Below are 115343 nucleotides of genomic sequence, written 5' to 3' on the forward strand. Positions count from 1 at the left end.
AGGCGCTGCGCTACTACCGCGGCCTGGGCATACGGATTACTCGCATCATGACCGACAATGGCGTCTGCTACCGATCCAAGCGCTTCCGGCGTTTGGTGCGCAGGCTTGGCTTGCGTCATCTGTGGACCAAACCCTACACACCGCGCACCAACGGCAAGGCCGAGCGATTCATCCAGACCAGCTTGCGCGAGTGGGCGTATGCCTGCAGCTATGACACTTCAGAGCAACGGGCCGCCCACCTGCTACCTTGGCTTCATCATTACAACTGGCACCGACCTCACGCCAGCCTAGGCTACCTACCACCCATCAGTCGCGCGCCACTTCCACTGAACAACGTACTGGGTTTACACACCTAGCGGGCAGCGAGTGAACGCGGCTTATCCTGGCCATGATCACGCTTCATATGCCTGGCCAGCCCGGATGCGTTAGAATCCGCAGCCTATTTTCATCTGCCCAGCCGACTCTCAGGGGATTGCCATGTTCAGCCGTGATTTGACCATTGCCAAGTACGACGCCGAGCTCTTCGAAGCCATGCAGCAAGAAGCCCTGCGCCAGGAAGAGCACATCGAGCTGATCGCCTCGGAAAACTACACCAGCCCGGCCGTCATGGAAGCCCAGGGCTCGGTGCTGACCAACAAGTACGCCGAAGGCTACCCGGGCAAGCGCTACTACGGTGGCTGCGAGTACGTCGACGTGGTCGAGCAGCTTGCAATAGACAGAGCCAAGGAGCTGTTCGGCGCCGACTACGCCAACGTCCAGCCCCACGCCGGCTCCCAGGCCAACGCTGCCGTCTACCTGGCCCTGCTCAGCGCCGGCGACACCATCCTCGGCATGAGCCTGGCCCACGGCGGCCACCTGACCCACGGCGCCAGCGTGTCTTCCTCGGGCAAGCTGTACAACGCCGTTCAGTACGGCATCGACGGCAACGGCCTGATCGACTACGACGAAGTCGAGCGCCTGGCTACCCTGCACAAGCCGAAGATGATCGTCGCCGGCTTCTCCGCCTATTCTCAGGTTCTGGACTTCCCGCGCTTCCGCGCCATCGCCGACAAGGTAGGTGCCTACCTGTTCGTCGACATGGCCCACGTGGCCGGCCTGGTCGCCGCTGGGGTGTACCCCAACCCGGTGCCGTTCGCCGACGTGGTGACCACCACCACCCACAAGACCCTGCGCGGCCCGCGCGGCGGCCTGATCCTCGCCAAGGCCAACGCCGACATCGAGAAGAAGCTCAACTCCGCCGTATTCCCGGGCGCCCAGGGCGGCCCGCTGGAGCACGTCATCGCCGCCAAGGCGATCTGCTTCAAGGAAGCGCTGCAGCCCGAGTTCAAGACCTACCAGCAGCAGGTCGTGAAAAACGCCCAGGCCATGGCCGGCGTATTCATCGAGCGTGGCTTCGACGTCGTTTCCGGCGGCACCCAGAACCACCTGTTCCTGCTCTCGCTGATCAAGCAGGAAATCTCCGGCAAGGACGCCGATGCCGCGCTGGGCAAGGCCTTCATCACCGTCAACAAGAACTCGGTGCCGAATGACCCACGCTCCCCGTTCGTGACTTCCGGCCTGCGCTTCGGTACCCCGGCGGTCACCACCCGTGGCTTCAAGGAGGCCGAGTGCAAGGAACTGGCGGGCTGGATCTGCGACATCCTGGCCGACCTGAACAACGAAGCGGTGATCGACGCCGTCCGTGAGAAGGTCAAGGCCATCTGCGCCAAACTGCCGGTTTACGGCAAGTAAGCGGCAGCGCTGCAAACGAAAGAGCCCGGCCGATGCCGGGCTTTTTCATGCCGGTGAAAAAACAAGGCCCCTAGGATGCCTGCCACCTCACCGCTGAAAGCAAACGCCACACACGAAAAAGCCGCGCACTGCGCGGCTTTTTCGGTAGCGAACCTGCTCGGTTTCCCGAACAGGCTGACGGGGCACTCGTGATCAACGCGATGCAGCGGCCGGTGCGGCAGTAGCGGTGGCCGTGCACGGAGCGCTGGCACCGAGGCCGGCGGTCATGCTTTCGACGTTGTTGAGCACGTCATTGCCCTGGTTGACCTTCTGCGCCTTCTCCGCAGCCTGCATGCGCTGGGCGTAGGTGGTTGAGTCACCCTGGAAGCTCTGCTGGGTTTCCAGCACGGAGTTGGCGATGCTCAGCAGGCTGCGGCCGGTGGAGATCAAGTTGTCGGAGGTGCTCGGCGTGCACGGTGCGGCGCCACCGGCCACCTGCGAGCTGTGCAGGCCCTGGCTTTGCGTGTTCTGCGGCAGGCACCCTGCCAGGGTGACCAGCACGGGTGCAATGAGTAGAGCCCCAAGCGTTCCTTTGGTAGCCATTCGATGCGTCCCTCTATCTGTCAGTCTGTCAGTGGACTCCGACTCATTGCCGAAGCGATGCCCGCGATTTTAGAAAGGGTATATGAGCAGCGGAATAGTACGGGTGTGCTAAAGGCACTTTGCGGACTTATTGTTGTCTTGCGTGTGCAAATGCCGGCGGCCTATGGTGGGCGGATATCCGACTCGAATGGCCTGCAGGGAATCCCCATGTCCGTAACCACCTCCCCGGCGTACGACGTCGAGCATGCTCAGGCGGTCGTGCGCCTGATCATCTCGCCAATCGCCATCAGCTACGCACTGGTGCTCTACTACCTCGCCATGATCGAGGCGGAGGTGGCCTGGGATATCTTCCTCTACGAAGCGACCTACTGTGCCGCCGCCCTGGCGCTCTGGTTCGACATTCGCCGCCGCCCCGGCAGCTACCCGCTGCGACGGGTGCTCACCATGCTGATCGACTACACCACCATCACCTTGGTCATTTCAGCGGGCGGCGCCCCCATGCTGCCGATCTACGCCGTTCTGCTCTGGGTGACGGTCGGCTACGGGTTGCGTTACAGGGCGGGTTACCTGCTGCTGGCAACCATCATGGCCACGCTCTCGCTGCTGATAATCACCGTCACGTCGGCCTACTGGCAGTCGCAGCCCTACCTGATCTTCACCCTGGTGCTCACCACCCTGATGGTGCCGGCCTACATACACTCCCTGCTCAAGCGCTCACGCCGGGCGACCGAGGCCGAGCAGGCTGCCAACCTGGCCAAGTCGCAGTTCCTGGCGCAGGCCAGTCACGATCTGCGTCAGCCCATTCACTCCATCAGCCTGTTCACCGCCTGCCTGCGCGACAGCAGCCTGGACAGCGAGCAGAAGCGTCTGGTAGAGAACATCGACAAATCGCTGAACAGCGTTGCCCGCCTGTTCCGCTCGATTCTCGACATCTACTCGCTGGACAGTGGCAAGGTGGTCCCGCAGATGGAAGCCCTGCCACTGCACAACCTGCTGCAGCAACTGGTCCAGCAGAATACCGAAGCGGCTCGCTGGGCCGGGGTGGCTATCCGCCTGCGCTGCCCGCCGATATACGTGTACGCCGATCAAGGGCTACTGACCACCATGCTGCAGAACCTGCTCTCCAACGCCCTGAAGTACGCCCCGGGGCAGCCCATGCTGATCGGCTGCCGAAGCAGGAGCACGGGCGTGTCCATCGAGCTTTACGACAAGGGCCGAGGCATCGCCGAAGCGCACCTCGATAACATCTTCGAAGAGTTCTACCGGGTGCGTCAGGCCCGCGACAGCGATGTCGAGGGTATGGGCCTGGGGCTGACCATCGTCAGGCGGCTGGCCACTCTGATGGACCTGCGTATTCGCATCCGCTCCGTGGAGGGCCACGGCACCCTCGCGGCAATCGATGGCCTGCAGCGGGTGACGCCGCCGGTCGAGCGCGCAGCGCCGGCACAGGGCGGCAACCAGGCGCCACGCATGCTGGATGGGCTGCGAGTGTGCCTGATCGAGGACGATCAGAACGTGCTGCTGGCCACCGCCACCCTGCTGAAGAAGTGGGGCTGCGAAGTCGCCACCTTCACCTCGCTGCCCGACGTATCGCCGGACTTCGATCTGGTGGTCACCGACTTCGACCTCGGGCGCGAAGCCTCCGGGGCCGACTGCATCAAGCATGTCCGCGCACTCAGCGGCCGCAACGTCCCGGCGATCATCATGACCGGGCACGACGTGCGCCGTGTGCAGGAACAGCTGGGCGACGACAACATTCCGATCCTGTCCAAGCCCGTGCAGCCCGCCGAACTGCGCTCGCTGCTGGTGGCACTCAAACTCGCATCGCGGGCCGCCTGACGCTCAGCGCAAGCCCGCCTGCGCTGCCTTGGCGGCTGCGGCGGCACGGCTGCCGACATCCATCGTGCGCAGCAGGGACGAGACATGGATACGAACGGTAAAGGGAGAGATGTCCAACTGGCGGGCGATCTCCTTGTTCGACAGGCCGCGCACCAGTAGCCGCAGCACGTCCTGCTGGCGGGGCGTCAGTTGCTCGAGCAAGTGCCTGCCCTCGGTAAAGGCCGGCACCCCGGCCGGGCCCAGGCTGAGGACGAAATCCCCCGCCCGCACGGCCAGTAGCCCGGCGGCAATTTCGTCGGGCGGCGTCGCCTTGCCGATGAACCCATCGGCACCAGCGGCCATCACCTCGTCGATCAGCTCGCGGTTGTCGACCATCGATACGATCACGATGGAGCTGCGCTGGAACCGCTGGCGCAACGCACCAATGGCCTGCGGGGACTGCCCCGGAAACAGCAGATCGAGCATGAACAGACTGGGCGGCGCGCCGGCGCCGGCCAGGGCGAGCACCTCGTCCATGTCGCCGGCCTCGAGCATGCAAGCGTGGGGGAACACGCGTTGCGCGATGCGGCTAAGGCCTTCGCGAAAGACCGGGTGATCATCGGCGACGATAATGCGGTCTTGCGGGGAGCGATCGATCATAAGGATATTTTCATTATGGGCTCAGACTACAGTCATATCCGTGGAGGCGCCACGACCTGGTTCTCAGTCTGGGCCGGATGGGGCCGGCACATCGCTCCCTGCAGATGGCGGCCAAGCGACATAGACCCCCGGATGCGTTGAAAAGATCCTGGAACGGAGGCAGGTTTGCCTGTTTCTTCCGCCGAGCGGCCTGCTGCCCATCTGCAGAACGTCATGCAGTGAACCGCCACGGGCCCAAGCTCTACAGCCAAGCAGGGATGTGATCGACAGGATCAAAGAGGATGGCTGGTTCGAGGACGGCAGCACTGCGCGGTGAACGCGCTCGCGCATCACCCGCCAGAAACGCAAAAGCCGCGCAATGCGCGGCTTTCAAGGTGGTGGGCCCACACGGACTCGAACCGTGGACCAAAGGATTATGAGTTGCCTGGAAACGCTGCAAGCCTAGTGAAACCGTGAGTAGGTTAGCGTAGGTACAGTTAGCTGGAAGTAGCGTGGTTACTGGTGTTGAGCGTAATTATGCGGAATCGGTAAAAACTTAGTACTGTACCGCCATTGTACTGATGAGAACCATTTGGCTGTACCTAATGCCTAGGGTGTGGCCATTTCTAATGGTTGCTTTTCTCTTCCACTGACTACCGGATCATGCTCCAGAGAGGCCCTGATATTGCTCAGTAGTGTTGCTGCGATTATCGGAGAGACGCTGTTGCCAATCATCCTGCAGCTATGCCACACGGTTGGATGGAAAATGAAATCATCAGGGAATCCTTGAAGCCTTGCGCACTCGCGAGGAGTGATCACACGATTCTCTAACGGATGTAACGGCCTCACTGCTTGGTAGGAGCCACGATCACTACCAGTCCCTGCCCTCAAGGTAGGGCATAGGCCATCCCAAGCAAGCCGTTTATATTTTCCTACAGGATCGACGCCTCCTTGCGGGACTGACTGAAATCGCTCGACTGTCTCGGCCCGATGCTCGGTTAGTTGGTGGCTTGTAAAGACCCCTGACTCTGCGCGCAGCTTCTGAGCGTAAGCAGAAGCCTTGCGGGCGCCGTATTTCCAAAGATTAGGGTTTCCCCGAACGGTTGTTGAAGTAGCCAAATCCCCGATCGCGTCATGAACGTTGACCCTCAGAGCATCTGATTGGGTCAGGCTCTCTAAGCTGGGAACCCGCATTCTCTGTTTATCGAAACCAAACACAAAAACGCGGCGGCGCTTGGTAGGAGCGCCAAAGTCAGATGCATCTAAAACAACAGGGCCAACTATTTGCCATTTCCCTCTCAGGGACGCGATGGCCTCCTCAAGAACGTGCCTGTTAGCTGGGAAAACCAATCCAGGCACGTTTTCCATCATGAAAAATGCAGGCTTTACAGTCGCCACAATTCGGAAGAACTCGCCCAGCAGCGAGCGCCTGGGGTCGTCTGCTAAGCCCCTCCCCATCCCGCTAAAAGCCTGGCAGGGAGGGCCCCCAATCACCCCATCAACACCACGAGGTAGAAGGGCTTTAAGTCTGTCGCTTGTCAGCGTCGTGACGTCAGCATTGAGGAAAGGAATCGCCGGGAAATTCAGTCCGAATGAGCTGGAGAGAATGGGGTCGATGTCAACCGCAAGCTCCGTGGTGAATCCAGCTTGTTTGGAGCCAAGGGTGAGGCCACCACACCCGCTGAAGAGGTCTAAAAGGGTCAGCATAGAGAAATTCCGTTATGGCGATCAAACGGTACTCCAATGGAGCTGGCTTGTCGATCGGGCGCGGAATCCTATCAGCTGATTGGGCAAAGCACACCCCCTAGGGGCTAGCCGGCACAACCTAAATCACTACCCTCGAATACCAAGGGTACATTCTGTAGAACGAAATGAAGTTACTCATTTCATCCCGCGCCGATTGATCATCCTTGCCGACGTAATAATTTAGATCTTCGAAAATTTCGTCCGCAGTCGCACCGGGCAGCATGGACTCCACATGCACACGCTCTTTAAGAGAAAGCACGGGAACACTGATAGATTTAGGGGCTTGAATACAGTCGTTATAAAATGGCCAACTGCGCAACCTCGTTTTGTCGAAGAACTGATCTCGCTCTTCAGCATTTAAAAGAACACAACAAAGCGTCAGCATTTGTTGTCCGTCGGTGTAAGCAAAAGAAACAAGCGGCTCCAGTACTAAACTTGAGTCACCTGCAAGCCCGTGCTTTGCCGCGTTAATTAAGGCCTTGAGAAGAAGTGCTGGATAATTCTTTGTATTAACGTCGCTAGGATTTATATGTGCCGGGGCGTATTCCCCCAGTCGGGCTCGGGCTGTTTCTGCTCTGCGATTCAATATTTCGGCCTTAGCATCGGCATGCCCTAATGAAACCGGGGTTGCGTTAACCGTAACTTTAAATATATCACCATGACTCAGCTTCTCTACAAGCTGCTGAAGTTCGGCAAGCTGTATACTAATCTGCGGAGTTGCATAGTCAAACCAGACTATCAGATTGTCTGCAGCGTCGAAGTCAAAGGAATTCAAGAAGTCCGAGCTGCTCTCTTTTCGCAGCGCAATACACGAGGACGGCTTGTTAAACTTCTGCCTTGAGAATACGTTCCCATCCATCTCTAAGGAAATCATGTTAGAGATCCTAAGAGATGAGTGCAGGTGCTTAAAATCCTCTAGGAATGGCCCGCCAAAGCCGATATATTGGAAGTCCGATACATTAAAATATCTTCCAACTCGTGTAAGCAGGTCAATAAAAAGGTTTCTCTCGATAGCCTTGTTCTGGCGAAGATGATAAGGGATGTTACCTCCGGCGCTCATCCTTTTATCCTCTTCAGTGCCTCGTCAAAGCAGATGCCTCCGATCTCGCCTGGTGCATAATCCGGATCATCAAAGTAATGCTCTCCGAGTGTCCTTATGTCGGAAAGTGGCCGTGAGAAGCGCATGAATCTAAATTCATCGTTCTTTTCAGGAGTCGGCAAGACGGGCTTAAATTTGTTCCCCTTGATTGTGCTTTTACGGTCTTGGGACCATTTGTCAGCAGGAACCATGGCAACGATGCTCTTGGCCGTTGATGCCAAGGCAGGAGTGGCAAGTTCGGGCCTGTCCGCAGAGGGTACTTTCCACTTATTTGTATAACTGGTAAAAAGTTTCATTCCTTCGCGCATAAACTCTTTTACTGACAAATAAAGTTCAGAGTTTCCGTCGATCCCCCGCTTAGTCGTTGTAACTGGCAGACGAGCGGCATCATTTGATTTAAAGCTTACAACTCCGGCTATTGAGACGAATTGGGTGTGGTATTGAGGAACTCCCGCCTCTCCCCACCCAGTCACCCTGGTTTTGTCTGCATAGAGGACGACTCGATCATTGCATATGATCGTCCATCCTGCTTGCTCTGTGGATGGACGCCCTAACAAGGACTCTTCTTGTTCCTCGTCAGTTGGTAAATTTCGATAGAAGCCTACGGCCATCTCAATAGATACGCCGTTCACTTCCCCCGTATATACGTAGGGCGCGATGCCTGCGCCTGTATTAAATGCCTCCTGACTTAGGATGAACGAGGAGCCTGTTGGCAGAACTCTTTTTCCATTAACGAAGACATTAAATCCTTTGAGAATAATGTTCCCGTAGTATGCGGAAATGGATTTAATTAGGTCATTTTCAAAAGCGGTTGCATCTGAGAAGAGGCGAGAAACGCCAGAGTACAGATCGGTTACTGAAACACTTACTCCTGTCTGCTCGTCTTTACGCTCTATTTCTTCCAGGGGAAGCTCCCAGTTATTGTCGTCGTCTATCCAGTCTGGCGATATCGAGACTGTATATGAGCTTTCCTCTGTAAAAGATGAAACTACTGCTTGGCGGCCCATTTTAAAAATGGCGCGCTTCATGCCTATACCGTAAACACCGACAGTCGGAATATCTGAGTCTGTTTCTTTATCAGGGCGACCCAGGCGAAAGGCTCTATCGAGTGCAACTCCCTTTGGGATGCCGCCACAATTGTCAGTTATTTTGAACTCTTCTTTATTGAAGGTTATATGTGCTGTGTGGCCTTCGTAAGGGAGAGGATCGTCGAGGTGATCCTTTTTCTCACGCATAACACCATCAATACAGTTATCAAGCAAATCAAGTAATGAGTCTTTCAACTCAATATCTCGGGTCAGCATCTCAACGAAAAAGCGTTTTGCTGGGAATGCTTTTACTTGGACTATCTCGATCATAAAATCCCTTTATGCATAATAAATCGATAGGGCTGTGCAGATCATGGCATACCACTTGGGCCATCGTATACGCTGGTGATCGTCATTCCGTACGGCAATTGGGGCAGACCACGACTTTCTATTCTTACATTCATTTCAAAAACTCTGCATCGTTCGGCATTTGGGAAACGCCGAGCAGCCCCAGAATTGCTGTCCCGCTTTCGGATCTGATTTCACTGTTCGTAACAGCAGCGCGCTGCTGCATTTCGGGCATTGTCGCTCGGCTGTCGGGTCACTACGCCGCTTAAGGTTTTGCACATGCTCGCGGTGCGTGGCAAGCGTCGGCGCACGGCGGCCGGATTGCAGTGCGTGCAGCATGGCCTCGACTTCAGCCTCGCTGAATACGGGTTGCTGGAATGACTTGATATAGCGGATAAGCCAATGCCCTGGGTCACGTTGACCGGCATTTCGGTTTTGAAGCTGCTGCCGCCAACGAAGGTGATGACCGAGTGCAGGTGCTCGGGGGGGACGCCAAGGGTGGCTTCCAGAGCTTTGAGGTGCTTGTAGTTCTGCCGCAGCGGGCTCTGGAATTTGAAGGTGCGTTTATAGAGCTTCTGCGTACATTGTGCCTGCTTCTCGCTGCCGAATATCAAGCCGCTCATGTTCTTCGTTTCCAGCGCGAAGATGCCGTAGATCGACAGAAAGACGTGATCGATCTGCGTCGTGCCATCGGGCGTATTCAGGGTGACGTTATGCAGGCGGCGGTAGGTGTGCTCATCCAACTGTCTGTGAGCGAAGAATCGGACGATCAGTTCGCCGATATGGCCCTTGGCCCTAGGCGACTTGATCAGCGCGATCAGAAATACGGCTGGGATAAACCAGATCAGCATGCCCAATACCTGGGCAATAACAGGGGTGAAGTCCATTTCTCGACCTTTCGGAGAATCCTGCGTTGGCTGGATAGTACCGAAATTTAGCGTAATGGCACGATAGTATTAAAAGGTAGCTGTATCAGTCAGCGATGATCTGATAGCGAGTACTACGGCCACCGCCAGGCAGGCGGACAATGCAGCCCTTATCCAGTAGAACACTCAAGTGCCGCGTTGCTGTGGCTTTGGATACCTTAGCAACAGATTGATATTGAGCCGCGCTGATGCCATCTCCAAAGCCGCACTCGCCACCGTCGAGCAGCCGGTTCAGCACCTTGATTTGTTCAGCAGACAGAGCCTGTCCTCGATGCGCCTGCCAGAAGCGGGCTTTGGCCAGCACTCTGTCGATACGCGCCAAGGCCTGCTCCAGGCTCTTCAGCAGCGTGCCCAGGAACCAGTGCAGCCATGCAGTGATATCCAGGCCACCTTTCTGGCTGGCCTCAAGGACGCGGTAGTAGCCTGCGCGGTCGTCCAGGATACTCGCTGACATGGCGTAGAAGCGGATGGCCTGTTGCTCACTTTGTGCCAGGGCCATATCGGTGATGGCCCGCGTGAGACGGCCGTTGCCATCGTCGAACGGGTGCAAGGTGACGAACCAGAAATGGGCGATCCCTGCACGCAGTAATGGATCAAGACTCACATCACTGCGACTGCTTTCGAACCAGGCTAGGAACTCCGCCAGGTGCTGATCCAGTCCTTCCCGTGGCGGTGCTTCGAAATGAACGGTTGGTCGATCAAGCCGGCCAGAAACGACCTGCATCGGCTCCTCACCACGCAGCTCACCAATGTGTAGGGGGCGAGCCGATAGACTCTCATCGACAGGAAACAACCAACGATGCCAGTTGAGAAGGCGTGGTAGATCTAACGATGACTGACATTCCTGCGTGGCATCAATCAACAGCTCCGCCAACCCTTCCGAACGGGGTGTCGTGCGACCATCCTCACTCAAGCCCAGGCGTCTTGCCAGCGAGGAGCGCACTGACCCGACGTTAAGTTGTTCGCCTTCGATAGCGGACGACGTGACGATATTCTGCAGCATGGCATCCAGGCTGCTCTGCGCCTCTGTATCACTTCCAGCAGCACCCAGCATGCCTAACAGCCGGCCTTGGGCGTGGGTGCATGCACGTAGCAGCGGAGCGAGCTGTGCAGCTTGCCAGGTGAAGTGTGGCCATTCAGGCTGTTGCCAGGTCCAGTAAGGGGGAGTCATCAAGAATGCTCATGCATGAGTCGATTAGCCAACCTATTCGGCTCATATTTTGAGCTGATAGTCCCCGATATTCGGCTCAATGTCTAATTATCAGGATGAGCCATTCGATCAGAGAGGCGCCCAATACATGGCCACCTGGGAGATTTCGTCATGACGAAAATCTCCTCTGCGTCAACGCTGATGCCTAGCGCCATCATTTTCTCTAAGCCATATCAATACCCTGATAGTGAGTTCTGAAGAACTGGGCTAAGTAGAGCTGTATGACGCTCCACCGGTGGTTAGCTGCTACGCTTCGGCTGAGCAAAAACATGACGGTGCTGGCCAGCAGATACCTAACGGTGACCAAAAAATTTTCAGGCCGTAGAAAAAGAAAAAGCCAGCCCGAAGGCTAGCTTAATTCTTTGATTTACATGGTGGGCCCACACGGACTCGAACCGTGGACCAAAGGATTATGAGTCCTCTGCTCTAACCAACTGAGCTATAGGCCCTCAGAGGCCGGCGGATTATACCGATGCACCTGGCCGAGCGCCAATCCGATGCGCAGGGGGTCTGCTGACATCGCAGTCACAGTGTGCAGCGCTTCCAATCCCGGGAATAAATGTAGGGGTCGCCTGCACAGCCGCGCCGGCACGTGCGGCGCCAGGTCGTGCACGCAGAGTCATGTCTCGCCGGCAGGCAGAGTCAAGTCACCCCGGGCGCCGCTCCTTATGCTGGATAGGTGATCGCCATCGGCGAACCATCCACCTGCCCAGTACAGGAGCCGCTCGTGACAACCTCTCAGATCGCGACCCTCGCCAGCGTCGAGGACTTCCTTGCACGCCCGCACGCCTCGTTCATCGATGGCGAACAGCGCCAGACCAGCACGGGCACCGTCCGGGGTATCTTCGACCCAGCCACCAACCGAGTGATCAGCCGCACCCGGCAGGCCGATGCCCACCAGGTGGAGCGCATCGTGCGCAGCGCCCGGCAGGCCTTCGAAACCGGGGTCTGGAGCGGCCCAGCGCGAGCGTATCCTGCTGCGCTTCGCCGGTCTGGTCGAGGCCCAAGATGAACAGCTGGCGCAACTGGAAACCCTCGACCAGGGCTAGTCGATCCACCTGGCACGCGCCGTGGAAGTCGGCGCCTCGCTCAACTACATGCGCTACATGGCGGGCTGGGCGACCAAGATCGAGGGCCAGACCCTCGACGTGTCGATCCCGGTGCCCGCCGGGGCATGCTTGAACGCCTACACGCGCCGCGAGCCGGTCGGGGGTGATTGCCTGCATCGTGCCATGGAACCTCCCGATGATGATCGCCCTGTGGAAAATCATGCCGGCCCTGGCCTGCGGCAACACCATCATCATCAAGCCCGCCGACGAGACGCCGCTGACCGCCCAGGTTGCCGCCCTGAAGATCGGCGCCGACATGGATCCCGACGTGCAGATCAATGCCCTGGTCTCGCGCAAGCAGCAGGACAGCGCGCTGCGCTACCTGGACATCGCCCGCCGCGAAGGCGCGCAGTTCACCACCGGCGGCGAGCCCGACCTGCCGGGGTACTTCGTGCGACCCACGGTGCTCGGCAACCTGCAGCAGCACATGACGGCGGTCCAGGAAGAGCTCTTCGGGCCGGTGCCTGCGGTACTGCCGTTCGATGTCGAGCAGGCACCGGGCATGGTCAACGACAGCTGCTACGGCCTCACCGCCAGCCTCTGGAGCAATGACCTGGGCCGCGTGGTGGAACTGATCCCGCGGATCGAAACCGGCACCGTGTGGGTCAACAACCACGTGCCGTCGACCCCAACCTGCCCTTCGGTGGCTATAAGCAGTCGGGTATGGGCCGGGAATTCGGCCGCGCGGCCATCGAAGGCTTCACCGCAACCAAATCGGTGTGCATCACCTACTGAGGCCGGTGCCATTGGCCAGGGCCACCCGGCCGTGGCATCGACAGGCGCCTTGGCGGCCTGTCCGCGAAGGGCTCCGGCCGTGCCCGTCGACGCGGCGACGACAGGCCAGCAGGCAAACTGACCATTCATAATTCCGGCACAGCCCTCTATCATGGCGAGAATCAGCACGTCCATTCCCTGCTGCCTATCCCGCCGTGTGCGCCCATCGTGCAGGTGATAGGCACACGACATCGCCTAAGCCGGGCCTGAGAACTTGACGAGTCAGCCTTCGAAAATCGCTCACCTCAGGCGCCTGGTCGCGATCATGACCAGCGTCGTGGGGGTGGCCGTCCTGCTGCTGACCCATATGCAGGTCGAGTGGGACAAGCGCGAAGCGCTGAGGCAACGCGTCGACGACATGCAGAACCTGTCGACCGCCCTCACCCGTCAGGCGGAGTCGACGATCCGCGATGCCCACACGGTGCTGATCGGCATTCAGCGCAAGCTCGAGGTTTCCGGCTACAGCGCCGACAACCTGCGCGAGGTGCTGGAGGTATCACGGGCACAGCTGGGCGTGCTGCGCGATGTCGAGGGCTTCACCGTGGTCGGCACGGACGGCCGTGCGCTGGTCACCACCATCGCCGACTCGAGCCCGACCTATAACGCCACCGACCGGGATTATTTCGTCTTTCACCGCCGCGACGGCAACCATGGCCTGTTCATCGGTGCGCCCATCCAGAGTCGCATGACCGGTGAATGGGTGATTTCGCTGTCACTGCGCCTCAGCGATGCCGATGGCGGGTTTCGCGGGGTGTTGCTGGCGACGCTGCTGATCCGGCACTTCGTCGACCTCTACCAGACCATCGACCTCGGTAGCGAGGGCATCATCGGCCTGGTCAACCGGGACGGCACCATCCTTGCCCGGTCACTGATGACGCCCAAGAGCTTCGCGCTCAACGTATCGAAAAGCCCGGTACTGCGCATGCTCAACGACGATGGCGTGACACGTGGCACCATCGTGCTGAAGGCGATGACCGACGGCGTGAGGCGTATCTACGGATTCGACTCCAGCGCCGAGTATCCGATTCTGGTGGCGGCGGCGGTGTCCGAACAACAGGCGATGCAGGCCTGGAAGAAGCGGGCACGGCAAAGCTGGGCGTTGAGCGGCATCGTGCTGCTGTTGTTCGTGTCCCTGGCCTGGATGATCTGGCGCGCGCTGCTGCGCCAGGGGCAGATGGAGGCCAGCCTGAAAGGCATGCACCGTGATCTCGCGGAGGCCAACCATGCACTGGCGATCATCGCCGGCGAGGATGCCCTCACCGGCCTCGCCACACGCCGTCGCCTGGACGAAGCCCTGCAGGCCGCCTTCAGCGCCGCGCTGGCCCAGGGCCAGCCGCTGTCCTTCGTGCTGGTCGATGTAGACTACTTCAAACGCTTCAACGACCAGTACGGCCACCCGGCCGGCGACGAGGCGCTCAAGCAGGTGGCGGCAGTGATCAAGCGTCACGCCAAGCGCAGTGCGGATATCACGGCACGCTACGGCGGCGAGGAAATGGCGCTGATCCTGCCCGGCGCGCACAGCACCCCGGCGCTGACCGTAGCCGAGCGGATTCGCGCGGATGTCGAGGCCTTGGCGATCGTCAACCAAGGCTCACCCTACGGCAACCTGACCCTGAGCATCGGCGTCGCGTCCTGCGAGCCAGGGCGGGATATGCCGACGGCGGCCGCGCTGGTCGCGGCCGCCGATGTGGCCCTGTACGCCGCCAAGGGGGCAGGCCGCAACCGGGTGATGCTCGGCGACAACGCCAGGTGATCCGGGCGCCGGACTGGCATGCCGAGCGGCGTCACGGCGGTACCCAGCTTTTTGCTGGCCAACGACGACAAAAACGCTAATTTCGCTATTCCCCGGCACTGAACACAATGGGCCTCGAGGCACGAGCGGCTTGCGCACTTGCCCGCGCCCGGCCTTGGCCGAAAGGCAGCGGGCCTTTTTCAGAGGGACATAGCGATGACTGTCGATAAAATCGAAACCGATACCCTGGTGGTTGGCGCGGGCCAGGCCGGGGTGGCGATGAGCGAGCACCTGAGCAAGCTGGGCGTGCCGCACCTGGTGCTGGAGCGCGAGCGCATCGCCGAACGCTGGCGCACCATGCGCTGGGATTCGCTGGTGGCCAACGGGCCGGCCTGGCATGACCGCTTTCCCGGCCTGGAATTCGACATCGACGACGACGCCTTTCCCCACAAGGAGCAGGTGGCCGCCTACTTCGAAGCCTATGCGCGCACCTTCGACGCGCCGATTCGTACCGGCGTGGACGTGAAGCAGGTCCGCCGCAATGCCAATCGCCCCGGCTTCACCATCGAAACCTCACAGGGGGTGATCGAGGCCAACCGGGTGGTTGCTGCCACCGGGCCGTTCCAGCGCCCGGTGATCCCGGCCATCGCGCCGGAGGATGCGCGCCTGACGCAGCTGCATTCCGCCGACTACCGCAACCCCCAGCAGTTGCCGGCCGGCGCGGTGCTGGTGGTGGGCGCTGGCTCCTCGGGCACGCAGATCGCCGATGAGCTGCTGCAGGCCGGCCGCCAGGTGTACCTGTCAGTGGGCGCTCACGACCGACCGCCACGCAGCTACCGCAACCGCGACTTCTGCTGGTGGCTGGGCGTGCTCGGCGAGTGGGACGCGGAGATCGCCAAGCCCGGCCGTGAGCACGTGACCATCGCCGTCAGCGGAGCCGCTGGCGGCAAGACCATCGATTTCCGCCGCCTGGCCCATGCAGGCATGACGCTGGTCGGCCTGACCCGATCCTTCGACGACGGCGTGGTGCGCTTCGCCGATGACCTGGTCGACAACATCCGCCGGGGCGACGAGAACTACCTGGCGCTGCTCGATGCCGCGGACGCCTACATCGCCCGCAACGGCCTCGACCTGCCGGAAGAACCGCAGGCGCGGCAACTGCCTGCCGACCCGGCGTGCATGCGCGAACCGCTGCGCGAGCTGGACCTGATCGCGGCCGGGGTCACCTCGATCATCTGGGCAACCGGTTTCGCCACCGACTTCAGCTGGCTGGAGGTCGATACCTTCGACGCCAACGGCAAGCCGCAGCACCAGCGCGGCGTATCCCGCGAGCCGGGCATCTATTTCCTCGGCCTGCCGTGGCTGTCGCGCCGGGGCTCATCGTTCATCTGGGGCGTGTGGCACGACGCCAAGCACGTCGCCGATCATATCGCCACGCAACGCAAGTACAGCGCCTATCGCGATGCCGCGCAGCGCCAGGCAGACGCACCCATCCCCCGCCTGCAGGGAGTCAACTGATGCCCACTCATACCCGTATCCGCATGTTCAACACCAAGGACACCTACCCCAACCAGTCTCTGGACAACGACCTCTGCCAGGCCGTGCGCGCCGGCAACACGGTGTACGTGCGCGGCCAGGTCGGCACCGACTTCGACGGCAACCTGGTCGGCCTTGGCGACCCGCAGGCGCAGACCGAACAGGCGATGAAGAACCTCAAGCAACTGCTGGAAGAAGCCGGCAGCGACCTCTCGCACATCGTCAAGACCACCACTTACCTGATCGACCCGCGCTACCGTGAACCGGTGTACAAGGAAGTCGGCAAATGGCTGAAGGGCGTGTTCCCCATCTCCACCGGCCTGGTGGTGTCGGCCCTCGGCCAGCCGCAGTGGTTGATGGAGATCGACGCGATCGCCGTGATCCCGGACGATTGGCCAATCGAATGAGGAGGCAGGCATGACCTTTTCCATCGTCGGGCGCTGCCCGGAAAGCGGCCAACTGGGCATCGCCATCAGCTCGTCGAGCATCGCCGTCGGCGCCCGCTGCCCCTGGCTGCGTGCTGGCGTCGGCGCTGTGGCCACCCAGAACGTCACCCTGCCCGCCCTCGGCCCGCAGATTCTCGACCTGCTGGAGCAGCAGACGCTGGAACCGGCCGATGCATTGCAGCGCGCCCTGAGCGCCAATGGCTGGAGCCAGTATCGCCAGGTCACGGTGATCGACAGCCACGGCCGCACCGCGCTGTTCAGCGGCAAGGAGGCGCTGGGGCTGTACAACGCGGTGGCCGGCGAGCAGTGCGTGGCAGCGGGTAATCTGCTGACGAGCGAAGCGGTGATCCAGGCCATGGTCGAGGCCTTCGAAAGCGCCAGCGGACAACTGGCCGACCGCCTGCTCGCCGCCATGCACGCGGCGATGGCCGCCGGTGGCGAAGCCGGCCCGGTGCACTCGGCCGCGCTCAAGGTGGTCGGCGACCTGGTCTGGCCGATCATCGACCTGCGGGTCGACTGGGCGGACGATGACCCCATCGGCCAGTTGGATGGCTTGTGGCAGGCCTACCGGCCGCAGATGCAGGATTACCTGACCCGCGCCCTCGACCCTACGGCCGCGCCAAGCTATGGAGTACCGGGCGATGAATGAGCCCGGCAGCCGCGCCCTGCTCGAGCGGCTGATCGGCTTTGCCACGGTCAGCCGTGACTCCAACCTGCAGTTGATCGCTTTCATCCGCGATTACCTGGCGGGGTTCGGCGTCGACAGCGAGCTGTTCCACAATGCCGAAGGCACCAAGGCCAACCTGTTCGCCACCATCGGCCCGCGGGATCGCGGCGGCGTGGTGCTGTCCGGCCACACCGATGTGGTGCCGGTGGATGGCCAGGCCTGGACCCTCGACCCGTTCCAGCTGACGGAGCGGGACGGGCGTCTGTACGGCCGCGGTGCGGCGGACATGAAAGGCTTCATCGCCTGCGTGCTGGCCGCGGTACCGGATTTTCTGCAACGCCCGCTGCAGGTGCCGGTGCACCTGGCGTTTTCCTATGACGAGGAAGTCGGCTGCCTCGGCGTGCGCTCCATGCTCGCCGAGCTGGAAAAACGCCCGCACAAACCGACCCTGTGCCTGATCGGCGAACCCACCGAACTCAAGCCCGTGCTCGGCCACAAGGGCAAGCTGGCGATGCGCTGCGACGTGCATGGCGCCGCCTGCCATTCGGCGTACGCGCCCCACGGCGTGAACGCCATCGAATACGCGGCGCGGCTGATCGGCCACCTGGGAGACATCGGCGCACGCCTGGCCCAGCCCGAGCACCATGATGCGCGCTTCGACCCGCCCTTCTCCACCGTGCAGACCGGCCTGATCGAGGGCGGCCGCGCGCTGAACATCGTGCCGGCGCAATGCCGGTTCGATTTCGAGGTGCGCACGTTGCCGGGTTTCGATGCGCAGAGCGTGGCGGATGAATTGCAGAATTACGCCACCGAGCAATTGCTGCCGAAGATGCAGGCGGTGGACGCCGAAAGCGACATCCGCCTGCAAGCCTTGAGCGCCTACCCCGGCCTCGCCACAGCACCCGACAGCGAGGCCGCGCGCCTGCTGGCGAGGCTCTGCGGGTCGAGCGACTTCGGCACCGTGGCCTTTGGCACCGAAGGCGGCCTGTTCGACGGCGCCGGCATCCCCACCGTGGTCTGCGGCCCCGGCAGCATGGCGCAGGGCCACAAGCCCGACGAGTTCGTCGCCATCGAGCAGTTACAGGGCTGTGATGAGCTGCTCCAGCGGCTAGCGGATTACCTGTGCGATCCGAGCTGAACGCCAACCGTAGCCTGGGTTGAGCAGCGCGATACCCAGGGCATTTTCCCGGCTGTCGCTACGCTCGACCCGGGCTACCTTCAATGGCTGAACAGTCGCGCGCCTCAGCTGCGGTACAGCTTGAGGCTCTCCACCCGCGCGCGGTATGCGCCGAGACGTTCCTTGAGCTGATCCTTGCGGGCACTGGCGACGCAATGCAGCAGCACGTTCAGTGCGCTGGTCAGGCCGCCGGTGGATTCGAGGATCAGTCCGGTCTTGGTCTTCATGGTGACGATGTGCGGCGTGTCGATGTGGCGGGCGATGCCATATTCGTCGGTGAACACCACCAGGTCGGTGTTCTGCTGCAGGCAGTTGCTGGCGAAAGCAATGCCAGCGTCGGCATAAGGCGCGATGTCGATGAGGATCACGCAGCAGCGCTGGTTGTGGCTGTCCAGCCACTGGCCCAGCACGCCGCTGTAGAGGTCGAGGAATTCCACCCCGGAGCGCACCAGGGCCAGGCGGTTGGCGAAATCCTCGGCCAGCCCGCGAATGGTCTGGAAACCGCAGACGAAGACCCGCTCGGCATCCCCCACGCGCGCCACGATATCGCGCCAGCGTTGGCTGCCGAGCAATTCGGCGAAGGCGCGCAGGGCTTCGATTTCCTGGTTGAGATGGGCCACCAGGTCTTCCGGCTGCTCGACCCGCTCGATCAGCGCCGGGTTGAGCAGCGACTGCACGCGTACCTCGTCGCGCAGTTCGTCCTTCAGGCTTTTCAGGCCCTTGTAACCGAGCCGGCGCAGGAAGCGGCTGACGGTGTTGGGGCTGACGCCGCTCTTGGCGGCCAGGCTGGCGCCGTTCTCGAACGCCAGGGTCTCCAGATTGGCCTGTACGTAGGCCCACAGGGTGCGCTCGGCCGGCGTCAGCTTGCCTTCCAGGTGTTCCATCTTGCCATCGAGCATGTTCGTTTCTCTTTCATGCCAAATCGTTCTGACATTTAAATGTCAGGATGTTGATCTTTGGAATAAATATATTCTACCCTGCAACCGTAATGCAAAGAGCTGCCGACTGGCCATTACCCGGGCGAAGAAAGCCGATAGAAGCCTTTCCGCCCCGCAGTCGACGCTCGCGCTTCCTGCCGCAATAAGCAAATGTCGCGCCCTGCGCGGCCATAACAGTGGAGAACAGGAACATGCTCACATCGCGTCATATCGCCCTGTGCGTCGCTCTTGGCAGCAGCCTCGTCACGGGCGCCGGCCATGCCACCGAAGCACTGCGCCTGTACAACTGGGGCGACTATATCAACCCCGAGGTACTGACCCGTTTCACCGCCGAGACCGGCATCACCGTGTCGCTCGACACCTACGGCAGCAACGAAGAGATGCTGGCCAAGCTGCAGGCCGGCGCCCGCGGCTACGACATCGTCTTCCCGTCGGTACACATGCACGACACCCTGTCCGCCCTGGGCCTGCTGGAGAAAACCGACATCAATCAGGATGCCGCCTTCGCCAACATCGATCCGGCCTTCCTGCGCGCCAAATCCGACCCCAAGGGCGAATACTGCATGCCCTATGCCTGGGGCACGGTAGGCATCCTCTACAACAAGAACAAGGTGTCCAAGCCAATCGAGAGCTGGGATGACTTCTTCGCCGAGGCCAAGGCCGGCAACAAGGTGATCATGCTCGACGACATGCGCGAGACCCTCGGCGTCGGCCTCATCAAGGACGGCAAGTCGGTCAACAGCACCGACCCGGCCGAACTCAAGCGGGCCGCCGACTGGCTGATCGAGCGCAAGTCGCTGATCTCCGCCTTCACCTACGACAGCGTGCCCATGGTGCAGTCCGGCGATGCCGCCGCCTCGCACTACTTCGTCGGCGCCATGATGTACGTGAAACAGGATCCGCAGAACCTCGCCTATGTCATCCCCAGGGAAGGCGCGACGATGTACCAGGAGGACATGTGCGTACTCAAGAGCGCGCCGAACAAGGCCAACGCCAAGCGCTTCATGAGCTTCGTCCTCCGCCCCGAGATCGCCGCGCTGAACACCGCACAGCAGATGAATGGCACGCCCAACAAGGAAGCGCTGAAGCTGCTGCCGGCCGAGCTGCGTGACAACCCGCAGATCAACCCGCCGGCCGAGGCGATGGCCAAGCTGCAGATCTTCGAGGATCTCGGCAAGGGCCTGAGGCAGTACGACCGGGTGTGGACGCGCGTACGTACCGCCAACTGAGGCTGATCGCGAGCAGAGCGTAACCCGGGTCGAGCGCAGCGATACCCGGGACTGCGTGCGATGGGTATCGCTGCGCTCGACCCATCCTACGGGTGTGCTTTGGCCGCAATCGCTGCAACCTTCTGTGGAGTCATCCATGACCGCTTTCACCCAAACCGCGCCGGTGGTCGAGATCCGGGGTGCAGTCAAGCACTACCGTGCCCCCGAAGGGCATCTGGTGCGTGCCCTCGACGGCCTCGACCTGACCGTCGGCGCCAACGAGTTCGTCACCCTGCTGGGGCCGTCCGGTTGCGGCAAGACCACGCTGCTGCGCAGCATCAGCGGCTTCGAGCGACTGGACGACGGCGAGCTGCTGATCCAGGGCCAGTCGATGAACCTGGTGCCGCCGCATCGTCGCCCGGTGCACACGGTGTTCCAGAGCTATGCGCTGTTCCCGCACATGAGCATCGGCGACAACGTCGGCTATGCACTGGACGTGGGTGGCGTGGACAAGGCCGAGAAACGCCAGCGCGTCGGCGCAGCACTGGAGCTGGTCGGCCTGGCCGGCATGCAGCGTCGCAAGCCCGGCCAGCTCTCCGGCGGCCAGCAGCAGCGCGTGGCGCTGGCCCGCGCCATCGTCGACCGCCCGGCCCTGCTGCTGCTCGACGAACCGCTGTCAGCGCTCGACCGCCAACTGCGCCAGGCCATGCAGCGCGAACTGAAGACCCTGCAGCACGAACTGGGCATCGCCTTCGTCTTCGTCACCCACGACCAGGAAGAAGCGCTTACCATGAGCGACCGCATCGTCGTGCTCGATGGCGGCCACATCCAGCAGATCGGCGCTCCGGCGCAGATCTACCACCACCCGGCCAACGCCTTCGTCGCCGGTTTCATCGGCGAGAGCAACCTGTTCGACGTGCACGTCGGCTCGGTCAACGACGGCATCGCCTACCTGCTCGACAGCCAGGGCGACCTGCTACAGACGCGCCACCCCGACCTGCGCCTCGGCCAGTATGCCCAGCTCATGCTGCGCCCCGAGCAATTCCACCTGCAGTGCCCCGGCGAGGGTTTCGCCGCGCTGCAAGGGCACTTGGAGCAGTTGCTGTTCATCGGCAAGGATTTCGAGCTGCTGCTGCGCACGCCACACGGGCGACGGGTCAAGGCAGTGCTGCGTGACGCTGCGCAACAGGGCCTGCAACGCCTGCGTGCGGGCGACAGCGTGCAGCTCTGGTATGGCCTGGAGGCCGCGCACCTGATCCCCGGAGGTGCCTGATGCGGATGCGCGAACGCCTGCGCCTGGTCGGCCTGCTGACCCCGGCGACACTGATCATCGGCCTGTTCTTCCTCGCCCCACTGGCCATCATGGCGGTGTACAGCCTGCTCGAGCCAGGACTCTACGGCGGCGTCGAGTGGAGTTTCTACCCGGACAACTTCGGCCGCGTGCTGGGCTGGGCCGATGGCACCAATGAGGACTTCGATCCGGTCTATCTGGAAATCATCCTGCGCTCGTTCAAGCTGGCAGGGCTGACCGTGCTGGCGACCCTGGCGCTGTGCTACCCGGCGGCCTTCTGGGTGGCACGGCAGCCGGAGCGGATGCGCACCTTCTGCCTGTTTCTGATCACCCTGCCGTTCTTCACCAGCCTGATCGTGCGCCTCTACGCCTGGCTGCTGATCCTGCGCCCCAGCGGCTTCATCAACACCACGCTGCTGGCGCTGGGCATCCACAATCCGGTGGAGCTGATCTATACCGAGACGGCGGTCCTGATCGGCATGACCTACATCTTCATCCCGTTCATGTTCATGCCCGTCTACGCCAGCGTCGAGAAACTCGACAAACGCCTGCTGGAAGCCTCGGCCGACCTCGGCGCGAGCCGCTGGCAGAGCTTCTGGAGGGTGATCTTCCCGCTCACCCTGCCGGGCATCGCCGCTGGCTCGATCATCGTCTTCATCCCCAGTCTGGGCAACTTCATCGTGCCGTCGCTGCTCGGCGGCGCACGCGTGCTGATGATCGGCAGCCTGGTCGAGCAGCAGTTCCTGGCCGCGCGCAACTGGCCGTTCGGCGCCGCCCTGGCAATGCTGCTGATGGCCGCCGTGCTGGCGTGCCTGGTGATCTACGTGCTGGTCCAGGGGCGTAACGGTACGCAGGAGGCCGGTCGATGAACGCATTGCTGGCACGCCTCGGGCGCCGCCTGCTGGGTGGCTACAGCCTGGCCTTCTTCGTCTTCCTGTACCTGCCGATAGGCCTGATCGTCGCTTACTCGTTCAACAGCAACCCGATCAACATGATGATCTGGGACGGTTTCAGCCTGGACTGGTATCGCTCCTTGTTCGGCCTGTCCACCCGCCTCAGCGAAAACGCCCTGTACGTCGAATCCACCGACCAGTTGCTGGCCGCGCTGCGCACCAGCCTGGTGGTGGCCTTGACCACCACGGCGATCTCCACGGTGATCGGTACGCTGACCGCGCTGGCCATGGCGCGCTATCGCTTCCGTCTGCAGACGTTCTACCGGGTGCTGCTGTTCATGCCGATGCTGATGCCCGACATCGTGCTCGGCATCGCCCTGCTGATCTTCTTCGTCGGCGTCGGCCTGCCGCTGGGCAAGGTGTCGATCATCATCGGCCACTGCACCTTCCTGATCAGCTACGTGTTCCTTATCGTCAGTGCGCGCCTGGCCGGTATGGACACGCGCCTGGAAGAGGCCTCGGCCGATCTCGGCGCCTCGCCCTGGACCACCTTGCGCCGCGTGACCCTGCCGCAGATCCTGCCCGGCGTGGTCGGCGGTGCACTGCTGGCCTTCATCATTTCGATGGACGATCTGGTGATCACCTACTTTATCGCCGGGGTCGACTCCACCACGCTGCCGGTCTTCATCTACGGCATGATCCGCCGCGGCATCAAGCCCGAGATCAACGCCATCGCCACCCTGCTGCTGATCGCCTCGTTGCTGATCGCGGCCCTCGGCCTGTACCTGCGCAACCGCAAGCCCGCCACTTCCCAGGATGACTCCCATGGCTAAACCTCGCGCTCGCGAACTCGGCCTGCCGCTGCCCGGCACCCCCGGCCCCTACAACACCATCACTGACGTGCCCGGCGTATTGGTCGGCTACCGCACCCTCAATGCTGTGGCCGACAACGGCCGGCGCGTCCAGACCGGGGTCACCGCCATTCTGCCGCGCGGCCGCGAAGCCCAGCCGCAGCCGGTATGGGCGGGCTTCCATGCGCTCAACGGCAATGGCGAGATGACCGGGACCCACTGGATCGAGCACGGTGGCTACTTCGTCGGCCCCCTGTGCATCACCAACTCGCACAGTGTCGGCATCGTCCATCACGCCGCCACGCGCTGGACGATCCAGCAGTACGCCGAGGCCTGGCAGCGCGAGCACCTGTGGGCCATGCCGGTGGTGGCCGAGACCTACGACGGGGTGATCAACGACATCAACGGCCAGCACGTCAGCGAGGCCGATGCCCTGGCCGCGCTGGATACGGCAAAGGGCGGGGCCATCGCCGAAGGCAACGTCGGCGGCGGCAACGGCATGATCTGCTATGGCTACAAGGGCGGCACCGGCAGCGCCTCGCGCCGGGTCGAGATCGACGGCCAGGCCTACACCCTCGGCGCCCTGGTGCAGGCCAACCATGGCCAGCGCGCCTGGCTCAAGGTCTGCGGGGTGCCGGTGGGCGAGCGCCTGGCGGATGACCTGCCGGCCGGGCTGGAGCGCGAGCGTGGCTCGATCATCGTCATCCTTGCCACCGACGCGCCGCTGCTGCCACACCAGCTGGAGCGCCTGGCCCAGCGCGCCGGCCTCGGCATCGCATTGGCCGGCACGCCGGGCGGCAACAACTCCGGCGATATATTCCTGGCGTTCAGCGTGGCCAATCCGCGGCCGTTGCCGCAGGTCGCGCAAACGCGGCTGAACCTCGACTACCTCAACGACGAATGCTTCGACGCTCTGTATCTTGCCGTCGTGCAGGCCACCGACGAGGCGGTGCTCAACGCCATGCTCGCCGCCGAGGACTCGCCGATGCAGAAACCCGAGGGTATCTGCCGCGCCATCGACGGCCAGCGCCTGCGCGAGCTGGTACTCGCCAGTCGTCGGGCTTAGGCATGCGCTGTCGGCGGACCGCCTGGCGAGCCGCCCTGTAGGTCCAAGCCGGTTCCCGGTTCGGCAAGGCGCCCAGCGCCGGCCCTGCTCTACAGATGAGCCAGTTTTGCCTTGCAGAAATCCACGAACAGCTGCGCCGGCTTGGTGAGCTGCCCACGCTTGAGGCGCGCCGCCACCAGCCCGGAGGTGGCCACGGGTTCGGCGATGTCCAGGGTCACCACACGCTTGCCGTCGTAGGTGCATTCCGAGTGCGGGCGGGTAACCAGCAGGGAGAAGCCGAAGCCCTGGCCGACCATGCCGCGCACCATCTCGATGGACGGCGAGCTGAAGACGATATTGGGGGTCAGCCCCAACTCGTGGAACAGGCTGACGAAATAGGTACGGCTGGGCTGCACGTCGAGCAGGATCATCGGCTCCAGGCACAGGTCGCGCAGCGACACCTGGGCCTGGCCGGCGAAACGGTGCTGCTCGGGGAGCAGCACGTAGGGCTTCTGTGGCGGCATCAGCGGCTCGGTGGCGATGGTGCCATCCAGGTCATGTTCGTAGAGAAACGCCAGGTCGAAGGAGCCGGCGGTGAGACCCTGCACCAGTTCCTGCTGCTCGCCATCGCGAATGCGGATGTCCACCCCCGGATAGCGCTCGCGAAAGCCGGCGATCAGTTGCGGCAGGTAGAGCGGCGCCACGGTCTCGAAGCAGCCGATATCGATCTGCCCGGCAACGATGTCGTTGTCGGCCAGGGCGTTCTGCTCGAACTCCCGCGCCATGCGCAGCAGTTGCTGGGCCTTCTCGTAGAAGCGCGCGCCGCTGGGCGTCAGCGACACGCCCTGGGCGTGGTGGCGGATGAACAGCTGCACGCCAAAGCTCTCCTCCAGCCCCTTGATGGCCGTGGAGATGGACGGCTGGGCGATGTACAGCTGGCGCGAAGCCTCGGCCACGCTGCCGGCTTCCACCGTGGTGACGAAATACTTGAGTTGCCTGAGGGTATAGGAAGCCACGTGCCGGTCTCACTGCGATTACTGCCTGCACCTTACTCCAGGAAGGCGTCGCGGCGGGGGCCTGCCTTGCAAAGGTTTTTCATAAGTCCCGAGCATATTTTTACTAATTTTCCTTCTCGCCGGACTGACGCACCATGGCCTTCACTCGACCGACAGTGCCCGCCCCACCTCGGCAAGAACAACGGGCGGCACAACGACCATGATCCTGCTGACGCGTGGCACAACGCGCAGCCTCGCCGTTTCGGCCCTACTGCCTCTGTTCTGAATACAACGAAAAAACAGCGAGGGAGTTTCCATGTTCAAGCACCTGCGTCCATCCGTCCACGCCGCCATCGGCCTGTCCCTGCTGGCAGGCGCCAGCACATCGGCGCTGGCCGCCGACAGCCTCACGGTGATTTCCTTCGGCGGCGCCACCAAGGTGGCGCAGACCGCCGCCTACTTCAAACCCTTCGAGCAGAGCGGCGCCGCCCGGGTGATCGCTGGCGAGTACAACGGCGAGCTGTCCAAGGTCAAAGCCATGGTCGATGTCGGCCAGGTGAGCTGGGACGTGGTCGAGGTGGAAAGCCCGGAGCTGCAACGCGGCTGTGAAGAAGGCCTGTTCGAGCGCATCGACCCGGCCATTCTCGGCGACGCCAACCAGTACATCCCCGGCACCGTCAGCGAATGCGGCGTGGCCACCTACGTGTGGTCGATGGTGATGGCCTACAACGGCGACAAACTGAAAAGCGCGCCAACTTCCTGGGCCGACTTCTGGGACCTGCAGAAATTCCCCGGCAAGCGTGGCCTGCGCAAGAGCGCCAAGTACACCCTCGAAGCCGCCCTGCTGGCCGACGGCGTGAGTCGCGAAGAGCTGTACAAGGTGCTGGGCACGCCGCAAGGCGTCGACCGCGCCTTCAAGAAGCTGGACGCCATCAAGGGTTCGATCCAGTGGTGGGAAGCCGGCGCCCAGCCGCCGCAGTGGCTGCTGGCCGGTGACGTGACCCTGTCCGCGGCCTATAACGGGCGCATCGGCGTGGCCCAGAAGGAAGGCGCCAACCTGAAGATCTCCTGGAACGGCAGCCTGTACGACCCCGAGCACTGGGCCATCGTCAAGGGCAGCCCGAACAAGGCCCTGGCCGAACGCTTCATCCAGTTCGCCAGCCAGGCCGACACCCAGAAGGCGTTCTCCAGCCAGATCCCCTATGGCCCGGTACACAAGCAGACGCTGCCGCAACTGCCCGCCGAGGTGCAGGCGCAACTGCCGACCGCCGCGGCCAACATGGCCGGTGCGCAACTGGTGAACGCCGAGTTCTGGATCGACCACGGCGAGGAGCTGGAAGAACGTTTCAACGCCTGGGCGGCGCGCTGAGCGCCAGCCGTACGGAGCGCGGCAAACGGCAAGGGGCCTTGCGGCCCCTTCTTCATGTTCGGCTCAGTCGGCCTGCACGGTGACCTGATGCTGCTCGCCCAGGCCGGCGATGCCCAACCTGATCGTCTGCCCGGCACGCAGGAACAGCGGATTCGGCTTGATGCCCAGGCCGACGCCCGGCGGCGTGCCGGTGGAGATCACATCGCCCGGCTGCAGGCTCATGCAGCGGCTCAGGTAGGCGATCAACTGCGGCACGTTGAAGATCAGCGTGCGGGTACTGCCCTGCTGGTAACGGTGCCCGTCGACCTCCAGCCACATGTCCAGCCCGTGGGGATCGTCGATCTCGTCACGGGTCACCAGCCAGGGGCCCAGCGGGCCGAAGGTGTCGAAGCCCTTGCCTTTGTCCCAGCTGCCGCCGCGTTCGAGCTGCCACTCACGCTCGGACACGTCGTTGATCACGCAGTAGCCGGCGACGTGCTCCATGGCATTGGCTTCCTCGATATAGCGCCCGCCCTTGCCGATCACCACGCCCAGCTCCACTTCCCAGTCGGTCTTGGTCGAGCCGCGAGGAATCTCGATGGCGTCGTTGGGGCCGCAGATGGCGCTGGTCCACTTGTTGAAAATGATCGGCTCTTTGGGCACCTCCATCCCCGACTCGGCGGCGTGGTCGGCGTAGTTGAGGCCAATGCACACGAACTTGCCGACCTGGCCGACGCAGGCGCCGATGCGCGGATTGCCGGAGACCACCGGCAGGCTGGCCGGGTCGAGCTGCGCCAGCGCGGCCAGGCCGGCAGGCGTCAGCACGTCGCCGGCAATATCGGCCACATGCCCGGAAAGGTCACGAATCTGGTTGTCGGCGTCCAGCAGGCCAGGCTTCTCTGCGCCCTTGGCGCCGTAACGTAGCAGTTTCATGTTGGGTCCTTGTTCAGGTTCAAGACGTGGATCAGATACTCATGCCGCCATCGACCACATGCAGCGCGCCGGTGGTATAGGAAGATGCCTCGGAGCCGAGGTACAGCACCAGCCGGGCAATTTCCTCGGCATTGCCGATCCGCCCCATGGGCTGGCGGGCGAGGAACTGCTGGTACACCTGTTCCTCGGCCACGCCCTGCAGCGCCGCCTGCTCGGCGATACGCGCACGCAGCGACGGCGAGTCCACGGTGCCCGGGCAGATGGCGTTGCAGCGAATGCCCTGGCCGATATAGTCGGCCGCCACCGCCTTGGTGAGGCCGACGACCGCCGCCTTGCTGGCGGTGTAGGCGAAGCGGTTGGGCACGCCCTTGATGCTCGATACCACCGAGGCCATGTTGATGATCGAACCGCCGCCGCGGGCCAGCATGCCCGGCAGCGTAACGCGAATCATCCGGTACATGGCCGTGACGTTGATCTGCAGCGAGCGCTCCCAGGCGGCCTCGTCGCACTCCAGAATGCTGCCGGCGTGCACGTAGCCCGCGCAGTTGAACAGCACGTCCAGCGCGCCGACCTGCTCATTCAGCGCGCCGATGGCCTCGGCCGAGGTGACGTCCAGGTGCAAGGCCGTCAGGCCCGGCACACCCTGCAGCGCGCCGATGTCGATATCGCTGGCGATCACCTCGGCGCCAGCGGCGGCGAAGGCCCGTGCGCTGGCCAGGCCGATGCCCTGGCCGGCAGCGGTGATCAGCACGCGCTTGCCATGTAGCTCGATCATGCTTTCTCCAGGGTCAGGCTGATGGGGGTGGCGACCGCAGGGCGGGTGGGCGTGCCGAGCATGCTGCGCGGGATGGCCATGATCAGCCCGCCGCTGGCGAACAGGCAGGCGGCCAGCACGTAGGTGCCGTTGTTGATGTCGCCGGTCAAGGTTTCCGCCACGGCGGTGATCATCGAGCCGGTGAAGCCGGACAGGTTGCCGAACGAGTTGATCATGCCGATGCCGGCGGCCGCGGCGATGCCCGAAAGCACCGTGCCCGGCAGCGTCCAGTAGATCGGCATGAGGCTGAGGATGCCGGAGGCGGCCACGCTGAGGAACAGCACCGACAGCACGATGTCGTGGGCGAAGTAGGCACTGAGCATCAGCCCGACACCGCCGATGAAGGCTGGAATGGCGGCATGCAGGCGGCGCTCGCCGGTGCGGTTGGAGTGCCGGGCGTTGAGCAGCATCGCCACCGCGGCCACGCCGTAGGGAATGGCGGTCAGCAGGCCGATGTGCAGGCTGCTGGTGATGCCAGCGCCCTTGATGATCGACGGCATCCAGAACGCCAGCCCGTAGAAGCCGGTGTTGAAGGTCAGCAGGATGAGCACCAGCAGCCACACGCGCGGATTGAAGAACACCTCGCTCAGGCGCGACGCCTTGCCGGCATTGTCGTGCTGCAGGTTGGCCTTGAGCAGCGCCTTCTCCGCCGCGGACAGCCACTTGGCCTTGTCGATGTTGTCGCACAGGCAGACCACGATCACCACGGCCATGATGATCGAGGGCAGGCCTTCGATCAGCAGCATCCATTGCCAGCCGGACAGCCCGTGCACGCCCTGCATCGCCGTCATCAGCCAGCCGGAAAGCATGCCGCCAAGCACCAGGCTGATCGGCAGTGCCAGCAGGAAGCCGGACATCACGCGGCTCTGCCGGTGGGTCGGGAACCAGTAGTTGAGGTAGAGGATCACCCCCGGGAAGAAGCCGGCCTCGCAGATACCGAGCAGGAAACGCAGGATGTAGAACATGGTGCTCGACTGGACGCCGAAGAACTGCGCCAGCGGCACGGTGAAGGCCACGGCCATCGACACCAGCGCCCAGGTCAGCATGATGCGGGCGATCCAGAAGCGCGCACCGAGGCGATGCAGCAACAGGTTGCTCGGCACCTCGAACAGGAAGTAGCCCCAGAAGAACATGCTGGCGCCCAGGGCGTAGACGGTGTTGCTGAATTGCAGATCCTCGAGCATATCCAGCTTGGCGAAGCCGATATTGACCCGGTCGAGGTAGGCCGCCATGTAGCACAGCAGCAGGATGGGCAGGATACGCAGGATGACCTTGCGGTAGGTGCGGTCCTCGAAGGCGCTGTCGTGGTCGCGTGCAGGCGCGGCCGGATACTCGGTACGTGGTTGCATGGTGGTAACCCTTGGGCATGCGGGCATGCCTGATTGTTTTTATAGAGTTGGGCTTCGCCGCGCGGCTGCCGGGCGGCACTGCAGTTACAGCGGGTGAGGCGTGGGCTCCCGGGCTGGTGAATGGGCCAACCCGGCAGAGGTGGGTACGCCTGGCGACGCACCGCTGTGCAGGTGTTCGATGGACATGGCGCTTACCCGACCGTGCTGGCGATGGCCGGTAATCTATGCCGCGGATCGATTCAATCCCAATGGCATTTACTGATTAATCGATAACATTCCGTTATCGAATCAGTCACGCTCGCGCTTCGCATTGGCGAGCAGGATATCGGCGAATTCCCGCGCCGGGCCAAGCAGCTGATCGCCCTTGCGGGTGAGGATCCCGTAATCCTGGGGCATCAGGTAGAAGGGCGTGTCGAGCTTCTTCAGCAGACCGCTTTGCAGGTGCTCCACCACCATGGCCTCCGGCAGCATGCCGATCATCGGTCCGCCCTGCAGCACCTTGAGAAAGGTCTGCATGGAGATGGTGTCGATGGTATTGCGCGGCACCGCCACCCTGGCCCTGGCGAACACCTCCTCCATGCGCCCGCGGATCGGCGTGCCCTTGGGATAGAGAATCCACGGCCAGTTGACCAGTTGCTGCAGGGTCATCGGGCCGGCATCGCACAGCGGGTGACGGCTGTTGGCCACGATGCAGAACGGCTCTGGCGCCAGCGCCTGGAAATCGTAGCGCTGCTGCTGGCTCTGCTCGGTGAAACGGCCGATGGCCAGGTCCAGGGTGCGTTCCTCGAGCATGTCCATCAGGTGGTCACTGGTCTGCTCGACCACCTCGATGGCCAGCAGCGGCCAGCGCTGCTTGATCTGCACGATGGCCTCGGGCAGTGCCACCGCCGTGGCGGCGAAGATGCCGCCGACCTTGAGATGGCCGTGACCGCCGGCACTGAGGTTGTTGATCTGCTCGACGAAGGTGCGCGCATCGTTCAACGCCAGGTGGGCATAACGCACCACCTGAACCCCCAGCGGCGTGGGCTGCATGCTGCGCGGCAGGCGTTCGAACACGACGAAACCGAGCAGGCTCTCGATCTCCTTGAGCATCTTGCTCAGCGCCGGCTGGCTGAGGTTCATCTGCTGCGCCGCCTGGTGCATGTTGCGCGTGCGCCCCAGGGTATCGACCAGGGTCAGGTGACGGAATTTCAGCCAGTTGCAGACGCTCGAGAACGACAGATCGGACATGGCCAGCTCCAGCGATTCAATAACGACAGGTTATTGATTATTGAAAATATGCCATTGGAGTTTATCTACATCGCCGCCTAGCGTGCAGCTTTCACGCACCCCGGGACTCATCGTCATGTCGATCCGCCTCACCCCCGAAAACACCCTGCCCGCCGACGCCGCCACGGCCACGCTGATCGGCCGCGCCTGGATGCCCGGCACCATCGCCGGGCCCTCGCCCATCGTGCTGCGCGCCGACGGCGTGTTCGACCTGTCTGCCCGCTTCGCCACGCTCAGCCAACTGCTCGAACTCGACGACCCGCTGCAGGCCGTGCGCGACACCGCCGGCACCTTCGTCGGCAGTGTCGAGGCGTTATTGGCCAATACGGGCGCCCACGCCGACCCGAACCAGCCTTATCTGCTGGCACCGGTCGACCTGCAGGTGATCAAGGCCGCCGGCGTGACCTTCGCCGCCAGCATGATCGAACGGGTGATCGAGGAAAAAGCAGCCGGCGACGCGGCCCGGGCACAGAGCGTGCGCGCCATCGTGCGCGAGGCCATCGGCGACAACCTGCGCGCCGTGCGCCCCGGCTCGGCGCAGGCCATGCGTCTCAAGGGCCTGCTGATCGAACAGAACATGTGGTCGCAATACCTGGAGGTCGGCATCGGCCCCGATGCGGAGATCTTCACCAAGGCGCCGATTCTGTCCGCAGTGGGCAGCGCCAGCGAGATCGGCATCCACGCCGCCTCGCAGTGGAACAACCCGGAGCCGGAGGTGGTGCTGGCGGTCAACAGCCGCGGGCAGATCCACGGCGCCAGCCTGGGCAACGACGTCAACCTGCGCGACGTGGAGGGCCGCAGCGCCCTGCTGCTCGGCAAGGCCAAGGACAATAACGCCTCCTGCGCCATCGGACCGTTCATTCGCCTGTTCGACGAACACTTCGATCTCGACAGCGTGCGCCACTGCGTGGTCGAGCTGGAGGTGCAAGGCCAGGACGGCTACCGGCTCGCCGGCACCAGCTCCATGGATCAGATCAGCCGAGACCCCCAGGACCTGGCCAGCCAGACCCTCAACGCCTCGCACCAGTACCCGGATGGTTTCGTGCTGTTTCTCGGCACCCTGTTCGCGCCCACCGAAGACCGGGATCACCCAGGCGGCGGCTTCACCCATAAACTCGGCGACCGCGTCAGCATCAGCAGTCCGCGCCTCGGCGCCCTGCACAACCGGGTAGCCCGCAGCGACCAGGCCGCGCCCTGGACCTTCGGCGTCGGCGCGCTGTTGTACAACCTCGGCGCCCGCGGCCTGCTGGCCGGCTGACCCGACGTGGTCACGCCCGCAAGGGCGCGGCGGTGCTCTGAGCCGATTCATTCAAGAACAAGAGAAACGAATCATGACGGACCCCAAACGCCCGCTGCGCAGCCAGCAGTGGTTCGATGACCCCGAACACGCCGACATGACGGCCCTCTATGTCGAGCGCTACATGAACTACGGGCTGACCCGCGCCGAGCTGCAGTCGGGCCGGCCGATCATCGGTATCGCCCAGACCGGCAGCGACCTGACGCCCTGCAACCGCCATCACCTGGAGCTGGTCCAGCGGGTCAAGGCCGGCATTCGCGATGCCGGCGGCATTCCCATGGAATTCCCGGTGCACCCGATCGCCGAGCAGAGCCGCCGCCCCACCGCCGCGCTGGATCGCAACCTGGCCTATCTGGGCCTGGTGGAAATCCTGCATGGCTACCCACTCGACGGCGTGGTGCTGACTACCGGCTGCGACAAGACCACGCCCGCCTGCCTGATGGCCGCGGCCACCACCGACCTGCCGGCCATCGTGCTCTCCGGTGGGCCGATGCTCGACGGCCATCACAAGGGCGAACTGATCGGCTCGGGCACCGTGCTCTGGCACGCACGCAAGCTGATGGCCACGGGCGAGATCGACTACGAGGGCTTCATGGACATGACCACCGCCGCCTCGCCGTCGGTGGGCCACTGCAACACCATGGGCACGGCCCTGTCGATGAACGCCCTGGCCGAAGCGCTGGGCATGTCGCTCACCGGGTGCGCCAGCATTCCCGCCCCCTATCGCGAGCGTGGACAGATGGCTTATGCGACCGGCAAGCGCATCTGTGAGCTGGTGCTGAAGGACGTACGCCCCTCGCAGATCATGACCCGTCCGGCCTTCGAGAACGCCATCGCGGTGGCCTCGGCACTCGGCGCATCAAGCAATTGCCCGCCGCACCTGATCGCCATCGCCCGGCACATGGGCATCGAACTGGGCCTCGAGGACTGGCAACGGATCGGCGAAAGCGTGCCGCTGCTGGTCAACTGCATGCCGGCCGGCAAGTACCTGGGCGAAGGCTTCCACCATGCCGGCGGCGTACCGGCGGTGATGCACGAGCTGCAGAAGGCCGGCCGTCTCCACGAAGACTGCATGACGGTCAGCGGCCGCCGCATCGGCGAGATCGTCGCCGGCAAAGTGACCGGCAACCGCGACGTGATTCTGCCTTACGACCAGCCACTCAAGCACAGCGCCGGCTTCATCGTGCTCAGCGGCAACTTCTTCGATAGCGCGATCATGAAGATGTCGGTCGTTGGCGAGGCGTTCCGCAAGACCTACCTGTCCGAGCCCGGCAAGGAGAATTGCTTCGAGGCGCGGGCCATCGTCTTCGAAGGTCCCGAGGACTACCACGCGCGCATCAATGATCCGGCGCTGGATATCGACGAGCGCTGCATCCTGGTGGTGCGCGGCGCCGGACCGGTCGGTTACCCCGGCAGCGCCGAGGTGGTCAACATGGACCCGCCCGCCGCGCTGATCAAGCAGGGCATCACCTCCCTGCCCTGCCTGGGCGATGGCCGGCAGAGCGGTACGTCCGCCAGCCCGTCGATTCTCAACATGTCGCCGGAAGCGGCGGTGGGTGGCGGCCTGGCACTGCTGCAGAGCAACGACGTGCTGCGCGTCGACCTCAATGCCCGCTCGGTCAACCTGCTGGTGGACGCCGAGGAACTGGAACGCCGCCGCGCCGCCTGGCAACCGAACATCCCCGCTTCGCAAACGCCCTGGCAGGAGCTCTACCGTCAGTTGGTCGGCCAGTTGTCCACCGGCGGCTGCCTGGAGCCGGCCACGCTGCACATGCGCATCATCGCACGCAGCGGCGGCATGCCGCGTCACTCGCACTGACGCGCAACGGCCTTGAACACGTGATGTTCAGCAGGCGTCAGCCATCGAGAGCGAGCCCAGCCGGCCTTCCTGGCGGATGATGACCTTTGCCGATGAGCGATTGATAAAAAAGGGCGCCTTCCTGCGAGGGCGCCCTTTTCGCTCATGCCGAGGTGATCAGCGTGCCAGCTTTCTTGCCGCGCGCATGTGGACCCAGATCCCCAAGGCCACGACCACGGCAGCCGCCGCACCGGTGGAAATGACCAGCACCCGGTATTCCTCGACGAAGGCCATGGTTACCAGGCAGCCGACGATGAACAGGATCACCAGGTAGGTCAGCCAGGGAAACAGCCACATTTTCAGGCGGATGTCCTTGCCCTGGGCTTCCAGCTTGCGACGCATCTTGAGCTGCGAGAAGGCGATCACCAGGTAGACCAGCAGGGCGATCATCCCGGTGGTGTTCATCAGGGTGTCGAGCACGTCTTTCGGGCGCAGGGTTTCGCTGAAGTTGATCAGCGCCACGAAGATGGCCACCGAGCAGGAAGCGATGATCGCGAACACCGGTACGCCGGTTCCCGAACGGGTGATTTTCAGGAACTGCGGCGCATCACCCCGGGTGGACAGCGAGAACAGCATGCGCGAGGCGGTGTAGTGTGCCGAGATCATGCAGCTGCTCACCGAGGTCAGCACCACGAAATTCATCACCAGCTCGGCATACGGGATGCCCAGCAGCTCCAGGGTGCGGCGATAGGAGCCGTAGCCTGACTGCGCCATCAAAGGGTCGTTCCAGGGCACCAGGCAGACGATCAGGAAGATCGAGCCGATGTAGAACAGGCAAACCCGCCAGACCACCGAGTTGGTCGCCTTGACGATCTGCGTCGACGGATCCTTGGCCTCCGAGGCGGCGATGGTGACGATTTCGGCACCGAGGAACGCGAACATCACCCCGAGGATGGCCACCACCACGGCTTCGATACCGTTGGGCATGAAGCCCTGGGCGGTCAGGTTGCTGAAACCACGCACCTCCCCGGTCGGCCACAGGCTGAGCACGGCCATGCTGCACACGACCAGGAAGCAGATGATCGCCACCACCTTGATCAGCGCGAACCAGAATTCGAACTCCCCGTAGTGCTTGACGTTGAAGAAGTTGATGCTGATCAGCAGCAGCGTGGTGGCCAACACGAAGACGTTGACGCTGACCTCGGGGAACCAGCCATGCAGGATGGTGCCCGCCACGTAGGCCTCCCAGGCCATGAGGATCACCCAGAACCACCAGTACAGCCAGCCGATGGTGAAGCCGGCCCAGCGGCCGATGGCGCGCTCGGCGTAAGTGGAAAAGGAGCCGGTGTCCGGCGAAGAGGTCGCCATCTCGCCGAGCATGCGCATGATCAGCACCACCAGAATGCCGCCGGCCAGGTAGGCCAGCACGGCTGCCGGGCCAGCGCTGTGGATGACGCTGCCGGAGCCGACGAACAGCGCGCCGCCGATGACACCGGCGATCGACATCATGGTGAGGTGCCGGGGCTTCAATGATGCACTGAGCTTGCTCTCGTGCCCCTGCTTTGCCTTGTCGGCTGATACCGCATCCATAGAAGGACTACCTCTTGTTGATTGTGCTGGAAACAGTGGAAACCAGGCCGTCCTTCTGCTCGACGCACGACACGCGGCAACGGGTCTGCCACGCGCAGGCGTTGTCGAGATTGCTTGCCGTATGAGCGTTTCCGGATCCGGCGTAGGCCGGTCTCGGGCAACAGTCCTTGCCGAAATCCATCCGGTTGAATCAGAGGACGGCCCACCCCCACTCGCGTGACGATCTGAGCCATTACCGCAGCGGTGCCACCGCAAACACACGGCACACCGGCTTGAATGTTCGTTTTACTCCACAACCAGCCCAGCCCGAGGAGAGCTGAACCCATACTTGCCATGAGATCTCATGCACCGTTCTAGAGGGATTACCACTAGAACATCCGACGAATGGAAGGGTAAGACCAGGCGTCGGACAGGCGAAAGAAACCTGTTCATTAAATTCAACGCGCCGGATGGTAACGGAAAATCGGCTTTTGGGAATACTCCGCCCGTGTAAAGAACGGATGGGTGGCGTCATTTCAGGCCGCTACCCGCTCTGCACGTGGGACTGCCTACGCGCCCGGTGCGGCACGCTTCGGCCAGCCAGATCGTAGGGTGGACGACGCTTCACCCCTTCCACCAATCGGTAATCAGCAACGCGGCCCGATCCACCCTACATCAGATCGTTCCCACGCCCCGAGTGCGTCAACCAGCCAGATCGTAGGGTGGACGACGCTTCACCCGTCCACCCATCGGCAACCCTAGCAGTGGATGAAAACAGCGTCAGCTACGCCCCCCGATCCACCCTACATGGCTGGAACATGGGAGCCATCGGTGAGATTCGGATCGTTCCCACCCTCCGCGCGGGAACGCCTCCGGGGACCTCCGCGTCCCGTGCTGCGTGCTGCGCGCTTTCAGGTGAACAGCACTCGGCCTACTTCGGCTTGGCCTTTGCCGCAGCAGTGCCGGCCCGCTTGGCAGGAGTACCTTTACGCGCGGCCGCCTTGCGCTTGTTCTTCCAGGGAGCGCCGCGACCTGTGCCAGGGGGTGGGCCGCTGATGTTCAGCTGCAGGCCGAGGCAGCGCTCGATCTGCCTGCCCATCCAGGCCGACTGCTTGGTGACAAACTCTTCCAGCGGCATCTCCCCGCTCTGCACCATGTCCAGCGCCTGCTCCCAGATCGCCGTGGTGCCGGGGTCGGCGATGGCCCGCGGCACCGCGTCGATCAGGCCGAAGGCCGCCGAGGTGGCGGCCAGGGTCTTGCCCTGCTTGCTCAGGTAGCCGCGCTCGAGCAGCCCCTGGATGATGCCGGCGCGGGTGGCTTCGGTGCCGATGCCGGTGGTGTCCTTGAGTTTCTGCTTGAGGCGTGGGTCTTCGACCAGCCGTGCCACGTTCTTCATGGCCTGGATCAGGTCACCCTCGGTGAATGGCTTGGGCGGCTGGGTGTGCTGATCCTTCAGCGAGACCTCGCGCACCGCGCACTGCTGTCCTTCGCGCAGAGCCGGCAGCGCCTGGGGCGCCGGCGCTTCGCGACCCTTGGCCGGCACCAGGGCTTCAGGCAGCGCACGCTTCCAGCCGGGCTCGACGACCAGCTTGCCGACCGCGCGCAGGCAGTGCCCGGCGCAGTCGAAATCGGCCTGGGTACGATCATATTCATGGTTGGGCAGGAACTGCGCCAGGTAGCGGGCACGAATCAGCTCGTAGACGGCCCGCGGGCGACCGCTCAGGCGCGCCAGCCCGCTTGCTGCCAGTGTCGGGATGATGCCGTGGTGCGCGCTGACCTTGGCATCGTTCCAGGCCCGTGAACGGCGTTGTGCCTGGGTATGCGCCAGCACCTCGCGCAGGCCTGCATCGGCCTGCCCCAGGGCCGCCAGGATGGCCGGCGCTTCGCCATGCTGGCTCAGCGGCAGGTAGCCGCAGTCGCTGCGTGGGTAGGTGATCAGCTTGTCGGTCTCGTAGAGCTTCTGGGCAATATCCAGGGTTTCCTGGGCGCCAAGGCCAAGCTTCTTCGAGCAGACCTGCTGCAGCGTGCCGAGGTCGAAGAGCAGAGGCGGCGCTTCGCGCACGCGCTCGGTCTTCAACTGCTGCAACAACGCCTGCCCGGCGCCCTGGATATCCGCGGCGGCGCGCTGCGCGACCGCCTGGCGCAGGCAGCGCCCTTGCTCGTCACACTGCGTTTCAGGGGCACGCCATTGGGCGGTGAAGGGCGTGCCGTTGCCGTCGAGCACGACATCGATCGCCCAGAACGGCACGGGCACGAAGGCGGCGATGCTGCGGTCGCGATCCACCACCAGCCGCAGGGTCGGCGTCTGCACGCGGCCGACCGGCAGCACGCCCTGGTAACCGGACTTGCGCCCCAGCAGGGTGAACAGGCGGCTCATGTTCATGCCGATCAACCAGTCGGCCCGTGAGCGACCGAGCGCCGACTGATAGAGGTTGTAGGTACTGGCACCAGGCCTGAGCGCAGCCAGCGCCTTGCGAATCGAGGTATCGTCCAGGGCCGACAGCCACAGGCGCTGGATCGGCCCGCGGTAGCGGCAATGGTCGAGCAACTCGCGGGCGATCATCTCGCCCTCACGGTCCGCGTCGGTGGCGATCACCAGTTCGGCGGCCTCGCCGAGCAGCCGCTTGACCGCCTTGAACTGCGCGGCGGTCTTGGGTTTGACGCGCATCTTCCACTGCTGCGGCACGATGGGCAGGTCGTCCAGCACCCAGCGCTTGTAGCGCGCGTCGTAGGCATCCGGCGGCGCGGTTTCCAAGAGGTGGCCGATGCACCAGGTCACCGTCACCCCGCCGCCCAGCCAGCAGCCGTCGCCACGCCGGGTGGCGCCGAGCACGCTGGCGATATCCTTGGCTTGAGAGGGCTTTTCGCAGAGAAACAAGCGCATGGGGCACGGCTACAAAAATGGAGAACAGTCGACACGATACTGTATATCGATACAGCCACGCTACGCCGTCGTCGATTGCCCGCGAACCGGGGCTCTGCTAGTGTCCCGCCGAACCGCGAACCCCGCCTGAGAATTCCCGCCATGGCCCGCAAGAAAGCCACGCTCGATTTCGAGCAATCCCTCACCGACCTGCAAACCATCGTCGAACGCCTGGAAAACGGCGAACTCTCCTTGGAGGAGTCGCTGAACGCCTTCGAGCAGGGCATCAGCCTGACCCGCGACTGCCAGGCCTCGCTGACCCAGGCCGAACAGAAAGTGCAGGTGCTTCTCGAGCGTGATGGCGAACTGCAAGCGGCGCCGTTCGAAACGGACGAGCCGTTATGATCGCTGACTACCAGGCCCGCTGCCAGAAACAGGTCGACGCGGCCCTGGAGCCGCTGTTCGCGGCGCCACGCGTCGAACTGGAACGCCTTTACGCAGCCATGCGCTACAGCGTCTTCAACGGTGGCAAGCGCATTCGTCCGCTGCTGGCCTATGCCGCGTGCGAAGCCCTGGGCGGCACGCCAGCCCAGGCCGACGGCGCGGCCTGCGCCGTGGAACTGATCCACGCCTACTCCCTGGTGCATGACGACCTGCCGGCCATGGACGACGATGACCTGCGGCGTGGCCAGCCCACCACCCACAAGGCCTTCGACGAAGCCACCGCGATCCTCGCCGGCGACGGCCTGCAGAGCCTGGCCTTCGCGGTGCTCGCCAACGAAAAACGCAACCCGCACGACGCGCAAATCCGTCTGAACATGTTCACGGCGCTGGCCGACGCGGCGGGCCCGGCCGGCATGGTCGGCGGCCAGGCCATAGACCTCGGCTCGGTGGGCCGGCAACTGCAGCAGCCGGCTCTGGAGATCATGCATCGCCACAAGACCGGCGCGCTGATCGAAGCCAGCGTGCGCCTCGGCGCCCTGGCCAGCGGCCGCGCCGACGATCTGGCCCTGGCGGCGCTGAGCACCTACGCCCGCGCCATCGGCCTGGCCTTCCAGGTGCAGGACGACATCCTCGACGTGGAAAGCGATACCGCCACCCTGGGCAAGACCCAGGGCAAGGACCAGGCCAACGACAAGCCGACCTACCCGGCGCTGCTCGGCCTGGAGGCGGCGAAGCGCTATGCCCTCGAACTGTGCGATCAGGCGCTGCACGCCCTGCGCGGGTTCGACAGCGCTGCCGAACCGTTGCGCGATCTAGCCCGCTATATCGTAGAAAGGCGCAACTGAAGCCACGCCCTCGCTGTCTCACCTGGCAGCACCGCAGCGGCGACCCGCACCCAGCGATCTTGGGCACGAGTAGCCGCATCAGGTAGACTGCCCCATTCCTTGAATTCCTATAACGACTCGCCTGATGCCGACGACTTTCCACGAGATTCCCCGCGAACGCCCGCTGACGCCGCTCCTCGACCGTGCCAACACGCCGGACGAATTGCGCCGCCTCGGCGAGGCCGAGCTGGAGACCCTGGCGGACGAATTGCGCCAGTACCTGCTCTACACGGTCGGCCAGACCGGCGGGCATTTCGGCGCCGGCCTCGGGGTGATCGAGCTGACCATCGCCCTGCACTACGTCTTCGACACCCCGGACGACCGCCTGGTGTGGGACGTCGGCCATCAGGCCTACCCGCACAAGATCCTCACCGGGCGCCGCGAGCGCATGAGCAGCCTGCGCCAGAAGGACGGCATCGCCGCCTTCCCGCGCCGCTCGGAAAGCGAGTACGACACCTTTGGCGTCGGCCATTCCAGCACCTCGATCAGCGCGGCACTGGGCATGGCCATCGCCGCCCAGCGCCAGGGCAGCAAGCGCAAGTCGGTCGCGGTGATCGGCGATGGCGCGCTGACCGCCGGCATGGCGTTCGAAGCGCTCAACCACGCGGCGGACGTCAAGGCCAACATGCTGGTGGTGCTCAACGACAACGACATGTCCATCTCCAAGAATGTCGGCGGTCTGTCCAACTACCTGGCCAAGATTCTCTCCAGCCGCACCTATGCCAACATGCGCGAAGGCAGCAAGAAAGTGCTGTCCAAGCTGCCCGGCGCCTGGGAAATCGCCCGCAAGACCGAAGAGCACGCCAAGGGCATGCTGGTCTCCGGCACGCTGTTCGAAGAACTGGGCTGGAACTACATCGGCCCCATCGATGGCCATGACCTGCCGACCCTGCTGGCCACCCTGCGCAACATGCGTGACCTGGAGGGCCTGCAGTTCCTCCACGTGGTCACCAAGAAGGGCAAGGGTTTCGCGCCGGCCGAGGTCGATCCGATCGTCTACCACGCGATCACCAAGCTGGAGCCGATCAACGCGCCGGCCAAGGCGAAAAAACCGTCCGGGCCCAAGTATTCCAGCGTATTCGGCCAGTGGCTGTGCGACATGGCGGCCAGCGACGAGCGCCTGATGGCGATCACTCCGGCCATGAAGGAAGGCTCCGATCTGGTGACGTTCAGCGAACGCTTCGCCGATCGCTACTTCGACGTGGCCATCGCCGAGCAACATGCGGTGACCCTCGCCGCCGGCATGGCCTGCGAAGGTGCCAAGCCGGTGGTGGCGATCTACTCGACGTTCCTGCAGCGCGCCTATGATCAACTGATCCACGACGTCGCCGTGCAGCACCTCGACGTGCTGTTCGCCATCGACCGCGCCGGCCTGGTCGGCGAGGACGGCCCCACCCACGCGGGCAGCTTCGATCTGTCCTACCTGCGCTGCATTCCCGGCATGCTGATCATGACGCCGAGCGACGAAAACGAGCTGCACCACATGCTCACCACCGGCTACCGGTTCGCCGGCCCGGCCGCGGTGCGCTACCCCCGTGGCAGCGGCCCGAACGCAACCATCGACCGCGCGTTGAACGCCCTGCCGATCGGCAAGGGGGTGATTCGTCGCCAGGGCAGCGGCGTCGCCCTGCTGGTGTTCGGTGTGCAACTGAGTGAAGCCCTGCGCGTCGGCGAAACGCTGAACGCCACGGTGGTCGACATGCGCTTCGTCAAACCGCTGGACGAAGCATTGGTCAGCGAACTGGCCGCCAGCCACGAGCTGTTGGTGACCCTCGAGGAAAACAGCGTGATGGGCGGCGCAGGTAGCGCCGTCAGCGAGTTTCTCGCCCAGCGTGGCACGCTCGTCCCCCTGCTGCAGCTCGGCCTGCCCGACAGCTATGTGGAGCACGCCCGGCCCGAACAGATGCTCGCCGAGTGTGGTCTGGACGAAGCCGGGATCGAGATGGCGATCCGCAAGCGCCTGTCTGTGCTTGAACAGGCTTCAAGCGAGGGCTGAAGTCCTTGCTTGCCATTCACTCAGCCCCTAAGGTACACGGCGTTCATTTCCTGCAAGGTGCGCCCGGGCGATCGATCGTCGGGCGTTAAACGGGAAGCCGGTGCCCTCGCCCAGCGAGCCATCCCGGCGCTGCCCTGAAGCTCTCGGAAACCGTGATCACCAGCAACCGTGACGTGCAGCCGCGCAGCGAAAGCAGCAGCGCCAGCACGGTGTTCACCCGCGCCGACATCGAGCGCCTGCTGCCCAGAGATGTGCTGGACCTGCTGGCCCGTGTGCCCGGCGTGCAAGTCACCCGCAGCGGTGGCCCCGGCAGCAACAGCGGCCTGTACATTCGCGGGACCAAATCGGCGCAAAGCCTGGTGCTGGTCGACGGTCAGCGCATCGGCTCGGCCTCCGCTGGCGGCGCGCCCCTGGAGTACCTGAATATCGAGCAGATCGAACGCGTCGAAGTGCTGCGCGGCGCCCGCTCGGCGATTCACGGTGCCGACGCCATTGGCGGCGTGGTGCAGATCTTTACCCGCCGTGCCACGGGCGAAGGGCTCTACCCGCGCCTGCGCGTCGGCTATGGTTCGAATCGCACCTGGCAGCGCAGCCTCGGTCTTTCCGGTGGTGACGCAACCACTCGCTTCAACCTCAGCCTGAGTGCCGACGACACCCGCGGCATCAACCGCACTTACGCCAGCGTAGCGCCGGACAGCGACCGCGACGCCTACCGCAACAATGCCGTCGCCGCCAACCTCAGCCACCGCCTCAACGAGAACCTGGAAGCCGGCTTCAGCGTGCTCGACCAGCGCGGCGAGAGCGAATATGACCAGGGCTGGGAAGGCGCCTACCCGTACGCCGATTATCAGCTGACGAGTTACTCCGGGTTCGTCAGCGCCCAGTTGCTGCCGAACTGGAAAAGCCGCCTTGAGGTCGGCCATAGCGAGAACCGCTCCGTCGAGCGCCATGACGATGTTCCCGCCAGCAGCCCGTTCAACACCTACCGCGACAGCCTGGCCTGGCTCAACACCCTCGACCTGGGTAACGGCCACGGCCTGCTGGTTGGCGCCGATGGCTACCGGGAACAACTCAACAGCACTACCGCCTACGCGCAGGACAGCCGCTGGAACCATGCGCTGCTTGCGCAGCACAGTTACCGTGGTGAGCACTTCAGTATCGAGCTGGGCTTGCGACACGAGAAGAACCAGCAGTTCGGCAGCGTCAACACCTTCAGCGGTGCCCTGGGTTACCCCCTCGATGCGCGCAACGAGCTGATCCTCTCCTACGCCGAAGGCTTGCGCGCGCCGACCTTCAACGACCTCTACTGGCCGGGCGGCGGCAACCCGAACCTGCGTCCGGAGACCTCCAAATCCTATGAGCTGCAATGGCGCAGCCAACTGGCCGAGCGCACTGCGCTACAAACCTCGGTGTACCGCACCGACCTGCGCGACGCGATCAACGGCTGGCCTGCCGAGAACGTCGACAAGGCCCGTATCAACGGCTTCGAGAGCAGCCTGCACCACGAACTGCTGGGCTGGCAGGCCGCCCTGGGCCTGAACTTCATCGACGCCCGTGACCGCAGTACCGGCAAACAGCTCATTCGCCGCGCCAAGCGTACCCTGAGCCTCGATGTGGATCGCCAGTTCGGCAACTGGTCGGTTGGTGCCAGCTGGCAGGCGGTCAGCAGCAGCTACGACGACGCGGCCAACCAGCGCAAAATCCCCGGCAATGGCCTGCTCGGCCTGCGTGGTAGCTGGCAGGCAACGCCGGAACTGGCCGTGGGCCTGAAGGTGGACAACCTGCTGGACAAAACCTACAGCCGCGCCCAGTACAGCTATGGAAGCTGGCCCGTGACGAATTACAGCGAATACCGGGAGGAAGGCCGCACTGCCATGCTGTCACTGACCTGGACGCCGGCGTTCTGAGAGCCTGTTCACGATCCTGTGCACTTGGCAAACCGGAACCCGTATTCCTATAGATCAGCTGCAAAAAGGCGATAGCGGTCATGTGTAGGGTGGACGACGCTTCATCCGTCCACCGCTCTGCGATCGCGATGGTGGATGAAAAGAGCGTCAGCTACGCGCCCCGATCCACCCTACGTCTGCTTCCGCCTTTTTGCTGCCATTGCGCGTGGATTCTCGTCGAAAGATCGTGAACAGGCCCTGAATCAGGAAATCGCCCGCAAGCGGCTCCTACGCGGTCGACGGATCACCGCAATCTGTGTAGTAGCTGAGGGGGCGATCCAACCGACATGATCACACCCAGCCCTGGGCCTTGAGCTCGCTCTTGAGGTAGGCGTAGTAAACCGGCGCGGCCACCAGGCCGGCGATGCCGAAGGCGGCCTCGAACACCAGCATGACCAGCAGCAGCTCCCAGGCGCGCGCCTTGATCTGACCACCGACGATGCGGGCATTGAGGAAGTATTCGACCTTGTGGATGACGATCAGGTAGGCCAATGCGCCCAGTGCCACCCAGACCGACAACGACAGGCCGACCACGAAGATCGCCGCGTTGGAAATCAGATTGCCGACTACCGGCAGCAGGCCGGCCACGAAGGTGATCAGGATCAGCGTCTTGGTCAGCGGCAGGTGCACGCCGAACAGCGGCAGCACGCCCATCAGGAAGATGCCGGTGAAGGTGGTATTGAGCAGGGAGATCTTGATCTGCGCGAACACCACGTTGCGAAAGGCATCGACGAAATGCCCCACGCGGGTCAGCAGCGCGCCGGCCAGGGGCCTCAGCTGATCAGGCTCGGGAACGTTCTGCAGGGCGATCACCGCGCCCAGGATCATGCCGATCAGCACGGTGACGAACATGTGCACCGCGCCCTTGCCGAGCAGCTGCAGCTCGCTGATGTGCCCGCGCAGCCAGTCGTGCAGCGTGATGCGGATATCGTCGACGTTGGCTGGCAGGTAGGCCACCAGGGCTTCCGGCAATTGGTCGCGGGCGCGGTCGATCACCCCGAGCAGCTTGCCCATCAAGCGTCCCGGATTGTTCAGCTCGTGCATCACCAGGGAAAACCCGCCGGCGAACACCAGGCCCAGCACGGCGATCACCAGCACGCTCAGCAGGCCGACCGCCAGCAAGCGCCCGAGATGCCCGGCGAACAGTCGTTGCATGTGGCGAGCCAGGCGGTTGACCAGTTCGAACACCAGCAGACCGGCCAGCAGGCTGGGCAGCAATTTCAACGGAAAGACCAGCAGCAGCGCGGCACCAACGATCAATGCGCTGGCCGGGGAGAACCAGGGGGAGACAGGGGCTTTCATAACATCTGCAATGAACAGGAAGGCACCCAATCTGCCAGTTGCCGGCGCGCTTTACCAGCGCCATCGCATGCCGGCAACCGCGCCCTGGCGCGCGCCATCAGCGGGTGGATGCCAGCCGCTCGCAGAGCCTCGCCGTCGCCTCGAGCATCTGGAAACTGGGGCGCTCCAGGCCGTCGTCCGGCAACACCAGCAACTGCTCGCGCTGTACGGCCGAGAGCTGCGGCCAGCGCCGCCAGGCCTGCAGTTGTCTGTGGTCGCCGGCGATGATCACCGCCGGGTCACGCTGCAGCACGGCCTCGACACTCACCTGCGGGGCGGGCAGTTGCAGATCGGCGAATACGTTGCGCGCACCGCAGGCCTGCAAGGCATCGCTGATGATCTGCCCACCCCCGAGGGTATACAGGGGCGCGTCCCACACCTGGTAGAACACCGCTACGGGTCGCTCACGATGGTAGCGCTCACGCAGCGCGGCGAGCCCGGCGACGAAGCGCGCGTGCAGGCGCTGCCCGCGATCGGCACGGCCCAGGCGTTCGCCGATCTGCACGAACTGCTGGGCCAGTTCATCCAGCGAGTGGGGCTCGAGAACCAGCATGGGAATGCCAAAGCGTTTCAGTTGCTCGCGCTGGGCGATGCTGACACTGCCCGGCCACACCAGCAGCAGGTCCGGTTTCAGCGCCAGCAGGGTTTCCGTTTCGAGTTGTCCGTAGCGCCCTACCGAAGGCAGATGTGCCAGTTGCGCAGGGCGCTCGCCGCCATCGAGCACACCGACCAGCACGTCCGCAGAATCCAGTTCGAGAACGATTTCGCTCAGCGATGGCGAGAGGCTGACCACCCTGTCGGCAGCCGACAGCGGCGCCATCTGCAGCACCAACAGGGCGAGCAGGACACGCAGCATCACAACTGCCGGGGGATGCGATAGAGGTAGAGCAGCACCACGCTGGCCAGCGCCAGCAACACCAGCGGCACGGCCTCCAGCCCCGCGAAGACCGCGACGGCAGCGATCCAGGCCGGCAGCCCCGCACCTAGAAAGGCAACCCGGCGACGCTCGGCCAGGGCCAGCCAGGCAGCGGGCTCGTCAGGCGTGTCCAGTGCCTTGGCAGCGGCGAACAGCGCGCGCTTGTAACCGCCGAACAGCGGCAGGCTGACGAACAGCGAAGCCAATCCCGCGACGAACAGCGGCATGGCCAACACGGCGGGCTGGCGGCCGGCGCCGAAAACCAGATTGATCAGTAACAGTGGAGCCAGGGTCAGTGCCAGTTGCCGCCACCACAGCAGGGCCAACCGACGCTTGACCGCGGCGCGGGTCAAGGCCGCTCGACCTCGCCCTGATGCAGCTTGCCGAGCATATGCCCGAGCTTGCCGGCCTTGGTCGCCAGGTACTTGCTGTTGTGCGGATTGTGCCCCAACTGCAGCGGTACGCGATGGGCCACGGGGATGCCCATGTCACCCAGCGCCTTGACCTTGCGCGGGTTGTTGGTCATCAACTTGAGCGAGGAAATCCCCAGGTGCTGCAGCATCGGCAGGCAGATCGCGTAGTCGCGCATGTCTGCACCGAAACCCAGACGCTCGTTGGCCTCCACGGTATCGGCGCCAGCATCCTGCAGTTCGTAGGCACGGATCTTGTTGAGCAGCCCGATGCCGCGGCCCTCCTGGCGCAGGTAAAGCAACACGCCACGGCCTTCTTCGGAAATGGCGCGCAGCGCACCCTCCAACTGGAAGCCGCAATCACAGCGCAGGCTGAACAACGCATCGCCGGTCAGGCATTCGGAATGCAGGCGCCCCAGCACCGGCTCGCCATCGGCCACATTGCCGAAGGTCAGAGCGACATGCTCCTTGCCAGTGGCCTCTTCGAGAAAACCATGCATGGTGAACACACCGAATGGAGTCGGCAGTTGGGAGGCGGCGACGAACACGACAGGCACCGGATGCTCCTGGTATCGGAAAGGATGCGGATTTGCGAGGGGTGATAGTGTAACAGCAGCGCCTGCGGCACCGTCAGCCGAATTATCAGGGTGGCTCCCTGCAGGGACGGCCTCCCCTCGACGGCGCCCAATGCAATTGGCCTGCCGGGTAGGGGCGTCGCCCTCGGCGCGAAGCTCCCTGCCGTCACATCGGTGTTGCCTGCACGATCCACCGCAGGCTCCTGCCGGTTATGCCGCGTTCATCCAGCCGTTGCGCAATCGATCCCGACCCGGCTCCCCACCACCACACCCAGCGCATCGAAGGCGCCTTTGCCCACCTCGACGATATAGCGCACCGGCTCCTGCGAGCCATGCCGCTGCAGGCTGTAGGGCTGCATATCGACCATCCGGCGCACCACGCCACGGCCATCGATGAAGGCCGCCGACAGCGCTACCCGGGTGTCTTTCATCCACAGCTCGCGCCTGCCCTCCTCCGGCCAGGCGAAGAGCATGCCGTGGCCGATATCGTCACGGCCGGACAACCCCAGCGTACGCGTTTCGGCAGTGGCGGCGAGCGGCACGCTCAGCGTCGCCCCACCAGGAAAACCGACGCGGCACTCGGGTAACGTTGCCAGGGCTGCCGAAGAGGCGAGCACCAGGGAGCCAATCAGGATGCTGCGCAACAAGAAAATGGCCATGACCGACCTCGAACCTGAACCAGAGAAGCGATCCTACCGGCCTGCGCACGTTTCCGGCACCCGGGATGGCCGTCAGCGGCAGACAGGAGATGCCCCAGCGGCCGAGCATTTACCGCTATAATCGCGCATTTTTCCGGGCTCACGGGCCCGCCAACGCGTTCAAGCAGGCACCTATCCATGACCACTCAGGCCGCCGAAGTCGCCAAGCGCCGTACTTTCGCCATCATCTCGCACCCCGACGCCGGTAAGACCACCATCACCGAGAAGCTGCTGCTGATGGGGCAGGCAATCGCCGTGGCCGGTACCGTCAAGTCACGTAAATCGGACCGCCATGCGACCTCCGACTGGATGGAAATGGAGAAGCAGCGCGGGATCTCCATCACCACCTCGGTGATGCAGTTCCCCTATCGCGAGCACATGGTCAACCTGCTCGACACCCCCGGCCACGAAGACTTCTCCGAAGATACCTACCGGACCCTGACCGCAGTGGACTCGGCGCTGATGGTGCTCGACGGCGGCAAGGGCGTCGAGCCCCGCACCATCGCCCTGATGGACGTCTGCCGGCTGCGCGACACGCCGATCGTCAGCTTCATCAACAAGCTGGATCGCGATATCCGCGACCCGATCGAGTTGCTCGACGAAATCGAGGCGGTGCTGAAGATCAAGGCCGCGCCGATTACCTGGCCGATCGGTTGCTACCGCGACTTCAAGGGCGTTTACCACCTCGCCGACGACTACATCATCGTCTACACGCCGGGCCATGGCCACGAGCGCACCGCCACCAAGATCATCGAGAAACTCGACTCCTTTGAGGCCCGCGCTCACCTGGGCGACGAGTACGATCGTTTCGTCGAGCAGCTCGAGCTGGTGCAGGGTGCCTGCCACGCGTTCAACCAGGACGAGTTCCTCAGCGGTCAGTTGACCCCGGTGTTCTTCGGTACCGCGCTGGGCAACTTCGGCGTCGACCATGTACTCGATGCCGTGGTCGACTGGGCACCGCGCCCGCTTGCCCGTGTCGCCCACGAACGCACCGTGGAACCGGTGGAAGAGAAATTCACCGGTTTCGTCTTCAAGATCCAGGCGAACATGGATCCCAAGCACCGTGACCGTATCGCCTTCATGCGCATCTGCTCGGGCAAGTACGAGAAGGGCATGAAGATGCGCCACGTGCGCACCGGCAAGGACGTGCGCATCGGCGACGCCCTGACCTTCTTCTCTTCCGAGCGCGAAATGCTCGAGGAGGCCTGGGCCGGCGACATCATCGGCCTGCACAACCACGGCACCATCCAGATCGGCGACACCTTCAGCGAAGGTGAGGCGCTGGGCTTCACCGGCATCCCGCACTTCGCACCCGAATTGTTCCGCCGCGTACGCCTGAAGGATCCGCTCAAGTCCAAGCAGTTGCGCCAGGGCCTGCAACAGCTCGCCGAGGAAGGCGCCACCCAGGTGTTCTTCCCCGAGCGCAGCAACGACATCATCCTCGGCGCCGTCGGTGTGCTGCAGTTCGACGTGGTCGCCAGCCGCCTGAAGGAAGAATACAAGGTCGAGTGCGGTTACGAGCCGATCACCGTCTGGTCGGCCCGCTGGATCGACTGCAGCGACAAGAAGAAGCTGGAGGAATTCGCCAACAAGGCCGTGGAAAACCTCGCCCTGGACGGCGGCGGCCACCTCACCTACCTGGCGCCCACCCGGGTCAACCTGAGCCTGATGGAAGAACGCTGGCCCGACGTGAAATTCCGCGCCACCCGCGAGCATCACTGAGAGCTGTTAACACGAGCGCGCCAGAGCCGGGCGATAGTCCGGCTCATGCCTTAGTGCTTGGCGACAATGGCATCACTGCCAGCCCAATCCGGCGAATACAGCCCGTTACGCACATCGCGGTGAAAGGTCGAATGAGGCCAGTCCCGCACCTGACGCACCAGGCCATGCCTGAGCGGGTTGTTGTGCACGTAATCCACATGCCAGCGGAACTCTTCTTCATTGCGGATCCGGTGTTCGCAGTAACAGCGCTGCCAGACGCCACGCTGCGCCCGCGGCAGGCGCAGCATCGCGCGGTAGGTATCCGCCGGCAACGCGCTGCAGAAGAATCGCTTGATCAGTCGCCAGCGCAAGGGCCGGGCATGATCACCCGGAGGCAACGTCCACACGCAATGCATGTGCTCGGGTAACACGACCCAGGCATCGATCCCGAATGGGTGCAGCCGGTGTACCCGCCTTATCGCATGACGCAGCTCATCGATGTGTCTCAGCAACAGATCGTTATCGCCACGTCGCAACAAGGCGACGGTAAAGAACCAGGTCGCTCCAGACCTGAACGCACGACGGTAGCCTGGCATCCTTGCCCCTCCCCAACATGAAGGAACAAGCATAGAACGTAAACAGGGGCTGGATCCGCCACTGAAACAATCCGCCACATCAACCTTGCACGGCCGGGTTCTACGCCGTTAGCACGAACACTTACGAGCAAGCTCACAGCGAGTTGAAGGAGTGTTCATGTCCAAGCGCAAGAAATACAGCCCCGAGTTCAAAGGGGAGGCTGTCGAACTGCCCCGTCGTTCAGGAGCCAGTTGCCGGCAAATCGCCCAAAAAACCGCAGTGGTTCGAGCCTGTTAGATCGCTCGGTTCGACAGGCACAGCAAACGCCTTCCCGGAACAGGCATGAAGAGCTGGCCCGCCTCGAGCGTGAGCGTGTTACCCATCAATACGTATAGAACTCGCGATGAAGCACGGGCGAATTCATTCGGCTACATGGAGCGATTCCATAACCCACGAATGCATCGTAGAGTCGCCCGGCAATCTGGAGCTTTCGGCTTTTCTCAAACCGTCCGTGGAAACGGGGCGGCAGTTCTCCCCTTGGTATCGCTGCCATCGCCTACTGCTTATTCTCCGGCAGGGTCCAGGCGATGACCGAATCACCCACCTTGGTGCCGAACGAGCCGTGCCCGCCGGCCATCTGTACGACGAACTGCTTACCGGACTTCTCCGAAACGTAGGTCATGGGCGTGGCCTGACCGCCAGCCGGCAGGCGCCCTTTCCACAGCTCCTTGCCGGTCTTCAGGTCATAGGCGCGCAGGTAGTAGTCCAAGGTGCCGCTCATGAAAGCCACGCCACCGGCGGTGACGATAGGCCCGCCGAGCGCTGGCGTACCGACCGGGAACGGCAGGCCCAGTGGCGCACTGTCACGGCTTGTACCGTTCTTGTGCATCCACACCTTCTTCATGGTGCGCAGATCGACGGCCGTCACGTAGCCCCAGGGCGGCGACTGACAGGGCAGGCCGAGCACCGACAGGAAGGGCTGTAAGCGCACCATGTAGGGCGCTCCCAGATTGGGCTGCAGACCGGTTTCACCACCGCCTCGGCGCTCCTCGGCTTCGACGTCGCTGCGTTTGACCATCTGTGAGATAAACGCCAGGTAGTTCGGTGCGCCGAACAGCAACTGGCGATTCGGGTCCACCGCCACCGATGGCCAATTGAACACGCCAACGTTACCTGGATAGATCAGCGAGCCCTGCTGCGATGGCGGAGTGAAGTCGCCTTCGTAACGCAGCTTGCGAAACTGGATGCGGCAGAGCATCTGGTCGATCGGCGTACCCCCCCACATGTCGCGCTCACGCAAAGGCTCCTGAGGCGCATAACTAAGGGCCGAGGCAGGCTGGGTGGCTGCGGTGGTGTCGCCGTAGTCGGTGCCCTGGGGCACCGGCATCTCGTTGACCGGCACGATGGGCTCGCCGGTGCGCCGGTCGAGCACATAGAGATCGCCGCGCTTGGTCGCCTGGATGATCGCCGGCACCTTGCCCTGCGCGCCGTCGATATCCACCAGGGTCGGCTGCGAGGGCAGGTCGCGGTCCCAGAGATCATGGTGCACGGTCTGAAACTCCCAGCGCACCTTGCCAGTCGCCAGATCCAGCGCGACCAGGGTGGCCGTGAACCGTTCGGCCAGCTCGTTACGAGGGATCGACCACTGATCCGGGGTCTGGTTGCCCATCGGTAAATACACCAGCCCCAGCGTCTCGTCCGCGGTGGGAATCGTCCAGACGTTGGGCGTGCTGCGCACATAGGTTTCGCCCAGTGCCAGCGGCCCGGTGGCGTCCGGGTTGCCCGGATCGAAATTCCACACCAGCTCGCCGGTCTTCACGTCGTACGCGCGGATCACGCCGCCGGGAGAATCCACCGAACCGTTATCGGTGATGGAGCCGCCGACGATCACCAGCTTGGCGGTGACCACGGGCGGCGAGGTGGGCAGGTAGACGCCAAGCGCGCCCTCCCCCAGCCCGGCCTTGAGATCGACCGTGCCGGCATCGCCAAAGTCCTCGCAAGGCTGACCGTCCTCGACATCCAGCGCCATCAGGGTGCCGTCGTTGGTCGGCAGGAACAGGCGCTTTTCACAGCGCGCGGCCGGCTGGTTGGGTTGCTCAGCCGCACTGGCGCTCGCCGCAGCAGCTGTACCGTCGTGATAGGCCAGACCACGGCAGGTCATATGCTGGTAGTACTCGGCATCCCGATTGATGCCCGGGTCGAATCGCCAACGCTCCTCGCCCGTGTCCGCATCCAGCGCAATCGCTACGCTATGGGGCGTACAGATAAACAGGGTATTGCCCACTTTCAGCGGGGTGACCTGATTGGTCAGCTCATGAGGATCGCCCTCGCCCGGCAAATCCCCGGTATGAAACTCCCAGGCCTTCTCCAGCTTGCCGGCATTTTCAGGGGTGATCAGATCAGCGGTGGAGTAACGGTCGCCTTGTTTGGAGCCGCCGTAGGCCGGCCATTCGTGAGCCGAGCGCGTGGCCTGCGCCCCGGGTTCGCCTTGCATCCGCGCCTCGCTGAAACGCTCGCTGAGCACATGATAATCCTGGGTCAACGAATAAAGGGCCATCGCCGCACCGGCGACCACAGCCAACCCCAGCAGGCCGCTGGAGGCGTCACGCCAACCGCCCTCCCCGCTGACATGACGATTGACGAATGGCAGCACGAGCCACAGCCCGAGCACGCACCAGAGATCGATACGCGGTGCCAGTTGCCACCAGTCGAAGCGCACCTCGTACACCGTCCATGCCAGCGTCGCCAGCAACAGCACGCCGTACAACCCGACCGCCGCTCGCTGCCGTGCGAACAGCAAGCCCGTCACCAGCAACAGTCCCACGCCCGCGAGCAGGTAATACCAGGAGCCGCCCAGGCTCACCAGGTAGCCGCCACCGCCGGCCATCATCACCCCGAGCAACAGGGTCAGCAGAGCGGTGAGGGTGATACGCAAGGGACGGCGGTCTGGGATGCTCATGGCACGCTCTCGGCGGGTTGATCCAAGGGTGGACAAATGAAGCCTTCGACAACAGAGACGGGACCAGCCTGCAGTGGATCGAACCGTCGCCTGAAGGGTTCAGTTTTTCCGGCGCCCGGCGGACTTCGATGCGTATAGCGGATTAGGGCCTGTTAACGCTACCGCGCTTGCCAGCACAGGCCCGATCAGTGCAAAAAAGCCCGATGCGCCACCCCGAAGCGGTCGGCCAGTTCGGCCAAGCGTTTATCCAGCGTCCACAATTCAGCACCCGGCGTAATGAGCGTGGAGGCCAGCAACGCCAGATCCACCACGCCACAGCCAAGGCCATAGAGCCTCTCACGCTCGATGAACGCCATCACCTCATCCAGGCCAGCCTGATTGCAGCGCTGCAGCAAGGCCAGGTTGGCCAGGGTCGACACCCTGGGCGCAGGCGGCGTACCACAGGCGATTTCGGCCAGTACCAGTGGATGCGTCAACACCAGATCGAGCCCGATCAGTTCGACGAGACCGGCATTGCCACGACGAAAGTGGTCGATCCACACCGAGGTACCCACCAGCACGCTCATGAGGAGGCCGGCTCCCCCCGGCGACGCGGTGCCTCCTGGGCCTCGGGCTGGGCGCCCGCCAGGGCTGCCAGCCGCTTGCCCGCCTGCACCCGGACGAAGGTCTTGAAGGCCTCCCGAAAGATGTCGGCCTTATCCATCCCGGGATCGGCCATCTCCAGCGCCTTCTCGTACAGGGCATCATCCAGGGTTACTGTGGTGCGCATCATCCAACCCTCATCAAAAGTGATGACAATATGCATCATGATTGATGATTTCCGCAAGATTTGCCCTTGTCGTGAACCTTACTAGCCGCAGGCGTAATCCGCCGAGCAACTCGCGTTGCGCTACAATTGTCCAGACAGCAGAACACCCCGCGCGAGGCAGGGTATTGCGAATGCAGCCAGTTTGCCTTAAGCGATGGATACGCTCCGGGCTTCGCCCTCATAAGGTTATCCACCATATCGCGATAAGCGCATAAGGCGTATTCGTCGCACAATTTACCGAAGACTAGACTGAAAAAAGTCACGTGAAGCTCAGGACGCTTTGCTTCGGCGTCTGAAGCAGCAGATTAAACGGTGGATTTACGCCTCGCACCTCCATCATAAAATTGATTCGTCTTACAGCATCAACTCCTTTCACGCTTTGGTTACCACCCATCCAAGGGTAGATATGATCTGGGCCTGCCATCTTCAACTGATACGAGAACAATCCAATCGTTACGATTACCCGAAGACAAAGGTAGGTAACCAAGCTGATCCTCAGAGACACCTGTATAGGCGACCGCTGACTTTATGAGATCCCGTTGACCAGGGTATTTCAATAGCAATTCAGAGATTTTCTTCGACTTAGCTATAACTTGAGAAACCTGCGTATCGAACTCTACCCAACGACTAGGCCGAAAAGCAGGGGGCAGACCATCTAATGCCAATCTAATACTACTCAAGAAATCAGCATCAGAAGGAGATAATAGCTTCGTACCAATGAGCTTCGGCCCTGAAAAGCTGAATTTTTGCATATCTTTAGAAGCAGACTGAATAGCAGAAATCTGTACATCAGGCAAACTTACAACCCTAAACTGATCGCCTTCAAACGCCAAAAACACAGGCCTCGCTTGCGCGATAGAAAACAACCCATAGGACAAAGCACATAACTGTAGAAAAAATATAACCCCAAGATCGAAACGCAACTCCTTCCTTGGCTTAGCTGGATTAAAAATTAAAAATGTCAGCAAGGGCCCACACACCACATCTACAAGCACAATCAATGCAAACAAATGTGCCCCCCCTGCTAATTCTGAGTAGGGAAATTGGTACCACAGACCATAGACCAACGCAAAACATAAGATAGCAATGAGTGCGCTGACCAATAGATGCAATAAACTAGCAAACGCAGCAGAACGCAGCCTTAGAGGCTTAGCCATAATGGCATCCCAAAAAAGGCGCCGAAGCGCCTTTTTAAAGCTAGGTAATTACTTACACTCTGCAGGAGCAAAGCGCGCGGGCAGAGTACCAGCCGCAGTGCCAGCAAAACCTGCAGCTGCAGCACCAGTTGCCATACAACGCCACGAAACTGCTTCAGCCGGCGGAGTAAAAGCAGCGGTACCTACAGGCAAAATTGTACCTACCGGAGCATTTGGGGTAAGAATCAAAGTGCCACCACCAGCAGCAGCTGTGGTCGTGATGGTAATAACACCTGTAGCAGGCGTAATTGCCACACTGGTGGTATTTCGTGTAGCAGTCGGACTGGTATATCCCGTGTTGTAACCGGCAGCATTGGCCCCCGGATTACCCGAAGATAGTACGTCAGCAACGTTAATTTTAGCAGCAGCAGCCAAATTTAAACCTTCAGTCACACGTGCGCGAGTGGTGTAATCCTGGTAAGCAGGCAGCGCAACAGCTGCCAGAATACCGATGATGGCAACAACGATCATCAGTTCAATCAGGGTAAAACCCTTTTGCATTTGAGGTTTCATATAACTCTCCAATAATTGAGTGTTAGGCAGACAGCCTGGACATGACATAGCAGCAAGCATGCCAACTCTATCGAAGTCCTGCCATACCCCACAGAGTAGCGAACTGTTTCAACAGCAGCCATCAAGCATCCATCACATGCCACCCACAGCCATCAAATCTTTCGCACCTTCTGACATTTTTCGTCACATCCATACTGGCCGTTTGGCAGCCCCACCCATCTGCGCTATAACGCACCCATTCGATGGTGTGAGGTGCCCATGAGCGACAATATTCCCCTTTCCGGCCTGGCCAAGCAGATAGTGCTCGCCGAACTGCTGGACGAGAAAGCCGCTCAGCAGGCACAGGCACAGGCCAAGCGCAACAAGCTGTCGTTGGTGCATTACCTGGCGCAGAACAGGCTGGTGAAGGGTCGCGCGTTGATGGAGCTGGCGGCAGACCAATTCGGCGTGGCCTATATCGATCTGCATGCGGTGGACAAGGACAGTCAGCCCAAGGATCTGGTCAGCGAAAAACTGGTGCGCCAACACCGGGTGCTGCCGCTCTGGCGGCGCGGCAACAAGTTGTTCGTGGGCATCTCCGATCCGTCCAATCACCAGGCGGTCACCGATATCCAGTTCAGTACCGGCCTGTCCACCGAAGCGCTGCTGGTGGAAGACGACAAACTGAGCGATGCCATCGACAAACTCTTCGATACCGGGCACAGCGGTTTGGAGGATCTGGCCGATGTGGATCTCGATGGCCTGGAGACAGAATCCGCCAACGACGACAAGAAGATCAACGACGGCAGCGGCCAGGACGCCGATGATGCCCCGGTAGTACGCTTCGTCAACAAGATGCTGCTCGATGCGATCAAGGGCGGCTCCTCCGACCTGCATTTCGAGCCCTATGAAAAGAGCTACCGCGTACGCTTTCGTACCGACGGCATCCTGCATGAAACCTCACGCCCGCCCATCCAGCTGGCGCCGCGTATCGCTGCGCGCCTCAAAGTCATGGCAGGGCTGGACATCTCCGAGCGGCGCAAGCCGCAGGATGGCCGTATCAAGATGCGGATATCCAAGAGCAAGGCCATCGATTTCCGGGTCAACACCCTGCCCACCTTGTGGGGCGAGAAGATCGTGATGCGGATCCTCGACCCCACCAGCGCACAAATGGGCATCGACGCGCTGGGGTATGAGGAGAGCCAGAAAGACCTGTATATGGCTGCGCTCAAACAGCCCCAGGGGATGATTCTGGTGACCGGCCCCACGGGTTCGGGCAAGACCGTGTCCCTGTATACCGGCCTGAACATCCTCAATACCCCGGATGTGAACATTTCCACAGCCGAAGACCCGGTGGAGATCAACCTCGAAGGCATCAACCAGGTCAACGTCAACCCCAAGCAGGGCATGGATTTCACCCAGGCACTGCGCGCCTTCCTGCGTCAGGATCCGGACATCATCATGGTCGGCGAGATCCGCGACCTGGACACCGCCTCCATCGCCATCAAAGCGGCTCAGACGGGGCATATGGTGATGTCCACGCTGCACACCAACAGCGCTGCGGAGACCCTCACCCGCCTGCGCAACATGGGTGTTCCTTCCTTTAACATCGCCACCTCGGTCAACCTGATCATTGCCCAGCGCCTGGCACGCAAGCTGTGCAGCCATTGCAAGAAAGAGATGCCGATTCCTGACGAGGCGCTGCTGGAAGAAGGCTTCCCGCGAGAGCAGCTCGGTACCTTCAAGCTCTACGGTCCGGTTGGCTGTGAAAATTGCAAGGGCGGATACAAGGGCCGTGTCGGGATTTATGAAGTGGTTAAAAACACGCCAAGCCTGCAGCGGATTATCATGGAAGAAGGCAACTCCATCGATATTGCCGCGCAAATGCGCAAAGACGGCTTCAATGACCTGCGTACCTCGGCGCTGCTGAAGGCCATGCAAGGCGTGACCAGCCTCGAGGAAGTCAACCGCGTGACCAAGGATTAACCATGGCAGCAGCAAAGGCAGCGAAGACCAGCACGTTCGTCTGGGAAGGCAAGGATCGAAAAGGATCCGTGGTCAAGGGCGAGCTGAGCGGGCAGAACCCCGCGCTGGTCAAGGCGCAGCTGCGCAAACAGGGCATCAACCCGACCAAGGTACGCAAGAAAGGCATTTCGCTGTTCGGTGACGGCAAAAAGATCAAACCGATGGATATCGCTTTGTTCGCCCGGCAGATGGCGACCATGATGAAGGCCGGCGTACCGCTGCTGCAGTCTTTCGACATCATCGCCGACGGCCTGGAAAACCCGAACATGCGCAAACTGGTCGACGAGCTCAAACAGCACGTGGCGGCGGGTAACAGCTTCGCTGCCGCGCTGCGCACGAAACCTCAGTATTTCGACGACCTGTTCTGCAACCTGGTGGAGGCAGGTGAGCAGTCGGGGGCGCTGGAAACGCTGCTGGACCGGGTGGCGACCTACAAGGAAAAGACCGAGGCACTGAAGGCCAAGATCAGGAAAGCGATGAATTACCCCATCGCGGTAGTCGCCGTCGCGGTGATCGTCACCTGTATCTTGCTGATCAAGGTGGTACCGCAGTTCCAGGATGTCTTCTCGAGTTTCGGCGCTGAACTGCCCGCTTTTACGCTTTTCGTCATTGGGTTATCTGAAGCGCTTCAGGAATGGTGGTTTATCGTCCTGATTGCCATGGTCGCTGCCGGCTATGCGTTCAGCCAGGCCAAGCAGCGCTCGGAGAAATTCCGTGACGGGCTGGACCGGACGATCCTGAAGGCGCCCGTGGTCGGCAACATCGTTTACAAGTCGTCGGTGGCACGCTATGCCCGTACGTTGTCCACCACCTTCGCTGCCGGTGTTCCCCTGGTCGAAGCCTTGGACTCGGTGGCCGGGGCCACCGGCAACGTGGTGTTCCGTAACGCGGTCAACAGGGTCAAGCAAGACGTCACCAGCGGCATGCAGTTGAACTTCTCCATGCGCTCGACCCATGTATTTCCGGCGATGGCGGTACAGATGACCGCCATCGGCGAAGAGTCCGGTGCGCTGGACAGCATGCTCGACAAAGTGGCCAGCTACTACGAAGCGGAGGTGGACAACGCGGTGGATGGTCTCACGGCGCTGATGGAACCACTGATCATGTCGGTACTCGGCGTACTGGTCGGCGGCCTGATCATCGCCATGTACTTGCCAATCTTCCAACTGGGTAACGTTGTCTAACCCATGACCATCATCGACTTTCTGGCCGGCAATACGCCGGCCTTTGTTTTCTGCACGTTAGTTATCGGCGTACTGGTCGGCAGCTTCCTCAACGTGGTGATCCACCGCGTACCCAAGATGATGTTTCACGACTGGCGCGTTCAGGCGCGCGAGGTGCTGCAGTTGCCGGCAGAGCCCGAGGGTGAAACCTACAACCTGGTACTGCCTCACTCCAGCTGCCCGCACTGCAGGCACGAGATCCGCCCCTGGGAAAACATCCCGGTGGTCAGTTACCTGTTTCTGCGCGGCCACTGTTCCGGCTGCAAGGCGAAGATAAGCCTGCGCTACCCGCTGGTCGAACTGGGGTGCGGGCTGCTGTCGGCTTATGTCGCCTGGCATTTCGGTTTCGGCTGGCAGACGGCGGCGATGCTGGTACTGGCCTGGGGTTTGCTGGCCATGAGCCTGATCGATGTCGACCACCAGCTCCTGCCGGATTCGCTGGTACTGCCGCTTTTGTGGCTGGGCCTGATCGCCAACCACTTCGGGCTCTTCACCAGCCTCGACGCGGCCCTGTGGGGAGCGGTCGCGGGGTATCTGAGCCTGTGGTCGGTGTTCTGGCTGTTCAAGTTGGCCACCGGCAAGGAAGGCATGGGCTACGGCGACTTCAAATTGCTGGCCATGATCGGTGCCTGGGGCGGCTGGCAGACTCTGCCGCTGACCATCTTGCTGTCGTCGGTGGTCGGTGCCGTGCTGGGTGTGATCATGTTGCGCATTCGCGACGCGAGTGCCAGCACACCGATTCCCTTCGGTCCTTACCTGGCCATTGCAGGGTTTATCGCACTGCTGTGGGGCAAGCGGATTACCGACGGCTATTTGCAGTTTGCGGGGTTCCATTAACGCCCTGGGTAACGCTGTGCTCAACCCTGGCGCATGGCAAGCGGGCTCCCCTTGTTCGATGCCCGCTTTTCTGCTGGATGGCCTTGCAGAGCCGAGGTTTTCGCCACAGGCACATCACTGCCTTATAATGCGCGCCCTCTTGATCACACGGGCACGCGCACACCATGAAACCCTGGACGCTCGGCCTTACCGGCGGTATCGGCAGCGGCAAGAGCGCCGTTGCCGAGCATTTCGTCGAACTGGGTGTGGACCTGATCGATGCCGATCAGGCCGCTCGCTGGGTCGTCGAGCCGGGGCGCCCGGCCCTGGCGACCATTGCCGAACACTTCGGCGCACAAGTCCTGCAGGCAGATGGCCGACTGAATCGCTCCGCGTTACGCGCGCAGATCTTTGCCGACCCCCAGCGACGCCGCTGGCTGGAAAACCTGCTGCATCCGTTGATCGCCCAGGAAGTCGCGCGGTTTCTGGAAAACGCCCAATCGCCTTATGCGATCCTGGTTTCCCCGCTGCTGATCGAATCCGGGCAATACAAACTGACGCAACGCGTGCTGGTGGTCGACGTGCCCGAGCCGCTTCAGATCGAGCGCACCATGCGCCGCGATCAGTTGTCAGCCGAACAGGTGCAGGCGATTCTGGCCGTTCAGGCCACGCGCGACGAGCGCCTGCGCCATGCCGATGACGTGCTGAGCAATGACCGCGACCTGGCCTGGCTCAGACGCGAGGTCGAGCGCCTGCACGCCTTTTACCTGACCTTGACTGGAGGCCAACCATGAGCACACCCACCCTCGTCGCCTGCCCGACCTGCGCAGCCCCGGTGGAATGGGGCCCGCAAAGCCCCAGCCGCCCGTTCTGCTGCGAACGCTGCAAGCTGATCGACCTGGGCGCCTGGGCTGCGGAAGAACATGCGATTCCTGGCAACGAACTGGAAGACGACCTGTTCTCGGAAGACCTGCCACCCAGGCGGCATTGACCGGACTGCCCCCATTCAAGCCAGTCGAGAGCCTTCGGTTCCGCAAGATTGCGGCCTGCCCTGGCACCGCAGGAGCTGCACCCTGGAGTCAAGGCCCCGTACCGGCGGCGTTTACCGCTCCCCATCAGGCGCCAGCTTTTACAAAAGCTCCGGCGCCTCCCGGCGAGCGCCGACCGGGCGTGTTCTTCGCGCCCCTTGCATGAGCCGACGACGCAATCCGCCTATGGACTCAAGAGCCTGACATGACCCTGAAGGAGCCGCCATGAGCCCCCTGCAAACCCTCCTCGCGGCAGTACCGCAACATGGGCGCGTGCGCTGGATCGGCGTGCGCCCCCAGTCACGCGGCGAGATGCTCGCCCTGGAGGCCGTGGAAGCGCGCCGCGAAGCCGGGCTGACCGGTGATCATGCGCGGCCGGGACCGCGTAATGCACGGCAGGTCACGCTGATCCAGTGGGAGCACCTGGCGGTGGTCAGTGCACTGCTGGGACGCGATCCCGAACGGGCGATAAGACCAGAAGACCTCAGGCGCAACATCGCCATCAGCGGCCTCAATCTGTTCAGCCTCAAGGGTCGACGCTTCCGTATTGGCCAGGCAGTCCTGGAAACCACCGGCTGGTGCCAGCCCTGCGCGCGCCTCGAGGAGCGCCTGGGCCTTGGCACGTTTCAGGCCGTGCGCGGCCACGGTGGTATCACGGCGCGGGTGCTGCAAGGCGGCATAATCCGCCTGAACGACCCGCTCGAGGTGGAGCCGCTGCAACCGCTCGGGTAGCAGCGGCCGCCACATATCAGGATCCGCCCGCGGCGATGCCCTGATAGACTGGACGCATTGTGCGGCCCATGCATGCCCCGCCGATTGAACCTGGCGAACAACCTCGAGTCGATGAATACCTGAGTGGCTCTCAGCATCTTACCGTGTGTCAGCTTGACCCGGCCGGCCGAGCCACCCTCCTGAGTCGCCTGGCGCTTTGAGCCTTGCTCGCCCGGACTCGACACCGTTTTTTTAGCCTTGTGAGAAGTATCGATGACCCATCGAATCGTAATCGTTGGCGGCGGAGCCGGCGGCCTGGAACTCGCTACGCGCCTGGGAAGAACCCTGGGCAAGCGCGGCAAAGCGCATATCACGCTGGCGGATGCCAACCTGACCCACATCTGGAAACCACTGCTCCACGAAGTGGCCGCAGGCTCACTGAACTCCACGGAGAACGAGCTCAACTACGTTGCACAGGCCAAGTGGAACCACTTCGAGTTTCAGCTGGGCCGCATGAGCGGCCTGGATCGCGGGCGCAAGACCATCCAGCTGGCCGCGACCCTGGATGAGGAAAACCGCGAACTGGTGCCAGCACGGGAGCTCGCCTACGACTCTCTGGTGATCGCCGTGGGCAGCACGACCAATGACTTCGGCACCGAAGGCGCCGCCAACCACTGCATCTTCCTCGACACCCGCGAACAGGCCGAGCGCTTCCACCGCAAGATGCTCAGTCACTACCTGCGTGCTCATGCAGGCAACGGCGATAACGATCAGATCAGCGTGGCCATCGTCGGTGCGGGGGCCACAGGTGTTGAGCTGGCTGCAGAATTGCACCACGCCGCGCATGAGCTGGCGGCCTATGGGCTGGATCGTATTCGCCCGGAAAACATGCGCATCACCCTCATCGAAGCCGGACCACGCGTGCTGCCCGCCCTGCCGGAGCGCATCAGTGCCCCGGTGCACCGCACCCTGCAGAAACTCGGCGTGACGGTGCTGACCAACGCCGCGGTGAAGGAAGTCACCGCCGAAGGCTTGCTGACCGTCAGCGGCGAGCGGATCCCGGCGAGCTTGAAGGTGTGGGCAGCCGGTATTCGCGCGCCCGCCTTTCTCAAGGACCTTGACGGCCTGGAGAGCAATCGCATCAACCAACTGGTGGTCACGCCAACCCTGCAGACCACGCGGGACGAGAATATCTTCGCGTTCGGCGACTGCGCCGCCTGCCCGCTCGGCGATGGCAGCGAGCGCAACGTACCGCCTCGTGCGCAAGCGGCTCACCAACAGGCTTCGCTACTGGTCAAATCGCTTGCGTTGCGCCTGCAGAGCCAACCGCTGCCGAGTTACACCTACAAGGATTACGGCTCGCTGATCTCGCTGTCGAGCTTCAGCGCCGTCGGCAATCTGATGGGCAACCTGATGGGCAGCGTGAAGCTTGAGGGCTGGCTTGCTCGCATGTTCTACATATCGTTGTACCGCATGCACCAGATGGCGCTCTATGGGAAATTCCGCACCCTGCTGCTGATGCTCAGCGACCGTATCGGCCGCAGCACCGACCCGCGCCTCAAGCTGCACTGACCCACCTGCACATTGCCGGGCGCCCGTGCCCGGCAATGTGCAGAGCCGCGACTGTGCGGCCATTACCCTGACGCTAGCAGCGACAGTTTTTACAGATGCCAGAAAGCAAAAAACCCGCCTTTTGGCGGGTTCTTTACTCAAGCAGTGCTTGAAATGGTGGGTCGTGTAGGATTCGAACCTACGACCAATTGGTTAAAAGCCAACTGCTCTACCAACTGAGCTAACGACCCAAAAATGGTCGGGGTAAGGGGATTCGAACTCCTGACATCCTGCTCCCAAAGCAGGCGCGCTACCGGACTGCGCTATACCCCGAAGAAAGATTGGCTCCGCGACCTGGACTCGAACCAGGGACCCAATGATTAACAGTCATTTGCTCTACCGACTGAGCTATCGCGGAACTATGCTTCTTTCAGTCTCTGTCGCGGCCTTCAGGCTTGCGCCGTTTGCCGCTGCAGAGGCGCGCCATTTTACGGTTCCGCGAGCGCCTGTCAACCCCCTAAATTGCTTTTATGACAATGCTTTGCGAAAGAATAGCCAGTTGCCATCCGTCCACCGCCTGCCTGCACCGCCTGGAGTACCGCAGCAGGCCTCAAACCAGGATCGCAGATGAACACTGAAGGCCCGCCAACGACTCCGCCAAGGGGGTCGCGCACGCTGGCAAGCCGAGGCATTCAACCACGCTTCAGTGAACTGGGGCAGCGTTGCCGCAAGCTGGTGCTCGATCACCTGGCGGATAACCTGCAGCGCACGTTCGCCCAGGTCGACGACGCCCTTTTTCGATGTGCGGAGAACGCCGAGAACAATCAGGTGCAAACGCTGTTCTTCGACAGCATGCGCAGCGTCCGCAGATTACGCGCGCAGATCGAACGTCATTATCACCTGAGCATTTCCCGGGGCATCGCCGATTTTCTCGACGGCAAGCTCGCCGATGGCGCGGCAGCGCCCACCGAGGTGAACGCCGACGACCTGGCTCTGGTACGTGACGAGGATTACGAAGAAACCCTTCAGGTGGCCAATATGGCCAGCCGGGTTCAGTCGCACTGTGCCCAGGCCCTGTTCGCACTGGAACGCCGCCTGGCCCTGCTCAACAATGGCCAGCCATTGCCCGCAGACAGCAACCCGGTCGCACCGAAGGCCATTGCCCAGGCCTTTCTCGACGCACTGGCTCCTTGTGAACTGCCGCTACGCATCAAGCTCGTGCTGTACGGCCTGTTCGACCGCCAGCTCATGCATGGGCTGGACACGCTTTATGACGCGCTCAATCGAACCCTGATGGACGCCGGCGTGCTACCCAACCTCACCTACACCGCCACACGATCCGCGCAGCCGGCTCGTCGCCCCCCGCCAAGCGACTCGCCCTCCACAGCTGTCGGCGATCCGCCGCGCGCTGCCCAGAGGCAATCGCCGCTTCCCGACCTGGATGCTGCGCCGCCTGCCAACCTGGACCAGTTGGTCGACGGTGTCGGCATCCTGCTGGCTGAATACCGCAAACAGCACAACGCAATCAGTCTGCTCAGCGGCACGCCGAGCATGGCCAGCTTCGCGCCGCCAGGGGCACGTCGCACCTATGACGCAGAGCAACTGTTGGCGGCACTCGATCACCTGCAAAAGGTCTCCGCCAGCGAACTCGCCCAACGCCTCGACCGTCCTCAGCAAGTCGTCGACCTGAAAGCAGCCCTGCATCGACAGCTGGCCGCCCATGGCGATACGCCGCAACAGTGCCTGGGCGAGCGGGAAATCGACGTCATCGACCTGGTAGGCATGCTGTTCGATTTCATGCTCGATGATGACAACCTGCCGCAGCCCTACAAGCTGGCCCTGTCCCACCTGCACACCGTCTACCTGAAGGTGGCGCTGCTGGACAAGGCGCTGTTCACTCGCCGCCACCATCCGGCGCGCCAGTTGCTCGATGCAATGGCCAAGGCCGGGGTCCTCTATGGCGCGGCGGATGAACCTCATGGCCTGCTGACCAAGGTGCACTGGGTGGTGAAACAGGTGACGCAACACTTCGCTGGCGACCTGCAGCTGTTCGAGGAACTGCTCAAGGAGTTCAACGCCTTCATCGCGACGCTCAAGCAGCGCGTCGACCTGCAGGAACGCCGCGCCGTGGAAACCGCCAAGGGGCGCGACAAACTGCTTGATGCAAGACACATGGCCGCTCGGGTGATCGCGCAAAGTCTGGCCAAGCGCTCACTGCCTCCGATCATTCGTCATTTCCTGGAACGCACCTGGATCGATGTACTGGTGTTCATTCAATTGCGCTACGGCCCTGCCAGCGACGAGTGGCAGCGCGCCAGCGAGACCGCCGAGCAGCTGGCCTGGAGCGGCACCCGCCTCGACGCCGAGCAGCACGGGCTGCTGCAACACCTGCGCGTCGAAATGCTCGAAGAATTGCACAAAGGCCTGATGTTGCTGGGCGGCCACCATGACGATGGTGTGCGTCGCCTGCTACAAGACCTGGTGGCCTGCCAGCATGCTGTTCAGGCCGGGCAGCATGAGCTCGCCTGTGCACTGACATTGCCGCCTGGCCCCAGCCCACTGGGCGCCATGCTGGGCGAGGACGCCGTACGCGTCGACGCGAGTCAGGCCGACGCGCTCCTGTCGACCAATGGCCAGCGCCTGGTGAATGATCTGGAAAAAATCGAATGTGGCACCTGGTTCGAATTTCTCGTCGGCCAGAGACGACAGGCGCTGAAGTTATCCTGGTATAGCCCTGCGACCCACAATTACCTGTTCGTTGACCTCAACGGCCAGCGCGCGGCCGTCAAATCGCTCAGCCAACTGGCTCGGGAGATGGAACTGGGCACGGCACGCCTGGGCAAAGCGGATCGCACCGCCCCCATGGTCGATCGCGCGCTGACGGCGGTGTATCGCGTGCTGCAGCAGCTCACCGGGCGTACTGCCCAGACCTGAGGCACGCCAGTCGATGCAACCCCGAGGTTCGCGCATGAATGATCGTCGCCAGCACCCTCGCTACCCGAGCACATCGCGGCTTGAGGTGTTCGAGCAGCACAGTGGCCTCTCCCTCGGCCAGGTTGCCGATCTCTCCAGCGATGGGTTGATGCTCTGCAGCCCGAGGCCGCAACCGGCCGATACGCTGGTGGCGTGTCGCCTGGTGTGCCCGACGGCGCCCGACGGGGTGGAAGAATTACGCTTCATCGGTGACTGCCTGTGGAGCCGTAAGGGCGAGCCCGGTCAACAATGCTGGGCAGGCTATCGCATCATCGATATCGATGAGCACAACGGCCAGGCCCTGGACAGACTGCTACGGCACCTCCAAGGCGCGACCTGGCACTGGAGCCGAACCTGAAATGCCGATTACAGAGCCGCAGCGGCTCGACCGATAGAGCGTATCGATCAACATATCGGTAACAGCGATTAGACGATGATTCGGCAAGCGCCTAGGCTTCTCTGTGTCAATCCGTCGCAGGGGAGCTTGCCGTGCCCCGGTCAGCCGAGATATCCACCGTCGCCGAGCACGTTAACGCTCGGCCAGAGCGCTATGCCTACCGGGAACTGGGCGACCCACATAGGCGCGAATCCGCCGTCCTGGCGCAGGAAAGCGCGCTGGCCATCAGCTACAACGGCATCAGTCATGCCGTGATGATGGTGTCGCCCACTGCAGTGGAAGACTTTATCGCCGGCTTCAGCCTGAGCAGCGCAGTGGTTGACTCCATCGACGACATTTATGACATCCGCCTCCAGCAGCTCGGTGTGGCGATCAATGCCGAGGTGGAAATCAGCAGTCGCGCCTTCTGGGCAATGAAACAGCAGCGCCGACAATTGGCCGGCACCAGTGGTTGCGGCCTGTGCGGTGTAGAAGCGCTCGACCAGGCACTGCCGCAGTTGGTGACGCTGACCCAGGCTGAACTGCCCGATGCCGCCCACCTGATCGGCCTGCGCGAGCGGATCGCCGCCGTGCAGGATCTGGCCCGGGGCAGCGGCGCCCTGCATGCCGCGCTCTATGTCGATGGCAGCGGCGAGATACGCGCCTGCCGTGAAGACATTGGCCGGCACAACGCCCTGGACAAGCTGATTGGCGCGCTGCTCCGGGATCGCCACGAGCTCCGCCAAGGCTTTGCGGTCGTGACCAGCCGCTGCAGCCTGGAACTGATCCACAAGGCTGTCAGAGCCGGCATCGGCACGCTGGTCAGCCTCTCGGCGCCGACCGCCCTTACCGTGCAATGGGCGCGTCGGCACAACCTCAACCTGATCCATCTGCCCCACCACAGCGCGCCGCGCGTCTACAGCCCCGCGCCGCCTGCTAGAGAAGAATAACCATGAGCCTGCAACCCGTTAAGCCGCGTTACAAACCCTACAAAGGCGCTGCCGCCGGGTGGGGGGCGCTGATCAGCGTCACCCAGTTCTGGCTGGACAGCAAACAGCCGTTCAAGAACCTGCGCGCCCTGCTCAAGACCAACCAGAACGGCGGCTTCGACTGTCCGGGCTGTGCCTGGGGCGACTCACCGGAAGACGGCCGTATCAAGTTCTGCGAGAACGGAGCCAAAGCGGTCAACTGGGAAGCCACCAAGCGCCGTGTCGACGCCAAGTTCTTCGCCAAGTACACCGTCAGCCAATTGCGTGAGCAAAGCGACTACTGGCTCGAGTATCAGGGCCGCCTGACCGAGCCCATGCGTTACGACGCTACCAGCGACCGCTACGTGCCCACCTCGTGGGAGGATGCCTTCAGCCTCGTCGCCAAGCACCTGAAGAACCTCGAGACGCCCAACCAGGCCGAGTTCTACACGTCCGGCCGAGCCAGTAACGAAGCGGCCTTTCTCTATCAGCTGTTCGTTCGCGCGTTTGGCACCAACAACTTTCCCGATTGTTCGAACATGTGCCATGAGGCCAGCGGCGTCGCACTGATCCAGAGCGTCGGTATCGGCAAGGGCAGCGTGACCTTCGCCGACTTCGAGCACGCCGATGCGATCTTCGTGCTCGGCCAGAACCCGGGCACCAACCACCCGCGGATGCTCGAGCCGCTGCGCGAAGCGGTGAAACGCGGTGCCCAGGTAGTGGCCTTCAACCCCCTCAAGGAGCGTGGTCTGGAGCGCTTCCAGCACCCGCAGCATGCCCTGGAAATGCTCACCAACGGATCCGAGCCGCTGAATACCGCGTTCTTCCGCCCGGCGCTCGGTGGCGACATGGCGGCGCTGCGGGGTATCGCCAAATTCCTGTTGCAGTGGGAGCGCGAGGCAGTCGCCAAGGGTGAACAGCCGATATTCGACCATGCCTTCATCGCCGAGCACACCGATGGCGTCGACGCCTACCTGACCTTGCTCGATGCAACCTCCTGGGAATCGCTGGTCGAGCAGTCCGGCCTGAGCCTCGATGAAATCCAGCAGGCGGCGCTGATGTATCGCCGTGCCGAGCGCGTGATCATGTGCTGGGCGATGGGCATCACTCAGCATATCCACTCGGTGGCGACCATCCAGGAAATCGTCAACCTGCAACTGCTGCGCGGCAACCTCGGGCGCCCGGGCGCTGGCCTGTGCCCGGTGCGTGGCCACAGCAACGTGCAGGGCGACCGCACCATGGGCATCAATGACCGCCCGCCGGTGGTGCTGCTCGACAATATCGAGAAGCGCTTCCAGTTCAAGGTGCCCCGCGAAAACGGCCACAACACCGTGGAAGCGATCAACGCCATGGTCGACGGCCAGGCCAAGGTGTTCATCGCCCTGGGTGGCAACTTCGCCCAGGCCACGCCTGACAGCCCGCGCACCCACCAGGCGCTGCAGAACTGCGAGCTGACCGTGCAGATCAGCACCAAGCTCAACCGCAGCCACCTGACCACCGGTGCCGATGCACTGATCCTGCCGTGCCTGGGCCGTACCGATATCGACGTTCAGGCCAATGGTCCGCAGGCGGTGACCGTGGAAGATTCGTTCAGCATGATCCACGCCTCCAACGGCCAGCTCGAGCCGCTGTCCGCGCAAATGCGTTCGGAGCCGGCGATCATCGCCGGCATCGCCAAGGCCACCCTGGGCAATCACCCGGTGGACTGGGACGCGATGATCGCCGACTACAGCCGCATCCGCGAACTGATCGCCGACACCATCCCCGGCTTTCAGGACTTCAACAACCGCGTACAGCACCCGGGCGGCTTCTACCTGGGTAACTCGGCTGGGGCTCGCCAGTGGAGGACCGTCACCGGCAAGGCCAACTTCAAGGCCAACGCCCTGCTCGCCGATCTGCTGCCAGCCCAGGTCCGCAACAGCGGCCAGACGCCGGATCTGATCCTGCAGACCATGCGCTCCCACGATCAGTACAACACCACCATCTATGGCCTGGACGACCGCTACCGCGGCGTCCGTGGCCAGCGTGACGTGCTGTTCGTCAACGAGGCCGACATCACCCGCCTGGGCTACAAGTCCGGACAGAAAGTCGACATCACCTCACTGTGGGACGACGGCATCGAACGCAAGGTCGTCGGTTTCACCCTGCTGGCATTCGACATCCCCGCCGGGCAGGCAGCGGCCTATTACCCGGAAGCCAACCCCCTGGTACCGCTGGAAAGCGTCGGGCTGGGCAGCCACACGCCGACCTCCAAGTTCGTCGCCATCCGCCTGCACGCCGCCGCACAGACCGCACGTATCCTGTAGCAGTCTTCGCCTTTCCCTGCCCGGCCTTACGGCTGGGCAGGGGAGCGCGAGCACGGGTATCCGCAACATCGCCTGCTCTGCGACGGGCTTCATCTGCGTCGGCCAGGCTGCAGTTCGTCGGAATATGCCGGGTGGATCCGCTAAAAAGCCGACTGATGTCCCTTTGCCCTCATTCAGCTCGGTTAACGTGCGGTTTCAAGCGCTCGATCGAAAGCGCACAGCGTTTCGCCCAAGCCACGATGTGGCCCTTCGGGCTTCTGCCGGACCAGCAACACCGTGCGAATGATCCGCCGAGGCGCACCATCGAGCGACTCCGCATTTGAACTCATTCGCTTGCAACGGGAGGGGATTGCATGCGTATTCCATCCGCCGTCCTGCTAGGGGCGGCTCTGTTGAGCATTCAGGCCCAGGCCGCCATGCTGCAGCGGGAGCTGGGTGACTACGACCTCAACCTGGGTACCACGCCGAGCCGCAGCATGGCCCAGGGGCTGGTCAAGCCACAGAGTGGCGGTGCCTTTCACGGCGGGCTCGATCTGAGCCACCCGAGTGGCTTGTACCTCGGCCAATGGGCCCCCAACCTCGGTATCGCCCCCGGCAGCCGTATGGAGCTGAACAGCTACGTCGGCTATCGCCAGCATTTCGCCGACGCCCTCGGCTACGAATTGGGCACCATCCGCTACAGCCACCCAGGCTTCAGCCACCTCGACAGCCAGGACGTATACGCGGGCCTGACCTACGACTCCCGACGCTTCGGCCTTTCGCTGAGCAACGACCCTACCCGCATCAACAGCACGCTGCTCGCGGACTTCGGCCGTGTCAGCGCTCTGGGCATGGCAGTGACGGTACGCTACGGCAACCACCTGCTCGACAATCCGGCAACGGTCAGCGGTGGGCGGCAGATCAGTTCGTTCAATGACTGGTCATTGAACCTGTCACGGCCCTGGAAGGGCATCGACTTCGACTTCTCCTATTCGGACTCCAGCTTGAGCGGAGAGGCCTGCTCGGCCTATTCGGGTCACAACACCGAGTGTGAGGGCTGGTTCTCCATCAAGGCCTCCCGCTCGCTGTTCTGAATACGGGCAAAGCCAGGCGCCGCCTGGGCAAGCCCAGCGTCGCATACATTTAGATACATTCATTCGTGTATCTTTAACCCCCCCTTTCGGGAATTTCCTTGCAGATCAGGCTCTAAGCTTGTGTCGCCGACACAGTACGGGCGACCGCATGATCCATGGCCATGCCATGACTACGCCCGCAAGGGTATTTTTCGAGGGTTGCGCGATGCGTACATTCCTTACCGCACTGGCTTTCAGTGCACTGGTTTCTCCCCTGGCCAACGCCGATACCGCCAAGACCGCCATTGGTAGCGGCGTCGGCGGGGCACTCGGCAATATCGTCGGCCAGCACCTGGGCGGCAGCACAGGCGCCGCGATTGGTGCCGGCCTTGGCGGCGCTGCCGGCGGCGCCATCAGCTCACGTAACAAGACCGAAGCCGCACTGGGCGGTGGCCTGGGCGCTTCTGCCGGCTCCGTCCTGGGCAATCAGCTCGGCGGCGGTGCTGCGTCGACAATCGGCGCGGGTTTGGGCGGCGCTGCTGGCGGCGCCCTGGCCAACGAAATGGCTGACAGCAACCGCCATGAATCCCGCTATCGCGATGGCGGCCATCGCCATGGCAAGAAGCACTACAAACGCCACCACAAACATCGTCATCGCTAACCCATATACACCCAAGGGCGCCTTCAGCGCCCTTGGCTGTTCAAGAGACTCGCAATGCCTCCATCGCCAACCGTAGCGTTTCCGGTATGGCAACCGGCCGGTTGCTCGACCGGTCGACGAACACATGCACGAAGCGCCCGGCCGCAGAAGCCTGCTGCTCCCCCTCCTTGAATACCGCCAGTTCATACTGCACCGAACTGTTGCCGAGATTACCGACGCGCAGGCCAATCTCGATACGTTCGGGAAAGGCGACCGAAGCGAAATAATCGCAGCTGGAACTCACCACGAAGCCGACGACTTCGCCGTGATGGATATCCAGGCCACCCACTTCAATCAGATAGGTGTTCACCGCACTGTCAAAGTAGCTGTAGTAGGTGACGTTATTGACGTGCCCATACAGGTCATTGTCATGCCAGCGCGTGGTGATCGGCTGGAAATGACGGTATTGCTCGCGCAGATACGGCGGCTGCGGCATAGCGAGGACGCCTCGTAAGAAGGACGGCCAGCATGGTGCCGGCTATTACCTTCCCTGGCAATCGATGCGCCTATCGATCAGTAGGCTGACTGGTAGATCGCCAGCGCATGAGCCTCGGTCATCGGCCGGGGATTATTGGCCAGAAGGCGCTCATGCAGCATGGCATCGGTGGCGAGTCGCGGCAGGAGCGCCTGATCCACGCCGACATCACGCAACCGTGCGGGCAAGCCGCTGCGTTCACTGAGGTCGGCCAGTTCGACGATGAATTGCTCGGCATGATCCGTGGCGTCCCCATCGCGCAGACGTTCGCCCAGCAACAGCGGCGCCAGCTCCTCGTACAGGGGCGCCGCGACCGATGCATTGAAGCCCAGTACATGGGGCAACAACACCGCCGTGCTCACCCCATGGGGCACCTGGCAATGTCCACCCAGGGGGTAGGCCAGGGCATGCACGGCGGCGAGCGGCGCATTGGCATAGGCCTGGCCAGCGAGGCAGGCTCCCAGCAACATGGCCTGGCGTGCCTGGCGATTACTGCCGTCATGCACCGCCTCTTCAAGATGGGCACCGAGCAACCGCAAGGCCTCGCGAGCGAGCATGTCCGACAGCGGATTCTTGCGCCGCGCCCCGGTATACGCCTCGACTGCATGCCCCATCGCCAACATGCCGCAGGCCGCGGTAATCGGCGCGGGCAATTGCAGGGTAAGATCGGCATCCAGCAGTGCCAGATCCGGCAGCAGACGGGACGACACTGCCGCAATCCGGGTAGCGTGCTTCGTGGTAACCACCGCGATGGGCGTGACTTCGGAGCCACTTCCGGCAGTGGTCGGCACCTGGATCAACGGCAATCGCTGGCCCAAAGCCTTGTCGACGCCGTACAGGTCGCCAAGCGCCTGCCGGCACTCGGGATGGGCCAACAGTGCCGCCAACTTGGCGACGTCCAGAGAGCTTCCGCCGCCGAAACCGATGATCAACCCGGCCTGAACGTTTTTGGCGAATCGCGCTGCGTCGCTTACCACGTGCTCCGGCGCTCCGGCCGTCACCTCGTCGAAGACGTGCAAGGCTACGTCACTGCGTGCGAAAGCGGCCCGTAGGTCGTCGAAAAAACCGAGCCGGGCGACGCCGACATCGGTGACCAGCGCCACAGGACGTGCGCCCCACGCACGACACAGTGGCACCAACCGCTGCACGGCTCCCGGTTCGCAGATAAGGTGGGCGGCGGTGGCAAAGCTGAATGGCTGCATGTCGCATTCCTCTTGTCATGATGCGCTCGGATGGCGGCCATGCTCCTGATGAACGACGACCCAGTCAGACGCCGGCCCCTCACATCCATACTAGGCCGGGATGCACCATCTGCCCGGAAAAGCCCCGCAGGTCGCCGTTCGTCGACTTTCCAGGCGCGGCAGCACGTACTGCGGGCCGCGGCATCGCGCCGCTCGGCATTCTCCTGAGAATCCGCCCTCCGACCTCGCAGCCCGGCAGCCATGGGCCTTCCCGGTCTTGCACCGGGGTGCCGGCGCGGCCGATCGACAATCGCGCGTGGAAAAAGTGCTAGTCCATCCCGTTCTTGCCGTTATGACACATCCGCCTAAGGGGCATCAGCAGACGGACATAGACTGAACTCATCGAAGCGAGAAATGAGGTGACTCATGCCCCTTTCTATCGATGGCATGAATATCGGTCAGTACAGCAGCCGCCCGGCCAACTTCGGCAGTGGCCTGCAAGCCACCGCTCTGGAGCGGGTAGCCTCGGCCACCCAGCGCCTGAGCGAAACCCAGGATCGGCTGCTCGAGCGCCAGCGGTTCGATCAGGATCGCCAGGAGCAATTGCGCGAGGCGCGAGAGCAGCGTATCGATCAACAGGAGCAAACCCAAAGCCGCGCCACCAATGTCAGCGAACAGCGCGAGAGCGCCTCCCGCGCGCTTGACGAGCAGTTGCGCGAACAGCGACTGGAAGCCCAGCAGGAGCAGCGCGAGGAGAACCTCAATCCGTTGTCAGCCGAGAATCTGGCCAGGCAGCGAGTGCAACCTGACAATACCACCGTGACCAGCACGACCGACCAAGTCGCTCCGCGACTGGCAGCGCAGGCGATATCAACTTATCGCCAGACCGAGTCACCGGACTTCATCGGGCGCAGTCTCGTGGCCTGACGAACCAAACGGGCCTTGCATGGCGCCATTCATCCCGACGTCATGCAAGGCCCGTATTCAATTACCTGACGACCCAACGGTGATCGTGCGCCTGCCCGAGGGAGCAGGCGCACGAGACGGTCACTGTCGGTCGAGTGCTTCCTGACGCTCCAGAAACTCTTCCTGCAACAACGCATCGGAGTTTTCCGCTTCGTCGGTCTCCAGCTCCTGTTCGAGGTGCCCGGTACCGACCGCCTTGTTCTCCAGCTTGCCCACCAGATGTTCAAGGGCATGGCGCATCTTTTCGGCGGCCCCCTCAACCGCCTGGTCAAGGGACTCCGCCTTGTGGGTGACCGAGAGCGGCTGGTGGCCCTTGGGCCTGGCCTCGATCTGGCAGCGCTTGTCATCGGCGCCGCTCTTGCTGCCATTTTCGTCGCTGATGTGCACTTCGACACGCGACAGGAACTCCTCGTAACGTTCCAGACGATCCGCCACCGACGCGCTCACCCACTCCTGGAGTCGCGCACTGCCTTCGATATGGTTGCTGTTCACTTGAACCTGCATGGTCTTCCTCGCTTTTGACGGGTCTGCACTCTTGGAGGCGATGGGCCGGAACTAGGTTCCTGCTGTTTGCCCTTGAGCATAAGAACCTGCTCATGATCGTTGTATCTCTGGGAACTCATATTCCCATGAATCGACGTCGATAAGGCGGAAGCAGCCGTAGGGTGGATCGGGGCGCGTAGCCGACGCTTCGCCTACGCGGCCCGACCCGTCCACCGCTCTGCAATCGCGATGGTGGATGAAAAGAGCGTCATCCACCCTACGGCTGCTTCCGCCACTTTGCGGTCATTGCAGATGGAATCACGTCGACAGGTTGTGGACAGGCTCCAAAGTACGCAGTACAGGGAGACAGCAGAGATCCGATCAGAAACGGTCGCGGATCACCACCTCGTCGAATGGCAGCTTGCCTATCCGCGGCTTGGCATCGAGCGCTTTCTTGCCCACGGCGACCATCAGACCGATCACGTGGTTCTCTGGCAGTTTGATCAGCCGGGCCACGGCGTCGAAGTCGAAGCCATCCATCGGGCAGGTGTCCAGCCCTCTGCCCCGCGCAGCCAGCATCAGGGTCTGCGCCATCAGGCCGCAGCTGCGCATGGTTTCGTCGCGCTGCACCTGGGGCTTGCCACGGTAGTAGGTGTCGATGGCGCCCGCCATGTACTGCTGCACCTCCACGGGTGCGCCCTCCCAAACCCGCTGAACATTGCGCTCCCAGCTATCGACCTGAGCGCAGATCACCACCAGCATCGCGGCATCGGTCATCTGCGCCTGCCCCCATCCGGCTTCACGGATTTGCTGGCGCAGCGTCGGATCACTGACTTCGACAAGGCGCACGTGCTGCAGGTTGAACGCTGAAGGCGCGAGCAATGCCAGTTGCAGCAGTTCGTTCTTCTCGTCACTGCTGAGGGTGAACCCGACGTCGTAGCCCTTGATGGCGCGGCGACTGCGGATGGCTTCGTCGATATGCATGGATGACTCCTGAATCGCTGACGAAAAGATCCATGCTAAGCAACGCAGCGAGGCAAAACCACCGGCCTTTTACGATTCGATTCATCGCCTGCAACGATTCGTTCGAACCTCGCCGGCGGCACTCGGGAGCGCTCATGGGCGGTGATGAACGGCACACTTTTACACGCCCAGGGCCTTGTCGGCGACGGACAGGGTTTACAAGAAGCCCTCGAGGCTCTATTACGGCTGTCCCAGATGAACGTTCGGGCGTTAAGCTGTCGACCATGGCCACCGTACCCTACATCACCTCCGCCACTTCCGACGCCAGCGTGCTGACGGTAGGTGGAGACTGGACGCTCGCCCATTACGGCGCCTTGTGTGGCGAGGTGGACGCGATCAGGCGCGGGCGGGTGGATGACCTGCATGCCGATCTCAGCGAACTGGATGCACTGGATACCGCCGGCGCCAGCCTGCTGGTGGAATTGCTTGGCGCCGCACGCCTGATCCAGTCACTGCCTGCAGCGACGCTCAGCGACGAGCGTCGCGCCCTGCTGGAGACCGTCGCCACTGCCATGCAGCAGGATCAGCCGGCCGTCGTGCATCCCAGCCATTCGACCTACCGCGAGTTCTTCGGCCATATCGGTGAAGTGGTGGAAGGGGTCTGCCACAAGGCCGTCGGCTTGCTGGGTTTCGTTGGCCTGACGCTCAGCAGCCTGCTGCTGATTGTGTTCAAGCCGCGCCGCTGGCGACTGACGTCGCTGGCCTCGCACCTGGAGCAGATAGGCCTCAATGCCGTGCCCATCGTCGCCTTGCTGACCTTTCTGGTGGGTGCCGTGGTGGCCTTCCTCGGGGCGACTATCCTGGCCGACTTCGGGGCGACCATCTACACGGTCGACCTCGTGGCCTTTTCATTCCTGCGCGAGTTTGGCGTGTTGCTTACCGCCATTCTCATGGCCGGTCGCACGGCCAGCGCCTTTACCGCGCAGATCGGCTCGATGAAGGCCAACGAGGAGATCGACGCGATCCGCACCCTTGGCCTCAACCCCATGGAACTGCTGGTACTGCCACGGGTGCTGGCCATGCTGATCGCCCTGCCGCTGCTGACCTTCATCGCCATGGTCTGCGGCATGGTCGGTGGCGCCATGGTGTGCATGCTGACACTGGACATTTCTCCGGCGATGTTCATGAACCTGCTGGAGGAGAACATCCCCATCAATCACTTTCTGGTGGGTATGCTCAAGGCACCGATCTTCGCCTTCCTGATCGCCGTGATCGGCTGCCTGGAGGGATTCAAGGTCACCGGTAGCGCGCGCTCGGTGGGCGAGCGCACCACCTCCAGCGTGGTGCAGTCGATCTTCGTGGTGATCGTGGTCGACGCCGTGGCCGCGCTGTTTCTGATGGAGATGGGTTGGTGAGCGGCGACGCGATCATTCAGGTGCGCGACCTGACCAACCAGTTCGGCTCGCAAGTGGTGCACCGCCACCTGAACCTGGACCTGTACCGCGGCGAAGTGCTCGGTGTGGTGGGCGGCTCGGGTACCGGTAAATCGGTGCTGCTGCGCACCATCGTCGGCCTGCGTCGCCCTAACGCCGGCGTAGTGCGTGTATACGACGAGGACCTGCTGGCGCTGCCCGCGCAACGTCGTTCCGAACTGGAACGGCGTTTCGGCGTGCTCTATCAACGCGGCGCCCTGTTTTCGTCGCTCACCGTGCTGGAAAACATCGCCTTGCCGCTGATCGAACACGCAGGGCTCAAGCGTGCCGATGCCGAGCGCCTGGCAGAAACCAAGGTGGCGCTGGTCGGGCTGCCCCGCCATGCGGGCGACAAGTATCCGACCGAGCTGTCCGGTGGCATGGTCAAGCGTGCGGCGCTGGCCCGCGCCCTGGCGCTGGAACCGGATATCCTGTTTCTCGATGAGCCGACGGCCGGCCTGGATCCGATCGGCGCCGCAGCGTTCGACCAGTTGATCCGCACCTTGCGCGATGCCCTGGGCCTCAGCGTTTTTCTGGTCACCCACGACCTGGATACGCTCTATACCCTGTGCGACCGGGTGGCGGTGCTGTCCCAGCAACGCGTGCTGGTGGCCGACAGCCTGGACGTGGTCGCCGCAACCGACGATGCATGGATTCGCGATTACTTTCACGGCCCGCGCGGACGCGCGGCCGAACAGGCTTCAGCGAGGATTAGTTGAATGGAACCACGCGCCCACCACGTATTGATCGGTATGTTCACGGTGGCAATCGTCAGCGCCATCCTGCTGTTCGCCCTGTGGCTGGGCAAGTCCAGCGCGGACAAGCAGTTCAACTATTACGAGGTGGTGTTCACCGAAGCGGTCAGTGGCCTGTCCCAGGGCAGCGCCGTGCAGTACAGCGGCATCCGCGTCGGCGACGTCACCAGCCTGACCCTAGACCCGCAGGATCCGCGCAAGGTGCACGCAAACATCCGCATCGACAGCGCCACGCCGATCAAGGAAGACACCCGCGCCCGGCTGACCATCACCAATATCACCGGCGGGGCGGTGATCCAGTTGCATGGTGGCTCGCCCGAAAGCCCGCCCCTGAAGGCCGCCAAGGGTGGTACGCCAGTGATCGTCGCCGACCGCTCGCCACTGTCACGGCTGATGGCCAACGGCGAAGACCTGATGGTCAGTGTCACCCGCCTGCTCGACCGGGCCAACGCCATGTTTTCCCGGGAGAACACGCAGAACATCGCCAAGACCCTGCGCAACCTTGAACAGATCACCGCCAGCGTCGCCGAGCAGCGCGAGGAGCTGCACGAAGCGCTGAGCCAGATAAGCGCCGCCGGCCGAGAGGCGACGGTGCTGATGAACAATGCCAACGGCTTGTTCGCCGGCCCTGCGCAGAACACCCTGGACAGCGCCGAGCGCCTGGTGGGCTCACTGGAGCGCACCAGCAACAATATCGAACAGTTGCTGCAGGACAATCGCGCGGCTCTGGATGGCGGCATGCAAGGCATCGGCGAGCTGGGCCCGGCCATCAACGAACTGCGTGACACGCTGGGCTCGCTGCGCTCGTTCTCGCGGCGCCTGGAAGAAGACCCCGCCGGCTATCTGCTGCGTAGCGACAGCATCAAGGAGTTCCAACCATGAAAGCATTCGGCTGCGTCGGCATGCTGATGTTGACCGGCGTGCTCAGCGCCTGTTCGATCCTTCCGGCGGGTGAGTCACTGAGAGTCTACCTGCTACCCGGCAACCTGCCGGTGCGCAGCGCCGACGCTCCCCGCGAAGACTGGTCGCTACGGATCAACCGCCCGCAGAGTAGCCAGTTGCTCGACAGCCCACGGATTGCCGTGCTGCCCGAAGGCGACCTGATCAGCGCCTATCAAGGCGCACGCTGGAGCGACCGGGCACCCGCGCTGTTTCGTGATCGACTGATCGGCGCCTTTCTCGATGATGGCCGGATCGGCGCCGTCAGCAGCGACGACAGCCGCCTGCAGGCCGACCTGGAACTGAGCAGCGACCTGCGCGCCTTCCAGAGCGAATACCGCAACGGCCGGCCGGAAGTGCATATCCTGCTCGATGCCCGCCTGGTGCAGGCAGGTAACCAGCGCATCCTCGCCAGCCGCCGCTTCGAGGTGCGGCATATCGCTAATGACACAGCGGTGGAATCAGTGGTGAAAACGTTTGGTGCCGCCAATGACCAGCTTTCACGCCAATTAATGGATTGGGTAGTAGAGGAAGGCCGGCGTAATGCGCCGGATAGCAGCAAGCCTTAAGCAGCGGGAATGCATGACGACTGTAATGTCCGCTGAACTCAACCGCAGGCAGGGTCGGGGCTGCAAAGAGGCGGTAGCGGTCATTTGTAGGGTGGACGACGCGTCATCCGTCCACCGCTCTGAGATCGCGATGGTGGATGAAAAGAGCGTCATCCACCCTACGGCTGCTTGCGCCTTGCAACGCCACATCGCTCAACACAAACTATCGACCTGCCTCACCCACATCGCAATAACGAAACGGCCAGCTCGGGCCTCAGGCGAAGACGATTTCCTCGCCTTCGACCTTGCCGTTGACCGTGCTGCCGGGGTTGAACTTTCCAGCCAGGATCATCTGCGCCAGGGGGTTCTCGATCCAGCGCTGGATCGCCCGTTTCAATGGCCGCGCCCCATACACCGGGTCGTAACCAACGGCGATCAGCTTGTCCATCGCCTCATCGGACAGCTCCAGGGTCAGCTCGCGCTCGGCCAGGCGCTGCAACAGGCGCGACAGCTGGATACGGGCGATGCCGGCGATCTGCTCGCGGGCCAGCGGCTCGAACACCACCACCTCGTCGATCCGGTTGACGAACTCGGGACGGAAGTGGTTGCCCACCGCGTCCATCACTGCCGCCCGTTGCGCCTCTCGATCGCCGACCAGCTCCTGAATCTGCGCCGACCCCAGGTTGGAGGTCATCACGATCACGGTGTTCTTGAAGTCCACGGTGCGGCCATGGCTGTCGGTCAGACGGCCGTCCTCGAGTACCTGCAACAGCACGTTGAAAACATCCGGGTGGGCCTTCTCGACTTCATCCATGAGCACCACCGAGTAGGGCTTGCGGCGCACCGCCTCGGTCAGGTACCCGCCTTCCTCGTAGCCGACATAGCCGGGCGGCGCGCCAATCAGGCGGGCCACGGAATGCTTCTCCATGAACTCGGACATGTCGATGCGCACCAGGGCGTCTTCGGTGTCGAAGAGGAACTCGGCCAGTGCCTTGCACAACTCGGTCTTGCCGACCCCGGTCGGGCCGAGGAACAGGAAAGAGCCGCTCGGCCGGTTCGGGTCCGCCAGGCCGGCGCGGGAGCGACGCACCGCGTTGGCCACGGCCACCACGGCCTCGTCCTGGCCGATCACCCGCTGGTGCAGCAGCCCTTCCATCCTCAGCAGCTTGTCCCGCTCACCTTCGAGCATCTTCGCCACCGGGATACCGGTCCACTTGGAGACGACCTCGGCGATCTCTTCCTCGGTCACCTTGCTGCGCAGCAACTGGTTTTCGGTCTTGCCATGCTGGTCGACCATCTGCAGGCTGCGTTCCAGGTCGGGAATCACGCCATACTGCAGCTCGGCCATGCGGTTCAGGTCGCCCTTGCGACGCGCCGCTTCCAGTTCGGTGCGGGACTGCTCGATCTTCTGCTGGATCTGTGCCGAACCCTGGACTTCGGCCTTTTCCGACTTCCAGACTTCATCGAGATCGGCATACTCCTTCTCCAGTTTGGCGATGTCGTCCTGCAGCTTGACGAAACGCTTCTTGGCCGCTTCATCCTCCTCTTTCTTCAGAGCCTGGGCCTCCACCTTGAGCTGGATCAGGCGGCGATCCAGGCGGTCGAGCACCTCCGGCTTGGAGTCGATCTCCATGCGGATGCGGCTGGCGGCTTCGTCGATCAGGTCGATGGCCTTGTCCGGCAATTGCCGATCGGTGATGTAGCGATGGCTGAGCTTGGCCGCGGCGATGATCGCGCCGTCGGTGATCGCCACCTTGTGGTGCACCTCGTAACGTTCCTTGAGGCCACGCAGGATGGCAATGGTGTCCTCTTCGCTGGGCTCGTCGACCAGCACCTTCTGGAAACGACGCTCCAGGGCGGCGTCCTTCTCGATGAACTGGCGGTACTCGTTCAGGGTGGTGGCGCCCACGCAGTGCAGCTCACCCCGGGCCAGGGATGGCTTGAGCATGTTGCCAGCATCCATGGCGCCCTCGGCCTTGCCGGCACCGACCATGGTGTGCAGCTCGTCGATGAACAGGATGATGCGGCCTTCCTGCTTGGACAACTCGCCCAGCACCGCCTTGAGGCGCTCCTCGAACTCACCGCGAAACTTGGCACCGGCGATCAGCGCGCCCATATCCAATGATAAAAGGCGCTTGTCCTTGAGGCCGTCCGGCACTTCGCCGTTGACGATGCGCTGGGCCAGGCCTTCGGCGATGGCCGTCTTGCCCACACCGGGCTCGCCGATCAATACCGGGTTGTTCTTGGTGCGGCGCTGCAACACCTGAATGGTGCGACGGATTTCATCGTCACGACCGATCACCGGATCGAGCTTGCCCTCTTCGGCACGCTTGGTCAGGTCGACGGTGTACTTGTCCAGCGCCTGACGGGATTCCTCGATGTTCGGGTCGTTCACCGCATCACCGCCACGCAGGTTGTTCACCGCGTTTTCCAGTGCCTTGCGGCTGACGCCCTGCCCCAGCAGGAGCTTGCCCAGCCTGGTGTTCTCGTCCATGGCAGCGAGCAGCACCAGTTCGCTGGAGATGAACTGGTCGCCCTTCTGCTGCGACAGGCGATCGGCCTGGTTGAGCAGGCGTGCCAGATCCTGGGACAGGCTCACATCACCAGTGGGGTTCTGGATCTTGCCCAACTGATCGAGCTCTTTGCTCAGGGCCTGACGCAGGCCGTTCACATCGAAGCCCACCTGCATCAGCAGCGGGCGGATCGAGCCGCCCTGCTGGTCGAGCAGCGCCAGCATCAGATGCAGCGGCTCGATGGCGGAGTGGTCGTGGCCGACGGCCAGGGACTGGGCGTCGGAAAGGGCAAGTTGCAACTTGCTGGTCAAACGGTCGATTCGCATGGCGTCATCCTTCCTCTTTAAGGCAGGCCGGCGCGGTGGATGCGCCTGAATAAAGAACCTGCCGAGATGGAGCATAGATGAGGCCGATTGTGCGGGTTTCAAGCGCATTGGTATTGATGAAGGTCAGGAGAGCGCCGAGCGGCAGAGCAGAGCTCAGAACCTGTTCACGGTCTGTGTACTTGGCGAATAGGAACCGTATCCCGATAGATCGACGGAAAAAAGCGCAAGCGGGTGCTCACCCTACGAAGGGCCGCTGGCCTTTCTGCTGTCATTCGCGAGGTGTCTCGTCGAGGAGTCGTGAGCTGGCGCCTGAGAACACCTTAACGATCCGCCAACCAGATCAATGAGGCGAAGCGTCCGGTTCGGGCGGCGCGCCGGTAGGAATAGAAGCGCGCATCGCTGACAGTGCAAAAACCGCCGCCATACACCGCGTTGATACCACTAGCGGCCAGACGGATACGCGCCAACTGGTAGATGTCCGCCATGAAGCGGCCCGCATTGGCGCTAGGCACGAAGGCACTGGCGGCCTGAGCATGCACACTGACGAACGCCTCACGTACCTCGGGCCCGACCTCGAAAGCCTGGGGACCGATGGCCGGGCCGAGCCACACCAGGGTGCCCTCAGGCTCGATGGCCAGAGCGTCCAACGTGGCCTCCAGCACCCCGTTCGCCAACCCCCGCCAACCGGCATGGGCCGCCGCCACACGGCTGCCGAGGCGGTCGCAGAACAGCACGGGCAGGCAATCGGCGGTCATCACCGTACAGGCGACACCCGGCGTCGAGGTCCAGCTGGCATCGGCTTTCTCGACGGTTTCCGGGTCAGCCTGAGCGACGGCGATACCATGCACCTGCTGCAACCAGGCCGGCCGGCAGCCCAGCTGACTGAGCAGCCGCTGACGATTCTTGGCCACGGCAGGCGGATCATCCTCGACGTGTTCGGCGAGGTTGAAGCTGTCATAGGGCGCTTTGCTCACGCCGCCAGCGCGGGTGGTGACGCACGCACGCACCCAGCCGGGTGCCGGCCAGTGAGGCGTCAGCCAGTCATGGGCCCTGCCAGTCATCCGATGAACGCCTCGCGATCCTGCCGCAGCAGTGTCAGTAACCAGACGAAATCATCGGGCAGCGGCGACTGCCATTTCATCCGCTCACCGGTGATCGGATGATCCAGTTCGAGAAAACGGGCATGCAGGGCCTGGCGTGGAAACTCCTTGAGGCTCTGCACCATGGTCTGGCTGGCGGCCGGCGGAATACGGAAGCGCCCGGCATACACAGGGTCACCCACCAGCGGGTAGCCGATGTGGCTCATGTGCACGCGGATCTGGTGCGTGCGCCCGGTTTCCAGTTTGACCCGGCTGTGGGTATGCGAGCGGAACCGCTCGAGCACACGGTAATGGCTGACCGCTGGCTTGCCGCCATCGGTCACGGCCATGCGCTGGCGCTGCGAGGAACTACGCCCGATGGGGGCGTTGATCTTGCCGCCAGAGGTGATCACGCCGATAACGATGCATTCGTAGATGCGGCTGACCGTGCGCTTCTGCAACTGGTCGACCAGGCGAGTCTGCGCTTCGATGGTCTTGGCCACCACCATCAGGCCGGTGGTGTCCTTGTCGAGGCGATGCACGATGCCCGCCCGCGGCACATTGACGATATCCGGCACATGGTGCAGCAAGGCATTGAGCAAGGTGCCATCGGCGTGCCCGGCAGCCGGATGCACGACCAAACCGGCCGGCTTGTCGATCACCAGAATCTGCTCGTCCTCGTACACGATGTTGAGCTCGATGTCCTGGGCGATCCACTCACCCTGGGCCTCCTGCTCGGCGCAGAGGGCCAGCACGGCACCGCCATGGACGATGTCACGGGGCCGCAGCACCTGGCCATCGACGGTCAGATTGCCCTCCTTGATCCAACCGGAAAGGCGCGAGCGCGAGTGCTCGGCGAACAGTTGGGCGGCGACTTGATCGAGACGTTGACCGCCCAGTTCGTAGGGCACCTCGGCGGATAACTCAATGGCCTGCTTATTAATAGATGACATGCTCGGCAACGGCGGGGGCATAGCCTTTGGTTTCGGCTACACGCTTGTGGTTAAATACGGCGTCTTTGCCCCAGGGCTACCGGGGGCACTCATCATAACAGGACGGCCCTGCCCAAGACAGCCGCCGTCCCAGGGACGCAAGCCGCCATGCAAGTGAAACACCTGCTGCTGATCGCCATCCTCGCACTCACCGCCGCCTGCTCGTCCAAGGAAGTCCTGGACGAAAACCTCAGCGAGGCAGAACTCTATCAGCAGGCTCAGCAAGATCTGGACAACGGCAGCTACACCAGTGCCGTGACCAAGCTCAAGGCCCTGGAGTCGCGCTATCCGTTCGGCCGCTACGCCGAGCAGTCGCAGCTGGAGTTGATCTACGCCAACTACAAGAACGCAGAGCCGGAAGCCGCACGCTCCTCCGCCGAGCGCTTCATCCGCCTGCACCCCCAGCACCCGAACGTCGACTACGCCTACTACCTGAAGGGCCTGGCTTCCTTCGATCAGGACCGTGGCCTGCTGGCGCGCTTCCTGCCGCTGGACATGACCAGGCGCGACCCGGGCGCCGCCCGCGACTCCTATAACGAGTTCGCTCAGCTCACCAGCCGCTACCCGAACAGCCGCTACGCGCCGGACGCCAAGCAGCGCATGATCTACCTGCGCAACCTGCTGGCCGCCTACGAGATCCACGTCGCCCACTACTACCTGACCCGCCACGCCTATGTGGCTGCGGCCAACCGCGGTCGCTACGTGGTGGAAAACTTCCAGGAAACCCCTTCGGTCGGCGATGGCCTGGCGGTGATGGTCGAGGCCTACCAGCGCCTGACCCTGGACGACCTGGCCGCCACCAGCCTGGAAACCCTGAAGCTCAACTACCCGGATCACCCGAGCCTGGAGAACGGCGAGTTCGTACCACGCGAAGAAGCCGCCGACGAGCGTTCGTGGCTGGCCAAGGCAACCCTCGGCCTGATCGAAAGCGACGTGCCGCCGCCACCGAGCCAGACCCAGGCGAGCCAGGACGTGATCCGCCAGTACGAAGAGGCCTCGGATCAGATCCCGGCCGAACTGAAGCCGGAGAACCAGACCGGGCAAAGCGAAGAGCCGCAACGCACCAAGCGTTCCTGGTTCAGCTACATGACCTTCGGCCTGTTCGACTGATTGCACGGGCTAATCCCGACGCAGCATTGCGGCCACGCAAAAACGCTGACCCAGCAACTGTCCGCCCATCGCTTCCTTGGCTAAACTGGCGCATTCCTCGACACGAAGAGAGCGTCATGGGCCTGTTCCGCCTGCTGTTCTGGATTGCCATCGTCTTTGCCGTCATCTGGGTGTGGCGCCGCTACGCCGGCGCAGCCCGCCGACGCCAGGCGCCTCCGCCGCTACAGAACCCGGCCCCCATGGTGCGCTGCGCACACTGCGGCGTGCACACGCCCCAACAGCACGCCGTGCAGCTGGCAGAGCGCTGGTACTGCAGCCAGGCGCATCTCGAACAAGGCCGCAAGCCCGGTGAGCGCTGAAGCACTCGCTCTGGAGGGCTCTCAAGGCCGTCGTATCTTCAGGCTCTACCACGGTTACCGGCTGCTTATCGGCGTCCTGCTGGTTCTGCTGATCTCCGCAGACCTGGATGCAGAACTGCTCGAACTGGCGCACGTGCCACTGTTTCGCGGCGCCAGCTGGATGTACCTGATCCTCAACCTGTTCATCGCACTGATCTTCCACACGCCGCGCAGCCTGGTTCAGGTGTTCGGCGTGGCCCTGGTCGACGTGATTCTGTTGTCGGCACTGTTCTATGCAGGGGGCGGCACACCCAGCGGTATCGGCAACCTGCTGATCGTTGCGGTGGCGATCGCCAACATCCTGCTTCGCGGTCGGATCGGCGTGCTGATCGCCGCCAGCGCGGCCATCGGCCTGATCTACCTGACCTTCTACCTCAGCCTGAACCATCCCCAGGCCAGCATCCAGTACGTACAGGCGGGCGCACTGGGAGCGCTTTGCTTTGCCGCCGCGCTGTTCGTACAGGGCGTGGCACGACGCCTGCGCGTCAGCGAACACCTCGCCGAGCAAAGGGCCGCCGACGTGGCCGACCTGGAGGCCTTGAACGACTTGATCCTGCAGCGCATGCGCACCGGCATCCTGGTCATCGACGAACAGCACCGGGTGCTGCTGACCAACCAGGCGGCCTTGAGCCTGCTCGGCCGAGAGAACCTGGCGGGCAGGATTCTCGATCCGCATTGCACCGAACTGGTCAAACGCCTCCAGTACTGGCAGGAAAACACCAGCCTGCGTCCGGCCAGCCTGCAGGCCCGCACCGACGGGCCGACCCTGCAGCCCAGCTTCATCGCCCTGCAGCGCGGCGGCCAGCGCCACACGCTGATCCTGCTCGACGACATCTCGCAGATCGCCCAGCAGGCCCAGCAACTGAAACTGGTCGCCCTCGGCCGGCTGACTGCAGGCATCGCCCATGAGATTCGCAACCCCCTGGGGGCCATCAGCCATGCAGCGCAACTGCTGCAGGAGTCCGAAGACCTGCATGGACCGGACCTGCGCCTGGCGCAGATCATTCAGGATCACTCGCGGCGCATGAACCTGATCATCGAGAACGTCCTGCAGCTGTCTCGCCGTCGCCAGGCCGAACCGCAACTACTGGACCTGAAATATTGGCTGCACCGCTTCGCTGCAGAGTTCCGCAGCACCGCCCCGCCCTCGAAGACGCTGCACCTGGCCATCGAAGGCAGCAGCATCCAGACCCGCATGGATCCGAACCAGTTGACCCAGGTGATCACCAACCTGGTACAGAACGGCCTGCGCTACAGCGCCCAGCTCAACCCGCAGGGCCAGGTGTGGCTGAAACTGTTCCGCGACCCGCGCAGCGATCTGCCCGTGCTCGAGGTACTCGATGACGGCCCCGGCATCGCGCCGGACCAACTGCCTCACATCTTCGAGCCTTTCTACACCACGGAAAACAAAGGTACCGGCCTGGGCCTGTATATTTCCCGGGAGCTTTGCGAAAGCAATCAGGCTCACCTTCACTACCAATCACGCGAAGGCAGCGGTGCATGTTTCCGCATTACCTTCGCGCATCCGCGAAAGATGAGCTGAACCGATGAACCGCCAGAGAGCCCTGATCGTCGACGACGAACCCGATATTCGCGAGCTGCTGGAGATTACCCTCGGGCGCATGAAGCTCGATACGCGAAGCGCACGCAACGTCAAGGAGGCCCGCGACTGGCTGGCCAGGGAACCCTTCGACCTGTGCCTGACCGACATGCGCCTGCCAGACGGCACGGGCCTGGATATCGTGCAGCACATCCAGCAGCGTCATCCGCAAACCCCGGTAGCCATGATCACCGCCTTCGGCAGCCTGGATACCGCGATCAACGCCCTCAAGGCTGGCGCTTTTGACTTTCTCACCAAGCCTGTCGATCTCGGCCGCCTGCGCGAACTGGTGACCACTGCCCTGCGCCTGCGTGAAGGTGACGATGACGACGCACAACCCGGCGCCAGCAGGCTGCTCGGCGAATCCCCTCCCATGCGCACCCTGAGGGCACAGATCCAGAAACTGGCACGCAGCCAGGCACCGGTGTATATCAGCGGCGAGTCCGGCAGCGGCAAGGAGCTGGTAGCCCGCTTGATTCACGAACAAGGGCCACGCCGCGAACGCGCCTTCGTACCGGTCAACTGTGGCGCCATCCCTTCAGAGCTCATGGAAAGCGAGTTCTTCGGTCACAAGAAAGGCAGCTTCACTGGCGCCATCGAAGACAAGCAGGGCCTCTTTCAGGCTGCTAACGGCGGCAGCCTGTTCCTCGACGAAGTGGCCGACCTCCCGCTGACCATGCAGGTCAAGCTGCTGCGCGCGATCCAGGAGAAGGCCATTCGCAGCGTCGGCGGCCAGCAGGAGGTCGTGGTCGATACCCGCATCCTCTGCGCCACCCACAAGGATCTGGCCGCCGAAGTGGCGGCCGGGCGCTTCCGTCAGGATCTGTACTACCGCCTCAACGTCATCGAACTGCGCGTGCCGCCACTGCGTGAACGTCGCGAGGACATTCCGCTGCTGGCCGATGTGATGCTCAAACGCCTGAACGAAGGCATTGGCCTGCCCCCAGTGAAGCTCGATGGCCCAGCCCTCGACAAGCTGAAGAGCTACCGCTTTCCCGGTAACGTGCGCGAACTGGAAAACATGCTGGAGCGCGCCTACACACTGTGTGAGGGCGACGTAATCTGCGCCAACGACTTGCGCCTGGCCGACGCCGCACCAGCAGCCGAAAACGGCGATGCCAGCCTGGCGCAGATCGACAACATCGAAGACTACCTGGAAGACGTCGAGCGCAAACTGATCATGCAGGCCCTCGAGGAAACCCGCTGGAATCGCACGGCCGCCGCCCAGCGCCTGGGCCTGAGCTTCCGCTCGATGCGCTATCGACTGAAGAAGCTGGGGATCGACTAGCTAACGACCGTAGCCTGCGATTGAGCGCAGCGATACCCAGGACGATAGTGCCTGACGGCGCTACGCCAACCGCCCGGACGGTGCATAAGGAGCAGGATCGATGATCGGCTTCCGCCCCAGCATCAGATCCACCAGTAACTGGCAGGACGCCGGCGCCAACACCAACCCGTTGCGGTAATGCCCGCAATTCAGCCACAGCCCCTGGTGACCAGGCACTTCGCCAATAAAGGGAATGCCCTCGGGCGATCCAGGCCGCAAGCCCGCCCAGTGCCCCACCACCTCGGCCTCCTTCAGCGCCGGCAATAACTCCTCGGCGGACGCGCGCAGGCTGGCCAGCGCGCCCTCGGTAGGCGTTTTGTCGAAGCCAACGTGTTCCAAGGTACTGCCAATCAGAATATGGCCATCGCGACGCGGAATGGCATAGCGCCCGCGGGCCAGCACCATGCTTGGCAGAAAACCCTCCGCGCATTTGAACAGGATCATCTGGCCCTTCACTGGCTCGACAAGTAAATGCAACCCAAGCTGCGCCAGCAACTGACCACTCCATGCGCCTGCCGCCACCACTATCCGCTCGCTATAGTGGTCACCAGAAGGACTGCGTACGCCAACTACCTGGCGCCCTTCACGGATAAAGTCGGTGACCGGCACATGTTCATGTAGAGAGACATTTGGCATTCTCAACAATGCCTCGCGCAGCGAACGAACCAGTCGTGGATTACGCACATTAGCAACGCCTGGCATGTGCAGCGCATGGGAAAAACCAGCTCCCAAGGGAACGGCAGCCTCAACCTCGGCAATCGGCACATCGAGCAAAACTCGCCCCTCACGAGCTGCCCAGTTCAGCGCCTGGTCAGCATCGTCGAGATCAAGCCAATACAGGCCGGTAACATAAACCTCGGGATCGATCCCACTGATCGGAACCAGCTCCTCGGTAAAATGTGCATAGAAATCCTGCGACCAATGCGCCAAGGCCGTTACCGGCTGGCTGTAACGCCACGGATACAAGGGAGAAACGATACCGCCCCCCGCCCAGGAAGCCTCCTGCCCCGCACCCTGAGCATCCAGAACGCTGACCGGAATACCCGCACGGCCCAATAAATAGGCCGAAAGCAGGCCAATTGCACCCGCACCGACGACCAAAACGCGACTACCACTCATCTCATCCCCGAAAAACAAAAGGGGAGGCAATGCCTCCCCTAGATCAAACCGAGCTTACAGCTTTAACGACGCCAGCATTTATCGTTATCAGGCGTTTTGGCCCCAATGGCATTGATGGTCATCGACTCACAATCGTCTCCGCCCAATACGCCGGCTGAGGTCACTGTCAGCAAGTAACCACCATCACCGGCCTCCCCATCGCCAAAGGTAACGGTGAAGATACCGTCTATAATCCCCTCATCCGGGATGGCGTCAGTGTAAGCGCCATTTTGCGAGTAATGCCGCTCTACCAGTTGGGCTGTATTGAGCAATAAACTGGCGGCCTCGGCACGCCGGGTCTTTTTCACATATTCGGTGTAACTCGGATAAGCGATCGCAGCGAGAATACCGATGATAGCCACCGTCACCATCAGCTCGATAAGCGTAAATCCTTTCTGGGACATCGATACTCGCCTCATTGCAATTGACGCCACATGATACGCCCACTCACTGAGGAGCGGCGCCCGGCTTCGTCAAGGGTCTTTACCGCGCCGCTGGACAGCAAAATGATCTTGGTTTGAGTTGTCTTCTCATCGCCCTGGTCGATAATTACTGGCAAACCAGGCAAGCCACCGTCAAGATTAACACCGGAAACCCTTTTGTCCTTATCGTCGACTTTTCCATCGCCATTAGTATCAAGCACCGCATAATTAAGCATCGAGCCACTGAAGAGATCCAATTCAACTAAACGACCCGAACCATTGCTTTCGCAAGGATCATTGGCGTCGACCTTGGCCGTGACGAACACCACGCGCCCCAAGGTGGTGAGAGCCGGATAAATCACACGCTCCCCCTGCTGCGTGTTGCCATATTGCAAAGGCAAATACCAGCCTTTATGCGCACTCCAGTCCACTGGGGTCTCGCTGGTTTCTATATAAGTTTCATTATTTTCGGTAATTTCTTTGGTAATAGACTGAGCCAGCAGCTCGCTTTTCTGAATGGCGCCCACAGAATTGGATGGATCCCAGATTGCATAGAAAGCCTGCTGCGTTTTGTCTACCTTATCTGCCACTTCATTGAACTTGCCCGTACCGAACAACACGAGGTGCCCCCCCTCTTCGTGATCGACAATGAGCGGCTGCGCGCTGATAGGGTGCCCAGCCCCCGCCTCGAACAACTTGGAAGCTGTGAATGCGGCCCCATTGAACTCCCACATGTTACCGCGAAGATCGCCTGCGTAAATCTTCTCAATTTGACCTTGGGCGTTGACAACAGCCTGTGGAGAAGACAGCCCATTGCCGCTGGCACGTTCCGCAGCAGTGCCTTTGTCATTCGCATCGACAACAACGTTGCTCAATACAGAGCCATCGGACAGTTTGACAACATAAAGTACCGCCTTGCCATCGTAGCTTCCGTAACCATTACCAAATACCGCAACCCACTCATTCTCTTTGTTACGCGCAATCAGCGGTTTAGAGTAGGTATAACCTAGGTCATTGAGCTTATTGGCTGGCGTATTGGTCGCCGGTGGGGAGATTTCCCAGAGTGCCTCAACGGTGTCGCCACCATCGGCCCCGAAGAGTTTCACACCAAACATGCTTTTGCCACCGGCACCCATTCCGGAGACCGCTACGGTCGACCATTTATTATTGAGTTGTGCATCACCAACAGTAATCTGGCCATCCACCATGAATCGGTGCGAGCCACTGGTCGCATAGTTCTCCTTTGCCACTATGCTCAAGGATGACAGCAGCGCCGAGGGCATATAGCCATAGCGATGGCTGCCGTTATTGGCATTGATTACATGAAAGAGACCATCGTTACCATTGACCAGTAAGCTACTGGTCATGCTGCTTTTTTTAGTTTCGAGATAAGCCGTGTAGGTGCTGTCCCCCGAAGCCGTTTTATCCTCAGGCGCAGCGCGCTCCAGAGTGGAGTTGACGATATCACCAAGCAAAACCGTACGATTTCGCAACCCAGTCGCATTGGTACCCTTCAGCCATTCAATCAGGCTCGCACCGTTCAGAGGAGAGGTAACCGTGGCATCAATTTGAGCCTTTTGTGGAGCGGAAAGGTTATTGTAGCTAAGTGAAACGATACTAGCGCCTGTTCCACTTTTGTATGTCTGGTACTTAGCTCCATTCTTAGCTGGTGTAATGGTCGTATCCGTCGTCCATATAGGAGCAGCCGCTGCTCGCCCTGTTTTGGGATCCAGCTTATACGCCTCGATCGTTCCGCGCCAATCCTTGGGATCATAGAGCGTCTTGTAGTAAAAAGTAGACGTAGTCAGAGTAGCGGAGCTCGAAGCACCAGCACCACCAGACCCCGCAGTAGCCGCAATCTCATTGATGGCCTGACTCAGGCTTGCGTTAAGTTGGTCAGCGTTGTTTGCAGTAAAGTAACGCCCCTGGCCATACCGTGCCGCGTCCGAAAGCATCTGGTTCGCGGTCGCAAAACCCACTGTATAGGTTTTCATGTTTTGCTTCTGGAAAGGTGCAGCATTGAAACTCTTGCCTGCCAAGTCTTTATCCGTGGTATTACGCAAGTCAATGTCATAAGCAAACTTGGCGATATCATCCAGGTACAGCGTCCCACCTTCACCGTCACCGCCAGTGCCGTCGTTATTCACACCATCCCAGTTAGGCAGGCTGCCCGCACCAGTACGAGCCGTAGTTTGGGGATCGTTGGTTGGAAAAGTCTGATCGAAGGTAGGCAACCCATCAGTCACCACGACGCCGAAATTAGCCTGGCAACGGTACTGAATGGGGCTTTTATAAAGATTATTCTCCACACCGACAGTGGTTATCCCTTGAAAACGGGATAAACCACGAAAATACCGCGTAGCTTCATAGTAAGTTTCCGCAAGCGGTGTGTTGGAAGTGGCCGTTACGCCAGCAACCGTAGTTTTGAATGCATCAAAGTTGTTTTGTGCCTGGGTTTGGCTGACCAGCTCTGCCCCACTGGGTCCTACGGAACGCGAAAAGTCCAGCACTTCACGGCGAAGACTACCGCCTGGCCCGCTGTCTCGACCGGCGGGCGCATTGAAGGTGATCAGTCCGTAACGCAGGCCACGATTATTCGTGACGATGTCGGTCGTAACCTTACGCGCCACGTTCATTCGATAATCCGTCGGGATAGCTGACGCCGCAATATTATTTACTACCAGATAACGAAGATAATTACCCTTGTATCGAGTACTACCACCGCCAACAGGATCTGGCATCAGCATGCAACGCTGAGTATTACCAGTGCGAAACAACCGGTATCCCGTAGAGCAGGTCGACTGCAAGACGCTGCCGAGGTAGTAAGTATCATCAACCGTAACCGTTCCCCAGTTGTTACATGCCCCCCGGTTATTTGTACCAACACAACGATCTATCGACGCATACGTAGTACTGTCAACGTAGCCAGAATGCCAGATAATGCTATCCATACTGCCGGAGTTATCGAGCAGGATCATCACGTTCGGCGTGACCGCCGTCGCACTTAGAATGGGCGCCTGAACAGGAGTAAACGCATAGAGAGGCGCTGACAGGAAAGCCGTTAATAAAAAGCCAATCCCCACTAAAAATGAACGCTTCATGATTCGAATTCCCCGAAAATAATTATCTTGCATATACGCTTTCCAGTACGGTGCGTGCATTGCCCACATCGGAGACAGCTGTTATTCGATAAAGCGTTGCTGATCCCCCACTGGCATTAACGCGACTGGCAACCCGCGAAGATGTCCCGAGCAGCTGTATATAATAATATGTATTATTTCCCGAAACCGTGAACCATGTATCGCAAGCGGCACTAGAACCAGCAGCGCTGGAAGTTATAGTTGTCGTATCAGGCCCCCTGCAACCATTATCTCCACAGGAGCTACAGCTGGGGTTTCCATTTGCAACTACGCCTTCACCTTCACGTAGCGCTGCTTCGGCTAATTGAAAGCTCTGGTTTTTCAACCTGGTATTACCTGCCATCTTTTCTTGCATGCCCGCGCCCCGCATCGCAGCAACACCGATAATAGTCAGCAACAACAAAAAAATGAGACTGACGAACAGCGCCATACCATTCTGTTTATTCATTGAACGTTTCATAGTGTGTACCTTAAGGCAGGCGATTACGTAGCGCGGCCACAACAGTGTAAGTCTGATTAGACGCGCGACCATCGGCATCAGTCATCGTCAACGAAAGGCGAACACTGCGTATCAACGCAGCATCACTTACTGTGCCCGTATAAGTACCCGTTACATAAGTATCGCCTGCATTAGGCGCCAACCCAAAACTGACGGAAAAGTCAGATACGCCGCTCACCAAAGGCTGAGCCTGACTTGAACCAGAAGCAACGAACAGCGTGTCAGAATCTGCGTCGTACTCGTATGCTAATTTCCTGATGGGAAATGCAAGCTCTCCTGCTCCTGGATTTGCCGAGCCGTCATGCACTGTTCCCGCTGTCAGGCAATCCGTCGTTATCGTCCAGGTCGAACTGGAACTGCCTGCTAGACCGTCTGCCACACTGGCTGTAACCAGGCTAAGTTTTTTCTCGCTCTCATTCCACTGAATGGGAAAGGCAAAATCATCCTGTGGGTTGGCCAGCGCACTGACAGGCAGGCAGCCGAACATTCCAGCCATGCGTATGTCCTGAACCATGCGGCTTAGCACATAACGTGCGTCTTCCTGGAGTCGCGAACTGGCGTCCTGAGTCAAATAGGATTGTTTGGCGCTGGCAAATATTTGCGTAATGCCCAATACCACTACGATACCCAGGGTCACCGCAATCATCACCTCAACCAGACCGAAGCCTTTTTCAGCCTTGTTCATTCGATGCTCCCACCGCCGGCACTGCAACTTCGGATGTAATCTGGATCTGCCCTTGCTCACCGGAGTTTCCTCCGCCAGCTGCCTTATTGGCGCGCGACTCCGACCATGTAATGGTTACCGTAACCGTAGTGCCAGTAACTGCGATAGAGCCCTCTCCCCCAGTAAGATTACCGACATTGGTGGCGAAGTCGGCCTGATCGTGCTCGAGAATAGTCGAAGGACTTGAAGGGGGGCTCGCTATACTCGTCATATCGTAATTATTCAGAGTGCTTGAGTCTGCATTGGCCCGAATGCGATCCAAAATATCGTAGGCTATAAAAGTAGCTTGAGAGGTTGTACGGGCACTGTCCGTGTACTTTAACGCATTCAGTTGTAAAGCCGCCGCCCCGAGCAAACCAATGGCGGTAATAAAAACGGCCACCATTACTTCAATCAATGTAACGCCACGCTCACGCCCATAATTAAGAGAGCCGGCCATTAGCAATCTCCCGCCATCAGGATTCGTCCGGTAGGGCAAAGTTTTAAAATTTTAGTGGTACTGCCCCGAGTGTAATCAAAGTTCACTCCATCATCATCTACACCACCGAGATTATCGAAAATGAGTTCGGTTTCGCCGTCCTCAGCGTCCAATTGAGCGCCGTCTTTCATCGCCGAAAACTCACGAACAACGGTATCACCCTGCTTCACCGTCATTCCCGCCGCCCAACCCTCGTTTGCGGCAGCGACAGTAATCGAGCGGCTTTTATTGATGGCCTCAAGGCGCGCGAAACTAAGCGCTGTTCTCAACTCATTGATATCCGAATCGGCCCTGGATCGCTCCATCGCCCCCTGAAATGCAGGCGCGGCGAGAGTCGCCAGAATCCCCACCAACGCTAGCGCCACCATCAACTCCACCAGCGTGAACCCGTGCAAAAAACGCCTCATGGGCTTCCTCCATAAATTACTTGGCTACTATATAGAGGCAGATCGCCGCCAGTATGACCGGCATGGACATACGGTCGTTTTTGGAGCATGAGCGCTTCTCGCACCACGATTCGCGAATGGCACTCGCTTTCAGCATTAGCCCAAGGATGGGAAAAAGATGAAACAGAACGGAATGACACTGCCTGAGGTACTGATCGGCCTTGCACTGGTCGCACTACTCATGTCCTTGATGCCCGCATTCGCAGGCATGCTTGATCGACATCGGCTGGAAAACACCACTCGTGATCTCGCTACGGCCATCCGCTATGCACGCACCAGAGCAGTGGTCGAACAAACCGGGGTAACCATCAAGGCGCTGGAGGACGACTGGGGTAACGGCTGGGTAATTTTCCAGGACCGCTACCGCAACATTTCACGAGATGATGCCGGGCCGATGTTCATCGAACGCAAATTGGCCAATCGGGTACAGATCCAGGGCAATGGATCGATGGCACGTTATATCCACTTTTCAGCGCAAGGCTTTCCAAATCAGAAGAGCGGTGCCTTTCAAGCCGGAAGCCTGGTCGTCTGCTCACCTCGGGTCGAGACGAAATCTTCGAAGTTGATTTTAGCTAGCGGCGGACGCCTGAGAATGAGTGCAATGAAAACAGGATGCCCATAGCCAGGAAACAATTCAGATGTATCCAAATGGCGGGTATCCGTTTCGCCCATCCTCCTCACTACAGAGGTCTTGATTGTCAATACGGCACGGATCCATGCGATACAGATCGTCCTGACGAATAGCGAGCAACGCGCCAGTACTACAGCACCGTCCAGCGTGTAGTACTGCTACTATCTCCGCCTATCATTCGATGCGACCAAATCGCCAGTATTGGGGTCGTATGCCGATAACGAAAACGATAACGGATCGATGATGCAGGACAACCCGATTTGGACGCGCCCTCCGCGCAAGCAGCGCAGCCGCCTGGCTGAAGACCTGGTGGCGAAGATTTCCCAGCATATGCGCGACGGCACGCTCAAGCGTGGCGAGAAGCTGCCGGCCGAGCTGGATATCATGAGGGCCGAGGGGGTGAGCCGGACGGTGGTGCGTGACGCGCTGTCACGCCTGCAGGTGGCGGGGCTGGTGGAGACCCGCCGGGGTGTCGGTACCTTCGTGTGCGACATGCCCGCAGCACCGGAGCTGCAGCTTGGGCCGGCGACCATCAGCACGGCGCAGGACGTGCTGGAGTTGCTGGAGCTGCGCATGAGCCTGGAAGTCGCCACCGTGGGGCTGGCGGCGCAACGGCGCACGCCGGAGTCGCTGCAGGAGATCCGCGTCGCGCTGGACGCCTTGCAACAGGGCGCCGTGCAACTGCCGGCCGGCCTGCCGATCAGTGCGGACTTCCAGTTTCACATCAAGATCGCCAAGGCGGCGCAGAATCCTCACCTGCTCGACATCATGAAGCACCTGGGTGCCAAGCAGATCCCGCGCAACAGGTTCAACTCGGCCTACAGGGCCCACGAGGGCGGCGAGGCCTACAGGGAAAACCTCAGTCTCGAGCACGAGATGATCTACGAGTCCATCGCCCGTGGCGACGTCGACTGCGCCAGAGCCGCCATGCAGCTGCATCTGATCAACAGCCGTGAGCGCCTGCTCAAGGCCCAGCGCCGCGCCTGATACGCCGCGGCGACATGGCGGAGCGTTCACCCCACAAGCCCGCGGCGAATGGGCCAGGCGACGCCAAGAACGCGCAACGGCCGCCTCCGGCCTCGTCACCCCGCAGTGCCGAGCCTCGGGCGTCCGTTATTCACACCTGAGTGCGCCCTGTTACATGAAGTTGTACTGAACCCCGATGCGCCAGCGCATCTGGCGATCATCCTCGGTGGGACTGACGCGTACGTCACCGATTTCGATGAATGGTGCCCAGGACTTGTCCAGCTTGTATTTGACGATCAGGTTCTGCTCGTAGTCGCTTCTCTTGTTGTCGTAGCGGATATAGTCGGTCTTGAAGTAGATGAACTGGTATTCGTAGGACAGCTTGCCCGCCGGGGTGTAGCCGAGCCAACCCTCGTAGCGTTGCGTGTTGCGATCATCGGAGCCGCGATCCGGAACGTCTTCATCGATCCGGTCACGGTTCAGCTTGAGCGCGTCGAAGCGGTAGCGCGCGGCGACATACAACTGGTCATTCAGCTTGCGGCTATATTTGAGGCCGAACTTGTAGGTCGTGCCGCTCTCGTTGCTTTCCAGCTGGATGGCCGGCTGCCAGGTCGACAGTGCACTGTATTTGTACTGGTAGCTGGCAGTCAGCTCATGACCATTGCCGACGGTGTTGTCGAAGGCGACATCCTGGCGATCACCGGCCGTGCGGTACTTCAACTCCCCCTCGAAGCCCCAGCCATTGTCCATGCGATAGGACAGCTTGACCCGATCGGCATGCATGCGATCGTCTTGCAGATACTGGTGGCGATAGTTGATCGAGGCACTGTCGGCCAATGCACCAGCGGCGGCGGCAGTGGACAGCAGGCAGACGAGCAGGCGCAGTGTGAGCGTTTTCTGGTTCATGATGGTCTTCTTGTTGTTTTCCATGGGTTGAGTGTGTGTTGCCCGGTTTTCAGGCAAGGCGCCGCCCTGCAGCGCCTTGCCACCTGTTCGAATCGCGGTGTTGGCCATCGCGCAGGCAAGCCCGTGCCACGGGCCTGGAAGCCCGCTTCGGAAAATCGGCAGGAGAGCTCGCGCTAATGCGCGGTGCAGAGCGCTCAGGTGCCCACGGGCACCTGAGGCTTGCGGGTTACGCCATCAGGGTGGTGCGACGGCACCGATGTCACGGCTGGCATCGACCAGCAGCTGGGTGTAGGCGTGCTCGGCACGGTTCTGCGCCAGCAAGCCGGTGTCGAGGGTTTCCACGATGCGCCCGTGCTGCATCACGGCAACCCGGTCACAGAGGTGGGCGACCACGCCCAGATCATGGGTCACCAGCAGATAGGTCAGGCCTTCCTGCTCGCGCAGGTCGGAGAGCAGGTTGAGGATCTCCGCCTGCACCGACACGTCGAGCGCCGAGGTCGGCTCGTCGAGTAGCAGCACCCGTGGTTCGAGAATCAGCGCCCGGGCGATGGCCACGCGCTGGCGCTGACCACCGGACAACTGGTGAGGATAGCGATAGCGGAAGCTGTCGTTGAGGCCGACCTTGCTGAGGATCGAGGTGACCCGATCCCCCCGATCGCCGATGCCGTGCACGCTGAGTGGTTCGCTGAGCGCCGAGTCGATGGTATGACGCGGATGCAGCGAGCCATAGGGGTCCTGGAAGACCATCTGCACCTGGCGGAAGTGCGCCAGATCCAGCTTGTGGCGCAGGCCGCGGCCGGCAACGCTCAGCTGCCCTTGCCAATGCCGGTACTGACCGGCCAGGCAGCGCAGCACCGTGGTCTTGCCCGAGCCGGACTCACCGACCAGGCCGAACGACTCGCCCTCTTCGACGCGCAGGGCGACGTCGTAGAGCACCTGATTGTGCGCAGCACTGACGCCGAAACTGAGATTGAGTGAATCCACTTCGATCATGGCCATGGGGGCGTACTCACTGGGTCAGCCAGAGGGGATCGCGCTGCAGATTGGGCAGGCGCGGACGAGGTCGATCGATGTTCGGCAAAGCAGCCAGCAGGCCCTGGGTGTAGGGATGCCTGGCGTTGTCCAGGTCAGCGGCATCGAGTGCCTCCACCACACGGCCGGCATACATCACCAGCACCCGGTCGCAGAAACTGCGCACCATGTTGAGATCGTGGCTGATCAGGATCAGGCCCAGATCGCGCTGCCCTACCAGCTCGTCGAGCACGCTGAGCACCTGGCGGCGAACCGAGACGTCCAGCGCCGAGGTGGGCTCGTCGGCGACGATGATTTCCGGGTCGGTGATCACCATCATGGCGATCATGATGCGCTGCGCCATGCCGCCGGAGACCTCGTGCGGATAGAGCCCGTAGACCCGCTTGGGATCACGGATGTGCACCTTGTCGAGCATGTCCAGTACCCGCTCGCGGGCGTCGGCACGGCTGGCACGGTGATGTGCCAGGTAGGCCTCGGCGATCTGCTCGCCGACGCGTACCACGGGGTTCAGCGAGTACTTGGGGTCTTGCATGATCATCGAGATGCGCTTGCCACGAATCGCCTGAATCTGCTTTTCGCTGGCGCCGAGCAGGTCGACTTCGCCGAGCGTCATGGTCTTCGCGGTGATACGCGCGCTGGCCGGATGCAGGCGCAGCAGGCTACGCCCCACGGTGGACTTGCCGGAGCCGGACTCGCCGACGATGGCCAGCTTTTCCCGGCCCAGGCTGAAGGACACGTTGCGGACCGCGTCGACCTCCTTGCGGCCGCTGGTGAAGCGCACGCAGAGGTCGTTTACTTCCAGTTTGATGGCGGACATGGGGCCCCCTTATTCGCTGCGCGGATCGAGAACGTCGCGCAGACCGTCCCCCAACAGATTGAACGCCAGGCTGACCAGCATGATGGTCGCCCCCGGAACGGCTACCAGCCACCAGCACTCGAGCATGTAGCGGCGCCCGGTGGAAATCATCGCGCCCCACTCCGGCAGCGGTGCCTGGGCACCGAGGCCGAGAAAGCCCAACGCGGCGGCGGTGAGAATGATGCTGGCCATGTTCATGGTCAGGCGGATGATCACCGACGACAGGCACATGGGCATGATGTGGCGAAGGATGATGCGCGACGACGAGGCGCCCTGCAGTTGCACCGCGACGACGAAATCGGCATTGCGCAGCGACAGGGTTTCCGCCCGGGCCAGACGGGCGATGGGCGGCCAGGAGGTCAGCGCGATGGCGATGACCGCATGCTCCAGGCCTGGGCCCAGTGCAGCGATGAAGGCCAGCGCCAGCACCAGGCTGGGGAACGAGATGAAGATGTCGGTGATACGCATGAACAGCGCGTCGACGAAGCCGCCGAAGTAGCCGGAGATGGTGCCCACCAGCAGGCCGATGGGGCCAACGATGATGGTCACCAGAGCAATGATGTACAGGGTGATGCGCGAGCCGTAGACCAGCCGGCTGAACACGTCGCGGCCGTACTCGTCGGTGCCGAACCAGTGCGCTGCGCTCGGTGCCTGCAGGGCGTTGCCGAGGTTCTGCACGATCGGGTCGTGGGTGGCGATCCACGGCGCGAAGGCCGCCACCAGAACCAGCAGCAGGACCACGCTCGAGCCCATCAGCGTCATGGGGTTGCGCAGCAGATGCTGCAACACGCGCACGCTGCTGTGGCAGAACGCCTGGAACGCCGAGACTGGCGTCTGCTCGCCGGTGCGCTTGATGGATGAAGATGAAGAGATGTTGGCAATCATCGTATGCCTCCGGAACTCGGTTCGGGTCGGTAAGGGGCACGCTGCCGCGCCCGTTCACTCAACGCTGCTTGTACACACCCAGGTAACGCGTCGCCTCGGCGTCGGCCCCCTGGAATCCCTTGATGTCAGCCGCGCTGACCAGCGGATCGGTCATCTGCGAAATCATCATGATCGGCCCTGCCAGCTCGTCGTAACGCTGCTGCACGCGGTGGTACAGGCTCAGCTTGGCGGCTTCGTCGCGCTCCACGCCGAGCGTGTCGATCAGGCTGTTGAGCTCTTCGTCCTGAAACGCCGCGCGCCAGCCCTGGAAGTTGGCGATACCGGCCTCATCGCGGTTGTCCGGGTTGTAAACGAAGGTGCGCAGGCTGAAGTACGGGTGCGGATAACGCTCGGCGCCGCGGGCCACGATGATCTCGAAGTTGCGGGCGCGCATGGCGCCGTACACCTGGTTGCCGGTACCGGTGACGATGCTCGCCTGAATGCCGGCCTGGGCGAGGGTCGACTGCAGGCTCGAGGCGATGTTGACGAAAGGCGGCTCGGCCAGGGTGCGGATGGTGGTCTTGAACCCCTGCGGATGACCGGCCTCGGCGAGCAGCACCTTGGCGGCGTCGACGTCCAGCCTGTAGCCCGGGTCCGGCAGGCGCGCCGCCAGCCCCAATTGCATGGGCTGCTGGTTGAGCTTGCCGTAGTAAGGCATCACCACCTTGTCCAGGCCCTGATAGTCGATCAGTGATCGCACGGCCTTGCGCACACGGATATCGTCGAACGGCGCCTGCTTCATGCTCATGGCAACGTAGTACATGGTGCCGCGCTGCAGCGGCTGGATCTGCATGTTGCCCTTGGCAGCCAGCGCCTGAACGTCGGAGGCGGCCATGCCGTAGCCCATGTCCAGGTCACCGCGCTCGAGCATCAGACGCAGCGACTGGGATTCGGTGATATGGCGGATCAGCACGCGCTTGAGCTTGCTCGCGCCGCCCCAGTAATCGGCGAACGCGGTCATCACCAGGGCGTCGTTGGCACGCCAGGCGCTGAGGGTGAACGGACCGCTGCCGGCTTCGTTGGTGACCAGCCAGGCAGCGCCCAGATCGCCGTCCTTTTCATGTTCGAGCACGCTCTTGCGATCCAGCACCACGGCGCTTGGCGAAGTGGCCAGGGTATCGATCACCAGCAGCGGGTCGGTCGGCTGCGGCAGCTCGATGACCAGCGTCGAGTCGTTCTCGGCGCGGATCAGTTGCTGAACGTTGTCCAGGGTGTAGCCGTAGGCCTTCCAGGTGGTGGCCAGGCCGAAGTTGAGCTTCAGCACGCGGTAAAGCGACCAGGCGACGTCCTCGGCGGTCAGCGTGTTACCGGAATGGAAGCGCACGCCGTCGCGCAGGTGGAAGGTCAGCCGGCGACCGTCTTCGCTGACGCTCCAGCGCTCGGCCAATTGCGGGATGTGCGCGTCGGGGCTGCCGTCCTTGCGCAGCACCAGGGTGTCGTACAGGTTGGCGTTGATGCCCGAGGCATCGAGCCCCGGCGCATTGGCCGGGTCGATGGAAAACAGGTTGGCCATGCTCATGCCGACGATCAGTTGATCGTCCGGGGTCTTGGCCTGGGCGGTCAGCAGCGGAGCGCTACACAGCAGCGCACCGAGCACGCCGCCGAGCAGCGTGGAACGAAACGATTTCATGCGGATGTCCCTATTTTGTAATTATTGAAGGGCTGCAATCGACGGATTGGGGTTCGTGGACGTTTCATCACGAGCCGCGTTGCCGCGACAAACCTCGCCAGGCCGGGCGGCGATCTGCCAGGCGCAGGACGCCGGTAATGGACTAGCCGTCCTAGCCCTCCAACAACGCATGGCGAGAGTTCTCGCGCAAAAACGGGCCCGGCGCGGCCGTGAGTGAAACATCTACAGATCCCAGTCAGCGGGTACGCGGGTCGAACACCTTGTACAGCGCATCGCTGAGCAGATTGAGACCGACGAAGATGAAGCCGATCACCAGCACGCAGCCCATCACCGCGTTCATGTCACCGAGCAGCAGGCTGCTGGTCAGGTACTGGCCGAAGCCGGGCCAGGCGAACACCGTCTCGATCAGCACCGCCCCTTCGAGCAACGAGCCATAGGCCAGCGCCACCACGGTGAGCAGTTGCACGAGGATGTTGCGGAAGGCATGACCCCAGATCACCTTGCGCCGCGACAGGCCCTTGACCCGAGCGGTGAGGATGTATTCCTGGGACAGCTGCTCGAGCATGAAGCTGCGGGTCATGCGGCTGATGTAGGCCACCGAGTTGAGGCCCAGGATCAGCGCCGGCAGGAGGATGTGCTTGAGGGCACTGGAGAAGGCCTCCCAGTCGCCGGCGATGGCACTGTCGATCAGCAGCAGGCCGGTCACCGAGGGCACCATGCCGTCGTAGGCCAGATCGATGCGCCCGGCACCACCCGCCCAGCCGAGCCAGGCATAGAACACCAGCAGGCCCATCATGCCCAGCCAGAAGATCGGCGTGGAGTAACCGAACAGGGTCACCACACGGGCCAGGTGATCGCCCATGCGGCCCTGGTTGGCGGCGGCGAATACGCCCAGCGGCAGGCCGAGCACCACACCGAAGATGATCGCCAGCGTGGCCAGCTCGATGGTCGCCGGGAACACCCGGGCGATGTCCTCGATCACCGGGTGGCCGGTGAGCAGCGCATTACCGAAATTGCCCTGGGCCAGGTCGCGCAGGTAGTAGCCGAACTGCACCAGCAGCGGCCGGTCCAGGCCCATGGCCTGATAGACCTGGTCGTAGGTGGAACTGTCGGCATCCGGGCCGACCACCGCCAGCACCGGATCGAGTGGCATCACTCGGCCGATGAAGAAGGTCATCGCCAGCAAGCCCAGCAGGGTCATCAGCACCGCGCCGAAACGACGTGAGGTGCCGCCCATCCGCGTGCCGAAGAAAGACGCAGTCGAAGCGAACATAACAGGCTCCCGATTGATCGCAGCTCGTTCATCTCACCAAAGGCGGCCACACAGCCGCTTCGTGGCTCAACGATCCTTGTGCACATCCTTGTAGCGCGTGGTCGCCGCGCTGTGACCGATGTAGCCGACCACGTCGTGGTAGATCACCACCGTGTCGGTCATCTGTGAAATCGGCATGATGGCGCCGACCTGCTCGTCGTAGAGGTTTTGAAACTGGTGGTACAGATCCATCTGGGTCTGCTTGTCCGGCTCGACCTCGGCCTTTTCGATCAGCGCATTGAGCTCGGGGCTGTAGAACGAGGTACGCCAGCCCTGGAAGTTGCTCAGCTTGGCTTCGTCACGGTTGTCCGGGTTGTAGACCAGGGTGCGCAGGCTGGAATGCGGGTGACGTTCGGCGCCGCCACCGCCTCGACCGACGATGATGTCGAAGGTGCGCTCACGCATGGCGCCGTACACCTGAGTGCCGGTACCGGTGACGATACGTGCCTTGATACCGGCCTGGGCAAGGGTCGACTGCAGGCTGGAGGCGATGTTGATGAAGGGGGGTTCGGCAAGCACGCGGATGGTGGTCTGGAAACCGTCCGGGTAACCGGCTTCGGCCAGCAGCTTCCTGGCTTCCTCGACGTTCAGGCGATAGCCCGGATCGTCGAGACGCGCCGGCAGGCCGAGCGGCATCGGGCGCTGGTTGAGGGTGCCGTAGTGCGGCATCACCACCTCGTTGAGGCCCTGGTAGTCGATCAGCGAGCGAACCGCCTTGCGTACGCGGGCGTCGGCAAACATCGGCTGCTTGGTGCTCAGCGCCACGTAGTACAGCGTGCCGCGCTGCACGGTCTGGGTCTTGACCTTGTCCGAGCTGCTCAGCGCCGTGATGTCCGGCGCCGACATGCCGCGGGCGATATCCAGGTCGCCACGCTCGACCATCAGGCGCAGCGACTGCGACTCGGTCATGTTGCGCATCACCACGCGCTTGAGCTTGGCCGGGCCACCCCAGTATTGCTCGAAGCGGGTCATCAGAATCACGTCGTTGGCGCGCCAGGCGTTGAGCACGAACGGCCCGCTGCCCGCCGCATTGGTGGTCAGCCAGGCACCGCCCATGTCGCCATTCTTGGCGTGCTTGAGCACCTCTTTCTTGTCAAGGATAAAGGCACTGGGCGAAGTGGCCAGGGTATTGAGCACCAGCATCGGATCGGTCGGGCGAGCCAGCTCGATCACCACGGTGTGCTCATCGGGGGCGCGGATCTGCTGCTCCACGTTATCGGCGGTGAAGCCGTAAGCCTTCCAGGTCGACGCCAGCGCCAGGTTGAGCTTGAGTACGCGCTGCAACGACCAGATCACGTCCTGGGCGGTCAGCTCGTTGCCGGAGTGGAACGTGACGCCGCTGCGCAGGTGGAAGGTCAGCGTCTTGTGGTCATCGCTGATTTCCCAGCGCTCGGCCAGGGCCGGCACCAGGGTGTCCGGCGCGGCAGCATCCTGCACCAGCAGCATGTCGTACAGGTTGGCGTTGACTTCGGACACGTCCAGGCCGGTAGCGGCCGCAGGATCGAGGGACAGCAGGTTGATCATGCTCATGCCGACGATCAGCTGATCGACAGGTGTCTTGGCCTGCACCGTGGTCACGGAGCCCAGGGCCAGGGTAGCGGCCAGCAGGCCCGCCAGCAGATGCGGAAGTGGTTGGATCATGAGATAGCCTTCTTATAGTTATTCGACTCTCAGAAACGGCGCAGCCGCGTGCGGCTGCGTGCCGGCGCATCAGTACCGGTTGACGGTGTTCGTCTCGATGTAGGCGAAGTTGATGTCCTCGCCCAGGCCCGGGCGATCCGGCAGGTGTACGTAGCCGTCGCTGTCCATCGGGTCGACGATGCTGTTCAGGTAAGCCGGTACATCGTCGTACTCGAGGAACGGGTGCAGCAGACCGCGCTCGTACCAGTCACAGTTCTTGATCGCACCGACCACCGCCAGGTTGGCGGCGCCGTTGCCGTGAATCTCGCAGTGCATGCCATAGGATTCGGCCAGGTGTGCGACCTTCAGGCACGGCGCGATACCGCCGACCCCGGCCACGCCGGCGCGCAGGATGTCACAGGCGCCCTGCCCGACCCAGCTGGCACGGCTCATGTACTTGCCACCGAGGGATTCCGGCCCCAGCACCGGGATATCCAGGTTGGCCGCCAGCCAGGCATAGGACTCGGCGGACTCTTCCATCATCGGCTCTTCGAACCAGGTGAAGTCGAGCTTCTCCAGTTCACGACCTATGTACAGCGCGTCGGTGCGGCTGTACCAGTGATAACCGTCGAGCATCAGGGCGATGTCCGGGCCAACCGCCTCGCGCACGGCAGCACAGGCACGCACGTCCATCTTCGCATCCGGCGCGAAGGAGATCGGCGGCATCCAGGTGTGCAGCTTGATCGCCTTGTAGCCGCGAGCCACCAGTTGCTCGGCGAAGCGGCCGTACTCCTCGGGAGTCGACAGACCACCCGGCAGGTCATCGCCGCACATGGTCGACCCATAGGCCAGCACCTTGTCACGGTAACCGCCAATCAGCTTGTGCACCGGCTGCTTGAATGTGCGCCCTGCCCAATCCCACAACGCCTGCTCGACGAGCGCCAGCGCGCGGTCGGTCAACTGACTGGCGCTGCCGCGCTGCCAGTGGGCGAGGTCCTGCCAGATCTTCTCGCGGTCCATGACGTTCTGGCCGATCAGCACCTTGCGCACGAAGCTGTCGATGATGTGTGGACGAATCAATTCGGGAGCACCGAAGGCGTAGCCTTGCGCGCCATCTTCGGTGGCGATGCGCAGCAGCGCCATCTTGGCCAGGGATTCTTCGCCTGGATGGGCATGGCCGGCAGCATCGACGCTACGGCGGGTGGGATAGGTGAAAACCTCGACATTGACCTGGGTGATCTTCATTGAGCGCGCCTTGGATTTTGTGATTATTCGAGCGTCTCGATGTATGTTGTCATACAGCGAATGCGGCGATAATCAGGCCAATCCAAAACGCTGTCAAGAACCAAAATGCAATAAAGTCACCGCCTGGGAACAGGCGAAATAGTCATCATGAAAACCTCAAACCAAACCTTTCTTAAAATAAAAACATTAAAAATCAATTATTTAAAAAACAAATTAGCGTATACACGTGATCGTCGCAGGGGATCAGACGTGCACAGCCGATAGAAAATCGGCCACCAGCAACGACCTTGCGGTGAAAAACAGATGAAAGCGGGTTCGCCGTAAAAAAGACAACTCGAACAGGTTGTCATACAGCAGCAGTTGCCGTGCAGGACATCGCAGGCATGAAAAAACCGCGCAGTGCGCGGTTTTTTTGAAGTCGCCTGGGCTCAGCGCTTGGCGATGATATACACCGCATGAATGATGCCCGGGAAATAGCCGCACAGGGTCAGCAGGATATTCAGCCAAAAGGCGCCGCCGAAACCGACCTGCAGAAAAACGCCGAGAGGCGGGAGAAGAATGGCGATCAGAATGCGGATCAGATCCATGATGTATGTCCTATTGGGTTGGCCCGGCTGGGCGATACCTGACAATCGACTTCGCTGCGGCCAACGGGTTCAAGGAAAATCCCCGCCCTACCGCGCCTCGGGGGCTCTGCGGCGCCCCTTGGGATATCTGTCCGCAGCGCTGTGCGGGCAACTATAGTGTCCTGACTGAATCTTCAACCACTCCTCTGCGAGAGAATCCTCATGAGCAAGACTTATAAAGTCGCCGTCCTGGTCGGCAGCCTGCGCAAGGCGTCGATCAACCGCAAACTCGCCTTGGCACTGGCCGACCTGGCACCCCAGAACCTGAGTCTGAAAATCGTCGAAATTGGTGATCTTCCCTTGTATAACGAAGACATCGACGTCGATCCGGCACCCGCTACTTACAGCCACTTCCGCGCCCAGGTGAAGGCGGCGGATGCCGTGCTGTTCATCACCCCTGAATACAACCGCTCGATTCCCGCCCCTCTCAAGAATGCCGTCGACGTAGGTTCGCGCCCCTACGGCCAGAGCGCGTTCAGCGGCAAGCCGGCTGGCGTGGTGAGCGCCTCCCCAGGTGCAGTGGGCGGTTTCGGTGCCAACCATCAACTGCGCCAGGCGCTGGTGTTTCTCGATATGCCCCTGCTGCAACAGCCGGAAGCCTACCTGGGCGGCGCCGGCAACTTCTTCGATGAAAGCGGCAAGCTGAGCGACGGTATCAGGCCGTTCCTGCAGAAATTCATCGACGCCTATGCCGCCTGGGTCGAGAAAATTGCCGAGGACTGATCGCCGCCAATCAGGGAGCCCGCCTGCCGGGCTCCCTCTCAATTGAAAAAGCCTCTCAATCAGGTCTAGAGTACCGCCTTTGCCGGGCCAGACGATTTGCGTCTGCAGTACGACGAGGCGCAACCATGAACGATTCGGCCGAGAAGCTGGATATCTTCCTGTCCTGCCGCAGGGCACTGGTCAACTATGCGGCGCAGATCACCCGGGATCGGGATCGTGCCGAGGATGTCGTTCAGGAAGCCTATCTGCGCCTGCATCCCCTGCAGCGCCCCGAGCTTCAAGCCATCGAACAGCCCGTTGCCTACCTGTATCGCATCGTGCGCAACCTTGCCCTCGACATGCGCCTGAGCGAAGCCCGCGAACAGAGGCGCCACGCCATGCCGCCGGACTGGCTGCTGCCCACTCTGGTCGCCGGCCCCGAAGAGGCCTGCCTGCACAGCGATGAGCTGGAGCAGCTGTCCAGCGCACTGGCGGATCTGCCGGAGCAAAGCCGCCGCGCCTTGGAGATGCACCGCCTGGGTGGCAAGACCCTGGCGCAGATCGCCGAACAGCTTGGTGTGTCTTTGGCCACAGCTCACCGCCTGGTGCGTGACGCGCTGGTACGCCTGGCCCGCGCCCTGCCCGCTGATGGCCCACGAGAGCAGCAGTGTGATTGACTCCCCAGGCGATACCGACGACCTGCTCGAACAGGCTGCCGACTGGCACCTGCGCCTCAGCGAAACGCCGGCCTCGCGAGCGGATTTCGAGCGCTGGCTGGCGCAGAGCCCGGCGCACCGCCACGCCTGGCAACAGATCGAACGGGTCTTGGGCGGCATCGCGCAACTGCGTGCCCCTCCGGCGCAAGCCGCTCAACCGGCCGACCTCCGGCGGCCGCGGCGCAAACGCCGCTGGTTGTCCGCTGCGCTGGCGGCCGGTATCGCTGCGCTGGCGATCCTCAGCTATCCCCAGGCCGCCTTGCACTGGCAGGCGGACTACATCACCGCCGCCGGGGAAACCCGCACGCTGACCCTGGCCGACGGCTCGCAGGTCACCCTTGGCCCGCGCAGTGCCTTGCGCAGCGAATACCGCAGCGAACGCCGTGACCTGCAGCTACTGGCCGGCCAGGCGTTCTTCGATGTGCAGCGCGATGCCGGCCGGCCCTTCGTGGTCAAGGCCGGTAGCAGCGAAGTGCGGGTACTCGGCACCGCGTTCGAAGTCGACCTGGGCGAACGTTATCTGGATGTAGCCGTACAGCGTGGCCTGGTGCGCGTAAGCAGCCAGGTCGATGGCGCCAGCAGCGAAGATGACCTTCGCCCTGGTGAAGGTCTGCGCCAGGACAGGTTCAGCGGCACCGTGCAGCATCTGCGTGTCGACAGAGCGCGTGTGGCAGCCTGGCGACGTGGCCAGTTGTTCGTGGAGAACGCCAGCGTCGGCGAAATCCTTGAACAGATGCGCCGCTACACACCGGGCTGGATCGTGCTTGCCGACCCGGCCCTGGCTGAACGACGCCTGAGCGGCATCTACGACATGCGCGACCCGGACCGTGCCCTCGGCGCCCTGGCTCAATCGCTATCGGCCCCCAGCCGGCGCATGACGCCCTGGGTACGGGTACTGGGAACCCCTTGATCGCATCGCGCGGCAGGCAACCCTAAAAAAATCCCTCGGCGATGAAAAAAAACGCCGAGGGTGTCGTCTTTACAACCGTAAATTTGAGAATCCCTCTCAAACGTTAACGATATGTATGAAGGACGACAGCATGCTGGTGCCGCGTTTGCGCTTTTCTCCTCGACTCGCCTTGCGTTTCGGCATCGGCTGCCTCGCCGCCCCCTGCCTGCTGCTCGGCTCGCTTCCGAGCGTGGCACAGAGCGCCCTGCAGGCGCCAGGCAGCGGCGAAGACCAGCAACGCCATGCGTTCTCCATCGCCAGCCAACCGCTGGCCTCGGCGCTCGCTACCTTCGGCAGCCAACGGGGCATCCAGGTCAGTTTCGACGCGCGCCTTGCCGAAGGCCTGAACGCACCGGCGGTGCAGGGCAACTACAGCGAGCGGCAGGCGCTCGATCTGCTGTTGCAAGGCTCCGGCCTGGGCTGGACGCTCACCCCGGAACGCACCCTGCTGCTGTCCCCGCAGAACAGCAGCGGCTCGATGGCCCTGGCGCCGTCGACCATCAGCGCCAGCGGCGAGCACGAGTATGCCGATGGCCCGGTCAGCGGTTACCGCGCCACCCGCAGCGCCACTGGCAGCAAGACCGACAGCGCCCTGCGCGACATCCCGCAGTCCATCCAGGTGGTGCCCCGCCAGGTTCTCGAGGACCAGCAACTCAACCAGTTGGCCGACGCCCTGGTCAACGTCAGCAGCGTGCAGCGCGGCAACTCCCACGGTGGCTCCACCGAGAGCTTCGTGGTGCGCGGCTTCCACTCCCGTACCTACGCGGTCGACGGCATGCTGATGAACCCACTTGTATCGCGCCCTGAAGTGATCAGCGATCTGGTCAACGTCGAACGCGTGGAAGTGCTCAAGGGCCCGGCCTCGGTGCTTTACGGCCAGGGCGACCCCGGCGGGCTGATCAACCTGGTGACCCGCAAACCGACGTTCACGCCGGAGACCCGGATCAAGGCCCAGGCCGGCAGCGAAGACTTCTACCGCCTGGAGGTCAACGCCAGCGGCCCGCTGGACGAAGCGAAAACCCTGGCCGGGCGCATCGCCATCGCCGGGCAGACCGAAAGCAGCTTCCGCGATACCTTCCGCGACAACCGCCACACCTACATCTCCCCTACGTTGCGCTGGGAGCCGTCCGAATACACCCGGGTCGATGGTGGCCTGGAGTACACCAACCAGACCAGCCAGTTCGACCGCGGCGTGATCCCGCAGAACGGCCGCATCAGCATGAAGCCGGAGCGCTTCCTGCACGAGCCCTGGTCCCACGACGACGCCAACAAGGTCGCAGCCTGGTGGCGTGTCGAGCATGACGTCAATGACTGGCTGACCCTGCGCCAGTCGACCCGCTGGGACGAGTCGGACAAACAGCGCTACGTCGTCGACCTACGCGACATGCGCGCCGACGGCCGCACTCTGCGCCGCCGCGCCACCGACGGCAAGGAAGCCGTACGCACTCTGGACATGCAGTTCGAGGCCATCGCCCGCTTCGCCACTGGCGGCCTGCAACACACGGCCCTGGTCGGCGTCGAATACCTCGACGGCGACCTGCATGCCGCCAGCGACCGTGCGCCGCTGGCCGATATCGATATCTACCAGCCGGTCTACGGTGCGGTGCCCGGCACATTCACCTACGGCGGCGGCTCGGAGTACGAGCTGGAAACCCAGAGCCTGTACCTGCAGGATCAGATCGACCTGAGCAGCCAGTGGAAACTGCTGGTCGGGGCTCGCTACGACAGCACCCGGCAGAAGAACCTGACCATCGAAGACGACTACAGCGAGGTTGCTAACAACCTCGATCCGGAAAAGGTCTCCCCGCGCATCGGCCTGGTCTACCAGCCCAGCGATCGGCTGTCGCTCTACGCAAGCTACAGCACCTCGTTCGTCCCTCAGGGCGATATCGATCGCTCGGGGCGGCCTCTGGACCCGGAGCAAGGCAAGCAGTTCGAAGTGGGCGCCAAGGTCGAGCTGATGCCACAGCGCCTGAGCGCCACGCTGGCGGCGTTCCAGTTGACCCGGGAAAACCTCGCCAGTACCGACCCGGAGATAGAGGATCGCGCCATCCAGACCGGCGAACAGCGCGTGCGTGGCGTCGAGCTGGATATCGTCGGCGAACCGATGGACGGCTGGCACATCATCGCCAACGCCAGCGTGCTCAATGCCGAACTGACCCAGCACACGCCCAGCGCTGATTCACTGCTGCGTGAAGGCAACAAGCTGCAGGGCGTGCCCACCCTGAGCGGCTCGCTGTGGAGCAGCTACCAGTTGCAGTCCGGCAGCCTGAAGGGGTTGGGCTTCGGTGCCGGGGTGATCGCCGTGGGCGCCCGCGAGGGCAATCTGGAGAACAGCTACGACGTTTCCGGCTACACGCGCTTCGACGCCAGCCTGTTCTACGACCTCAGCGAACAGGTTCGCGTGTCGCTCAATGGACGCAACCTCACCGATCGCGAGTATCTGGAAACCGTCGCCTCCACCGATGGCAACTACTACGGCGAGCCGGCCTCGCTGCTGGCCACCCTCAGCGCGAAATTCTAGCCATGCACGACACCTTCACGGCCCGGGAGCTGGCCGCGGCGTACGGGCGGGTGCTGCACAAGCGTCTGCTGATCTGCGCGGCACTGCTGGTGGCGGTGTTCATCAGCCTGGTGCTGGATATCGCCATCGGCTCCACGCTGTTTTCGCCTGGTGAAGTGCTGGGTGCGCTGTTCACACCCCAGACGGTGGATATCGACACGCAGGTGATCGTCCGCGAACTGCGTCTGCCCTTCGCGTTGATGGCGGTGCTGGTCGGCGTGGCCCTCTCGCTGGCCGGTGCGGAAATGCAGACGGTGCTGGGTAATCCCCTGGCCGATCCCTTCACCCTCGGTCTGTCCTCCGCCGCCTCGCTCGGAGCGGCGCTGGCCATCGTCCTCAACCTGGGCATGCCCGGTGTACCGGATAGTGCCCTGGTGACCCTGAACGCCTTCTTCTTCGCCTTCGCCTCGGTGCTCCTGCTACAGGGCGTCGCGCGCCTGGCTGGCGGCGTGCAGACCCTGCTGCTGTTCGGTATCGCCCTGGTGTTCTGCTACAACGCGCTGGTCGCCCTGTTGCAATACATCGCCGCACCCGACGCCCTGCAACAACTGGTGTTCTGGAGCCTCGGCAGCCTGACCCGCTCCAGCTGGCCTGCCGTGCAGACCCTCGCCCTGATGGTGGTGCTGACCATTCCCTTCAGCCTGCGCGCGGCCTGGCCACTGACAGCCCTGCGCCTCGGCGAGGAGCGTGCGCTGACCCTGGGTATCGATGTCGGCCGCCTGCGTTTCGGCTCGCTGCTGCGCATCAGCCTGCTGGCCGCCACGGCGGTGGCCTTCGTCGGCACCATCGGTTTCATCGGCCTGGTCGGCCCGCATATCGCACGCCTGCTGATCGGCGAGGATCACCGCTTCTTCCTGCCGGTCAGCGCGCTGGTCGGTGCACTGGTGATGTCCCTCGCCTCGATCGCCAGCAAGCTGGTGATTGCTGGCGTGATCCTGCCGGTGGGTATCGTCACCGCACTGATCGGCGTGCCGCTGTTCATGACGCTGCTGCTGCGCCAGGGGCGGCGCCCATGACTGCGCCAGCCCTGACGATTGCCGGGCTGCAGGTGCACTGCCGTGGCACGCAGATTCTCCATGGCATTGATCTGCCCGCCATTGAGCCGGGGACGCTGGTGGCGCTGGTCGGCCCCAATGGCGCCGGCAAGTCCACGCTGCTACGCAGCCTGGCAGGGCTGCTGCCCACGACCGGCAGCCTGCTCCTGGGCGAGCTGGACCTGCTGCGCTGCTCGCGCCGCGAGCGCGCGCAGCAGATGGGTTTCATGCCCCAGCAATTGCCCGACGGTATCGCCATGAGCGTACTGGAAACCCTGCTCGGCGCCCTGCATGCCGGCCAGACCGGTCACACGCCGGGCGCCATGCAGCGAGCCCATGGCGTGCTGGAGCAGCTTGGCATCGTGCACCTGGCCATGCGCCCGCTCGAGCAGTTGTCCGGTGGTCAGCGACAACTGGTGAGCCTGGCTCAGGCGATGATTCGCGAGCCATCGCTGCTGCTCGACGAACCCACCAGCGCCCTCGATCTGCACCACCAGAACCGGGTGATGGGCACTGTGCGCGGTCTTGCCGACCAGGGCCGAATCGTCGTCGTGGTGCTGCATGACCTGGCCCTCGCCGCGCGCTGGGCAGATCGCCTGGTGGTGCTCGCCAACGGCCGCGTGCAGGCCAGCGGCAGCCCACAACGGACGCTCACTCCGGCGCTGCTGGCGGAGGTCTACAAGGTCGATGCACGGGTCGAAACCTGTAGCCGTGGCCACCTGCAAATTGCCGTGGATGCTTCGCTGTGATGCTTCGTGCTGCGCTGGCGGTGATCCTGCTGCTGACAGGCGCTGCCGTCCTCGCCGATGACTATCCACGCACCGTGATCGACCTCGCCGGCCGTGAGGTGCGCATCGAGGCACCGCCGCAGCGGATCCTGCTGCAGGACAGCAATGACCTGCTGGCCCTGGCCATTCTCGAGCGTGAAGCGCCACTGGCCCGCGTGGTGGCCTTCAATAACAACCTGCGCGGCTCGGATCCCAGCCTCTGGCAACTGCTGGTGGAACGCTGGCCAGCTGCCGCCCAGATACCGACACTGGGCTTTTCCTCCGCCGGGGATGTGGATATCGAGCGCGTCATTCGCCTTCACCCGGACTTGCTGGTGGTGCGTCTGGAGGCCAGGCCGGCCGTGGAAAACAGCGTGCTTGGCAGCCTGCTCGAACGCCTGGGCATCCCGTTGATCTACGTCGACAGCCAGGATGACCCGCTGCGCAACGTACCGCGCAGCCTGTTGCTGCTCGGAGACGTACTGAATCGCCAGGCTCGCGCACGGGCCTACGTCGACGCCTATCAGGCAAAACTCCACGACTTGCAGCGACGCAGCGGTGACCTCCCCAAACCCCGGGTGTTCATCGAAGCCCGAGCGGGCCAGGCCGGCAGCGGTAGCTGTTGTCATACCCAGGGCGACAAGGGCTGGGGGGCGCTGGTCAAGGCGCTCGGCGCGACCAATCTGGGCTCGCGGCTGCTGCTTGGCGACTCCGGAGACGTCGCCCTGGAGATGCTTATCCGCAGCAAACCGGATCATTACGTGATGACCGGCACTCAGCGCCTGCGTGAAGGCGTGGGTGCTTTGCCGCTCGGCTATCGTGCCGACCCAGGCGCCGTGCAGGATCATCTTCACCGCCTGCTGCAACGGCCGGGCTTCGAGCGCATCCGCCAGGCGCCGAACCACTGCGTCCACGGCCTTTACCATCAGTTCTACAACAGCATGTTCAACGTCATCGGCGTCGAATACCTGGCCAGCATGCTCTGGCCGCAAGCCTTCGCCGACCTCGATGAGGAGGCCAGCTATCGCGCCTGGATCGCTCGCTTCACCGAACTACCCGACGCGCCACTGGTATTCTCCGCCCGCCACTGCGGCATCGATGAGGCAACCCCATGAAAACCCTGCTGAGCACCCTGCGCGCCTGGGCCAAGGCGCTCAAACGTCAGATCAT

At 62.5% G+C, this 115343-nt stretch carries 101 protein-coding genes, 4 tRNA genes and 3 pseudogenes (1 of these 108 running past the window's edge); 55 read left to right on the forward strand and 53 right to left on the reverse strand.

Annotated elements, in window-relative coordinates:
• Both BLR94_RS12005 and glyA read left to right on the forward strand, forming a co-directional pair.
• Positions 1-356: integrase core domain-containing protein (locus tag BLR94_RS12005; protein ID WP_139207443.1), on the forward strand; the 356-nt coding region annotated here is incomplete at its 5' end.
• Between the two features lie 121 nt (positions 357-477).
• The gene (gene glyA, locus BLR94_RS12010) at positions 478-1731 is read left to right on the forward strand and encodes a serine hydroxymethyltransferase (protein WP_084304988.1); all 1254 of its coding nucleotides are present in this window, start codon (positions 478-480) and stop codon (positions 1729-1731) included.
• A 192-nt stretch (positions 1732-1923) separates the two neighbouring features.
• Here glyA and BLR94_RS12015 read toward each other — a convergent pair whose 3' ends face one another.
• Positions 1924-2313 carry a hypothetical protein gene (locus BLR94_RS12015; RefSeq protein ID WP_084304990.1) on the reverse strand — a complete coding sequence of 130 codons (390 nt, stop codon included), beginning with the start codon at positions 2311-2313 and terminating at the stop codon, positions 1924-1926.
• A gap of 207 nt (positions 2314-2520) precedes the next feature.
• Between BLR94_RS12015 and BLR94_RS12020 the strand changes: the two genes are divergently transcribed.
• Positions 2521-4152 carry a hybrid sensor histidine kinase/response regulator gene (locus BLR94_RS12020; RefSeq protein WP_084304992.1) on the forward strand — a complete coding sequence of 544 codons (1632 nt, stop codon included), beginning with the start codon at positions 2521-2523 and terminating at the stop codon, positions 4150-4152.
• A gap of 3 nt (positions 4153-4155) precedes the next feature.
• Here the strand turns inward: BLR94_RS12020 and BLR94_RS12025 are convergent, their stop codons facing one another.
• From BLR94_RS12025 to BLR94_RS12055, 7 genes and pseudogenes are all read right to left on the reverse strand, one after another.
• Entirely contained in the window at positions 4156-4791 is a 636-nt protein-coding gene (locus BLR94_RS12025) for a LuxR C-terminal-related transcriptional regulator (protein ID WP_084304994.1), read from the reverse strand.
• A gap of 588 nt (positions 4792-5379) precedes the next feature.
• Entirely contained in the window at positions 5380-6477 is a 1098-nt protein-coding gene (locus BLR94_RS12030; protein WP_084304996.1) for a DNA cytosine methyltransferase, read from the reverse strand.
• A 118-nt stretch (positions 6478-6595) separates the two neighbouring features.
• Positions 6596-7576: an O-methyltransferase gene (locus BLR94_RS12035; protein ID WP_084304998.1), complete on the reverse strand. Its 981-nt coding sequence runs from the start codon at positions 7574-7576 to the stop codon at positions 6596-6598.
• Positions 7573-8973 carry an ATP-binding protein gene (locus tag BLR94_RS12040; protein WP_084304999.1) on the reverse strand — a complete coding sequence of 467 codons (1401 nt, stop codon included), beginning with the start codon at positions 8971-8973 and terminating at the stop codon, positions 7573-7575. The genes BLR94_RS12035 and BLR94_RS12040 overlap by 4 nt, the downstream gene beginning before the upstream one ends.
• A 135-nt stretch (positions 8974-9108) precedes the next feature.
• A pseudogene (locus tag BLR94_RS12045) lies at positions 9109-9878 on the reverse strand (nuclease-related domain-containing protein).
• Between the two features lie 85 nt (positions 9879-9963).
• Positions 9964-11088: a Fic family protein gene (locus BLR94_RS12050; protein ID WP_084305001.1), complete on the reverse strand. Its 1125-nt coding sequence runs from the start codon at positions 11086-11088 to the stop codon at positions 9964-9966.
• A 411-nt stretch (positions 11089-11499) separates the two neighbouring features.
• Positions 11500-11576, reverse strand: a tRNA-Ile gene (locus BLR94_RS12055).
• Between the two features lie 278 nt (positions 11577-11854).
• Here BLR94_RS12055 and BLR94_RS12060 point away from each other — a divergent pair.
• From BLR94_RS12060 to argE, 6 genes and pseudogenes are all read left to right on the forward strand, one after another.
• Positions 11855-12971, forward strand: a pseudogene (locus BLR94_RS12060) (aldehyde dehydrogenase family protein).
• A gap of 304 nt (positions 12972-13275) precedes the next feature.
• The gene (locus BLR94_RS12065) at positions 13276-14763 is read left to right on the forward strand and encodes a diguanylate cyclase (protein WP_084305003.1); all 1488 of its coding nucleotides are present in this window, start codon (positions 13276-13278) and stop codon (positions 14761-14763) included.
• A 195-nt stretch (positions 14764-14958) separates the two neighbouring features.
• Complete coding sequence (locus BLR94_RS12070) at positions 14959-16260, forward strand: flavin-containing monooxygenase (protein ID WP_084305005.1); 1302 nt, start codon at positions 14959-14961, stop codon at positions 16258-16260.
• Positions 16260-16685: a RidA family protein gene (locus BLR94_RS12075; RefSeq protein ID WP_084305007.1), complete on the forward strand. Its 426-nt coding sequence runs from the start codon at positions 16260-16262 to the stop codon at positions 16683-16685. The genes BLR94_RS12070 and BLR94_RS12075 overlap by 1 nt, the downstream gene beginning before the upstream one ends.
• A 10-nt stretch (positions 16686-16695) precedes the next feature.
• Positions 16696-17373 (forward strand): DUF1028 domain-containing protein, encoded by a 678-nt coding sequence (locus tag BLR94_RS12080; RefSeq protein ID WP_084305009.1) that lies wholly within the window; start codon positions 16696-16698, stop codon positions 17371-17373.
• Entirely contained in the window at positions 17366-18529 is a 1164-nt protein-coding gene (argE, locus tag BLR94_RS12085) for an acetylornithine deacetylase (protein ID WP_084305011.1), read from the forward strand. The genes BLR94_RS12080 and argE overlap by 8 nt, the downstream gene beginning before the upstream one ends.
• 104 nt (positions 18530-18633) lie before the next feature.
• Here argE and BLR94_RS12090 read toward each other — a convergent pair whose 3' ends face one another.
• Positions 18634-19467 carry a MurR/RpiR family transcriptional regulator gene (locus tag BLR94_RS12090; RefSeq protein ID WP_084305013.1) on the reverse strand — a complete coding sequence of 278 codons (834 nt, stop codon included), beginning with the start codon at positions 19465-19467 and terminating at the stop codon, positions 18634-18636.
• A gap of 230 nt (positions 19468-19697) precedes the next feature.
• On the opposite strand from BLR94_RS12090, the gene BLR94_RS12095 reads away from it, so the two are divergent.
• The 5 genes from BLR94_RS12095 to BLR94_RS12115 all read left to right on the forward strand — a co-directional run bounded on the left by BLR94_RS12095 (position 19698) and on the right by BLR94_RS12115 (position 24815).
• Positions 19698-20735 (forward strand): polyamine ABC transporter substrate-binding protein, encoded by a 1038-nt coding sequence (locus tag BLR94_RS12095; RefSeq protein ID WP_084305015.1) that lies wholly within the window; start codon positions 19698-19700, stop codon positions 20733-20735.
• Positions 20736-20871: 136 nt separating this feature from the next.
• The gene (locus BLR94_RS12100; protein ID WP_084305017.1) at positions 20872-21987 is read left to right on the forward strand and encodes an ABC transporter ATP-binding protein; all 1116 of its coding nucleotides are present in this window, start codon (positions 20872-20874) and stop codon (positions 21985-21987) included.
• Entirely contained in the window at positions 21987-22874 is an 888-nt protein-coding gene (locus BLR94_RS12105) for an ABC transporter permease (RefSeq protein WP_084305019.1), read from the forward strand. The genes BLR94_RS12100 and BLR94_RS12105 overlap by 1 nt, the downstream gene beginning before the upstream one ends.
• Positions 22871-23731, forward strand: a complete 861-nt coding sequence (locus BLR94_RS12110; RefSeq protein WP_084305021.1) for an ABC transporter permease — start codon at positions 22871-22873, stop codon at positions 23729-23731. The genes BLR94_RS12105 and BLR94_RS12110 overlap by 4 nt, the downstream gene beginning before the upstream one ends.
• Positions 23724-24815 carry a DmpA family aminopeptidase gene (locus BLR94_RS12115; protein ID WP_084305023.1) on the forward strand — a complete coding sequence of 364 codons (1092 nt, stop codon included), beginning with the start codon at positions 23724-23726 and terminating at the stop codon, positions 24813-24815. The genes BLR94_RS12110 and BLR94_RS12115 overlap by 8 nt, the downstream gene beginning before the upstream one ends.
• Before the next feature lie 89 nt (positions 24816-24904).
• Here the strand turns inward: BLR94_RS12115 and BLR94_RS12120 are convergent, their stop codons facing one another.
• Positions 24905-25810, reverse strand: coding sequence for a LysR family transcriptional regulator (locus BLR94_RS12120; protein ID WP_084305025.1), 906 nt, complete (start codon positions 25808-25810; stop codon positions 24905-24907).
• Between the two features lie 295 nt (positions 25811-26105).
• Here BLR94_RS12120 and BLR94_RS12125 point away from each other — a divergent pair, with 295 nt between their 5' ends.
• Complete coding sequence (locus tag BLR94_RS12125; protein WP_084305027.1) at positions 26106-27158, forward strand: ABC transporter substrate-binding protein; 1053 nt, start codon at positions 26106-26108, stop codon at positions 27156-27158.
• 63 nt (positions 27159-27221) lie between these two features.
• On the opposite strand, the gene BLR94_RS12130 is transcribed toward BLR94_RS12125, so the two are convergent.
• From BLR94_RS12130 to BLR94_RS12145, 4 genes are all read right to left on the reverse strand, one after another.
• Positions 27222-28070 carry an ureidoglycolate lyase gene (locus BLR94_RS12130; RefSeq protein WP_084305029.1) on the reverse strand — a complete coding sequence of 283 codons (849 nt, stop codon included), beginning with the start codon at positions 28068-28070 and terminating at the stop codon, positions 27222-27224.
• Between the two features lie 31 nt (positions 28071-28101).
• Positions 28102-28842, reverse strand: coding sequence for an SDR family oxidoreductase (locus BLR94_RS12135; protein ID WP_084305354.1), 741 nt, complete (start codon positions 28840-28842; stop codon positions 28102-28104).
• Complete coding sequence (locus BLR94_RS12140; protein WP_084305031.1) at positions 28842-30233, reverse strand: MFS transporter; 1392 nt, start codon at positions 30231-30233, stop codon at positions 28842-28844. The genes BLR94_RS12135 and BLR94_RS12140 overlap by 1 nt, the downstream gene beginning before the upstream one ends.
• A 288-nt stretch (positions 30234-30521) precedes the next feature.
• Positions 30522-31463, reverse strand: a complete 942-nt coding sequence (locus BLR94_RS12145; protein WP_084305033.1) for a LysR family transcriptional regulator — start codon at positions 31461-31463, stop codon at positions 30522-30524.
• Between the two features lie 115 nt (positions 31464-31578).
• Here BLR94_RS12145 and BLR94_RS12150 point away from each other — a divergent pair, with 115 nt between their 5' ends.
• On the forward strand, positions 31579-32760 hold the full coding sequence (locus BLR94_RS12150) for a fumarylacetoacetate hydrolase family protein (protein WP_084305035.1): 1182 nt from the start codon (positions 31579-31581) through the stop codon (positions 32758-32760).
• A gap of 73 nt (positions 32761-32833) precedes the next feature.
• Entirely contained in the window at positions 32834-34618 is a 1785-nt protein-coding gene (locus BLR94_RS12155; RefSeq protein WP_084305037.1) for an IlvD/Edd family dehydratase, read from the forward strand.
• Between the two features lie 156 nt (positions 34619-34774).
• Here BLR94_RS12155 and BLR94_RS12160 read toward each other — a convergent pair whose 3' ends face one another.
• Both BLR94_RS12160 and BLR94_RS12165 read right to left on the reverse strand, forming a co-directional pair.
• A complete protein-coding gene (locus BLR94_RS12160) occupies positions 34775-36187 on the reverse strand; it encodes an amino acid permease (RefSeq protein ID WP_084305039.1) in 1413 nt (470 codons plus the stop codon).
• A 910-nt stretch (positions 36188-37097) separates the two neighbouring features.
• Positions 37098-39050 carry a DNA topoisomerase III gene (locus BLR94_RS12165; RefSeq protein ID WP_084305041.1) on the reverse strand — a complete coding sequence of 651 codons (1953 nt, stop codon included), beginning with the start codon at positions 39048-39050 and terminating at the stop codon, positions 37098-37100.
• Between the two features lie 141 nt (positions 39051-39191).
• Between BLR94_RS12165 and BLR94_RS12170 the strand changes: the two genes are divergently transcribed.
• From BLR94_RS12170 to BLR94_RS12185, 4 genes are all read left to right on the forward strand, one after another.
• On the forward strand, positions 39192-39434 hold the full coding sequence (locus BLR94_RS12170) for an exodeoxyribonuclease VII small subunit (protein ID WP_084305043.1): 243 nt from the start codon (positions 39192-39194) through the stop codon (positions 39432-39434).
• Positions 39431-40318, forward strand: coding sequence for a (2E,6E)-farnesyl diphosphate synthase (gene ispA / locus BLR94_RS12175; RefSeq protein WP_084305045.1), 888 nt, complete (start codon positions 39431-39433; stop codon positions 40316-40318). The genes BLR94_RS12170 and ispA overlap by 4 nt, the downstream gene beginning before the upstream one ends.
• Positions 40319-40442: 124 nt before the next feature.
• Positions 40443-42353, forward strand: a complete 1911-nt coding sequence (gene dxs / locus BLR94_RS12180) for a 1-deoxy-D-xylulose-5-phosphate synthase (RefSeq protein WP_084305047.1) — start codon at positions 40443-40445, stop codon at positions 42351-42353.
• Positions 42354-42505: 152 nt separating this feature from the next.
• Positions 42506-44260: a TonB-dependent receptor plug domain-containing protein gene (locus BLR94_RS12185; protein ID WP_244158158.1), complete on the forward strand. Its 1755-nt coding sequence runs from the start codon at positions 42506-42508 to the stop codon at positions 44258-44260.
• 330 nt (positions 44261-44590) lie between these two features.
• Here the strand turns inward: BLR94_RS12185 and BLR94_RS12190 are convergent, their stop codons facing one another.
• The 5 genes from BLR94_RS12190 to BLR94_RS12210 all read right to left on the reverse strand — a co-directional run bounded on the left by BLR94_RS12190 (position 44591) and on the right by BLR94_RS12210 (position 48200).
• Positions 44591-45601, reverse strand: coding sequence for an AI-2E family transporter (locus BLR94_RS12190; protein ID WP_084305051.1), 1011 nt, complete (start codon positions 45599-45601; stop codon positions 44591-44593).
• Between the two features lie 97 nt (positions 45602-45698).
• Positions 45699-46496 (reverse strand): helical backbone metal receptor, encoded by a 798-nt coding sequence (locus tag BLR94_RS12195; protein ID WP_084305053.1) that lies wholly within the window; start codon positions 46494-46496, stop codon positions 45699-45701.
• Positions 46496-46909, reverse strand: a complete 414-nt coding sequence (locus BLR94_RS12200) for an MFS transporter (protein WP_084305054.1) — start codon at positions 46907-46909, stop codon at positions 46496-46498. The genes BLR94_RS12195 and BLR94_RS12200 overlap by 1 nt, the downstream gene beginning before the upstream one ends.
• Complete coding sequence (ribA, locus tag BLR94_RS12205; protein ID WP_084305055.1) at positions 46906-47523, reverse strand: GTP cyclohydrolase II; 618 nt, start codon at positions 47521-47523, stop codon at positions 46906-46908. The genes BLR94_RS12200 and ribA overlap by 4 nt, the downstream gene beginning before the upstream one ends.
• Before the next feature lie 239 nt (positions 47524-47762).
• On the reverse strand, positions 47763-48200 hold the full coding sequence (locus tag BLR94_RS12210) for a DUF192 domain-containing protein (protein ID WP_084305056.1): 438 nt from the start codon (positions 48198-48200) through the stop codon (positions 47763-47765).
• A gap of 177 nt (positions 48201-48377) precedes the next feature.
• Here BLR94_RS12210 and BLR94_RS12215 point away from each other — a divergent pair, with 177 nt between their 5' ends.
• Positions 48378-49961 (forward strand): peptide chain release factor 3, encoded by a 1584-nt coding sequence (locus tag BLR94_RS12215; protein WP_084305057.1) that lies wholly within the window; start codon positions 48378-48380, stop codon positions 49959-49961.
• 50 nt (positions 49962-50011) lie between these two features.
• Here the strand turns inward: BLR94_RS12215 and BLR94_RS12220 are convergent, their stop codons facing one another.
• Entirely contained in the window at positions 50012-50536 is a 525-nt protein-coding gene (locus BLR94_RS12220) for an REP-associated tyrosine transposase (protein WP_084305059.1), read from the reverse strand.
• A 367-nt stretch (positions 50537-50903) separates the two neighbouring features.
• Between BLR94_RS12220 and BLR94_RS27945 the strand changes: the two are divergent.
• Positions 50904-51039, forward strand: a pseudogene (locus tag BLR94_RS27945) (IS3 family transposase); the annotation flags it as partial.
• A 33-nt stretch (positions 51040-51072) separates the two neighbouring features.
• Here BLR94_RS27945 and BLR94_RS12225 read toward each other — a convergent pair.
• From BLR94_RS12225 to BLR94_RS12240, 5 genes are all read right to left on the reverse strand, one after another.
• Positions 51073-53475 carry a membrane-bound PQQ-dependent dehydrogenase, glucose/quinate/shikimate family gene (locus tag BLR94_RS12225; protein WP_084305061.1) on the reverse strand — a complete coding sequence of 801 codons (2403 nt, stop codon included), beginning with the start codon at positions 53473-53475 and terminating at the stop codon, positions 51073-51075.
• 185 nt (positions 53476-53660) lie between these two features.
• Positions 53661-54041 (reverse strand): type II toxin-antitoxin system VapC family toxin, encoded by a 381-nt coding sequence (locus tag BLR94_RS12230; protein WP_084305063.1) that lies wholly within the window; start codon positions 54039-54041, stop codon positions 53661-53663.
• Positions 54038-54244, reverse strand: a complete 207-nt coding sequence (locus BLR94_RS12235; RefSeq protein ID WP_084305356.1) for a type II toxin-antitoxin system VapB family antitoxin — start codon at positions 54242-54244, stop codon at positions 54038-54040. Before BLR94_RS12235 ends, BLR94_RS12230 begins: the two co-directional genes overlap by 4 nt.
• A 422-nt stretch (positions 54245-54666) precedes the next feature.
• Positions 54667-55440 (reverse strand): TfpX/TfpZ family type IV pilin accessory protein, encoded by a 774-nt coding sequence (tfpZ, locus tag BLR94_RS27165; RefSeq protein WP_139207445.1) that lies wholly within the window; start codon positions 55438-55440, stop codon positions 54667-54669.
• A 48-nt stretch (positions 55441-55488) separates the two neighbouring features.
• The gene (locus BLR94_RS12240; RefSeq protein ID WP_084305065.1) at positions 55489-55992 is read right to left on the reverse strand and encodes a pilin; all 504 of its coding nucleotides are present in this window, start codon (positions 55990-55992) and stop codon (positions 55489-55491) included.
• Between the two features lie 258 nt (positions 55993-56250).
• Between BLR94_RS12240 and pilB the strand changes: the two genes are divergently transcribed.
• The 7 genes from pilB (at position 56251) to BLR94_RS12275 (ending at position 63346) form a co-directional block, all read left to right on the forward strand.
• Positions 56251-57957 (forward strand): type IV-A pilus assembly ATPase PilB, encoded by a 1707-nt coding sequence (gene pilB, locus BLR94_RS12245; protein WP_084305067.1) that lies wholly within the window; start codon positions 56251-56253, stop codon positions 57955-57957.
• 2 nt (positions 57958-57959) lie between these two features.
• Positions 57960-59180: a type II secretion system F family protein gene (locus BLR94_RS12250; RefSeq protein ID WP_084305069.1), complete on the forward strand. Its 1221-nt coding sequence runs from the start codon at positions 57960-57962 to the stop codon at positions 59178-59180.
• Positions 59181-59183: 3 nt separating this feature from the next.
• Positions 59184-60056 carry a prepilin peptidase gene (locus BLR94_RS12255; RefSeq protein WP_084305071.1) on the forward strand — a complete coding sequence of 291 codons (873 nt, stop codon included), beginning with the start codon at positions 59184-59186 and terminating at the stop codon, positions 60054-60056.
• Between the two features lie 164 nt (positions 60057-60220).
• Positions 60221-60829 (forward strand): dephospho-CoA kinase, encoded by a 609-nt coding sequence (coaE, locus tag BLR94_RS12260; RefSeq protein WP_084305073.1) that lies wholly within the window; start codon positions 60221-60223, stop codon positions 60827-60829.
• Positions 60826-61026 (forward strand): DNA gyrase inhibitor YacG, encoded by a 201-nt coding sequence (gene yacG / locus BLR94_RS12265; RefSeq protein WP_084305075.1) that lies wholly within the window; start codon positions 60826-60828, stop codon positions 61024-61026. The genes coaE and yacG overlap by 4 nt, the downstream gene beginning before the upstream one ends.
• A gap of 262 nt (positions 61027-61288) precedes the next feature.
• Positions 61289-61795, forward strand: coding sequence for an MOSC domain-containing protein (locus BLR94_RS12270; protein WP_084305077.1), 507 nt, complete (start codon positions 61289-61291; stop codon positions 61793-61795).
• A 252-nt stretch (positions 61796-62047) separates the two neighbouring features.
• Positions 62048-63346 (forward strand): NAD(P)/FAD-dependent oxidoreductase, encoded by a 1299-nt coding sequence (locus tag BLR94_RS12275; RefSeq protein ID WP_084305079.1) that lies wholly within the window; start codon positions 62048-62050, stop codon positions 63344-63346.
• A 154-nt stretch (positions 63347-63500) separates the two neighbouring features.
• Here BLR94_RS12275 and BLR94_RS12280 read toward each other — a convergent pair.
• The 3 genes from BLR94_RS12280 to BLR94_RS12290 form a co-directional block, all read right to left on the reverse strand.
• Positions 63501-63576, reverse strand: a tRNA-Lys gene (locus BLR94_RS12280).
• Positions 63577-63581: 5 nt separating this feature from the next.
• Positions 63582-63658 (reverse strand) — tRNA-Pro (locus BLR94_RS12285).
• 9 nt (positions 63659-63667) lie between these two features.
• Positions 63668-63743, reverse strand: a tRNA-Asn gene (locus BLR94_RS12290).
• A 209-nt stretch (positions 63744-63952) separates the two neighbouring features.
• On the opposite strand from BLR94_RS12290, the gene BLR94_RS12295 reads away from it, so the two are divergent.
• From BLR94_RS12295 to BLR94_RS12320, 6 genes are all read left to right on the forward strand, one after another.
• The gene (locus tag BLR94_RS12295) at positions 63953-66259 is read left to right on the forward strand and encodes a DUF1631 domain-containing protein (RefSeq protein ID WP_084305081.1); all 2307 of its coding nucleotides are present in this window, start codon (positions 63953-63955) and stop codon (positions 66257-66259) included.
• A 34-nt stretch (positions 66260-66293) separates the two neighbouring features.
• Entirely contained in the window at positions 66294-66656 is a 363-nt protein-coding gene (locus BLR94_RS12300; protein WP_084305083.1) for a PilZ domain-containing protein, read from the forward strand.
• A 131-nt stretch (positions 66657-66787) separates the two neighbouring features.
• A complete protein-coding gene (gene fdhD / locus BLR94_RS12305) occupies positions 66788-67624 on the forward strand; it encodes a formate dehydrogenase accessory sulfurtransferase FdhD (protein ID WP_090423703.1) in 837 nt (278 codons plus the stop codon).
• A gap of 2 nt (positions 67625-67626) precedes the next feature.
• The gene (locus BLR94_RS12310) at positions 67627-69948 is read left to right on the forward strand and encodes an FdhF/YdeP family oxidoreductase (protein WP_084305085.1); all 2322 of its coding nucleotides are present in this window, start codon (positions 67627-67629) and stop codon (positions 69946-69948) included.
• Between the two features lie 353 nt (positions 69949-70301).
• Positions 70302-71021, forward strand: coding sequence for a TorF family putative porin (locus tag BLR94_RS12315; RefSeq protein ID WP_084305087.1), 720 nt, complete (start codon positions 70302-70304; stop codon positions 71019-71021).
• Positions 71022-71226: 205 nt separating this feature from the next.
• A complete protein-coding gene (locus BLR94_RS12320) occupies positions 71227-71661 on the forward strand; it encodes a glycine zipper domain-containing protein (protein WP_084305089.1) in 435 nt (144 codons plus the stop codon).
• A gap of 40 nt (positions 71662-71701) precedes the next feature.
• Here BLR94_RS12320 and BLR94_RS12325 read toward each other — a convergent pair whose 3' ends face one another.
• Both BLR94_RS12325 and BLR94_RS12330 read right to left on the reverse strand, forming a co-directional pair.
• Positions 71702-72136, reverse strand: coding sequence for an acyl-CoA thioesterase (locus BLR94_RS12325; RefSeq protein ID WP_084305091.1), 435 nt, complete (start codon positions 72134-72136; stop codon positions 71702-71704).
• Between the two features lie 77 nt (positions 72137-72213).
• Positions 72214-73377 carry an iron-containing alcohol dehydrogenase gene (locus BLR94_RS12330; protein ID WP_084305093.1) on the reverse strand — a complete coding sequence of 388 codons (1164 nt, stop codon included), beginning with the start codon at positions 73375-73377 and terminating at the stop codon, positions 72214-72216.
• Between the two features lie 405 nt (positions 73378-73782).
• On the opposite strand from BLR94_RS12330, the gene BLR94_RS12335 reads away from it, so the two are divergent.
• On the forward strand, positions 73783-74283 hold the full coding sequence (locus BLR94_RS12335) for a hypothetical protein (protein ID WP_084305095.1): 501 nt from the start codon (positions 73783-73785) through the stop codon (positions 74281-74283).
• 120 nt (positions 74284-74403) lie between these two features.
• On the opposite strand, the gene BLR94_RS12340 is transcribed toward BLR94_RS12335, so the two are convergent.
• Complete coding sequence (locus BLR94_RS12340; RefSeq protein WP_084305097.1) at positions 74404-74826, reverse strand: HPF/RaiA family ribosome-associated protein; 423 nt, start codon at positions 74824-74826, stop codon at positions 74404-74406.
• 360 nt (positions 74827-75186) lie between these two features.
• Positions 75187-75789: a nitroreductase family protein gene (locus tag BLR94_RS12345; RefSeq protein WP_084305099.1), complete on the reverse strand. Its 603-nt coding sequence runs from the start codon at positions 75787-75789 to the stop codon at positions 75187-75189.
• A gap of 263 nt (positions 75790-76052) precedes the next feature.
• On the opposite strand from BLR94_RS12345, the gene BLR94_RS12350 reads away from it, so the two are divergent.
• From BLR94_RS12350 to BLR94_RS12365, 4 genes are read left to right on the forward strand one after another with little or no spacing between them, the layout of a single operon-like run.
• Positions 76053-77183 (forward strand): MlaE family ABC transporter permease, encoded by a 1131-nt coding sequence (locus BLR94_RS12350; protein WP_084305101.1) that lies wholly within the window; start codon positions 76053-76055, stop codon positions 77181-77183.
• Positions 77180-77959 (forward strand): ABC transporter ATP-binding protein, encoded by a 780-nt coding sequence (locus tag BLR94_RS12355; protein ID WP_084305102.1) that lies wholly within the window; start codon positions 77180-77182, stop codon positions 77957-77959. The genes BLR94_RS12350 and BLR94_RS12355 overlap by 4 nt, the downstream gene beginning before the upstream one ends.
• Positions 77960-78877, forward strand: coding sequence for an MlaD family protein (locus tag BLR94_RS12360; protein ID WP_084305103.1), 918 nt, complete (start codon positions 77960-77962; stop codon positions 78875-78877).
• Positions 78874-79503 (forward strand): ABC-type transport auxiliary lipoprotein family protein, encoded by a 630-nt coding sequence (locus BLR94_RS12365; RefSeq protein ID WP_084305104.1) that lies wholly within the window; start codon positions 78874-78876, stop codon positions 79501-79503. Before BLR94_RS12360 ends, BLR94_RS12365 begins: the two co-directional genes overlap by 4 nt.
• Before the next feature lie 253 nt (positions 79504-79756).
• On the opposite strand, the gene clpB is transcribed toward BLR94_RS12365, so the two are convergent.
• The 3 genes from clpB to rluD all read right to left on the reverse strand — a co-directional run bounded on the left by clpB (position 79757) and on the right by rluD (position 84353).
• The gene (gene clpB / locus BLR94_RS12370; RefSeq protein WP_084305106.1) at positions 79757-82321 is read right to left on the reverse strand and encodes an ATP-dependent chaperone ClpB; all 2565 of its coding nucleotides are present in this window, start codon (positions 82319-82321) and stop codon (positions 79757-79759) included.
• Between the two features lie 320 nt (positions 82322-82641).
• Positions 82642-83382, reverse strand: a complete 741-nt coding sequence (gene pgeF / locus BLR94_RS12375) for a peptidoglycan editing factor PgeF (RefSeq protein WP_084305108.1) — start codon at positions 83380-83382, stop codon at positions 82642-82644.
• Positions 83379-84353, reverse strand: a complete 975-nt coding sequence (gene rluD / locus BLR94_RS12380) for a 23S rRNA pseudouridine(1911/1915/1917) synthase RluD (RefSeq protein WP_084305110.1) — start codon at positions 84351-84353, stop codon at positions 83379-83381. The genes pgeF and rluD overlap by 4 nt, the downstream gene beginning before the upstream one ends.
• A 147-nt stretch (positions 84354-84500) precedes the next feature.
• Here rluD and BLR94_RS12385 point away from each other — a divergent pair, with 147 nt between their 5' ends.
• The 4 genes from BLR94_RS12385 (at position 84501) to BLR94_RS12400 (ending at position 88788) form a co-directional block, all read left to right on the forward strand.
• Entirely contained in the window at positions 84501-85502 is a 1002-nt protein-coding gene (locus BLR94_RS12385) for an outer membrane protein assembly factor BamD (RefSeq protein ID WP_084305111.1), read from the forward strand.
• A gap of 116 nt (positions 85503-85618) precedes the next feature.
• The gene (locus tag BLR94_RS12390; protein WP_084305113.1) at positions 85619-85861 is read left to right on the forward strand and encodes a PP0621 family protein; all 243 of its coding nucleotides are present in this window, start codon (positions 85619-85621) and stop codon (positions 85859-85861) included.
• Complete coding sequence (locus BLR94_RS12395) at positions 85851-87443, forward strand: two-component system sensor histidine kinase NtrB (RefSeq protein ID WP_084305115.1); 1593 nt, start codon at positions 85851-85853, stop codon at positions 87441-87443. The genes BLR94_RS12390 and BLR94_RS12395 overlap by 11 nt, the downstream gene beginning before the upstream one ends.
• Positions 87444-87447: 4 nt before the next feature.
• Positions 87448-88788, forward strand: coding sequence for a sigma-54-dependent transcriptional regulator (locus tag BLR94_RS12400; protein WP_084305117.1), 1341 nt, complete (start codon positions 87448-87450; stop codon positions 88786-88788).
• A 60-nt stretch (positions 88789-88848) separates the two neighbouring features.
• Here the strand turns inward: BLR94_RS12400 and thiO are convergent, their stop codons facing one another.
• From thiO to BLR94_RS12435, 7 genes are all read right to left on the reverse strand, one after another.
• Positions 88849-89946 carry a glycine oxidase ThiO gene (thiO, locus tag BLR94_RS12405; protein WP_084305119.1) on the reverse strand — a complete coding sequence of 366 codons (1098 nt, stop codon included), beginning with the start codon at positions 89944-89946 and terminating at the stop codon, positions 88849-88851.
• 62 nt (positions 89947-90008) lie between these two features.
• A complete protein-coding gene (locus BLR94_RS12410; protein ID WP_279615855.1) occupies positions 90009-90389 on the reverse strand; it encodes a type IV pilin protein in 381 nt (126 codons plus the stop codon).
• 11 nt (positions 90390-90400) lie between these two features.
• Positions 90401-93508 carry a pilus assembly protein gene (locus tag BLR94_RS12415; protein WP_090423707.1) on the reverse strand — a complete coding sequence of 1036 codons (3108 nt, stop codon included), beginning with the start codon at positions 93506-93508 and terminating at the stop codon, positions 90401-90403.
• 22 nt (positions 93509-93530) lie between these two features.
• A complete protein-coding gene (locus BLR94_RS12420; RefSeq protein ID WP_244158162.1) occupies positions 93531-94007 on the reverse strand; it encodes a pilus assembly PilX family protein in 477 nt (158 codons plus the stop codon).
• Between the two features lie 10 nt (positions 94008-94017).
• Positions 94018-94731, reverse strand: coding sequence for a PilW family protein (locus tag BLR94_RS12425; protein ID WP_084305123.1), 714 nt, complete (start codon positions 94729-94731; stop codon positions 94018-94020).
• The gene (gene pilV / locus BLR94_RS12430) at positions 94718-95209 is read right to left on the reverse strand and encodes a type IV pilus modification protein PilV (protein ID WP_084305125.1); all 492 of its coding nucleotides are present in this window, start codon (positions 95207-95209) and stop codon (positions 94718-94720) included. Before pilV ends, BLR94_RS12425 begins: the two co-directional genes overlap by 14 nt.
• The gene (locus BLR94_RS12435) at positions 95209-95655 is read right to left on the reverse strand and encodes a GspH/FimT family pseudopilin (protein ID WP_084305127.1); all 447 of its coding nucleotides are present in this window, start codon (positions 95653-95655) and stop codon (positions 95209-95211) included. Before BLR94_RS12435 ends, pilV begins: the two co-directional genes overlap by 1 nt.
• A 157-nt stretch (positions 95656-95812) precedes the next feature.
• Between BLR94_RS12435 and BLR94_RS12440 the strand changes: the two genes are divergently transcribed.
• Entirely contained in the window at positions 95813-96316 is a 504-nt protein-coding gene (locus tag BLR94_RS12440; RefSeq protein WP_084305362.1) for a GspH/FimT family pseudopilin, read from the forward strand.
• 252 nt (positions 96317-96568) lie between these two features.
• The gene (locus tag BLR94_RS12445; protein WP_084305364.1) at positions 96569-97312 is read left to right on the forward strand and encodes a FadR/GntR family transcriptional regulator; all 744 of its coding nucleotides are present in this window, start codon (positions 96569-96571) and stop codon (positions 97310-97312) included.
• 150 nt (positions 97313-97462) lie between these two features.
• Here BLR94_RS12445 and BLR94_RS12450 read toward each other — a convergent pair whose 3' ends face one another.
• The 9 genes from BLR94_RS12450 to BLR94_RS12490 all read right to left on the reverse strand — a co-directional run bounded on the left by BLR94_RS12450 (position 97463) and on the right by BLR94_RS12490 (position 107403).
• Positions 97463-98197, reverse strand: coding sequence for an oligogalacturonate-specific porin KdgM family protein (locus BLR94_RS12450; RefSeq protein WP_084305366.1), 735 nt, complete (start codon positions 98195-98197; stop codon positions 97463-97465).
• A 234-nt stretch (positions 98198-98431) separates the two neighbouring features.
• Positions 98432-99196 (reverse strand): ABC transporter ATP-binding protein, encoded by a 765-nt coding sequence (locus BLR94_RS12455; protein ID WP_084305128.1) that lies wholly within the window; start codon positions 99194-99196, stop codon positions 98432-98434.
• Positions 99197-99206: 10 nt separating this feature from the next.
• On the reverse strand, positions 99207-100046 hold the full coding sequence (locus tag BLR94_RS12460) for an ABC transporter ATP-binding protein (protein ID WP_084305129.1): 840 nt from the start codon (positions 100044-100046) through the stop codon (positions 99207-99209).
• Positions 100047-100055: 9 nt separating this feature from the next.
• The gene (locus BLR94_RS12465; protein ID WP_084305130.1) at positions 100056-100970 is read right to left on the reverse strand and encodes an ABC transporter permease; all 915 of its coding nucleotides are present in this window, start codon (positions 100968-100970) and stop codon (positions 100056-100058) included.
• 58 nt (positions 100971-101028) lie between these two features.
• On the reverse strand, positions 101029-102639 hold the full coding sequence (locus BLR94_RS12470) for an ABC transporter substrate-binding protein (RefSeq protein WP_084305132.1): 1611 nt from the start codon (positions 102637-102639) through the stop codon (positions 101029-101031).
• 235 nt (positions 102640-102874) lie between these two features.
• Positions 102875-103912, reverse strand: a complete 1038-nt coding sequence (locus tag BLR94_RS12475) for an ABC transporter permease (RefSeq protein WP_084305134.1) — start codon at positions 103910-103912, stop codon at positions 102875-102877.
• Between the two features lie 66 nt (positions 103913-103978).
• A complete protein-coding gene (locus BLR94_RS12480; RefSeq protein WP_084305136.1) occupies positions 103979-105592 on the reverse strand; it encodes an ABC transporter substrate-binding protein in 1614 nt (537 codons plus the stop codon).
• A gap of 69 nt (positions 105593-105661) precedes the next feature.
• Positions 105662-106816 (reverse strand): mandelate racemase family protein, encoded by a 1155-nt coding sequence (locus tag BLR94_RS12485; RefSeq protein WP_084305138.1) that lies wholly within the window; start codon positions 106814-106816, stop codon positions 105662-105664.
• A gap of 428 nt (positions 106817-107244) precedes the next feature.
• Entirely contained in the window at positions 107245-107403 is a 159-nt protein-coding gene (locus tag BLR94_RS12490; protein WP_042553324.1) for a YqaE/Pmp3 family membrane protein, read from the reverse strand.
• Positions 107404-107604: 201 nt separating this feature from the next.
• Here BLR94_RS12490 and BLR94_RS12495 point away from each other — a divergent pair, with 201 nt between their 5' ends.
• From BLR94_RS12495 to BLR94_RS12530, 8 genes are all read left to right on the forward strand, one after another.
• The gene (locus BLR94_RS12495; RefSeq protein ID WP_084305140.1) at positions 107605-108165 is read left to right on the forward strand and encodes an NADPH-dependent FMN reductase; all 561 of its coding nucleotides are present in this window, start codon (positions 107605-107607) and stop codon (positions 108163-108165) included.
• A 125-nt stretch (positions 108166-108290) separates the two neighbouring features.
• Positions 108291-108821, forward strand: coding sequence for a sigma-70 family RNA polymerase sigma factor (locus tag BLR94_RS12500; protein WP_084305142.1), 531 nt, complete (start codon positions 108291-108293; stop codon positions 108819-108821).
• The gene (locus BLR94_RS12505; RefSeq protein WP_167359747.1) at positions 108814-109770 is read left to right on the forward strand and encodes a FecR family protein; all 957 of its coding nucleotides are present in this window, start codon (positions 108814-108816) and stop codon (positions 109768-109770) included. Before BLR94_RS12500 ends, BLR94_RS12505 begins: the two co-directional genes overlap by 8 nt.
• A gap of 115 nt (positions 109771-109885) precedes the next feature.
• Positions 109886-112333: a TonB-dependent siderophore receptor gene (locus BLR94_RS12510; protein ID WP_084305146.1), complete on the forward strand. Its 2448-nt coding sequence runs from the start codon at positions 109886-109888 to the stop codon at positions 112331-112333.
• 2 nt (positions 112334-112335) lie between these two features.
• A complete protein-coding gene (locus tag BLR94_RS12515; RefSeq protein ID WP_084305147.1) occupies positions 112336-113388 on the forward strand; it encodes a FecCD family ABC transporter permease in 1053 nt (350 codons plus the stop codon).
• The gene (locus BLR94_RS12520; RefSeq protein WP_084305149.1) at positions 113385-114155 is read left to right on the forward strand and encodes an ABC transporter ATP-binding protein; all 771 of its coding nucleotides are present in this window, start codon (positions 113385-113387) and stop codon (positions 114153-114155) included. Before BLR94_RS12515 ends, BLR94_RS12520 begins: the two co-directional genes overlap by 4 nt.
• On the forward strand, positions 114155-115288 hold the full coding sequence (locus BLR94_RS12525) for an ABC transporter substrate-binding protein (RefSeq protein WP_084305151.1): 1134 nt from the start codon (positions 114155-114157) through the stop codon (positions 115286-115288). The genes BLR94_RS12520 and BLR94_RS12525 overlap by 1 nt, the downstream gene beginning before the upstream one ends.
• Positions 115285-115343: the 5' portion of a YkvA family protein gene (locus BLR94_RS12530; protein WP_084305153.1), read on the forward strand. 331 nt of this gene lie beyond the right edge of the window; the window shows 59 of its 390 coding nt (coding positions 1-59); its start codon is at positions 115285-115287; its stop codon lies off the right edge, out of view. Before BLR94_RS12525 ends, BLR94_RS12530 begins: the two co-directional genes overlap by 4 nt.

The sequence above is a fragment of the Phytopseudomonas flavescens genome (genome assembly GCF_900100535.1).
GTDB classification, from domain to species: domain Bacteria; phylum Pseudomonadota; class Gammaproteobacteria; order Pseudomonadales; family Pseudomonadaceae; genus Aquipseudomonas; species Aquipseudomonas flavescens.

What these genes read in the sequence shown, in the direction of transcription:
- glyA (WP_084304988.1), top strand. Translation starts at nt 478, where the DNA reads ATGTTCAGCCGTGATTTGACCATTGCCAAGTACGACGCCGAGCTCTTC.
- BLR94_RS12015 (WP_084304990.1), bottom strand. Translation starts at nt 2,313, where the DNA reads ATGGCTACCAAAGGAACGCTTGGGGCTCTACTCATTGCACCCGTGCTG.
- BLR94_RS12020 (WP_084304992.1), top strand. Translation starts at nt 2,521, where the DNA reads ATGTCCGTAACCACCTCCCCGGCGTACGACGTCGAGCATGCTCAGGCG.
- BLR94_RS12025 (WP_084304994.1), bottom strand. Translation starts at nt 4,791, where the DNA reads ATGATCGATCGCTCCCCGCAAGACCGCATTATCGTCGCCGATGATCAC.
- BLR94_RS12030 (WP_084304996.1), bottom strand. Translation starts at nt 6,477, where the DNA reads ATGCTGACCCTTTTAGACCTCTTCAGCGGGTGTGGTGGCCTCACCCTT.
- BLR94_RS12035 (WP_084304998.1), bottom strand. Translation starts at nt 7,576, where the DNA reads ATGAGCGCCGGAGGTAACATCCCTTATCATCTTCGCCAGAACAAGGCT.
- BLR94_RS12040 (WP_084304999.1), bottom strand. Translation starts at nt 8,973, where the DNA reads ATGATCGAGATAGTCCAAGTAAAAGCATTCCCAGCAAAACGCTTTTTC.
- BLR94_RS12050 (WP_084305001.1), bottom strand. Translation starts at nt 11,088, where the DNA reads ATGACTCCCCCTTACTGGACCTGGCAACAGCCTGAATGGCCACACTTC.
- BLR94_RS12065 (WP_084305003.1), top strand. Translation starts at nt 13,276, where the DNA reads ATGACCAGCGTCGTGGGGGTGGCCGTCCTGCTGCTGACCCATATGCAG.
- BLR94_RS12070 (WP_084305005.1), top strand. Translation starts at nt 14,959, where the DNA reads ATGACTGTCGATAAAATCGAAACCGATACCCTGGTGGTTGGCGCGGGC.
- BLR94_RS12075 (WP_084305007.1), top strand. Translation starts at nt 16,260, where the DNA reads ATGCCCACTCATACCCGTATCCGCATGTTCAACACCAAGGACACCTAC.
- BLR94_RS12080 (WP_084305009.1), top strand. Translation starts at nt 16,696, where the DNA reads ATGACCTTTTCCATCGTCGGGCGCTGCCCGGAAAGCGGCCAACTGGGC.
- argE (WP_084305011.1), top strand. Translation starts at nt 17,366, where the DNA reads ATGAATGAGCCCGGCAGCCGCGCCCTGCTCGAGCGGCTGATCGGCTTT.
- BLR94_RS12090 (WP_084305013.1), bottom strand. Translation starts at nt 19,467, where the DNA reads ATGCTCGATGGCAAGATGGAACACCTGGAAGGCAAGCTGACGCCGGCC.
- BLR94_RS12095 (WP_084305015.1), top strand. Translation starts at nt 19,698, where the DNA reads ATGCTCACATCGCGTCATATCGCCCTGTGCGTCGCTCTTGGCAGCAGC.
- BLR94_RS12100 (WP_084305017.1), top strand. Translation starts at nt 20,872, where the DNA reads ATGACCGCTTTCACCCAAACCGCGCCGGTGGTCGAGATCCGGGGTGCA.
- BLR94_RS12105 (WP_084305019.1), top strand. Translation starts at nt 21,987, where the DNA reads ATGCGGATGCGCGAACGCCTGCGCCTGGTCGGCCTGCTGACCCCGGCG.
- BLR94_RS12110 (WP_084305021.1), top strand. Translation starts at nt 22,871, where the DNA reads ATGAACGCATTGCTGGCACGCCTCGGGCGCCGCCTGCTGGGTGGCTAC.
- BLR94_RS12115 (WP_084305023.1), top strand. Translation starts at nt 23,724, where the DNA reads ATGGCTAAACCTCGCGCTCGCGAACTCGGCCTGCCGCTGCCCGGCACC.
- BLR94_RS12125 (WP_084305027.1), top strand. Translation starts at nt 26,106, where the DNA reads ATGTTCAAGCACCTGCGTCCATCCGTCCACGCCGCCATCGGCCTGTCC.
- BLR94_RS12130 (WP_084305029.1), bottom strand. Translation starts at nt 28,070, where the DNA reads ATGAAACTGCTACGTTACGGCGCCAAGGGCGCAGAGAAGCCTGGCCTG.
- BLR94_RS12140 (WP_084305031.1), bottom strand. Translation starts at nt 30,233, where the DNA reads ATGCAACCACGTACCGAGTATCCGGCCGCGCCTGCACGCGACCACGAC.
- BLR94_RS12145 (WP_084305033.1), bottom strand. Translation starts at nt 31,463, where the DNA reads ATGTCCGATCTGTCGTTCTCGAGCGTCTGCAACTGGCTGAAATTCCGT.
- BLR94_RS12150 (WP_084305035.1), top strand. Translation starts at nt 31,579, where the DNA reads ATGTCGATCCGCCTCACCCCCGAAAACACCCTGCCCGCCGACGCCGCC.
- BLR94_RS12155 (WP_084305037.1), top strand. Translation starts at nt 32,834, where the DNA reads ATGACGGACCCCAAACGCCCGCTGCGCAGCCAGCAGTGGTTCGATGAC.
- BLR94_RS12160 (WP_084305039.1), bottom strand. Translation starts at nt 36,187, where the DNA reads ATGGATGCGGTATCAGCCGACAAGGCAAAGCAGGGGCACGAGAGCAAG.
- BLR94_RS12165 (WP_084305041.1), bottom strand. Translation starts at nt 39,050, where the DNA reads ATGCGCTTGTTTCTCTGCGAAAAGCCCTCTCAAGCCAAGGATATCGCC.
- BLR94_RS12170 (WP_084305043.1), top strand. Translation starts at nt 39,192, where the DNA reads ATGGCCCGCAAGAAAGCCACGCTCGATTTCGAGCAATCCCTCACCGAC.
- ispA (WP_084305045.1), top strand. Translation starts at nt 39,431, where the DNA reads ATGATCGCTGACTACCAGGCCCGCTGCCAGAAACAGGTCGACGCGGCC.
- dxs (WP_084305047.1), top strand. Translation starts at nt 40,443, where the DNA reads ATGCCGACGACTTTCCACGAGATTCCCCGCGAACGCCCGCTGACGCCG.
- BLR94_RS12190 (WP_084305051.1), bottom strand. Translation starts at nt 45,601, where the DNA reads ATGAAAGCCCCTGTCTCCCCCTGGTTCTCCCCGGCCAGCGCATTGATC.
- BLR94_RS12195 (WP_084305053.1), bottom strand. Translation starts at nt 46,496, where the DNA reads ATGCTGCGTGTCCTGCTCGCCCTGTTGGTGCTGCAGATGGCGCCGCTG.
- BLR94_RS12210 (WP_084305056.1), bottom strand. Translation starts at nt 48,200, where the DNA reads ATGGCCATTTTCTTGTTGCGCAGCATCCTGATTGGCTCCCTGGTGCTC.
- BLR94_RS12215 (WP_084305057.1), top strand. Translation starts at nt 48,378, where the DNA reads ATGACCACTCAGGCCGCCGAAGTCGCCAAGCGCCGTACTTTCGCCATC.
- BLR94_RS12220 (WP_084305059.1), bottom strand. Translation starts at nt 50,536, where the DNA reads ATGCCAGGCTACCGTCGTGCGTTCAGGTCTGGAGCGACCTGGTTCTTT.
- BLR94_RS12225 (WP_084305061.1), bottom strand. Translation starts at nt 53,475, where the DNA reads ATGAGCATCCCAGACCGCCGTCCCTTGCGTATCACCCTCACCGCTCTG.
- BLR94_RS12230 (WP_084305063.1), bottom strand. Translation starts at nt 54,041, where the DNA reads ATGAGCGTGCTGGTGGGTACCTCGGTGTGGATCGACCACTTTCGTCGT.
- BLR94_RS12235 (WP_084305356.1), bottom strand. Translation starts at nt 54,244, where the DNA reads ATGCGCACCACAGTAACCCTGGATGATGCCCTGTACGAGAAGGCGCTG.
- tfpZ (WP_139207445.1), bottom strand. Translation starts at nt 55,440, where the DNA reads ATGGCTAAGCCTCTAAGGCTGCGTTCTGCTGCGTTTGCTAGTTTATTG.
- BLR94_RS12240 (WP_084305065.1), bottom strand. Translation starts at nt 55,992, where the DNA reads ATGAAACCTCAAATGCAAAAGGGTTTTACCCTGATTGAACTGATGATC.
- pilB (WP_084305067.1), top strand. Translation starts at nt 56,251, where the DNA reads ATGAGCGACAATATTCCCCTTTCCGGCCTGGCCAAGCAGATAGTGCTC.
- BLR94_RS12250 (WP_084305069.1), top strand. Translation starts at nt 57,960, where the DNA reads ATGGCAGCAGCAAAGGCAGCGAAGACCAGCACGTTCGTCTGGGAAGGC.
- BLR94_RS12255 (WP_084305071.1), top strand. Translation starts at nt 59,184, where the DNA reads ATGACCATCATCGACTTTCTGGCCGGCAATACGCCGGCCTTTGTTTTC.
- coaE (WP_084305073.1), top strand. Translation starts at nt 60,221, where the DNA reads ATGAAACCCTGGACGCTCGGCCTTACCGGCGGTATCGGCAGCGGCAAG.
- yacG (WP_084305075.1), top strand. Translation starts at nt 60,826, where the DNA reads ATGAGCACACCCACCCTCGTCGCCTGCCCGACCTGCGCAGCCCCGGTG.
- BLR94_RS12270 (WP_084305077.1), top strand. Translation starts at nt 61,289, where the DNA reads ATGAGCCCCCTGCAAACCCTCCTCGCGGCAGTACCGCAACATGGGCGC.
- BLR94_RS12275 (WP_084305079.1), top strand. Translation starts at nt 62,048, where the DNA reads ATGACCCATCGAATCGTAATCGTTGGCGGCGGAGCCGGCGGCCTGGAA.
- BLR94_RS12295 (WP_084305081.1), top strand. Translation starts at nt 63,953, where the DNA reads ATGAACACTGAAGGCCCGCCAACGACTCCGCCAAGGGGGTCGCGCACG.
- BLR94_RS12300 (WP_084305083.1), top strand. Translation starts at nt 66,294, where the DNA reads ATGAATGATCGTCGCCAGCACCCTCGCTACCCGAGCACATCGCGGCTT.
- BLR94_RS12310 (WP_084305085.1), top strand. Translation starts at nt 67,627, where the DNA reads ATGAGCCTGCAACCCGTTAAGCCGCGTTACAAACCCTACAAAGGCGCT.
- BLR94_RS12315 (WP_084305087.1), top strand. Translation starts at nt 70,302, where the DNA reads ATGCGTATTCCATCCGCCGTCCTGCTAGGGGCGGCTCTGTTGAGCATT.
- BLR94_RS12320 (WP_084305089.1), top strand. Translation starts at nt 71,227, where the DNA reads ATGCGTACATTCCTTACCGCACTGGCTTTCAGTGCACTGGTTTCTCCC.
- BLR94_RS12325 (WP_084305091.1), bottom strand. Translation starts at nt 72,136, where the DNA reads ATGCCGCAGCCGCCGTATCTGCGCGAGCAATACCGTCATTTCCAGCCG.
- BLR94_RS12330 (WP_084305093.1), bottom strand. Translation starts at nt 73,377, where the DNA reads ATGCAGCCATTCAGCTTTGCCACCGCCGCCCACCTTATCTGCGAACCG.
- BLR94_RS12335 (WP_084305095.1), top strand. Translation starts at nt 73,783, where the DNA reads ATGCCCCTTTCTATCGATGGCATGAATATCGGTCAGTACAGCAGCCGC.
- BLR94_RS12340 (WP_084305097.1), bottom strand. Translation starts at nt 74,826, where the DNA reads ATGCAGGTTCAAGTGAACAGCAACCATATCGAAGGCAGTGCGCGACTC.
- BLR94_RS12345 (WP_084305099.1), bottom strand. Translation starts at nt 75,789, where the DNA reads ATGCATATCGACGAAGCCATCCGCAGTCGCCGCGCCATCAAGGGCTAC.
- BLR94_RS12350 (WP_084305101.1), top strand. Translation starts at nt 76,053, where the DNA reads ATGGCCACCGTACCCTACATCACCTCCGCCACTTCCGACGCCAGCGTG.
- BLR94_RS12360 (WP_084305103.1), top strand. Translation starts at nt 77,960, where the DNA reads ATGGAACCACGCGCCCACCACGTATTGATCGGTATGTTCACGGTGGCA.
- BLR94_RS12365 (WP_084305104.1), top strand. Translation starts at nt 78,874, where the DNA reads ATGAAAGCATTCGGCTGCGTCGGCATGCTGATGTTGACCGGCGTGCTC.
- clpB (WP_084305106.1), bottom strand. Translation starts at nt 82,321, where the DNA reads ATGCGAATCGACCGTTTGACCAGCAAGTTGCAACTTGCCCTTTCCGAC.
- pgeF (WP_084305108.1), bottom strand. Translation starts at nt 83,382, where the DNA reads ATGACTGGCAGGGCCCATGACTGGCTGACGCCTCACTGGCCGGCACCC.
- rluD (WP_084305110.1), bottom strand. Translation starts at nt 84,353, where the DNA reads ATGTCATCTATTAATAAGCAGGCCATTGAGTTATCCGCCGAGGTGCCC.
- BLR94_RS12385 (WP_084305111.1), top strand. Translation starts at nt 84,501, where the DNA reads ATGCAAGTGAAACACCTGCTGCTGATCGCCATCCTCGCACTCACCGCC.
- BLR94_RS12390 (WP_084305113.1), top strand. Translation starts at nt 85,619, where the DNA reads ATGGGCCTGTTCCGCCTGCTGTTCTGGATTGCCATCGTCTTTGCCGTC.
- BLR94_RS12400 (WP_084305117.1), top strand. Translation starts at nt 87,448, where the DNA reads ATGAACCGCCAGAGAGCCCTGATCGTCGACGACGAACCCGATATTCGC.
- thiO (WP_084305119.1), bottom strand. Translation starts at nt 89,946, where the DNA reads ATGAGTGGTAGTCGCGTTTTGGTCGTCGGTGCGGGTGCAATTGGCCTG.
- BLR94_RS12410 (WP_279615855.1), bottom strand. Translation starts at nt 90,389, where the DNA reads ATGTCCCAGAAAGGATTTACGCTTATCGAGCTGATGGTGACGGTGGCT.
- BLR94_RS12415 (WP_090423707.1), bottom strand. Translation starts at nt 93,508, where the DNA reads ATGAAGCGTTCATTTTTAGTGGGGATTGGCTTTTTATTAACGGCTTTC.
- BLR94_RS12420 (WP_244158162.1), bottom strand. Translation starts at nt 94,007, where the DNA reads ATGAAACGTTCAATGAATAAACAGAATGGTATGGCGCTGTTCGTCAGT.
- BLR94_RS12425 (WP_084305123.1), bottom strand. Translation starts at nt 94,731, where the DNA reads ATGAACAAGGCTGAAAAAGGCTTCGGTCTGGTTGAGGTGATGATTGCG.
- pilV (WP_084305125.1), bottom strand. Translation starts at nt 95,209, where the DNA reads ATGGCCGGCTCTCTTAATTATGGGCGTGAGCGTGGCGTTACATTGATT.
- BLR94_RS12435 (WP_084305127.1), bottom strand. Translation starts at nt 95,655, where the DNA reads ATGAGGCGTTTTTTGCACGGGTTCACGCTGGTGGAGTTGATGGTGGCG.
- BLR94_RS12440 (WP_084305362.1), top strand. Translation starts at nt 95,813, where the DNA reads ATGAAACAGAACGGAATGACACTGCCTGAGGTACTGATCGGCCTTGCA.
- BLR94_RS12445 (WP_084305364.1), top strand. Translation starts at nt 96,569, where the DNA reads ATGCAGGACAACCCGATTTGGACGCGCCCTCCGCGCAAGCAGCGCAGC.
- BLR94_RS12450 (WP_084305366.1), bottom strand. Translation starts at nt 98,197, where the DNA reads ATGAACCAGAAAACGCTCACACTGCGCCTGCTCGTCTGCCTGCTGTCC.
- BLR94_RS12455 (WP_084305128.1), bottom strand. Translation starts at nt 99,196, where the DNA reads ATGGCCATGATCGAAGTGGATTCACTCAATCTCAGTTTCGGCGTCAGT.
- BLR94_RS12460 (WP_084305129.1), bottom strand. Translation starts at nt 100,046, where the DNA reads ATGTCCGCCATCAAACTGGAAGTAAACGACCTCTGCGTGCGCTTCACC.
- BLR94_RS12465 (WP_084305130.1), bottom strand. Translation starts at nt 100,970, where the DNA reads ATGATTGCCAACATCTCTTCATCTTCATCCATCAAGCGCACCGGCGAG.
- BLR94_RS12470 (WP_084305132.1), bottom strand. Translation starts at nt 102,639, where the DNA reads ATGAAATCGTTTCGTTCCACGCTGCTCGGCGGCGTGCTCGGTGCGCTG.
- BLR94_RS12475 (WP_084305134.1), bottom strand. Translation starts at nt 103,912, where the DNA reads ATGTTCGCTTCGACTGCGTCTTTCTTCGGCACGCGGATGGGCGGCACC.
- BLR94_RS12480 (WP_084305136.1), bottom strand. Translation starts at nt 105,592, where the DNA reads ATGATCCAACCACTTCCGCATCTGCTGGCGGGCCTGCTGGCCGCTACC.
- BLR94_RS12485 (WP_084305138.1), bottom strand. Translation starts at nt 106,816, where the DNA reads ATGAAGATCACCCAGGTCAATGTCGAGGTTTTCACCTATCCCACCCGC.
- BLR94_RS12490 (WP_042553324.1), bottom strand. Translation starts at nt 107,403, where the DNA reads ATGGATCTGATCCGCATTCTGATCGCCATTCTTCTCCCGCCTCTCGGC.
- BLR94_RS12495 (WP_084305140.1), top strand. Translation starts at nt 107,605, where the DNA reads ATGAGCAAGACTTATAAAGTCGCCGTCCTGGTCGGCAGCCTGCGCAAG.
- BLR94_RS12500 (WP_084305142.1), top strand. Translation starts at nt 108,291, where the DNA reads ATGAACGATTCGGCCGAGAAGCTGGATATCTTCCTGTCCTGCCGCAGG.
- BLR94_RS12510 (WP_084305146.1), top strand. Translation starts at nt 109,886, where the DNA reads ATGAAGGACGACAGCATGCTGGTGCCGCGTTTGCGCTTTTCTCCTCGA.
- BLR94_RS12515 (WP_084305147.1), top strand. Translation starts at nt 112,336, where the DNA reads ATGCACGACACCTTCACGGCCCGGGAGCTGGCCGCGGCGTACGGGCGG.
- BLR94_RS12520 (WP_084305149.1), top strand. Translation starts at nt 113,385, where the DNA reads ATGACTGCGCCAGCCCTGACGATTGCCGGGCTGCAGGTGCACTGCCGT.
- BLR94_RS12525 (WP_084305151.1), top strand. Translation starts at nt 114,155, where the DNA reads ATGCTTCGTGCTGCGCTGGCGGTGATCCTGCTGCTGACAGGCGCTGCC.